Source organism: Pseudokineococcus sp. 1T1Z-3 (genome assembly GCF_037482365.1).
Classification (GTDB): domain Bacteria; phylum Actinomycetota; class Actinomycetes; order Actinomycetales; family Quadrisphaeraceae; genus Pseudokineococcus.
This window is the reverse complement of record NZ_JBBHZF010000026.1, coordinates 518,582-633,589: the sequence shown is the minus strand read 5'-3', so window position 1 is coordinate 633,589 and position 115,008 is coordinate 518,582. Positions and strand designations below refer to the sequence as shown.

The following is a 115,008-nucleotide window of genomic DNA, read 5'->3' as shown; positions in this document are numbered from 1 at the left end:
AGAGCGTGACGACGAGGATCGGCGTGGCGGGCGAGGCGCCCTACGAGGTCCTCGTCGGCCGGGGCCTGCTGGGCGAGCTGCCCGGGATGCTCGGCGAAGGAGTGCGCAAGGTCCTCGTGGTGCACCCGCGGGCGCTGCGGGCCACGGGGGAGGCCGTCCGGGAGGACCTCGTCGCCGCCGGGTACGAGGCCGTCGCCGCCGAGGTGCCCGACGACGAGGACGCCAAGTCGGCGCAGGTGGCCGCCTTCTGCTGGGGCGTCCTCGGGCAGTCCTCCTTCACCCGCGGCGACGCGGTCGTCGCGGTGGGCGGGGGCACCGTCACCGACCTGGCCGGCTTCGTCGCCGCGACGTGGCTGCGCGGGGTGAGGGTCGTCCACGTCCCGACGACGCTGCTGGCCATGGTCGACGCCGCGGTCGGCGGCAAGACCGGCATCAACACCGCCGAGGGCAAGAACCTCGTGGGCGCCTTCCACCCACCGGCGGGGGTGCTCTGCGACCTCGCCACCCTGGAGTCGCTGCCGCCGAACGACCTGCTCGCGGGGATGGCCGAGGTGGTCAAGTGCGGCTTCGTCGCCGACCCCGGCATCCTCGACCTCGTCGAGGGCGACCCGGCGGCCGTGCGCGACCCCGCCTCGCCGCTCGTGCGCGAGCTCGTGGAGCGGGCGGTGGCCGTCAAGGCCGACGTCGTGGGGCGCGACCTGCGCGACACCGGGGACCGGGAGGTCCTGAACTACGGCCACACCCTCGGGCACGCCATCGAGCTCACCGAGCGGTTCTCCTGGCGCCACGGCGCCGCCGTGAGCGTCGGCATGGTCTTCGCGGCCGAGCTGGCCTCCCTCGCCGGCCGTCTCGACCGCTCGGTGGTCGACCGGCACCGCGAGGTGCTCGGTGCCCTGGGCCTGCCGCTGGACTACCGCGGCGACCGCTGGCCCCAGCTGCTGCAGGCCATGGGGCGGGACAAGAAGACCCGCGGCGACCGGCTGCGCTTCGTCGTCCTCGACGACGTCGCCCGCCCGACCCGGCTGGAGGGGCCCGACCCCTCCCTGCTCGCCGCGGCCTACGCGAGCATCAGCCGCGACTGAGCAGCGGCGGCCGGGCCGGGCGCGCGCCACCCGGTGGTGCTCCCTCCCCGGCCGTGCGAGCGTCGCCTCATGAGCCACGCAACCGCCAGCCCCACGCCGACCGCCGACTCCGGGCGGATCTCGCCGACGGGGTACGCGCACGTGCGGGTCACAGTCACCGACATCGCCCGGTCCCGGGCCTTCTACGACGCCGTCTTCGGCTGGGACGTCGCCTTCGAGGTGCCCGCGGACGCCGACGACGCCACGCGCGAGCAGCTGGGCTTCCTCTACGGCGGGGTCATCTACTCCTTCGCCGGCGGGCTCTTCGGCCTGCGGCCCGTGGCGCCGGGCGACGACGCCTTCGACCCGGACCGGGTCGGCCTGGACCACGTGTCCTTCACCGTGAGCCGGCGCTCGGAGCTGGACGCCGCGGCCGAGCAGCTGGACCGGCTCGGGGTCGAGCACGAGCCCGTCAAGGACGCCGGCGGCTACGCCATCCTCGAGCTCAAGGACCCCGACGGCATCGCCCTCGAGCTCACCGCGCTCACCGGGTGAGCCCGTCCTCCCGGGCAGGGCCGCCGCGGAGGACGGCGGCGACGGCCAGGGTGGCTCCGTCGCGGCGGTAGCCTGAGGAGATCCCCGGTACTCGGCGCGCTCCGGCGCGCCCCGGCCCGGGTGCCGGACCTGGGCCTCGCCCCGGGTCGCCGGCCGACCAACGCCCTCGACGGACGGACACCTGTGGCCTCGACCAACGACCTCAAGAACGGCACCGTGCTCAACCTGGACGGCCAGCTGTGGTCCGTCGTGGAGTTCCAGCACGTCAAGCCCGGCAAGGGCGGCGCCTTCGTCCGCACCAAGGTCAAGAACGTGCTGTCCGGCAAGGTCGTCGACCGCACCTTCAACGCCGGCGCCAAGGTCGAGACGGCGACCGTCGACCGCCGCGACATGCAGTACCTCTACCGCGACGGCGCGGACTTCGTCTTCATGGACGGGGACACCTTCGACCAGGTCCTCGTCCCCGAGGCCACCGTGGGCGAGGCCGCCAACTTCATGCTGGAGGGCTCGCAGGCGCAGGTGGCGCTGCACGAGGGCACGCCGCTGTACGTCGAGCTGCCGCCCTCGGTCGTGCTGGAGATCACCTACACCGAGCCGGGCCTGCAGGGCGACCGGTCCACGGGCGGCACGAAGCCGGCGACGGTGGAGACCGGCTACCAGATCGCCGTGCCGCTATTCCTGGAGACCGGCACCAGGGTCAAGGTCGACACCCGCTCGGGCGACTACCTGGGCCGCGTCAGCTGACGTGGCCGCACGCAGCAAGGCCCGCAAGCGGGCCCTGGACGTCCTCTTCGAGGCCGAGCAGCGCGCCATGGCGCCCCTGGACCTGCTCGCGCAGCGGATGGCCTCGACCAACCCCTCCGACCCCGGTGCGACGCCGATGCCGCAGTACGCGGCGGACCTGGTCGAGCTGGTCGTCGAGCACCTGCCGCGCATCGACGAGCTCCTGGCCACCTACTCCCAGGGCTGGACGGTCGAGCGCATGCCCGACGTCGACCGGTGCGTCCTGCGGCTCGGGACCGCAGAGCTGCTGTGGGGCGACGTGCCCGAGGCGGTCGCCGTCGACGAGGCCGTCGAGCTCGCCCGCACCCTGTCCACCGACGAGTCGCCGGTCTTCGTCAACGGCGTCCTCGGCCGGCTGCTCGGCATGAAGCCCGCGCTCATCGCCTGAGCCCCGAGACCGGCGGCGCCCCACCGGGTCGCCCGGACCGGTGCTGCCGCCCGTCGGCGGGCGGCAGCACCGTGGTCCTCAGAGGTCCGGGAGCGCGACCGCGCGCCGGGCCTCCTCGTCCAGGACCCGCCAGCCGATGAGGCGCTCGGTGAGCGCCGAGGGCGACAGGTCGAAGATGACGGCGAGCGAGCGCAGGTCGTCCACGCGGATCGGCATCTCGTCGGACTGCTCGTCCCCGCGGGCCTCGCGGATGTCGGCGAGGTAGCGCAGCAGCGGCCCCGACTGCTCCTGCGGCACCTGGCGGAGCCGCTCGAGGTCCAGCACCAGGCGCGGCGGCGGCAGCGCCGTCTCACCCGGTGTCGTCTCCGGCAGGAGCGCCGTGACCGGGACGTCGTAGAACTCCGCCAGCTCCGCCAGCCGCTGCACCGTGACGGCGCGGTCCCCCCGCTCGTAGGACCCGACGACGACGGCCTTCCAGTGGCCCTGGGACTTCGCCTCGACGCCCTGGAGCGACAGGCCCTGCCGCGTCCGGACCGACCGCAGCCGGTTACCGAGCACCTTCGCGTACTCCGTTGCCACCGCACCCCTCCTGATGGGCCGGTCTCCGCGCGGGGTGGTCCCGCGCGGGCCGACCACGAGATCGTCACTCAGAGTCACATGGAGGTCAAGCGACGACACCCGTGCGGTGACGTCGGCTCCACCATTCGGAGGATGTCCGGCCTACCTGTCGACGTCCTGTGCGGCGAGCAGGAGCCGCCGGGCGGGTGGGCCGTCCGAGCGTCGGTCGTGCGCGGAGGGCGACGGCCCCGGCTGCTAGGTTCCGAGGCCGACACGACGTCCTTCAACCTCCGTCCCGAGAGGCGGGGAAGGAGTCGCCGCGATGGCGTCCGCACGCCCGGTGCTCGAGGCCCCGGAGATCAGCCGGGTCCTCACCCGGATCGCCCACGAGGTGCTCGAGCGCAACCGGGGGCCGCAGGACCTGGTCCTGCTCGGCATCCCCACCCGCGGGGCGCACCTGGCCCGTCGCGTCGGCGAGCGGCTCGTGGCCGCGGAGCCTGCGGCCGGGCAGCTGGAGGACCTGGTGGGCTCGCTCGACGTGACGATGCACCGCGACGACCTGCGTCGGCGCCCGGTGCGCGCGCTCGGCCGCACGCACGTGCCCGCCGGCGGGGTGGACGACAAGGTCGTCGTCCTCGTCGACGACGTCCTCGCCTCGGGCCGCACCGTGCGCGCCGCGCTGGACGCGCTCTCCGACCTCGGGCGCCCTCGCGCCGTGCGCCTCGCCGTGCTCGTCGACCGTGGCCACCGCCAGCTGCCCATCCGCGCCGACCACGTCGGCAAGAACCTGCCGACGGCCGGGCAGGAGAGCGTGCAGGTGCTCCTGGAGGAGGTCGACGGGCGCGACGCCGTCGTCATCAGCGCGCCCGGTGAGGGGCGCCCCGACCCGCTGCCCCGCGGCGCCGGGGCGGAGGAGGCGCCGTGAGGCACCTGCTCTCGGCCGCCGACCTCGACCGCACGGACGCCTGCGCGCTGCTCGACGTCGCCGAGGAGATGGCGGCGACGCAGGCCCGGGAGATCAAGAAGCTGCCCACCCTGCGGGGCCGCACGGTCGTCAACCTCTTCTTCGAGGACTCGACGCGCACGCGCATCTCGTTCGAGGCGGCCGCCAAGCGCCTGTCGGCGGACGTCATCACCTTCTCCGCCAAGGGCTCCAGCGTCTCCAAGGGCGAGTCGCTGAAGGACACGGCGCTGACCCTGCAGGCGATGGGGGCGGACGCGGTCGTGCTGCGGCACAGCGCGTCCGGCGCGGCCCACCGGCTGGCGCACGCGGGCTGGTCGGACGTCAGCGTGCTCAACGCCGGCGACGGGACGCACGAGCACCCGACGCAGGCCCTGCTCGACGCCTTCACGCTGCGCCGGCGGCTGCGCGAGCGCGCCGGGGGCGACCTCGGCGGGGCGCTCGACGGGGTCCGGGTGGCCGTCGTCGGCGACGTGCTGCACAGCCGGGTGGCGCGCTCGAACGTGCTGCTGCTCACGGCGCTCGGGGCCGACGTCGTCCTCGTCGCCCCGCCGACGCTGCTGCCGGTCGGGGTGGCGACGTGGCCCTGCACCGCCAGCTGGGACCTCGACGCCGTGCTGCCCGACGTCGACGCCGTCATGGTCCTGCGGGTGCAGCGCGAGCGCATGGGCGGGGGCGGGTTCTTCCCCTCGCCGCAGGAGTACACGCGCCGCTTCGGCCTCGACGGCCGGCGGCTGCGGCTGCTGCCCGAGCACGCCCTCGTCATGCACCCGGGGCCGATGAACCGCGGGCTGGAGATCTCCGCCGAGGCCGCCGACGGCCCCCGCTCCACGGTCGTGGAGCAGGTCTCCAACGGCGTCGCCGTGCGGATGGCCGCCCTGTACCTGCTGCTCGCCGGAGAGGACGCCGCATGAGCGCGCGCACCGACACCCCCGCCCCCCTCCCGGTCGACGGGCCCCTGCCGCCGGTGGTGCTCGTGCGCCAGGCGCGCCTGCTCGGCGGGGAGCCGACGGACCTGCTGTGCGCGGCCGGGCGGGTGGCGCAGCTCGCGCCGGGCGGCTCGCTGCCGGTGCCGGACGGCGCGCTCGTCGTCGAGGCCGCCGGGCTGGTCGCCCTGCCCGGTCTGGTGGACCTGCACACCCACGTGCGCGAGCCCGGCCGCGAGGACGCCGAGACGGTGCTCACCGGGTCGCGGGCCGCCGCGCGGGGCGGCTTCACCGCCGTCCACGCCATGGCCAACACCACCCCCGTCGCCGACACGGCCGGGGTCGTGGAGCAGGTCTGGCGGCTGGGCCGGGAGATCGGCCTGGTCGACGTGCGCCCCGTCGGCGCCGTCACGGTCGGCCTGGGCGGCGAGCGTCTCGCCGAGCTCGGCGCCATGGCCTCCTCCGCGGCGCGCGTGCGGGTCTTCAGCGACGACGGGCGTTGCGTCGCCGACCCGGTGCTGATGCGCCGGGCGCTGGAGTACGTGCGCTCCGTGGACGGCGTCGTCGCCCAGCACGCGCAGGACCCGCGCCTGACCGAGGGCGCGCAGATGCACGAGGGGGAGGTCTCCTCCGTGCTGGGGCTGCGGGGCTGGCCGGCGGTGGCCGAGGAGGCCGTCATCGCCCGGGACGTGCTGCTGGCCGACCACGTGGGCTCCCGCCTGCACGTGTGCCACGTGTCGACGGCGGGCTCGGTGGAGATCATCCGCTGGGCCAAGGCCCGCGGCGTGGACGTCACCGCCGAGGTGACCCCCCACCACCTGCTGCTGACCGACGAGCTGGTGCGCGGCTACGACCCCGTCTACAAGGTCAACCCGCCGCTGCGCACCCGCGCCGACGTGCAGGCGCTGCGCGAGGCGGTGGCCGACGGCACGGTCGACGTCGTCGCCACCGACCACGCGCCGCACCCGGTGGAGGACAAGGACTGCGAGTGGGCCGCCGCCGCCATGGGCATGACCGGCCTGGAGACGGCGCTGTCCGTCGTGCAGGAGACGCTCGTCGAGACGGGGCTGCTCGGCTGGCCCGACGTCGCCCGCGTGCTGTCGACCACGCCGGCGCGCATCGGCCGGCTCGCCGACCACGGGCGGCCGGTCGCCGAGGGCGAGCCCGCGCACCTCGTGCTGCTCGACCCCGCCGAGCGCCGCGCCGTCGACCCCACGGGCCACGCCAGCCTCGGGCGCAACAGCCCCTTCCGTGGCCTGGAGCTGCCCGGACGGGTCGTGACGACGCTGCTGCGCGGGCGGCCCGTCCTCCTCGACGGGGAGCTGGCGCAGGCCTCGGTGGCGACGACGTGAGCGAGGGGGGACGGGGCGGGGGCCCGGCGCGCCGACCCACCCCGGCCCGCGGGGGAGGCCGCGCGTGAGCGAGCAGGGCGCCGGCGTCCTCGTGCTGCTCACGATCCCCGTGCTGTGGGCGCTCATGTGGTGGGGGTGGCGCCGTCGTTCGCGCCGCCAGGCCGACGTCCCCGAGCCGGTGGCGGCCCCGGGCGAGCCGGGCGAGCCGCTGCTGGGCCCCCGCGAGGGCGTCTACGTCGGCACGACGACGCAGGGCGACTGGCTCGACCGCGTGGTGGCCCACGGCCTCGGGCGCCGCAGCCGCTGCGACGTCGCCGTGTTCGCCGGCGGCGTCTCCGTCGCCCTCGAGGCCGGGGACGTGCTGTGGCTGCCCGTCGACCGGCTGCGACGGGTGCGCCGGGACACCGCGCAGGCGGGCAAGGTCGTCCGCGGGGAGGGCTTCGTGGTGATCAGCTGGCTGCTCGGGCCGGGGGACGACCGGCCGGTGGACAGCGGGCTTCGGTTGCGCCGCGAGCAGGACGCCGACGCGCTCGTCACCGCCGTGGCAGGGCTCCTGGCCCGCCAGCCCGAGCACCACCCTGCGCCCGAGGACCAGCACGGGGACGACCAGCACGGGGAGGACCGGGGGGACGGCACGCCCCGGCGCCCCGGGACGGCACCGCCAGACGTGACGGGGGAGACCCCGGACGAGAGCACCGACGAAGGACCGAGGAGCACGTCATGACGCAGGCACGGACGGAGGTCGGGCGGGCGACCGAGGACACGGGCGAGGGCACGGCTGGGCACCACGAGCCGGCCACCCGGACCCGGGAGGCGACCGCGCGGCCGGAGGCGGTGCTCGTCCTGGAGGACGGGCGCTCCTTCGCCGGGCACGCCTACGGCGCCACGGGCACGACGGTCGGCGAGGCCGTCTTCTGCACGGCCATGACCGGCTACCAGGAGACGCTGACAGACCCCTCCTACCACCGGCAGGTCGTCGTCATGACGGCCCCGCACGTCGGCAACACCGGCGTCAACGACGAGGACGGCGAGAGCAGCCGGATCTGGGTCGCGGGCTTCGTCGTCCGCGACCCCGCCCGGCGGGCGTCCAGCTGGCGCAGCCGCGGGGACCTCGGCGAGGAGCTGGCGGCCCAGGGCGTCGTCGGCATCAGCGGCGTCGACACCCGGGCGCTCACGCGGCACCTGCGCGAGCGCGGGGCGATGCGCGTCGGCGTCTTCTCCGGGGAGGCGCTGCACGACCCGACGACCGGGCGCCGGCTGGAGCCGGCCGAGCTGCTCGCGGCCGTCCTGGACGCACCCACGATGCGCGGCGCCGACCTCGCCGGCGAGGTCACGACGCCCGAGCCGTACGTCGTCGAGCCCGTCGGCGAGCCGCGCACCGGGCCCGACGGGCGCCCGATGACGGTCGTCGCCCTAGACCTTGGCATCAAGTCGCGCACGCCCTGGCACCTGGCCCAGCGCGGGGTCCGCACGCACGTGCTGCCCTCGTCGGCGAGCACGGCCGACGTCCTGGCCCTGCAGCCGCACGGCGTCTTCTACTCCAACGGCCCGGGGGACCCGGCGGCCGCCGAGCACGAGGTCGGCGTGCTGCAGGACGTGCTGGAGCGGCGGGTGCCCTTCTTCGGCATCTGCTACGGCAACCAGCTGCTGGGGCGGGCGCTCGGGCTCGGGACCTACAAGCTCGGCTACGGCCACCGCGGGGTCAACCAGCCCGTGATGGACTCCACCACGGGCTCGGTGGAGATCACCGCCCACAACCACGGCTTCGCCGTCGACGCGCCGATCGGGGAGACCTTCCCGACGCCCTACGGGCCGGGCGAGGTCAGCCACTGGTGCCTCAACGACCGCGTCGTCGAGGGCCTGCGGCTGCTGGAGACCCCCGCCTTCAGCGTCCAGTACCACCCCGAGGCCGCCGCCGGCCCGCACGACGCCGGCTACCTCTTCGACCGGTTCTGCGACCTCATGGCCGCGCCCGGAGAGCAGGTGCCGGACACCCCCGGTCACGACAGCGGACCCACCAGCGGCCCCGCCACCGCCGCACCCACCACGACCAGCGAGAAGAGCGCCTGATGCCCCGCCGCGACGACCTCCGGTCGGTCCTCGTCATCGGCTCCGGGCCGATCGTCATCGGCCAGGCCTGCGAGTTCGACTACTCCGGCACCCAGGCCTGCCGGGTGCTGCGCGAGGAGGGCCTGCGCGTCGTCCTCGTCAACTCCAACCCGGCGACGATCATGACGGACCCGGAGTTCGCCGACGCGACCTACGTGGAGCCGATCACCCCCGAGGTGGTCGAGGCGATCATCGCCCGGGAGCGCCCGGACGCCGTCCTCGCGACGCTCGGCGGGCAGACGGCGCTCAATACCGCCATCGCGCTGCACGACGCCGGCGTGCTGGAGCGCTACGGCGTCGAGCTCGTCGGCGCGGACGTCGAGGCCATCCAGAGGGGCGAGGACCGGCAGGTCTTCAAGGAGATCGTCGACCGGTGCGGGGCCGAGAGCGCCCGCAGCGCCATGGCGCACACGCTGGAGGAGGCGCTGGCGGCGGCCGAGGACCTCGGCTACCCCGTCGTCGTCCGGCCGTCCTTCACCATGGGCGGCCTCGGCTCGGGCTTCGCCCACGACGCCGCCGAGCTCGAGCGCTTCGCCGGCGCCGGGCTGCGGGCCAGCCCGACGAGCTCGGTGCTGCTCGAGGAGTCGATCCTCGGGTGGAAGGAGTACGAGCTCGAGCTCATGAGGGACAAGGCCGACAACGTCGTCGTCGTCTGCTCCATCGAGAACCTCGACCCGATGGGCGTGCACACGGGTGACTCGATCACCGTCGCCCCGGCCATGACGCTCACCGACCGCGAGTACCAGCGGATGCGCGACGTCGCCATCGCCGTCATCCGCGCGGTGGGGGTGGACACCGGCGGCTGCAACATCCAGTTCGCCGTCGACCCCCGCGACGGGCGCATGGTCGTCATCGAGATGAACCCGCGCGTCTCGCGCAGCTCCGCCCTGGCCTCCAAGGCGACGGGCTTCCCGATCGCCAAGATCGCCGCGCGGCTCGCGGTGGGGTACACCCTCGACGAGATCCCCAACGACATCACCGAGAAGACGCCCGCGAGCTTCGAGCCCAGCCTGGACTACGTCGTCGTCAAGGTGCCCCGCTTCGCCTTCGAGAAGTTCCCGGCAGCCGACGCGTCGCTCACGACGACGATGAAGAGCGTCGGCGAGGCGATGGCCATCGGCCGCAGCTTCCCCGAGGCGCTGCAGAAGGCGCTGCGCTCGCTGGAGAGGCGCGGCTCGTCCTTCCACTGGGACGGCGCCCCCGCCGGGCCGGAGGAGCTCGACTCGCTGATGGCCGAGGTGGCGGTGCCGACGGACGGGCGGATCGTCGCCGTCCAGCAGGCGCTGCGGGCCGGGGTCGACGTCGACACCCTGCACGAGGCCACGGGCATCGACCCGTGGTTCCTCGAGGAGATGGCCGGGATCGAGGAGGTCGCCGCGGAGGTGGCTGCAGCGCAGGACCTCTCGGTCGACCTGCTGCGGCGGGCCAAGCGCGCGGGCTTCTCCGACGCCCAGCTGGGCGCGCTGCGCTCGATGCCCGAGGACGTCGTGCGCGGGGTGCGGCACGCGCTCGGCGTCCGACCGGTCTACAAGACGGTGGACACGTGCGCCGCGGAGTTCGCCGCGAGCACGCCGTACCACTACTCCTCCTACGACGAGGAGGACGAGGTCTCGCCCAGCGAGCGGCGCAAGGTCGTCATCCTCGGGTCCGGGCCCAACCGGATCGGGCAGGGCGTCGAGTTCGACTACTCCTGCGTGCACGCGGCCTTCGCGCTCGGCGACGCCGGCTTCGAGACCGTGATGGTCAACTGCAACCCCGAGACCGTCTCGACCGACTACGACACCTCCGACCGGCTCTACTTCGAGCCGCTGACGCTCGAGGACGTCCTCGAGGTCATCGCCGCGGAGCAGCGCAGCGGCGAGGTCGTCGGCGTCGTCGTCCAGCTCGGGGGCCAGACGCCGCTCGGGCTGGCGCGGGGCCTGGAGGCGGCGGGCGTGCCGATCGTGGGCACCTCGCCGTCGGCCATCGACCTCGCCGAGGACCGGGGTGCCTTCGGGCGGGTGCTGGCGCAGGCGGGGCTCTCCTCGCCGCGGTGGGGCACGGCCGCCTCCGCGGAGGAGGCCGTCGCCGTCGCCGCGGACATCGGCTACCCGGTGCTCGTGCGGCCGTCCTTCGTCCTCGGCGGCCGCGGCATGGAGATCGTCTACGACGAGGAGACCCTCGCCGGGTACGTCGCGCGGGCGCGGCGCACCGGCGTGGTCGTCTCGCCCGACCACCCGCTGCTGGTGGACCGCTTCCTCGAGGACGCCATCGAGATCGACGTCGACGCGCTCTTCGACGGCGAGCAGCTGTACCTGGGCGGCGTCATGGAGCACATCGAGGAGGCGGGCGTGCACTCCGGCGACTCCGCCTGCGTGCTGCCGCCGGCCACGCTGGGACGCGGCGAGGTCGAGCGGGTGCGCCGGTGCACCGAGGCCATCGCCCGTGGCGTCGGGGTGCGGGGGCTGCTCAACGTGCAGTTCGCCCTGGCGGGCGACGTCCTGCACGTGCTGGAGGCCAACCCGCGCGCGAGCCGGACGGTGCCCTTCGTCGCCAAGGCCACGGGGGTGCAGCTGGCGAAGGCCTGCGCGCGGGTGATGCTCGGCGCGACCATCACGCAGCTGCGCGCGGAGGGGCTGCTGCCGGCGGAGGGCGATGGCGGGTCGCTGCCCCTGGGGGCGCCGGTCGCGGTCAAGGAGGCGGTGCTGCCGTTCAAGCGGTTCCGGACGCCGGACGGCCAGGTCGTCGACTCCCTGCTGGGGCCCGAGATGCGCTCGACGGGCGAGGTCATGGGGATCGACGTCGACTTCCCCGCGGCCTTCGCCAAGTCCCAGTCCGCGGCCTACGGCGGGCTCCCGTCGACCGGACGGGTCTTCGTGTCGGTCGCGGACCGGGACAAGCGGGCGCTCGTCCTGCCGGTCAAGCGGCTGGTGGACCTGGGGTTCGAGGTGCTCGCCACCGAGGGCACCGCAGAGGTGCTCGCGCGCAACGGGATCCCGAGCACGCAGGTGCGCAAGCACAGCGCCGGCCCGCTGCCCGCCCGCGACGGGCAGCCGGCGGTGCCGACGGTCGTGCAGCGGATCCTCGCGGGCGACGTCGACGTCGTCGTCAACACGCCCTCCGGCACGGCGGCGCGGGCCGACGGCTACGAGATCCGCGCGGCGTCGACGGCGATGGACAAGCCGATCATCACGACGGTGCAGCAGCTCTCGGCGGCCGTGCAGGGCATCGACGCCGCCCGCGGCGGTCAGGTGCGTGTGGCCAGCCTGCAGGAGCACGCCCGGGCGCTGCGGGAGGTCTGGGGCGGGTACGCGGCTCCCGACGGCCCGGACCAGGGCGGCGCCGGCACGCCGGCGGAGGGGCAGCCCGCCGGTGTCGCCCCGGCGGGCGCGGTGGCAGCGCCGTGACGCCCACCGGGGGCGTCGAGACTGCGCCGCCGGCGCTCTCGACCGCGGCCGTCGTCGACGCGCCGGTGCTGGCTGCCGAGCCGGTGGGGGCCTACACGCGCCTGGTGCTCGACGCCCCCGCAGCGGCCGCCGCGGCGCGGCCGGGGCAGTTCGCGGCCTGCTCCACCGGGGACTCGGGGATGCTGCTGCGGCGGTCCTTCTCGATCGCCGCGGTGGACGCCGGCGCCGGCACGGTGACGCTCGTCGTCGCCGCGGCGGGGCCGGGGACGGCGCGGATCGCCGCGCTGCGTCCGGGGGAGAGGCTGTCCGTCGTCGCGCCGCTGGGGCAGCCGTTCTCGCTGCCGCCGGAGGGCGAGGGCGTCGTCCTCGTCGGCGGTGGCTACGGCGCGGCGCCGCTGGCGTGGCTCGGGCGGGCCTTGCGGGCGCGGGGCAGCGCCGTCGACCTCGTCGTCGGCGCGGGGGACGCGCGGCGGCTGCTGGCCCACGACGTCCCGACCGCGGCGAGCGGGGACGCGGACGCGCCGGTGGACCGCCTGCACGTGACGACCGACGACGGCTCGGCCGGCCAGCGGGGCCGGGTGACCGACGCCCTCGCCCCGGTGCTCGCCGAGCACGGCGCCCGGCACGTGCTCGCCTGCGGCCCCATGGTGATGCTGCGGGCCGTGCACGAGGTCGCCGCCCGCGGCGGGGCGGCGACCCAGCTGGCGACGGAGGAGTCCATGGCTTGCGGCGTGGGCGTGTGCATGACGTGCGTGCTGCCGGTCGTCGGCGCCGACGGCGCCACGCGGATGCTGCGCGCCTGCACCGAGGGGCCGGTGTTCGACGGTCGGGCGCTGCGGTGGGACGCCATCGGCGCGGCGGCGCCGGGGCGGCCGGCCGGGGTCGGCGCGCAGGTGCCGGCGGACGCCGTCGGGGCGCCGCGCGCGGCGCCGTCCCCGCCGCCGGGCGGCGGGGACGCCGTCACGACGCCCGTGGCGGGAGCCCGGTGAGCGCCGCGGCGGAGGTCTCGGGGGGAGCCGGCGAGGCCGTCGCGGGCGGCGTCGACATGGGTGTCGACCTCGCGGGCGCGCGCCTGCCCGGACCGGTGATGACGGCGTCCGGGTGCGCCGCGGCGGGCCGCGAGCTCGACGCCTTCACCGACGTCGCCGCGCTCGGCGCCGTCGTCACCAAGTCGGTGATGCTGGCGGCGCGCTCGGGCCGGCCGACGCCGCGCATGGCGGAGACGCCGGCCGGGATGCTGAACTCGATCGGCCTGCAGGGTGGCGGCGTCGACGCGCTCGTCGAGCACGACCTGCCGTGGCTGGCCGGGCGGGGTGCGCGCGCCGTGGTCTCGGTGGCTGGCGGGGACGCGGCCGAGTTCGCGGAGGTGGCCCGGCGGGTGGTCACCTCGCCCGCGGCGGCTGGCGTGGCGGCGCTGGAGGTCAACATCTCCTGCCCCAACGTCGCCAACCGCGGGCTCGTCTTCGCCTGCGACCCGGGCAGCAGCGCCGCCGTGCTGGCGGCCGTGCGCGCCGCCGTGGGCGACGACGTCGTCCTGCTGGCGAAGCTGTCGCCCGACGTCACCGACCTCGTCGCCGTCGCCCGCGCCTGCCTGGAGGCGGGCGCGAGCGGGCTGACGGCGATCAACACGCTGCTCGGGGTCGACGTCGACGTGCGGACCATGCGGCCGCGGCTGGCCGTCACCACGGGTGGGCTGTCGGGACCGGCGATCCGGCCGGTCGCGGTCCGGTGCGTCTGGCAGCTGCGGGCGGCGATGCTCGCCGGGCTCTTGCCGACGGCACCCGTGGTCGGGACGGGCGGGGTCGCGAGCGGGGCGGACGCGCTGCAGCTGGTGCTCGCCGGCGCGAGCGCCGTGCAGGTGGGGACGGCTGTCTTCGCCGACCCGGGCACGCCGGGCCGGGTCGCCGCCGAGCTGGAGACGATGCTCGCCGAGCGGGGCTTCCGCGCCCTGGGCGAGGCCGTCGGCTACGCCCACCGCCCGTGACGGTCCCCAGGACGGTCACCGAGATGGAGGAGGACGTCGTGCCCGAGGTGCAGGCTGGTGCGACCTTCGGAGGTCGGCTGCGCGAGGCGATGGAGGTCCACGGGCCGCTCGCGGTCGGCCTGGACCCGCACCCGGGCCTGCTGGCGGCCTGGGGGTGCGCCGACGACCCCGCCGGGCTGGAGCGCTTCGCCATGACCGGCGTCGAGGCGCTGGCCGGCGCCGTGGCGGCGGTCAAGCCGCAGTCGGCCTTCTTCGAGCGGCACGGCAGCCGCGGCGTCGCCGTCCTGGAGCGCGTGCTCGCGGCGCTGGCCGAGGCGGGGTGCCTGTCGGTGCTGGACGTCAAGCGGGGCGACGTCGGCAGCACGATGGAGGCCTACGCCCAGGCGTCCCTGGCGGACGGCGCGCCGGGCGCCGCGGACGCCGTCACGGCGTCTCCGTACCTGGGGCTCGGGTCGCTGCGGCCGGCGCTGGACCTCGCGGCGTCGACCGGGCGCGGGGTCTTCGTGCTGGCGCTGACGTCCAACCCCGAGGGCGCGTCCGTGCAGCACGCCCGCGACGAGGACGGCCGCGCCGTCGCCGCGGGCGTCGCGCGCGGGGTCGCCGCCGAGAACGCCGCCGCGGTGGCGCAAGGACGCCTGGGGTCGGTCGGCATGGTCGTCGGGGCGACGACGGGGCGGGCGGCCGAGCAGCTGGGGCTCGACCTGGCGGCGACGGGCGCGCCTCTGCTCGCACCGGGGCTCGGGGCCCAGGGCGCGACGCCGGAGGACCTCGCCCGCGTGTTCGGTCCCGCGCGCCGCCAGGTGCTGGCGACGTCGACGCGCGCCGTCCTCGCGGCCGGCCCCGACGTCCGGGCCGTCCGCGCCGCGGCCCGTGACCTCTCCGAGCGCTGCGCGCTCGCCCTGGCCGGCTGAGCCCGGGGCGGGCGGGCGACGACTCGCCCTCGTGGGGCCCGGGAGGGGGGAACTGGCGACGACTCGTCCTCGGACGTGTGGGGTCGGGCGGGGGACGTTGCCGCTGGTGGAGCGGACTCGCTAGCGTCGGCTCCTCGCGGTCGGTGCGCCGGGGAGGTCTCCCGGACGTCGCTGGTGCCCGCTCGATCCCGTCCCGTCCGGAGCCCCTGCGGCCCCCCGTCACGACCCGAGGTGGACACGCCGTGCCGCTCCCGCCCCTGACCGACGAGCAGCGCGCCGCGGCGCTGGAGAAGGCCGCGCAGGCGCGGCGCGCCCGGGCCGAGATCAAGAACCGCCTCAAGTACGGCCAGGGCTCCCTGGAGCAGGTGGTCCGCGACGGCCAGAGCGACGACGTCGTCGGCAAGATGAAGGTCAGCGCCCTGCTGGAGTCCATGCCTGGCGTCGGGCGTGTCAAGGCCCGCAAGATCATGGAGGAGGTGGGCATCTCGGAGTCCCGGCGCGTCCGGGGCCTCGGCGCCCACCAGATCTCCGCCCTCGTCGCCCGCTTCGAGTCCTGAGCGCGTGGGCGACGCGACCGACGACGCACGACCAGCCGAGGCGCCGGCCGGGACGGCCGAGCAGCGGCCCTCCCGGCTCACCGTCCTCGCCGGGCCCACGGCGGTGGGCAAGGGCACCGTCTCGGCCGACGTGCGCGAGCGCTACCCGCAGGTCTGGCTCTCGGTCTCGGCGACCACGAGGAGCCCGCGCCCCGGCGAGGTCGACGGGGTCCACTACCACTTCGTCGACGACGCCCGCTTCGACGAGATGACGGCCGACGGCGACCTGCTGGAGTGGGCCGTCGTCCACGGCCGGCACCGCTACGGCACCCCCCGGGCCCCCGTCGAGCGGGCTCTCGCGGAGGGACGGGCGGCGCTGCTGGAGATCGACCTCCAGGGCGCGCGGCAGGTCCGGGCGACCATGCCGACCGCCCGCTTCGTCTTCCTCGCACCGCCCTCGTGGGAGGAGCTCGTCCGCCGGCTGGTCGGGCGCGGCACCGAGGACGAGGCCGAGCGTCGGCGCCGGCTCGCCACGGCGCGCGTCGAGCTGGCCGCCGAGGCCGAGTTCGACGTGACCGTCGTCAACGCCGATGTCCTCCAGGCCGGCGACGACCTCGTATCATCGATGGGTCTGACGCCGCTGGGCGGCGACCGCAGCACCTCACCGGGTCGCTGACCCGCCGCCCGGGCCGGACCGGCGCACCTGCGGGTGCCGCGCGCCGGTTCCCTCGCCGGCGGCGGCCCGCACGACGACCAGCGCCCGTGGCCCGGGCGCACCACGACCGCAGGAGGACCCGTGTCCGGAACCAGCGCCGCCCCCGAGGGCATCACCGACCCGCCCATCGACCAGCTCCTGAAGTCCGCGGACTCCAAGTACGCGCTCGTGATCTACGGCGCCAAGCGCGCCCGTCAGATCAACGCCTACTACTCCCAGCTCTCCGAGGGCCTGCTGGAGAACGTCGGCCCCCTCGTCGAGACCCACGTCCAGGAGAAGCCGCTGTCGGTGGCGCTGCGCGAGATCGACGCGGGCCTGCTGACGGTGCGCCCGCTGGACGCCGGCGACACCGGCGAGACCTACGAGCTCGCCCCCGACGGCGGCCTCGAGGGCCTGCTCACCGAGGACGACGTCCCCGCCGAGGGCTGACGCCGCGGTCGGCCCCCGGCGGCGACGAGCGACCGACCAGCACCGAGCGACCGACAAGTACCGGGCGACCGACAAGCCCGAGCACCAGGCGTGCCGCCGCCGCCCCGACGCCGGGACGGCGGCGGTCCTGCGTCCGGGCCCGAGAGGGCCGGCGCCCCGAGCGACCGGAGACCCGAGCGACCGGAGACCCCGTGGACAGCGAGCCCCCCGCCCCGCACGACGCCGCACCCCCCGCCGTCGTGCACCCGGACGCCCCGCCCCCGGACGCGCCAGCACCGGCTGCACGGGCCCGCCCCCGCGTGGTGCTCGGCGTTGGGGGCGGCATCGCGGCGTACAAGGCCGCCGCCCTGCTGCGTCTGCTGGCCGAGGGCGGCGCCGACGTCCGGGTGGTGCCGACGGCGGCCGCGCTGCGCTTCGTCGGGGCGCCGACGTGGGCGGCGCTGTCGGGCGCGCCCGTCGCCACCGACGTCTGGGACGACGTCCACGAGGTGCCGCACGTGCGCGTGGGCCGCGAGGCCGACCTCGTCGTCGTCGCCCCCGCGACGGCGGACCTGCTCGCCCGGGCCGCGCACGGCCTCGCCGACGACCTGCTCACCAGCACCCTGCTGACCGCCACGTGCCCCGTGCTCATGGCCCCGGCCATGCACACCGAGATGTGGCAGCACCCGGCGACGGTCGCCAACGTCGCGCTGCTGCGCGAGCGCGGCGTGCACGTCCTGGAGCCTGCCGTCGGCCGCCTCACGGGCGCCGACTCCGGCCCCGGCCGCCTGCCCGAGCCCGACGTCGTCCACGCCGCGGCGCTGCAGCTGCTGGGCGACGTCCAGCCCGCGGCCGCTGGCCCCGGGGTCCGCGACCTCGCCGGGCGGCGCGTCGTCGTCACCGCCGGCGGCACGCGCGAGCCGCTGGACCCGGTGCGGTACCTCGGCAACCGGTCCTCGGGCCGGCAGGGCGTCGCCCTGGCCGCACGCGCGGCGGCCCGCGGCGCCGACGTCACGCTCGTCGCCGCGCACCTGGAGGTGGCGCTGCCGGCGGGCGTCCGCGTCGTCGAGGTCGGTGACGCCCGCGGGCTGCGCGCGGCCGTCCTCGCCGAGCGCGAGGGCGCCGACGCCGTCGTCATGGCGGCGGCGGTCGCTGACTTCCGCCCCGCGCAGGTCGCCGAGCAGAAGATGAAGAAGGACCCGGGCAGCGACGACGCGCCCGTCGTCGCGCTGGTGCGCAACCCGGACGTCCTCGCCGAGCTCGCGGCCACCCGCCCCCCCGGCCAGGTCGTCGTCGGCTTCGCCGCCGAGACGGGCGACGAGGACGGCGACGTCCTGGCGCACGCCGTCGCCAAGCTCGCCCGCAAGGGCTGCGACCTGCTCGTGCTCAACGACGTCGCCGGCGGCGCCGTCTTCGGGCTGCCGGACAGCACCGCCGTCCTGCTGGGCTCGGACGGCTCGCGGCAGGTGGTCGGCCCGGCGCCCAAGGAGGTCGTCGCGGACGCCGTCCTGGACGCGGTCCGCGAGCGGCTGCCCCGCGGCTAGGGTGACCGGGCCCGGCGCGCGCCGGCGCCCGCCAGCAGCCGCTGCCCCCGAGGAGACCCGTTGCCCGACAGCGCCGTGCCCGCCGCCGGGACCGGGCGTCCGCCCCTGCGCCTGTTCACGTCGGAGTCGGTGACGGAGGGCCACCCCGACAAGATCTGCGACCAGATCAGCGACGGCGTCCTCGACGCGCTGCTCGCGCAGGACCCGAGGAGCCGTGTCGCCGTCGAGGCGATGGTCACCACGGGCCTCGTGCACGTGGCCGGCGAGGTGACCACGAGCGGCTGGGCCGACATCCCCGCCATCGTGCGCTCGACCATCCTCGGCATCGGCTACGACAGCTCGCTCAAGGGCTTCGACGGCGCCTCCTGCGGCGTCGAGGTCTCCATCGGCGCCCAGTCGCCCGACATCGCGGCGGGCGTGGACCGGGCGTGGGAGGCCCGCGGCGGGGACGGCACCACCCTCGCCGACCTCGACGACCTCCTCGACGCGCAGGGCGCGGGCGACCAGGGCCTGATGTTCGGGTACGCCTGCGACGACACCCCCGAGCTCATGCCCCTGCCGATCTGGACGGCGCACCGCCTCTCCGAGCGCCTGTCCCAGGTGCGCAACGAGGGCGTGCTGCCCTACCTGCGCCCCGACGGCAAGACCCAGGTGACCATCGGCTACGACGGCGACCGCCCGGTCCGGGTGGAGACGGTCGTCGTCTCCACCCAGCACGCCGGCGACGTCGCGCTCGACACCCTCGCGCCCGACGTCCGCGAGCACGTCGTCGAGCCGGTGCTCGCGCGGACGGGGCTGGACGTCGACGGCGTGCGGCTGCTGGTCAACCCCTCGGGCCGCTTCGAGGTGGGCGGGCCGATGAGCGACGCCGGGCTGACCGGTCGCAAGATCATCGTCGACACCTACGGCGGCATGGCCCGCCACGGCGGCGGCGCCTTCTCCGGCAAGGACCCCTCGAAGGTCGACCGCTCCGGGGCCTACGCGATGCGGTGGGTCGCCAAGAACGTCGTCGCGGCCGGCCTGGCGCGCCGCTGCGAGGTGCAGGTGGCCTACGCCATCGGCACGGCCCGCCCGGTGGGCCTGTACGTGGAGTGCTTCGGCACCGAGACGGCGCCCGTCGAGCGCATCACCGCCGCGATCCGCGAGGTCTTCGACCTGCGCCCGGCGGCGCTCGTCCGCGACCTCGACCTGCTGCGTCCCATCTACGCCCAGACGGCGGCGCACGGGCACTTCGGCCGCGAGCTGCCCGACCTCACGTGGGAGCGGACCGACCGGGTGGAGCAGCTGCGCTCGGCCGTCGGCTGAGCCTCGCGGTCGTGCTCCGCTACCAGGAGGCCGGCAGGGGGTGGTGCTGGGCGGGCCGCTGGGCCGGCAGCGCCGCGAGCGTCCGTCGCCCGAGGTCGACCTCTGCCGGGGCGGCGGGACGACCGAGGAAGTAGCCCTGGGCCTTGCGGACCCCCAGCCGGCGCAGCTCGTCCAGCTCGGCAGCCGTCTCGACGCCCTCGGCGACGAGGACGGCCCCCAGGTCCTGGGCGAGGGCGACGAGGGCACGCACCAGCGAGCGCCGCGCCGGGTCGGCGTCGATACCCCGCACCAGCGCGATGTCGAGCTTGAGGACGTCGGGGGCGACGTCGACGATGCTGCGCAGGCCGGAGTACCCGGCCCCGGCGTCGTCGATGGCGACACGGGCACCGGTCGCGCGGACCTGGTGTACCGCCTCGACGAGGCCGGGGTGCTCCCCGAGGTCCTCGTGCTCGGTGAGCTCCAGGACCACCCGTCCGGCGTCGGTCCCGCCGAGGACGGTCAGCACCTCGGGGTCGAGCATCGTCGCCGGCCCGACGTTCGCGGTGAGGTCCACCCCGTCCGGCAGCGACGGCAGCAGCGCCAGGGCGGCCCGCAGCGCCACGAGCTCGGCTTGGACGCCGTGCCCGAGCGACGCGGCCTCGGCGAAGACGACGTCCGGGCGCAGCCCCAGCGTCGGGAAGCGGGCGAGGGCCTCGACGGCGACCACGCGCCCGTCGGACAGGCTCACCACGGGCTGCAGCACGATGCTGAGCCCGTCGGGGGAGAGGGCCGCGGCCAGCTGCTCCTCGCGGCGGGTGCGGACGGCGGCGTCGGCGGCCAGGCGCGAGAGCTGGTGGCTCACGAGGTCGGCCAGGACGCCGAGGGCGGCGACGTCCGGCTCGCCCACGGGGGTGGGCTCACCGGCGAACACGCACAACGACCCGTGCACCTGGCCGTCGACCGTCAGCGGGACGCCCACGTAGGCGCCCACGGCGCCCGGGGCGAGGCCGAGGAGGTCCGCGCGGCCGCGCACGTCGGGGACGGCGCTGATCTGGCCGGCGAGCATCCGGTGGCAGAGGACCTCGCCCTCCGCGCGGGCCCCGACGAGCAGGGGCAGGCCGGGCATCGTCCCCCGGGCGCGCTGGAGCTCCGAGGCGTCCGGCTCCAGCCGGACCAGCGCGGCCAGGGGCATGGCCAGCTGCTCGCGGACGGCGTCCAGGAGCAGGTCGAGCGCCTCGACCGGGTCCATGCCGCTCGTCATCCGGGCGAGCGCGGCCCCGCGGACCCGCTCGGCGGCCGCCAGCCGGACGGCCAGCGCCTCCACCTGGCGGGCCGCGCGCAGCCGGACGACGACGGCGCCCACCTGGTGCGCCAGGGCGCTCACCAGGGCCTCGTCGGCCTCGGTGAAGGGCGGGTGGCCCGGGGGCTTGCTCAGGTAGAGCGCGCCGAGCACCGTCCCCTCCGCCGAGGTGACGGGGACGCCGAGGAAGGCGGCCATCAGCGGGTGCACCGACGGGAGGCCGACCGCGCTGGGGTGGTCGGCCAGCCGGTCCAGGCGCAGTGACTCACCGGTGAGGGCCCGGCCGAGGACGCCGACGCCGCGCGGCGGCCCGGGCAGCGAGGCCACCTGCCGGGAGGTCATGCCCTCGTGCACCAGCGTCGCGATCGCGCCGTCCGCGCCGAGCAGGACGGCGGCGCCGAACACGGCGCGGGTGGCCAGGCGGGCGACGTCGACGGCACGCTCGAGCGCACCGTCCTCGTCCTCCTCGGAGGCGACGGAGGTGAAGGCGTCGAGGATGAGCTGCAGGCGGTCGTCGGTCGCGTCGTCGGGTCCGCCGGGGGCCGGGGCGGTGGTCACGCTGCTGCTTCGGCGGCGGGCGCCGCCGCCTTGACCGGCAGAGGGGTGCGCCTGGCCCGGACGGGCGTCCGCCGGCGGGCCGGGCCCGGAGACCGGGTGGCGGGCGCCGCCGTCGGCGGCGCCTGCTGAGATGACGGCGTGGGCGGCGCGGGGGAGGAGGCGACGGGCGGGCAGCTCTCGCTGCTGCGCTCGGCGCCGCGGGCGCGGGCGCCGCGGACGCCCGAGGGAGCCGCCGCCGTCGACCCGGTCGCCGGTGTCGTCCTGGACGTGCCGCTGCCGCACCTGGACCGGGTCTTCGACTACGCCGTGCCCGCCTCGGCCGCGACGACGGCGGTCGTGGGCGCGCGGGTCCGGGTCCGCCTCGCCGGCCAGGACGTCGAGGGCTTCGTCGTCGAGCGGCGCGCCACGAGTGAGCACACGGGCGCCCTGGTACCGCTGCGGCGGGTGGTCTCGCCGGAGCCGGTGCTCGACCCGGCCGTCCTCGCGCTGGCCCGGGCGGTGGCGAGGCGGTGCGCGGGGACGACGGCGGACGTGCTGCGCCTGGCCGTGCCGCCGCGTCGCGCCGTCGTGGAGACCGAGGAGCGCGCCGGGCCGCCGCTGGGGCCGCTGCCGCGCCCGGAGCCGGGCCCGTGGTCGGCCTACGCCGGTGGTGCGGCCCTGCTCGCGCGAGTCGCGGACGGCGGCGCGCCACGGGCGGTGTGGACGGCGCTGCCGGGCGGGCCGGGGGAGGACTGGGCGGGCGCCCTCGCCGTGCTGGCGGCGGCGGCGCTGGCCGCAGGGCGCGGGGCGCTGCTCGTCGTGCCCGACGCCCGCGACGTCGCCCGCCTCGACGCGGCGATGACGGCGGTCCTCGGCGCCGGCCGGCACGTGCGGCTCACGGCCGAGGACGGGCCGACCGCGCGCTACCGCGCCTTCGTCGCGCTGCGCCGCGGGCGCGTGCGGGCCGTCGTCGGCACCCGCGCCGCCGCGCTGGCCCCGGTGCAGGAGCTGGGCCTGGTCGTGTGCTGGGACGACGGTGACGAGCTGCACGCCGAGCCGCGGGCGCCCTACTGCCACGCCCGCGACGTCCTGGTCGAGCGGGCGGAGCAGGCGGGCGCCGCCGCCGTGCTCGGGTCGCCGGCGCGCTCGGCGCAGGCGCAGCAGCTGCTGGCGCAGGGCTGGGCGCGCCCCGTCGTGGCGGCGCGGGAGCTGGTACGGGTCCGTACGCCGCGGGTCGCGGTCGCCGGCGACGACGGCCGGGACCCGGCCGGGCCCGGCGCGCGGCTGCCCTCGAGCGCGCTGCGGCTGGTCCGGGAGTCCTTGCCGGCCGGGCCGGTGCTCGTGCAGGTGCCGCGGGCCGGGTACCTGCCCGCGACGGCGTGCCAGCGGTGCCGGCACCCGGCCCGCTGCGGTCGGTGCGGCGGCCCGCTCGCCCTCCCGCAGCCCGACGAGCCAGGTGGCGCGAGCACGCCCGTCTGCCGGTGGTGCGCGACCGGGGCCCCGGCCTGGGCGTGCGGGCACTGCGGCGGGCGGGCGCTGCGCTCCCTCGTCGTCGGGTCGGGACGGACGGCCGAGGAGCTGGGTCGGGCCCTGCCCGGCGCCACGGTCCGGCGCTCGGGGGGCTCGGCCGAGGTGCTCGCGCAGGTGCCGGCCGGGCCGGCGCTCGTCGTCGCGACGCCGGGCGCCGAGCCCGTCGCCGAGGGCGGGTACAGCGCGGCGCTGCTGCTCGACACGTGGGCGCTGCTGTCGCGGGCCGAGCTGCGCTCGGCCGAGGAGGCCCTGCGACGCTGGCTGCAGGCGGCGTGCCTCGTGCGCCCGGCGGAGCAGGGGGGCCGGGTGCTGGCCGTCGGCGAGGCGGGCCTCGCGCCGCTGCAGGCGCTCGTGCGCTGGGACCCGGGCGGCCACGCCGAGCGCGAGCTCGCCGAGCGCGCCGGGCTCGACCTGCCACCGGCCGCCGTCGTCGTGCGGGTGAGCGGCGCACCGGCCGGGGTGCGGGCGCTCCTGGCGGCCCTCGCGCTGCCGCCCGGCGCGGGCGTCCTCGGGCCGGCGCCGCTGGCCGAGCGGGCGTGGGTGGGGACGTCGCCGCGGTCCGCCCGCGCGGGCAGCGGCACGCAGGGGCAGGAGCAGGCGCTGCTGCGTGCGCCGCGAGGGGCGGCGCTCGCTCTGGCCGACGCCGTCCGCGCGGCCCGGGCGGCGACGTCGGCCCGCAAGGAGCCGCCGGTGCGCGTGCAGGTGGACCCGCTCGACCCGTTGGACGGCTGGTGAGACGTGCGCACGCCAGGACCAGGGCGTGGCGGGTGGGGACTCGCGACGGCCGGCGGACGCGGTCGGCGGGGTCGGGCGCCGCGCCTACGATCGGCGCGCTCTCGTCGTCGCCCCGCAGGAGGACCCGCTCGTGGACGCCCGACCCGCCCGACCCGGCGCCCACCGCCGTGGCTCGGCGACGACACCTCTCGCGCAGGAGGCCTGAGGCGTGCGCGTCGTCCTCGCGGGCACGCCGGAGCCCGCCGTCCCCGCCCTGCGCGCCCTGCTGGGCTCCCGGCACGAGGTGGTCGGCGTCCTCACCCGGCCCGACGCCCGGGCCGGGCGGGGCCGGCGCGCCGTCACGAGCCCGGTCAAGGCGCTGGCCCTCGAGGCCGGCCTGCCGGTGCTCGCGCCCGAGCGGCCCGGGGACCCCGAGGCGCTCGCCGAGCTGGCGGGGCTCGCGCCGGACTGCGTGCCCGTCGTCGCCTACGGCGCGCTGGTGCCGCGGGCGGCGCTCGACCTTCCGCCGCACGGCTGGGTCAACCTGCACTTCTCCCTGCTGCCGCGCTGGCGCGGTGCCGCGCCGGTGCAGCACGCGCTGCTCGCCGGGGACGGGGTGAGCGGCGCGTGCGTGTTCCGGCTGGAGGAGGGGCTCGACACCGGGCCGGTGCTGGGGCGCCTGCAGGAGCCGGTCGGGCCGCGAGACACGGCGGAGGACCTGCTGGGGCGGCTCGCCCACGCCGGGGCGGACCTGCTCGTCGCCACCCTCGACGCCCTGGAGGACGGTGCCGCGCAGGCCGTCCCGCAGCCGCAGGACGGCGTCACCCTGGCGCCGAAGCTGCGACCGGAGGACGCCCGCGTGCGGTGGGAGGAGCCGGCCGAGACGGTCGACCGGCGCGTGCGGGGGTGCACGCCGGCGCCCGGCGCGTGGACGACGGCGCGCGGGGAGCGGCTGCGGCTGCAGCCGGTCGAGCCGCTGGACCGCGACGAGGTCGCGGCGGCGGGACCGCTGCCGCCGGGTCGGCTGCGGGTGGGCAGACGGGAGGTCCTCGTCGGGACGGGGACGACGCCGGTACGGCTGGGGCTCGTGCAGCCGGCGGGCCGGCGTGCCGTCGCGGCGACCGACTGGGCGCGCGGCCTGCGGCCGACCGAGGACGAGCAGCTGGGAGCGGGCGCATGAGCGAGGGTGGCAGCGGGTCGGGCCCGGACGGCGCGGCCTCCGGCGGGGGCCGTGGCGGGCGGCCGACCGGTCGCGCGGGAGCAGGACGCGGACCGGGCCGCCAGGGCGCCGGGCGCCCCTCGGCCGCGGGAGGCGGCCGGGAGCGCGGGCCCGGTGGCGCCGACGGCGCGTCCCGGGGGAACGAGGCGTCCTCGCCGCGCCGTGGCCGGCCGGGTGGTGGCGCGAGCGGCGCTCCCCGCAGCCAGCCGGGTGGGGGCGGCCCGCGCGAGCGCAGCGGCCCGGCGCGCCAGCGGTGGTCGACCCAGAAGCCCTCCCAGCGCTCACGGGGCGGAGGGTCCGCCCGGGAGGTCGCGCTCGACGTCCTCACCGCCGTCCGGGTCGACGACGCCTACGCCAACCTCGTGCTGCCGGGGCTGCTGCGGGCGGCCCAGGCGGCGGGGCAGATGGACGCCCGGGACGCCGCCTTCGCCACCGAGCTGGCCTACGGGACGCTGCGCGGGCGCGGGCTCTACGACGCCGTGCTGGCCGTCTGCTCGGGACGGCCTCTCGCGCAGGTCGACCCGCCGCTGCTGCACGCCCTGCGGCTGGGCGTCCACCAGCTGCTGGCCACGCGCGTGCCCCCGCACGCGGCGGTGAGCCAGACCGTCGGGCTGGTCCGCACCCGCGTCGGGGCCGGCGCCGGCGGCTTCGCCAACGCCGTCCTGCGCCGCGTGGCCGAGAAGGACCGGGACGCGTGGGTCGCCGAGGTCGCGCCCGAGGGTGGGGAGGAGGCCGAGCGGCTCGCCGTCGTGCACAGCCACCCGGCGTGGGTCGTCCGCGCCCTGCGGGAGGCGCTCGTCGCCCACGGTCGGGACGTCGGCGAGCTGGAGGCCCTGCTGCGGGCCGACAACGCCGCCCCCGAGGTCGTGCTGGCGACCCGGCCCGGGCTGTCGACGCCGGAGGAGCTCGTCAGCCAGGCGAGGGAGAAGGTGCTGCGCACCGCGGCCGGTGCGTGGTCGCCGGTGGCGGTGCGGCTGGACGAGGGCGACCCAGGCTCGTTGCCCGCCGTCCGGGAGGGACGCGCGCGGGTCCAGGACGAGGGCAGCCAGCTGGCCGCGCTGGCGCTGGCGGCAGCGCCGCTGGACGGCCGGGACGAGCGGTGGCTCGACCTGGCCTCGGGACCCGGCGGCAAGGCCGCCCTGCTGGCGGCCGTCGGGGCGCAGCGAGGCGCCTCGCTCGTCGCGGTCGAGGTCAGCGAGCACCGGGCCCGGCTCGTCGCGCAGGCCGTCGCCGGCGTCCCCCAGGGCGGCCCACCTGTCGAGGTGCGCACGGGCGACGGCCGCGAGGTCGGCGCGGACGAGCCGGGCGCCTACGACCGGGTGCTGGTCGACGCCCCCTGCACCGGGCTGGGGGCCCTGCGCCGTCGCCCCGAGGCACGGTGGCGCCGTCTGCCGTCGGACCTCTCCGGGCTCGGCCCGCTGCAGCGCGATCTGCTCGCCTCGGCGCTGGCCGCGGTGCGGGTGGGCGGCGTCGTCGCGTACGTGACGTGCTCGCCGCACGCGGCCGAGACCCTCGCCGTCGTCGGCGACGCCGTCCGCAGGGGCAAGGGCGCCGTCGAGCTGCTCGACGCGCCGGCGGCGGTCGACGCCGCGGCCGGCCGCGCGGTGCCCGGGACGGCGCCCGCGGGAGGCGACGCGTCGCCCGCGGGGCGCACGGCCCAGCTGTGGCCCCACGTCCACGGCACCGACGCCATGTTCGTCGCGCTGCTGCGTCGCCTCCGCTGAGCCGCCCCCTCCCGGCACCTCGACGACTTCCTGCCGCAGACAAGGGGTCACCTGCGGCACGTCGACGACGACCTGCCGCAGGTGAGGGGTCTTGTGCGGCACGTCGACGTCGATGTGCCGGGCGTGGACGACGTGACGCGCTCCTTCGTAGGGAGGAGCTGACCCTGTCGGCTCGGTGGCGGTGCCGGTCGTCGCTCGTAGGCTCGCCGCGTGCCCCAGGAGAGCCAGCCCCAGACGTCGACCAGCGAGGCCCTGACGCGCGGTGGGAGCGAGGCGCGAGCGCCGCGGATCCACCCCAGCATCCTGTCCGCGGACTTCACCGACCTCGCCGCGGAGGTCGGGCGGATCAGCTCCGCCGACGCCGTCCACGTCGACGTCATGGACAACCACTTCGTGCCCAACCTCACGCTGGGGCTGCCCGTGGTCGAGCGGCTCGCGCAGGTCAGCCCGGTGCCCCTGGACTGCCACCTCATGGTCGAGGCGCCCGACCGCTGGGCCCCGGCGTACGCCGAGGCGGGCGCGAGCAGCGTCACCTTCCACGCCGAGGCCGCCTCCGCCCCCGTCCGTCTCGCCCGCGAGCTGCGCCGCGCAGGAGCCCGCGCCGGGCTGGCGCTCAACCCGGCGACGCCCGTCGAGCCGTGGTTCGACCTGCTCGGCGAGGTCGACATGGTCCTCGTCATGACGGTCGAGCCGGGCTTCGGCGGCCAGTCCTTCCTCGACGTCGTGCTGCCGAAGGTCCGGCGGCTGCGGGGCGCCATCTCCTCCGCCGGCCTCGACGTCGCCGTCCAGGTCGACGGCGGCGTCAGCGTCGCGACGATCGAGCGGGCCGCCGAGGCCGGCGCCGACGTCTTCGTCGCCGGGTCGGCCGTCTACGGCGCCGAGGACGCCGCGGCGGCCGTCGCCGAGCTCCGTGCGCTCGCCGGGGCCGCCGGGCGCTGAGCCGGGGGGCGGGCCGGTGCAGCCGACCACCTAGCCTGGACCCCCGTGAAGACCTTCGAGGACCTCTTCGCCGAGCTGTCGGCGAAGGCCGAGCAGCGGCCGGCGGGCTCGCGCACCGTCGCCGAGCTCGACGCCGGCGTCCACGCCATCGGCAAGAAGGTCGTCGAGGAGGCCGCCGAGGTCTGGATGGCCGCCGAGCACGAGGGCGCCGAGCGCACGGCCGAGGAGGTCTCCCAGCTGCTGTACCACCTGCAGGTGCTGCTGCTGGCCCGCGGGCTCACGCTGCGGGACGTCTACGCCCACCTCTGAGCCGACGGCTCCCGCCCCTTCTGCCACAGCCCTGCTCGCCGCCTCCTGGCGGCTTCCCGGAGGACCCCGTGCTGCGCATCGCCGTCCCGAACAAGGGCGCCCTGTCCGAGCCCGCGACGACGCTGCTGCGCGAGGCCGGCTACGCCGAGCGCCGCACGGGCCGCGAGCTCGTCGTCCGGGACACCGCCAACGACGTCGAGCTGTACTTCCTGCGCCCGCGCGACATCGCGCTCTACGTCGGCGCCGGCACCCTGGACGCCGGCCTCACCGGCCGGGACCTGCTGCTGGACAGCGGTGCTGACGCCGAAGAGGTGCTCGAGCTCGGCTTCGCCTCCTCCACGTTCCGCTTCGCGGCCCCGTCCGGCCAGGCGCCCGCCGACCTCGCCGGCCTGGCGGGCCGGCGGGTGGCCACGAGCTATGACGGCCTCGTGGGCGCCTACCTCGCGGGGCGCGGCGTCGACGCGCCCGTCGTCCGCCTCGACGGCGCCGTCGAGATCTCCGTCGCGCTCGGCGTCGCCGACGTCATCGCCGACGTCGTCGAGACCGGGTCGACGTTGCGCGCCGCGGGCCTGGAGGTCTTCGGCGAGCCGATCCTGCAGTCCCAGGCCGTGCTGGTGCGTCGCCGCGGCGTCGACCCGCCCGCCGGCCTCGACACCCTCGTGCGGCGGGTCGAGGGGGTCCTCGTCGCCCGGGAGTACGTCATGGTCGACTACGACGTGCACGTCGACCGCCTGGACGCCGCCTCGGCGCTGACGCCTGGGCTGGAGTCCCCGACCGTCTCGCCGCTGCGCGACGCCAGCTACGTCGCCGTGCGGTCGATGGTGCGGCGCACCGAGGTCAACGCGGTGATGGACGGCCTCTACGACGTCGGCGCCCGGGCCATCCTCGTGACGACCATCCACGCCTGCCGGATCTGAGCCGTGCCTCCTGACGACGTGCCCCACGACGCCCCCGCCGGCGCGCCTGACGCCGGCCGTCCGCTGACCCCCGAGGAGCGTCGGCGCGAGCGCGCCCGGCTGCACCGGCCGTTCCGGCCTCGCCGCGGGCCGGCCGTGGCCGTCGTCATCGGCGTGCTGGCCGTGCTCGGCGGGCTGGCGCTCGCGGTCTTCACGCCCGGCTCGGTGGCGGGGGACCGGCTGGGGTTCGCGGCGATCGGCGTCCTCGTCGCGGCCTTCATGGCGTTGCAGGCGCGGGTGCGGGCGCAGCCCGACGAGGACGGCGTCACCGTGCAGAACCTCTTCCTGTCCCGCCGGCTGGAGTGGGCGGAGGTCGTCGAGGTGCGTTTCGGGGGCGGGCAGCCCTGGCTGCAGCTCGACCTCTCCGACGGCGACGTGCTGGCGGTCATGGCCGTGCAGCGCGCCGACGGCGCCTTCTCCGAGCAGGAGGCGCGGCGCTTCGCGACGCTCGTCGCGCTGCACGGCCCGCGGGACTGAGGACGCGGACGCCCTCAGCGCCGGGGCGGGACCGCGGTCGTCGCCTGCTCGACGCTCCAGCCGCCGACCTGCAGGAGGTCGACGACGGTGCTGCGGACCTGGCCGACGCACACGGCGGCCGAGAGGCTGAGCGGGTGGTCGGCGAGGGCGCCGGCGCGGCGGCCGACGTCGGCCAGGTCGAGGAGCACCTCCTCGTCGACCTGCCCGTCGTCGATCGCCTCGGACAGGTGCCGCGCGCCCGTGGCGAGGTGGTCCAGCAGCCGGGCCAGCTCGGGGGGCAGCCCCTCGCCGGCCTGGCCGGCGACGAGGAGGCGGCGCAGGAGCACCCGGACGTTGCGGACGGCGCGGTCGAGCGGGACGGCGAGGTCGCGGGTGCGCTCGAGGTCGGGCCGGCGCCGGTGCCGGAAGGGCGACAGGCGCAGGCCCGCCAGCGCCTCCGCGGCCGCCGGGCCCAGCGCCTCGAAGGCGGCCTGCTGCGAGCGGGCTCGCTCGAGCGCCTCCTCGGCCAGCCCGGGGTCGTGGTCGCGGGCGGCGAGGGAGGCGTCGGCGACGAGGTCGGCGAGGTCGGCCGTCGCGGCCGCCGCCAGGCGCCGGGGGCGCTGCAGCGGCGCCGTCGGCAGCAGGGCGGCGACGGCGAGCGCCACGAGACCGCCGACGACGGCGTCCAGCCACCGGCCGACGCCCGAGTCCACCGTGGAGGCGAGCGCCGTGACGATGGACGCCTGCACGCCGGCCTGCGTGACGAGCAGCCGGCCGGCGTCCAGGAGCACGGCCACGCCCATCGACAGGCCGACGACGAGCGCGAGCTGCCAGGCGCCGCTGCCGATCTGGGCGACGAGGAGCTCGCCGACGCCGACGCCGACCGCCACGCCGACGACCACCTCGGCGGTGCGGCGCAGCTGGCCGTCGTAGGACTGCCCGAGGGCCAGCACCGCCGCGACCGGCGCGAAGAACGGGTAGTCGTGCCCCAGGCCCTGCTCGGCGATGGCGTAGGCGACGCCACCGGCCAGCGCGCACTGGAGGATGTTCGGCCCGCGGCGGCGCAGCCGTGCGAGTCGGGCGCGCGCGGAACGACGCCCGCGCGAGCCGACGTCGCGCTGCCACGTGCGCGCCCCGGCCCGGGGCCGGTCCTCGGCCACGGGCCGTAGCGTCCCAGACCCGCGGGAAGGTGGCGCCCGGCGCGAGCGGGGCGTCGCAGGCGTCAGGTGCGGACGACGACGTCGGCGCGCCCGCGCGGGTCGTGCGCGGCCAGGTGCGCCTCCTCCTGGGCGGCCCACCGTGCCCAGTGCGGGGCGTAGGCGTCGCCGTCGCGGGCGAGCGCGCGGGCGCGGCGCACGTCGTCGGGCGCCTCCAGCCAGAGGAGGACGTCGCCGGGGGCGAGGGCGCCGCGTGTCCCGGCCCCGACCCCCTCGACCACGAGGAGCGGCCCGGGTGCGACGACGAGCGGGCTGGTGGTGGTGAGGCGGTCGCGGACCCAGCTCCACCGCAGCAGCCGCGCGCCCTCGCCGCGGCGCCAGGTGGTCAGGACCTCCTCGAGGCGGCGCGAGCCGGCGGCGAGGCCGTCCCAGCCGGGGTAGAGGTCGTCCATGGCCAGCACCGGGGCGGCGAGGGCGCCGGCGAGCACGCGGGCGAGCGTCGACTTGCCGGCTCCGCTGCGGCCCTCGACGACGACCAGCTGCGGCCGCCGCGCTGCGCCTGCGACCGCTGGCGCGGTCCTACGCTCTCGGCCGTGAGCCTCGCCGTCCGCGTCGTCCCCTGCCTCGACGTCGACGCCGGCCGGGTCGTCAAGGGGGTGCGCTTCGCGGGCCTGCGCGACGCCGGCGACCCCGTCGAGCTGGCCCGCCAGTACGGCGACGACGGCGCCGACGAGCTCGTCTTCCTCGACGTCACCGCCAGCACCGACGAGCGGTCGACCACCTACGACGTCGTCGCCCGCACCGCCGAGCAGGTCTTCGTCCCGCTGACGGTCGGCGGGGGCGTGCGCACGGTGGGCGACGTCGACCGGCTGCTGCGCGCGGGCGCGGACAAGGTGGGGGTCAACACGGCCGCGGTCGCGCGCCCCGAGCTCGTGGCCGAGGTGGCCGACCGCTTCGGCGCGCAGGTGCTCGTGCTCTCGGTCGACGCGCGGCGCTGCCCCCCCGGGACGCCCGAGCCGGAGCGCACGCCGTCGGGCTTCGAGGTGACGACGCACGGCGGGCGGCGCGGCACCGGCGTGGACGCCCTCGCCTGGGCCGCCCGCGCTGCGCGGCTGGGAGCCGGGGAGATCCTGCTCAACTCGGTCGACGCCGACGGCACCACCGCCGGCTTCGACCTGGAGATGCTGCGGGCGGTGCGCGCCGAGGTCGACGTCCCCGTCATCGCGAGCGGTGGTGCGGGGCGGCTGGAGGACTTCGCGCCCGCCGTCGACGCGGGGGCCGACGCGGTGCTCGCGGCTTCGGTCTTCCACTTCGGCGTCCTCTCGGTCGGCCAGGTCAAGGACGCGCTGGCCTCCGCCGGGCACCCCGTGCGACGCGCGGGCGCCGCGGTCCACGCCGCCCCTTCCCGCGACGTGTGAGCCGGTCGCGGCCGACCGGCCCGTCGCGCCACCACCTTCTTCCCATGTGTGACCGTGTCGCGCCGCCCTGCCCGAGCGGCGGCGCGACGAGGCCAGACGTCGCGGGGAGAGGGGCGAGGTCAGATGCTGCGGCGCAGGGACGTGAGGGCGGCGACGTCGTCCGGCGCGCCGTCCAGCTCCACGTCGGCGACGGCCTCGCGGCCGACGGTGAAGAGCACGACCTCGCCGACGTCGCCGCGGACGACGACGGTGCCGGCACCCTCCGGGGCCCTGCGGACGGTCGCCTCGCCCTGCGGCGTCACGAGCCGGACGCCGACGGGGCTGGCACGGAAGAGCATCCGCGCCTGGAGCCGCGTGCTGGACCACAGGGCGTCCCGCACCGCGGGGGAGAGGTCACGCGGGGCCGCCGCCCCAGGGCCGGCGCGCCGGACGTCCTCGGCGTGGACGAAGTGCTCCACGGCGTTCGCGACCGCGTCGAGGAAGGGCAGCCGGAAGGGCGAGAGCGGCGGCGGGCCGTCGCGGAAGGCGGCCACCAGCGCCTCGTAGGGCCGTCGCCGGAGCCGCTGCGTCACCCGGTCGGCGTGCCCGGTGAGCGGAGGCAGGACCATCCCCAGCGCCGCGTCGGGGCGGGACTCGCGCAGCACGAGGTGGACGGCGAGGTCGCGCGTCGTCCATCCCTCGCACAACGTCGCGGCGTCGGGCCCGGCGGCGGTCAGCTCGGCGGCCAGCACGGCCCGTCCTTCGGCGGCAGCGCTCATGGCGCCATCGTGCCTTGCGGGCGGGACCCACCCCGACCGGCCCCCTGGGCGGGAGGAAGGCGACGAAGTCCGCCTCACGGGGCGCTGGAGGTGGAGAAAGGCCACGAGTTCCGCCTCAGGGACCTCGGGGGCGGACGACGGCGACGCGGTCTGGCGGCCGGGGCGGGACGACCTGGACGTCGGCGGGCGTTGTCGGAGGGTCGTGAGAACGTGACGTGCCCGTGGCCGCGGGCCCGCCCGAGAGGAACTCCGTGCCCCGCCGCCCCACCTCGCCCGCCGCACCGGCTGGCTCCTCCCCGCCCTCACGACCCACCGAGACCCCTCCCGCCACCGGCGACGCCCGACGTGCTGGGCGTCACGGGCGTCCTGCGAGGCGTGGCGACGCACCCTCGTCCGGCGTCCCGCGCCAGAGCGACCGCCGCTCGCGCCCGCGCCACCCGCCCGGCGCCACGCGGCGCGGCCTGCGCGTCGTCGCCCAGGGCGCCCGCGACGAGCCGCGGGTCTTCGCCCTCGCGGTGGCCGTCGCCGCCGTGTACGGCGCCGGGACGGCGGCCGCGGGGTGGCTCGTCGGGCGCACGACGGACGAGGTCCTCGTCCCGCTCTTCGACGGCGAGGCTGGCGTGGGCGTCGGCGACGCCGTGCTCGCGGGCGTGACGCTCACCGCGGTGGCCACCGTCACGGCCGTCGCGGTCGCCTTCCGCCGCATCGTCGCCGGGCGGGTCTTCGCCAACCTCCAGGCGCGCTACCGCCGCCGCCTCGCCCGCCAGTACCTGCGCCTGCCCATCGCCTGGCACCACCGCCACCCGGCCGGGCAGCTGCTCGCCAACGCCAGCAGCGACGTCGAGGCCAGCTTCATGATCTTCGCGCCGCTGCCGATGGCCGTCGGCGTCGCCGTCATGGCGCTGGTCGCGGCGGTCGCCATGCTGCTGGCCGACCCGGTGCTGGCGGTGGTGGGCCTGCTGACCATCCCGGCCATGGTCGTCGCCAACATCGCCTACCAGCGCGTCATGTCGCCCCGCGTCGTGCGCGCGCAGGCGCTGCGCGGCGAGGTCTCCGCGCTGGCCCACGAGAGCTTCGACGGCGCCGTCGTCGTCAAGACCCTCGGCCGCGAGGGCGCCGAGACGCGCCGCTTCGGCGACGCCGCCGACCGGTTGCGGCAGGCCAACGTGGACGTCGGGCGCACCCGCGGCGCCTTCGACCCGGTCGTCGAGGCCCTCCCCAGCCTGGCCAGCCTCGCCGTCCTGGTCGTCGGTGCCCTGCGGGCGGCGTCCGGGGACGCCAGCGTCGGCGCCGTCGTGACCGTCGTCTACCTGCTCTCGGTGCTCGCCGCGCCCGTCCGCGCGTTCGGCTGGGTGCTCGCCGAGCTGCCGCGCTCCGCGGTCGGCTTCGGCCGGGTCCGCACGGTGCTCGACGCCCAGGGGCGGACGGCGTGGGGGGCCACGCCGATGCCGGGCGGCAGCCTCGCGCTGCAGATGCGCGGCGTCACCCTGGCCCACGCCCGCGGCGCCGACGAGGACCTCGACGCCGGCGAGGTCAGGTCCCCCGGGGCCGGCACCGACGACAGCTCTGCGTCGGCAGCGCGGCCCGCGACGACGGAGCCGGTGCCCGCCCTGCGCGGCGTCGACCTCGACGTCCCCGCCGGGTCGACGACGGCGCTCGTCGGCCCCACCGGCTCGGGCAAGTCGACGCTCGCCTCGCTCGCCGCCCGCCTGCTCGACCCCGACGAGGGCGTCGTGCGGCTCGGCGGCGTCGACGTCCGAGACCTCCTCGAGGGGGCGATGCCGGCCGACGTCGCCCTCGTGCCCCAGGGCACGTTCGTCTTCGACGACACCGTCCGCGGCAACGTCACCCTCGGCGCCGACGTCGCCGAGGACCGTCTGCGCGACGCCCTCGAGACGGCGCAGGCCGCCGAGTTCGTCGACCAGCTCCCCGAGGGGCTCGAGACGAGGGTGGGGGAGCGCGGCACGTCTCTCTCGGGCGGCCAGCGCCAGCGCCTGGCGCTCGCGCGGGCGCTCGTCCGCACGCCGCGGCTGCTGGTCCTCGACGACGCCACCTCGGCCGTCGACCCCGCGGTCGAGGCGCAGATCCTCAAGGCGCTGCGCCGGCCGGTGGCCGACGGGGGCCCTCGGCCGACCGTCCTGCTCGTCGCCTACCGCCGGGCGACCATCGCGCTCGCCGACCGGGTGGCGTGGATGGAGCGGGGTCGCGTCGTCGACGAGGGCACGCACGAGGAGCTGCTCGACCGGCGTCCCGCCTACCGTGCGCTCGTCACCGCCTACGAGGAGGCCGCCGTCGGCACGCCCGACGGCCCACCCGGGCCCTACGCGCCGGACAGCGACGTCGACGTGGCGACGAGCGCGGGAGCGAGCCGATGAGCGGCCGCACCCCGCCCGCGGCGGTGCCGCAGGCCCAGCCGACGCCCGGGACCGGCGCCCCGGACCGCGCGGCGACGACCTCCTCCCGGGGGAGCGCCGGCGGCGACGGGGCGCCGGGCACCCCCCGGGCCGCGGACGGCACCCGCATCGCCCGGGAGGCCGGTGACGGCGTCGTCGCGACGGTCCGCCGCGGCCTCGCGCTCTCCCCGCTCATGCGGCGCGGGCTGCTCGGGACCCTCCTGCTCGGCGTCCTCGCGACGCTCGGGCGCGTCGTGGTCCCCCTGGCCACGGGGTACGTCGTCGACAACGGGATCAACGCCGAGGGCGGCCCCGACACCTCCCTCGTCGTGCCGGTCGCCGCGGCGGGCGCGCTCGTCGTGCTCGCGACCGCGGTGGTCTCCTACGTCGTCAACCGGCGCCTGTTCACGGCTACCGAGGCCGGCCTCGCCGAGCTGCGCACGACGGCGTTCCGCCGGGTGCACGACCTGTCGGCGCTCACCCAGTCCTCCGAGCAGCGCGGCTCGCTCGTCTCCCGCGTGACGACGGACGTCGACACCATCTCGACGTTCCTGCAGTTCGGCGGCCTGCTGCTCATCCTGTCGATCGGCCAGGTCGCCGTCGTCACGGTGATCATCGGCGTGACGTCGTGGCCGCTGCTGCTCGTCGTGCTCGGGTGCTTCGTGCCCGTCGTGCTCTTCGGCCGGTGGATGCAGCCCCGCGTCTCCGGGGCCTTCGGGGAAGTCCGCGCCCGCGTGGGACGGGTGCTCGGCGGCATCTCCGAGACGGTCGTCGGCGCCGACACCATCCGTGCCTACGGCGCCGAGGGGCGCTCCCGCGAGCGGGTCGACGTGGCCGTCGAGGACCAGCGGCTGGCGCAGCTGCGCGCGCAGCGGCTCGTCGCGACGTCCTTCTCCTCGGCGGTCCTGGGCGCGGGCGTCGTCGTCGCGGCGATCGTCGTCGTCGGGGCGCTGCTGGGGGTCGACGGGAGCCTGACCCTGGGCGAGCTGCTCACGGTCCTCCTGCTCGTGCAGCTGCTGACGGGTCCGGTGCAGAGCCTGACCGAGGTCCTCAACGAGCTGCAGAACGCCGTCGCCGGGTGGCGGCGCGTGCTGGCGCTGCTCGACACGCCCGTCGACCTCGCCGACCCGGGCACCGACGGCGTGGACCTGCCCGAGGAGCCCCTGGACCTGCGGGTCGAGGGCCTGGGCTACTCCTACCCCGGTGGTCCGCCGGCGCTGTCCGACGTCGACCTCGTGGTGCCGCCCGGCACGCGCGTCGCCGTCGTCGGGCGCACCGGCTCGGGCAAGACGACGCTCGCCCGGCTCGTCACCCGCCTGCAGGACCCGAGCACCGGCCGGGTGCTCGTCGGCGGGCAGGACCTGCGCGAGGTGCGCTCGGCGAGCCTGCGTCGGCGGGTCGCCATGGTGCCGCAGGAGGGATTCCTCTTTGAGGGCTCCGTCGCCGAGAACGTCGCGCTGGGCCGCGAGGGGGCCACGCGCGACGACGTCGAGCGGGTGGTGCACGAGCTGGGGCTCACCGCGTGGGCAGCCGACCTGCCCGACGGGCTCGACACGCGGGTGGGCCAGCGGGGCGAGAGCCTGTCGGCGGGAGAGCGCCAGCTCGTGTCGCTCGCGCGCGCCCGCGTGGCCGACCCCGACCTGCTGGTCCTCGACGAGGCGACCTCCGCGGTCGACCCGGGGCTCGACGTCGCCATCGGCGCGGCGCTGGAGCGGCTCATGGCCGGACGGACCTCGGTGACCATCGCCCACCGGCTCTCGACCGCCGAGCGCGCCGACCTCGTCGTGGTCGTCGCGGGCGGCCGGGTCGTCGAGACGGGACGGCACGCCGACCTCGTCGCGGCCGGCGGCACCTACGCCGGCCTGCACGGCGCCTGGGCCGCCCAGCTGCAGCCTGCCGGCTGACCGACCCCGTCGGCGTCGGTGGGAGGATTGCGTCCGTGAGCAGGCCTACCTCCTCCGGCTCCCCCGAGGCCCCGGCGACCCCCTCGACGGCGAGCGCGCCGGTGCCGCCGTCGTCGCTGGCCCCCGACGTCGCCGGGCGGCTGCGGCGCACGTCCGACGGGCTCGTGGCGGCGGTCGTCCAGGAGCACCGCACGCGCGAGGTGCTCATGCTCGCCTGGATGGACGACGAGGCCCTCGCCCAGACGCTGCGCACCGGCCGGGCGACCTACTGGAGCCGCAGCCGCGGCGAGCTCTGGCGCAAGGGCGACACCTCTGGGCACGTCCAGCACGTCCGCTCGGTGAGCCTGGACTGCGACGGCGACGCGCTGCTCGTCCGCGTCGAGCAGGTCGGCCCCGCCTGCCACACCGGCACCACGACGTGCTTCGACGGGCGTGACCTCGGCGCCGTGCCCGCGCCCGCCCTCGAGGGTGCGCCCGTCGACGGCCGGCTCGGCGCCTCCGCCCCGGCAGCGTCGTGACCGCCGGGCCCGACGGCCGGCTGGGCCGGACCTGGCCGAGCCTGGACGTCTTCCGCGAGCTGGCCCGCGACCGCCGCGTCATCCCCGTGGTCCGCCGCGTCCTCGCCGACGGCGAGACGCCGGTCGGCCTGTACCGCAAGCTGTCCGGCGACGCCCCCGGCTCCTTCCTGCTGGAGTCGGCCGAGGGCGGGCGCTGGTCGCGGTGGTCGATCGTCGGCGCGCGCTCCAGCGCGATGCTCCTCGGCGAGGACGGGCAGTCGCGGTGGGTCGGGTCGCCGCCGACGTTCGTGCCGGCCGACGGCGAGCCCACGGAGGTGCTCGCCGAGGTGATGGCCGCGCTGTCGACCCCGCGGCTGCCTGGTCTGCCGCCGCTGACCGGCGGCATGGTCGGCGTCCTCGGCTACGACGTCGTCCGCGCCTGGGAGCGTCTGCCCGCGCGACCGGCCGACGAGCACCCCGACGAGATCGGCGCTCCCGCGGTGATGATGGCGCTGGCCGCCGACGTGGCCGTCCTCGACCACAGCGACGGCACCCTCCTGCTCGTCGCCAACGCGGTGAACTCCGACGGCACCGACGAGCGGGTGGACGAGGCCTGGGAGGACGCCTGTGCCCGGCTCGACCGGATGGTCGCCCAGCTCGCCGCCCCGGCTCCTTCCACGGTCGCCGTCCACGACGGCGGCCCGGAGCAGGTGCCCGCCGCCCGGGAGCGCACCCGTCGCGAGGACTACCTGGACGCCGTCCGTCGCGGCCAGGAGGCGATCGTCGACGGCGAGGTCTTCCAGGTGGTGCTCTCCCAGCGCTTCGAGATGGACTGCCCCGCCGACGCCCTCGACGTCTACCGCTGCCTGCGGGCGTCCAACCCGAGCCCGTACATGTACCTCTTCCGGGGGCAGCGGCCCGACGGCAGCGCCGTCGACGTCGTCGGCTCCAGCCCTGAGGCTCTCGTCAAGGTCGAGGCCGGACGCGTGCTCGCCCACCCCATCGCGGGCACGCGGCCCCGCGGCGCCAAGCCAGAGGACGACGTCCGCCTCGCCGAGGAGCTGCTGGAGGACGTCAAGGAGCGCTCGGAGCACCTCATGCTCGTCGACCTCGCGCGCAACGACCTCGCCCACGTGTGCGACCCCGGCAGCGTCGACGTCGTCGAGTTCATGGCGGTGGAGCGCTACAGCCACGTGATGCACCTGGTCTCGACGGTCGTCGGCGACGCGAGGGCGGGCACGAGCGCGCTGGCCGTGCTCCGCTCGGCCTTCCCCGCCGGGACCCTCTCGGGCGCGCCGAAGCCGCGGGCGATGGAGCTCATCGACGTGCTCGAGCCCGTGCGCCGCGGCGTGTACGGCGGCGTCGTCGGCTACCTCGACTTCGCCGGCGACCTCGACATGGCCATCGCCATCCGCACCGCCGTCCTGACGCGCGGGGTCGCCCACGTGCAGGCCGGCGCCGGGGTCGTCGCCGACTCCGTCCCCGAGGCCGAGGACGCCGAGTGCCGCGCCAAGGCCGCGGCGGTGCTGCGCGCCGTCGCCGCGGCGGTGACGCTGCGGCCGCCCGAGGTGGGGCCGCCCGAGGTGGGGCCCGAGGGGAGCCCCCGGGGGGTCGCCGCGGCCGCGGCGCCCGCGGCGGCGGACGGCCGGTGGGCGAGGTGACGTCCGCCCGGCCGGGCGGCCCGCGTCTGACGCGCGCCCGCGCCGTCCTGGGCCTGCTGGCCCTGGGCGTGCTCGTCCTCGTGAGCAGCGCGCTGGTGTGGACCCGGGCCGTCGTGGCCGGGCCCTTCGCCGGTGCCGTCGAGGTGACGGCGACGGGAGCCGGCGCGTCCCCGCTCGTCCCGGCGCTCGGGCTCGTCGTCCTCGCCGGTGCGGGGGCGGCCAGCACCACGCGGCGGGTCGGCACGCCCGTGGCCGCCGGTGGAGTCGCCGTGGCGGGCGTCGGCGTCGCCGTCGCCGCCGCCGGTGTGCTGCGGGACCCGCTCGGCGCCACGGCCGCCGAGGTGGGGGACGTCCTCGGCGTCACCGGCGCCTCGGTGACGGCGGCCGACGCGACCGCCACCGGCACCGGCTGGCCCGTGGTCGCCGTCGTGCTGGGGGTCGCGGTCGCCGTGCTCGGCGCCGCGGCGGCGCTGGCCTCGCGGGGCTGGGCGTCGGGGCGCCGGTTCGAGGCACCGGCCGCGGCGGCGGGCGACGACCACGGCGGCCTGCGCGCCCGCGGTGAGGACCCGGCGGCCCGTGCCACGGCCCGCGGGTCCGCAGGCACCGTGGGCGACGCGCCCGCGGGCGGCGTGCCGGGCCCTCCGGACCCGGCCGCCGAGCGCCTGCGCCGCCGCGGCGAGGCCTTCGACGCCTGGGACTCCCTCTCCCGCGGGGAGGACCCGACGGGGGACCGTCGGGTCTGAGGTGCTGCTGCCCCTCCCCGGCCGCGCCGAGCCCGGGCAGCCCGCCGGGGCGGTGGCGGGCGCCCTAGCCGACGTCGTCCGCCGACCCGGCGGGCACCGGGTCGTGCTCGGGCGCCGCACCGGCGACGAGAGCGGTGAGGTCCTCGCCGTCCACCCAGCGGGTCGGCACGGGCGCCCGGGCGGCGCGGCGGACGAGGCGGTCGGCCGGCAGCGGCGAGGCCGAGGCGACGACGACGGCGTTGGCGTAGCGCCGTCCCCGCAGCATGCCCGCCTCGGCGAGGACACCGACGTGGTCGAAGACCGCTGCCGTGGTGGCGACCTCACGGCGCAGGCGCTTGAGCGGCGGCCGGTCGGCGACGTTGGCGAGGTAGGTGCCGTCCGCGCGCAGGACGCGGGCGGCGTCGCGCACGAACTCGACCGTCCGCACGTGCCGCGGCGTGAGGTCCTTGCTGAAGACGTCGCGGACGACGGCGTCCGCGCTGGCGTCCTTGCGCGTGGCCAGCCGCTCGCGGGCGTCGCCCACCTGCAGACGCAGGGCGGGGGAGCGGGGCAGGTCGAACCACTCGCGGACGAGGGAGGCGAGGTCCTCGTCGAGCTCGACGGCGACCTGGCGCGAGCCCGGCCGCGTCGCGTCGACGTAGCGCGCCAGCGCGCACCCCGCGGCGCCGAGGTGCACGACCTCGAGCGGGCCGGGGGGACGCTCGTCGAGGACGTCGGCCATGGACCGCAGGTACTCGAACTCCAGCAGCGTCGGGTCGCCGGTGTGGACCGAGGAGCTGGCGACGCCGTTGACGAAGACCGTCCACGCCTGCTCGTCGCTGCCGCTGCGCGCCAGCTCGACGACGCCGCTGGCCGTCGACCAGGTGCCGGCCTCCGGACCCGGGCGCCCGCCGCCGCGCGCGGAGGACGGACGTCGACGGTCACGGGGCACCGCGGCAGCATCCCCGGCCCGCCCGGCCGCGCGCACCCCGGGCACCTGGACGGAGGGTCACGTCGTCGGAAAGCCGGGGACGCCGGCCGTCCCCAGGGCCTACCGTCCGTGCGTGACCGACGAGCACGACCAGCAGGACGAGGTCCGGGCGCTCGCCCGGGCCCTGACGCGGCTCGTGGACTGGGCGGGCGCGCAGGAGCGACGGCGGCGGCACCCGGTCACCGAGCGGCTGCACGCCCACCTCGGGGCGGACGCCGCGGACCGCTCGGTCGTGACCCGACGGCTGCCGACCTTCCAGCACGTCAACGTCCAGGGCGCCCTCGACGCCTGGTGCGCCGAGGCCGGCCGGTCGGTCGACGTCGTCGGGCTCGCCCTGCCGTCCGACTACGGCTCCGTCGACCTGCACCAGCTGCTGCACGGCGAGCACCTCCCCCCGCTGCGGCTGTCCGCTCCCGACCTCGTCGACCTGCCGGCCGGCCCGGGCGGGGCGACGCGCGCGTGCTGGCGCTCGGCGCTGCTGCTGGTCGACGACGCCCGCGGCACCTGGTGCCTGCGGGTCAGCGGCCCGCAGCGGCACGAGGAACCGGCGCTGACCCTCGAGGTCGCCGGCCTGGAGACCCGCGACGCCCAGGCGCTGCTCGACGAGCTGGAGGCGCTGCGCTCCCGGCTGGACGTCTACCGCGGCCAGGTGGTCTCCCTGTCCGGACGGGGTTCGCTCGACTTCGTCGACCTCCCCGCGACGCCGCGCGGCGACGTCGTCCTGCCGGAGCCGGTGCTGCGACGGGTCGAGCGGCACAGCATCGAGGTCGCCCGCCACCGCGACGCGCTGCGGGCGGCCGGGCAGCACCTCAAGCGCGGCCTGCTGCTCTACGGCCCGCCCGGCACGGGCAAGACCCACACGACCCGCTACCTCCTCCAGCACGTCACCGGCGCCACGGTGCTGCTGCTCTCGGGGCAGGCCCTGTCCCTGGTCGGCGAGGTCGCCGCCCTGGCCCGCGACCTCGCGCCGACGGTCCTCGTGCTCGAGGACGTCGACCTCGTCGCCGAGGAGCGCAGCCACGGCCACGGCGGCCACTCGGTGCTCTTCGAGCTGCTCGACGCCATGGACGGTGCGGCGGCGGACGCCGACCTGCTCTTCCTGCTGACGACCAACCGCGCCGACCTGCTGGAGCCGGCGCTGGCGGCCCGGCCCGGGCGGGTCGACGTCGCCGTCGAGATCGGGCTGCCCGACGAGGAGGGCCGCCGCCGGCTGCTGGAGCTGTACGGACGCGGTGTCCCCACCGTCTTCGCGCCCGAGGACGTCGACGCCGCGGTGGCACGCACCGACGGCGTCACGGCCTCCTTCGTCAAGGAGCTGCTGCGCCGCGCGGTGCTGGAGGCGCTGGAGGACGAGCCGGGCGCGCTGCGCGAGGTCCGCGGCGAGCACCTGGCGCGGGCGCTGGACGACCTGCTCGACAGCAGCCAGGGCGTCACCCGGGCGCTGCTCGGTGTCCCGGCCGACCAGAGCGCGGCACCGGTCGGGCCGTCGGTGGACGAGGGCGTCACCGTCGCCGGGTACGCCGGTGACGGCTCCTCCTTCGGCTGGGTCGCCGGGCACGCCTACGGGGACCACTCCCGGGACGACTGACGCCGCCCCGGACCCCGGCGCCGGCGGCCACCGGTCGCGCCAGCGCGTCGGGCGGTGTGCTCAGTCGCCGTCCGGCCTGCGCCGCAACGCCTTCGTGCGACCGCGGGCGGTCTTGGCGTCGGTCCGCCGGGTCCTGGCCCGGCGCGAGGGAGCAGTCGGCCGGCGCGTGCGGGCGGGCGGGGCGACGCCCTCGCGCACGAGCGCGGCGAGGCGCTCGCGGGCCGTGGCGCGGTTGCGGCGCTGCTCGCGGTGCTCGGCGGCGCGGACGACGAGGTCCCCGCCCGAGAGCCGGCCGGCGAGCCGCTCCACCAGCCGCTCGCGCTGCGGCTCGGACAGGGCGCGGGAGGTCGCCGGCGACCAGCGCAGCTCCACCCGCGAGTCGGTGGTGTTGACGCCCTGCCCGCCGGGCCCCCCGGACCGGCTGAAGCGCCAGGCCAGCTCGGCCGCCGGCAGGCTCAGGCCCCGGGTGACGCGCAGGTCTCCGGTGACGCCGTCGGCCGCGGGGTCGGCACGGGCGTGGGCAGGCACGCGTCCAGGATGGCGGTCGTGTCGGCTGCGGTCGAGCGGCGCCGCAGCAGGCCGGCGTCCCTGGCGCACGCCGGCGCCCCCCTACCGTGGCGCCATGGCAGCGGCCGGGGCAGACGCACAGCCTCCACCGGTCCCGCCCGCCCTGGCCGGCGCCGTCGAGACCTACCTGCAGCACCTGCGGGTCGAGCGGGGCCTGGCCCGCAACACGCTGTCGGCATACCGCGGCGACCTCGCCCGCTACGTCGCCTTCCTGGCCGCCCAGGGTCTCGGCGGGCCGGACGACGTCGCGCCCGCGCACCTCAGCTCCTACGCCGTCGCGCTGGGGACCGGCGCCGACGGCGGTGCCGTGCTCACGGCCAGCTCGCGCAAGCGTGCCGTGGTCGCCGTCCGCGGGCTGCACCGCTTCCTCGCCGAGGAGGGGCTGACGTCGGCCGACCCCTCGCGCGAGGTGCGGCCGCCGGCCGAGCCGCGGCGGCTGCCCAAGGCGATCGGGGTCGCCGAGGTCGGCCGGCTGCTCGACGCCGCCGCCGTCGGCGACGGGCCGGGGCCGTTGCGGGACAGGGCCCTGCTGGAGCTGCTCTACGGCTCGGGCGCACGCATCTCCGAGGTCGTCGCCCTCGACGTCGACGACGTCGGCGAGCTGCTGGAGGACGGGCGGACGGCGGGCGCTCCCCGCCCCGGGACCGACGCGCCCCCCGAGGGCCTGCTGCGCCTGCGCGGCAAGGGCGACAAGCAGCGTGTCGTCCCGCTGGGCCGCTTCGCCCGGGCGGCGCTGGAGGCCTACCTCGTGCGCGGCCGCCCGGCCCTGGCCACCGCCGGGCGCGGCGGTCCCGCGCTCTTCCTCGGCAGCCGCGGCGGGCGGATGTCACGCCAGAGCGCCTGGGCCGTGCTGCACGCGGCGGGCGAGCGGGCCCAGCTGTCGGGCAGCGTCTCCCCGCACACGCTGCGGCACTCCTTCGCCACCCACCTGCTGGAGGGCGGCGCCGACGTCCGCGTCGTCCAGGAGCTCCTCGGCCATGCCTCGGTCACGACGACGCAGGCGTACACGCTCGTCACCGCCGACGCCCTGCGCGAGGTCTTCGCCGCCACCCATCCGAGGGCTCGCTGAGCACCTCCCGCTCTGCTTGACTCGCGCCCATGGCGACGGAGCCGGGCCTCGAGCGACGCCCACCCCACGAGGTCTCGGGGCCCGGCCCCGCGACCCGGCCGCCCCACCTCCTCGCCGCCCTGAGCCGGACGATCTGGCGCTCGCTGCCGGTCGCGGCCCGTCGCTCGCTGCGGCACCGGCAGGTCTACGGCCGCTTCCCCCGGAGGGACCCCCGGACCTTCAACGAGAAGGTCCACTGGCGGATGCTGCACGACCGTCGGCCACGGCTGGTCACCGCCTGCGACAAGCTGGCGGCCAAGGAGCTCGCCGTGGCCGCCGGGGTCCTGCCCGCCCGCACCCTGTGGACCGGCACGGACGTCGCCGACCTCGCCGACGCCCACCGGGCCGGCCTCGACCTCGGCGAGCGGTGGGTGCTCAAGCCCAACCACCGCGGCGGCGGCCTCGTCCACCTGGGAGCCGGGCGGCCTGACCCCGCTCGCCTCGCGGAGCTGGCCCGGGGCTGGCTCGACCCGAGCAGCGACGAGCTGCGGATGGGGGAGTGGGCCTACTCCCGGGCGCGCCGCCTGCTCCTGGTCGAGGAGCGGCTCGGCGCGCCGGAGGAGGTCCTCACCGACTACAAGGTGCACGTCGTCGGCGGCGAGCCCGCGCTCGTGCAGGTGCACCACGGCCGCTTCGGCGACCACCGGCTGCGCTACTACCGGCCGGACTGGACGCCGACGGACGTGACGGTCCGCGGCGCAGCCCCCGCCCCGCTCGAGCCCGCACCCGACCGGCTGGCGGAGCTGCTCGACGCCGCCGCACGGCTCGGGCGGACCTGGGACTACGTCCGGGTCGACCTCTACCTCGTGCCGGAGGGGGTCCGTTTCGGCGAGCTGACGGTCTACCCGGGCAGCGGCCTCACCGACTTCACCCGCGACGCCTGGCTGGACCGCGAGCTGGGGGCCCGCTGGGTGCTGCCGCACGACGCCGTCGCCGCCTCGACGGCCTCTCCGCGGCGCGGCTAGGGTCGGCGCGCCCGAGCGGGCGCGTCCGGTGCGGTCGAGCCCAGCCCGCGCCGACGTCGCCGCACCGCGGCCAGGACCGGCCCGCCCGCGGGCCGAGAAGGAGGGACCTGCGGTGAGCAGCTCGGCGAGCGCACCCGGCCAGACGGCGCTCGACGTGCCGAGCACGGGTGTCGGCCCGACCGGCCGTCCGATGCCCGACTTCCCCGAGCCGCCACCGCTGTCCGGGCACGGCCCCGCCCGCGTCATCGCCCTGTGCAACCAGAAGGGTGGGGTCGGCAAGACGACGACCACCATCAACCTCGGGGCGGCGCTCGCGGAGCTCGGCCGCAAGGTCCTCCTCGTCGACTTCGACCCGCAGGGCGCGCTGAGCGCCGGCGTCGGGGTCCCGGCCCACGACCGCGAGACGACCGTCTACACGCTCCTCGTCGACCGCTCCGCCCAGACCCGCGACGCCATCGTCCCCTCCGGGGTCCCGCTGATGGACGTCATCCCCGCGACCATCGACCTGTCGGCCGCCGAGGTCCAGCTGGTCGCCGAGGTGGCACGCGAGAACCTGCTCGCCCGGGCGCTGCGTCCCGTCCTGGACGACTACGACGTCGTCCTCGTCGACTGCGGGCCCTCGCTCGGCCTCCTCACGGTCAACGCGCTGACGGCGGCGCACGGCGTCGTCATCCCGCTGGAGTGCGAGTACTTCGCCCTGCGCGGGGTGGCGCTGCTCGTGGAGACGATCGACAAGGTGCAGGACCGGCTCAACCCGCGGCTGAAGGTCGACGGGATCCTCGCGACGATGTACGACTCGCGGACCCTGCACAGCCGTGAGGTGGTCGCCCGCGTCGTCGAGGCCTTCGGGGACACGGTGTTCCACACCGTGGTGGGCCGCACGGTCAAGTTCCCGGACGCGACCGTGGCCGCCGAGCCGATCACCTCCTACGCCAGCAGCCACGCCGCCGCCGCGTCCTACCGCCAGCTGGCCCGCGAGCTCGTCGCCCGTGGCGACGCCGCCTGAGCCGGCGACCGCCGTCCCGGCCGCTGGGGGGCTCGACGCCGCACCCGCCGGCACGCCCGGGCGTCGCCCGCGGTCGCGGCCGGCCCCCTTCGAGGTGCACCTCGACGTCTTCACCGGGCCCTTCGACCTGCTCCTGCAGCTCATCACCAAGCACCGCCTGGACGTCACCGAGGTGGCGCTGTCGGCCGTGACGGACGAGTTCGTCGCCCACCTGCGTGCCCGCACCCGCGGCGACCGGTCCGGCGACGGCAGGGCCGGCGCCGGCGGGGTGCCGGGGGAGGAGGCCGAGGAGTGGGACCTCGGCCAGGCGAGCGAGTTCCTCGTCGTCGCCGCGACGCTGCTGGAGCTGAAGGCGGCGCGGCTGCTGCCCGGCACGCAGGTCGACGCCGAGGAGGACCTGGCGCTGCTGGAGGCGCGCGACCTGCTCTTCGCCCGGCTGCTGCAGTACCGGGCCTACAAGGACGTCTCCGCCGTGCTGGCCGACCGGCTCGCCCGCTACGGCGCCCGCACCCCGCGCGCCGCGCCCCTGGAGCCTGCCTTCGCGCAGCTGCTGCCCGAGCTCGTCATGACGGCGACGCCCGAGCAGCTGGCCGCGCTCGCCGCCCGGGCCAGCCAGCCGCGCCCCGCCCCGCCCGGCGTGGGCCTGGACCACCTGCACGCGCCCGCCGTCAGCGTCCGGGACGAGGCCCGCCACCTCGCGCGGCACCTGGCGCGCACGCCGTCGGCGACCTTCCGGGAGCTGTCCCGCGACGCGGGCTCGCTGCTCGTCGTCGTCGCCCGCTTCCTGGCCCTGCTCGAGCTGTTCCGCGACGGGTCGGTGGCCCTGGACCAGGCCGACGCCCTCGGGGAGCTGGGCGTGCGGTGGACCCGACCGACCACCGACGGCCTGTCCGAGGCCGAGCTCGACGCCGTGCTCGCGGGCGTGGGCGAGGACGAGGTGGAGGCCGTCGCGGCGGCGCCAGGAGAGGATGCCGCCCCATGACCAGCGCCAGCCCGGACGAGCCCGAGCACCGACCGAGCGACCGACCCGGCGCGGACGTCGACGAGAGCAGCGAGGAGCAGGACGAGGCCGAGTCGCAAGCCGGGTCCGGAGCCCGTCCTGAGGCCGGGGTCGAGACGCTCCCGGGCGGGCTGCGCGCCGCGGTCGAGGCGGTGCTCATGGTCGTCGACGAGCCCGTGCCCGAGACCGCGCTCGCGACGGCCGCCCAGGTGTCGGTGGCGGAGGTGCAGGCCGTCATCTGCGACCTCGAGCGCGAGTACGACGCCGACGCAAGGGGTTTCGAGCTGCGACGCTCGGGCGCCGGGTGGCGCGTCTACAGCCGGGCCGACCTGGCCGACGTCGTCGGGCGTTTCGTGCGCGACGGCCAGACCGCGCGCCTGTCGCAGGCGGCGCTGGAGACCCTCGCGATCATCGCCTACCGGCAGCCGGTGAGCCGGGCGCGGGTCGCGGCGGTCCGCGGCGTCGACGTCGACGGCGTCGTCCGCACGCTCCTGGCCCGCGGGCTCGTGGTCGAGGAGGGCAAGGACCCCCTCACGGGTGCGATGCTCTACGCCACCACGCCCTCCTTCCTCGAACGGATGGGGATGGCCGGTCTCGACGAGCTGCCGCCCCTGGCGCCCTTCCTGCCCGAGGGCGCGGACCTCGAGGACCTGACGGAAGGACAGCTGTGAGCGACGACGGACGAGGGCGCGGCACGGACGGCCGGGAGGGCCGCCCCGGAGGTGCCCCCTCGGGGAGTCGCGGTCGGGCCGCAGGGTCGGGCCGAGGGCGCCCGACGACAGGGGGCGGCCGCACGTCCGGGCGCGGGCCGGCCGGCGGTCGCCGGTCGGGCGGCCCCAGCTCCGGTGGCCCCGGCTCTGGTGGCCCCGGCTCTGGAGGACCCGGCTCTGGTAGGTCCAGCTCCGGCGGTCGCGGCTCCGGCGGTCGCAGCTCCGGGGGGCCCAGCTTCGGGGGGCCCAGCCGGGATGACCGGGACCCCGCCGGTCGCGCGTCCCGCAGCGGCGGTGGCGACGGCGCTGGCCGGGCGAGCAGCGGGCGCGGCAGCGCCGAGGGCGGGCGCGGCGGACGCCCCGGTGCTGGGCGCCCCGGTGCTGGGCGCCCGGGCGGTGGGCGCGGGGGCGAGGCCCCCCGCGGGCGCAGCGGTGACGTCGAGCGCCGCGGGCGTCCGTCCTCCTCGGGCGACGACGCGGCGGCACGGGCCCCGCGCCGCCCGGGAGACCGCCAGCGCACGCCCGAGGAGATCGCCGAGGAGCGCCGCCGCGCCCACCGTGGCCCCGGCATCGGGCGCGGGCAGCAGGGCACGAGCGGGCGCGGCGAGCGGGCCCGGGGTGCCTCCGCCCGGCGACCGGCCGGCACCGACCGCGCCGCGCCGCGCCGGCGCACCGTGGACGCCGCGGCGGCCCGCGACGTCCACGTCAGCGACGGCGTCCGCCTGCAGAAGGTGCTGGCGCAGGCGGGCGTCGGCTCCCGGCGGCACTGCGAGGACCTCATCGCCTCCGGTCGCGTGAGCGTCGACGACGTCGTCGTCTCCGAGCTGGGCCTGCGGGTCGACCCCCAGCGGCAGGCCGTGCACGTCGACGGCCTGCGCGTCGTCCTCGACGACACGAAGGTCTACCTGGCGCTCAACAAGCCGCTCGGCGTCGTCTCGACGATGTCCGACCCCGAGGGGCGCCCCTGCATCGGCGACCTGCTGGAGCAGCGCGCCCAGCGGCTCTTCCACGTGGGGCGGCTCGACGTCGACACCGAGGGCCTCATCCTCGTGACCAACGACGGCGAGCTCGCCAACCGCCTGCAGCACCCCTCCTACGAGGTGCCGAAGACCTACGTCGCGCAGGTGCTCGGGCCGATCCCACGCGACCTCGGCCGGCGGCTGCGCGACGGCGTCGAGCTGGAGGACGGCCCGGTGCGGGTCGACTCCTTCCGCCTCGTGGACTCCCAGCCGGGGCGTGCGCTCGTCGAGCTCGTGCTCCACGAGGGCCGCAACCACATCGTGCGGCGCCTGCTCGCCGAGGTGGGCCACCCCGTCGAGCAGCTGGTGCGCACCCGCATCGGCCCCGTCGTCCTCGGCGACATGCTGCCCGGCCGCTCGCGCGCCCTCGCCCGCCCCGAGCTGGGCAGCCTGATGTCGTCGGTCGGGCTCTAGCGGGCCTCCGCCGTCGCCAGGGTCCGCCGTCGTCGCGGCCCCTCCCGCGCCCGCCGGTAGCCTCGCGCGGGCGCCAGAGAGCATCGGGGCCCGCGGCGAGCCGGCGCGGGCCGGCGGAGAGGGGTGCGTGGTGGCGGTACGGGCGGTCCGGGGGGCGACTCAGCTGGACGTCGACGAGCGCGAGCACCTGCTGAGCTCGACCCGGGAGCTCGTCGAGGCGGTCCTGGCCGCCAACCCCATGGGACCGGACGACCTCATCTCCATGGTCTTCACGGTGACCGCGGACCTTCGCTCGGAGTTCCCCGCGCTCGCCGCGCGCGAGCTGGGCCTGGGCGACGTCCCGCTGCTGTGCTGCACCGAGATCGACGTCCCGGGGGCCATGCCCCGGGTCGTGCGCCTCATGGCCCACGCCGAGCTGGACGTGCCCCGCGCGCACGTACGGCACGTCTACCTGCGGGGAGCGGTCGCGCTGCGGCGGGACATCGCCCAGTGAGCGAGCCGTCGGGCGCCCGGGCGGACCCCGACACGCCGGCCCGCACGGCCGGGTCGGTCCTCGTGGTCGGCAGCGGCCTGCTCGGGGCGAGCGCGGGGCTCGCCCTGCGGGCGCGGGGGGTCGACGTCGCCCTGGCCGACCCCTCGCCGACCGCCGTGGCGCTGGCCCGCGACGTCGGCGCGGGACGCGTCGCCGGCGCGGACGAGCGGCCGGCCGTCGTCCTCGTCGCAGCACCGCCGGACGTGACGGCCGACGTCGTCGCCGCGCAGCTGCTCGCCCACCCGAGCGCGGTGGTCACCGACGTCGCCAGCGTCAAGGGTGCTGTGCTGCAGGGAGTCCACCGGGCGCTGGGGCGTGCGGGCGCCGGGCCAGAGGTGGCGTCCCGCTTCGTCGGCGGCCACCCGATGGCCGGGCGGGAGCGCTCGGGGGCGACGAGCGCCCGCGCCGACCTGTTCACGGGCCGGCCCTGGGTGCTGGTGCCGCCGCCCGGTGCGAGCGCCGCGGGCGAGGCCTCGCTGCAGCGCGTGCTCGCCCTCGTGGCCGACTGCCGCGGCGTCCCGGTCGTCATGGCCGCCGAGCAGCACGACGAGGCGGTCGCCGTCGTCTCGCACGTGCCCCAGGTCGCGGCGAGCCTGGTCGCCGCCCGGTTGCTCGGGGCGGCCGACGAGGCCGTCGCGCTCTCCGGGCAGGGCCTGCGCGACGTCACGCGCATCGCCGCGAGCGACCCGGGGCTGTGGGTGCAGATCCTCGGGGCCAACGCCCGCCCGGTCGCCCGGGCGCTGCACGCCCTGCGGGCCGACCTCGACGACGTGCTCGGCGCCCTCGACGCGCTCGCCGAGGACGGCGAGGCGGTGGGGGCGCGGGCCCGGGTCGCCCGCGCCATCGACACCGGCGGGGCGGGGGTCGCCCGTGTGCCCGGCAAGCACGGCGCCTCGCCGACGGCCTACGAGGTGGTCACGGTGCTCGTGCCCGACCAGCCCGGCCGGCTCGCGCGGCTGCTCGCGGACGTCAGCGACATCGGCGTCAACCTCGAGGACCTCGTGCTGGAGCACGCCCGCGGGCGACCCGTCGGGCTCGCCGAGGTCTCGGTGCAGCCCGCCGACCGGCCGCGGCTGGAGGCCGAGCTGCCCCGGCGGGGGTGGCGCGTCGCCGGCTGAGGAGGCGACGCCCCTCTCCCGCGTCTTCTGCCGCGGAGGAGCCGGCGACGACTCGCCCCCCTCGGCCGGCACGGGACGACGGCAGGGAGCGTCTACCCTGTGGCCGACCTGGACGGGCCGCCCGGCCGCCGTCCGCGTCGCCGTGCCCGGCCCCCGGGGCAGCTCGGCAGCGCGCCGGCCGGCGTCGCGCCCGTCACCTCTCGCTCCCACGTCTGGACCGCCATGCCTGCGCCCCGCACCACCGCCGGAGGAGTCGTCGTCGCCGTCGACGGCCCCTCGGGCTCCGGCAAGTCGAGCGTGAGCCGGGCGGTCGCCCAGCGGCTCGGCGTGGCCTACCTCGACACGGGCGCCACCTACCGCGCCGTGTGCTGGTGGTGCCTGGAGCACGACGTCGACCTGTCCGACCGGGTCGCCGTCGCCGAGGCCGCCCGCCAGCTGGACCTGGAGCTGGGCACCGACCCGACGAAGCCGCTCGTGCGCATCGAGGGGCGCGTCGTCACCGACGCCCTGCGCGAGAGCCGGGTGTCGAGCGCGGTCAGCGCCGTCGCGACCAACCTCGACGTCCGCGCCGAGCTGCGACGCCGGCAGCGGGCCGTCGTCGACCTCGCCCGCCGCGACCGGGGCGTCGTCGCCGAGGGCCGCGACACCACGACGGTCGTCGTGCCCGACGCCGACGTGCGGGTGCTGCTCGTCGCCGACGAGGACGCCCGGCTGCGCCGGCGCGCCCGCGACGTCCACGGCTCCGACGACGCCGCAGCCCGCGAGCGCACCCGCGACGAGGTGGTGCGGCGCGACCGCGACGACGCGACCGTCTCGGAGTTCTCCGTCGCCGCCGACGGGGTCGTCACCGTCGACTCCTCCGCGATGACGCTGGAGGAGACCGTGCAGGCCGTGCTCTCGCTCGTCGAGGCCGCGGCCCCGCACCTGGTCCCTGCCGGCGAGGTCGCCGAGGGGGTGGCCGAGCGGGCCGCGAGGGCGGGGGCACGGTGAGCGCCCAGCACGGCCAGACCCAGCACGGCCAGACCCGGCACGGCCAGACCCAGGACGGCTCGGCCAGGCGCGGGGCGGCGGACTCGTCGCCCTCGCGTCGTCCCGGCGCGGGGACGCGGCAGGTCCCCGGCACCTTCGGCCCCCGGTGGGGCAAGCCCGTCGGCTGGGTCCTCGCCCGAGGCCTGTGGAGCGTCACCCGGCACGGCACCGAGAACGTCCCGGCCGACGGACCGGTCCTGCTGGCCAGCAACCACCTCAGCTTCCTCGACGGCCCGCTGCTCATGGGCATGGCCCCCCGCGGCACGCACTTCCTCGTCAAGAAGGAGATGTTCGTCGGTCCCATGGCGACGCTCCTGCACGGGTGCGGGCAGATCCCCGTCGACCGCACCGGGGACCGGGCGGCGCTCACCACCGCCGTCGGCGTCCTGCGCCGCGGCGGCTCCGTCGGCGTCTTCCCCGAGGGCACCCGCGGGCGCGGTGACGTGCAGGCCATGCAGTCGGGCGTCACGTGGCTGGCGCTGCAGACGGGCGCGCCCGTCGTGCCCGTCGCGCTGCTCGGCACCCGGGCCAAGGGCGGCGCCGCCTCGAGCCTGTCGAGCCTGCCGCGTCCCCGCCAGCCCGTGCACGTCGTCTTCGGCGAGCCGCTCGACCTCAGCGCGCCGACCGGCGTCCCTCGCCGTGAGGCCCTGAAGGCCGCCACCCAGCAGCTGCAGGCCGCCATGACCGCGCACGTCCACGACGCCGTCGAGCGCACCGGCATGCCGCTGCCCGACGACGTCGAGCGGCCACCCGGCTCCGGGGAGGCCTGAGTGGTCCCGGGCGACGACGCGCTCGACGAGACGCAGGACGAGCAGCTGGCCGACGAGCTGGCCGACGACGTGACGGCCGAGGACATGACGGCCGAGGACATGACGGCAGGGGCCCTCGACGCCACCTCGGGCCTCGACCGCACCGGCGCGCTGCGCGCCGGCCTGGAGGAGTACGAGCTCTCCGAGGAGGACCTCGCGCTCCTCGGCGCGCCGGACGACGTCCTCGTCCCGGAGCCGGAGGAGGTCCTGCCGGTCGTCGCCGTCGTGGGGCGCCCCAACGTCGGGAAGTCGAGCTTCGTCAACCGGGTCCTCGGCCGCCGCGAGGCCGTCGTCCAGGACGTGCCCGGCATCACGAGGGACCGGGTCAGCTACCCCGCCGAGTGGTCCGGCCAGCGCTTCACCCTCGTCGACACCGGTGGCTGGGAGAAGGACGCCGCGGGCCTGGACGCCCGGGTCGCCGCGCAGGCGGAAGCGGCTGTGGGTCTCGCCGACGTCGTCGTCCTCGTCGTCGACGCGCAGGTGGGGGCGACGGCGACCGACGAGGCCGTCGTGCGCCTGCTGCGCCGCTCGGGCAAGCCCGTGGTCCTCGCCGCCAACAAGGTCGACGACGCGCGCGGCGAGGCCGACGCGGCGCTGCTGTGGAGCCTGGGGCTCGGCGAGCCCTACCCCGTCTCCTCGATCCACGGCCGCGGCACGGGCGACCTGCTCGACGCCGTCCTTGCGGCCGTGCCGGAGGAGCTGGTGGCCGAGCACCAGCGCCCGTCAGGTCTGCGCCGGGTCGCCCTGCTGGGGCGGCCCAACGTCGGCAAGTCGAGCCTGCTCAACAAGCTGACGGCCAGCGACCGGGTGGTCGTCGACGACGTCGCCGGCACGACCCGCGACCCCGTCGACGAGGTCGTCGAGCTCGCCGGCCGCGAGTGGCAGTTCGTCGACACCGCCGGCATCCGCCGTCGCACCCACCAGGCCAGCGGCGTGGACTTCTACGCCTCGCTGCGCACGCAGGCGGCGCTGGAGAAGGCCGAGGTCGCCGTCGTGCTCGTCGACGGGTCCGAGACGCTCGCCGAGCAGGACGTCCGCATCATCTCGACGGTCGTCGAGGCCGGCCGGGCGCTCGTGCTCGCCGTCAACAAGTGGGACCTGCTCGACGAGGAACGGCGCCACTACCTGGAGCGGGAGCTGGCCCGCGAGCTCGTGCAGGTGCCCTGGGCCCCGCGCGTCAACGTCTCCGCCCGCACCGGGCGGCACCTGGAGCGGCTGGTGCCGGCCCTCGACGTCGCGCTGGAGTCGTGGGGCACCAGGGTGGCGACGGGGCGGCTCAACAGCTTCCTCGGCCAGGTCGTCGCCGAGCACCCCCACCCGGTGCGCGGCGGCCGGCAGCCGCGGATCCTCTTCGCCACGCAGCCCTCGACCCAGCCGCCGCGCTTCGTGGTCTTCGCCTCGGGCTTCCTCGAGGCGGGGTACCGCCGCTTCCTGGAGCGCCGGCTGCGCGAGGAGTTCGGCTTCGAGGGCACACCCGTCGAGATCGCCGTCCGGGTGCGCGAGCGCCGCAAGCGCTGACGCCCCGGTCGGCACGTCCCCGGTCGGGGTGCACGAGACGAGTCAGTCGTCCTCGACCCGCAGCACCGACCCGTCGGTGACGTCGAGGTAGACCTCCACGTCGTCGGTGAAGGTGACCTCCCAGGCGTAGGTGCCGCCGCCCTCGTCGGCGAACCCGGCGTCGTCGACGTCGGCGGTCCCCTCGCGCCCGGCGGCGGCCAGCCCGACCGCCTCGGCCAGCCCGACGCCGGCGAGGTCGAGAGCGGCGGCGTCGTCGTCGTCCAGGTCGCCCTCCCGCTGGCGGGAGAGGACGGCGGACCCGTCGGCGCTCACCTCGACCTCGACCTCCTCGGCCCCGACGGCGACGTGGACCTCCCAGCTGCCGTCGTCGTCACCGTCGTCGACCTCGAAGGCCGTGCCGCCCGCGTCCTGCTCGGCGAGGCCGATGGCCGCGAGGAGCGCCTCGTCAGCGGGGGCGGTGCCCGTGACCTCTCCGGTCCCCTCACCCCCGGTGCTGCCGCCGGTGGCCGTGCCTTCGTCGGTCGGGGCAGCGCCGCCGTCGGTGGCGTCGGTGGTGCTGGCGGTGCCCTCGTCCGGAGGTGACGGCACGGTCGGGGCGTCGTCCCCGCCGCACCCGGCGACGACGAGGCCGGTGACGGCGAGGGCGGCGGCAGCACGGGCAACCGGGACGGCGAGACGGCGTCGGCTCATGCGGGGACCCTAGGAGCGGGCGGGTCCGCCCACCAGGCCACGACGACGAGGCGTACCTCGACCGGCCGAGGCCGTCGGGGCCGCCGTCGGACGTGCCGGGCGACCGCCGCCCGTGCGGTAGTCTCGCGCCTGCCGATGCAGGTCGACCGGCGCCCCTGCGGCGCAGGCCACCCGGTGCGGCAGCTCGGGATGTGGCGCAGCTTGGTAGCGCACTTGACTGGGGGTCAAGGGGTCGCAGGTTCAAATCCTGTCATCCCGACGCTGAAGCCCTGACGAGGCATTGTCCTCGTCAGGGCTTCGTCATGTCCGGACCTCTCGTGCTCGGACCTCTCGTGCTCGGATCTCTCGTGCACGGGCCGAGCCGTGTCTCGGCCCCGTGCCCTGACGGCGTCAGGCCCTGGTCTCCTCCTCGGACCTCAGGCCCGGACCTCGCGCCCAGGTCACGGGCCTGTTCGGCCGTCATCGGCCAGTGTCCGGATACGGTCACGAGACCTCCGATCGGGCTCGACGCACAGGCAGGACCCAGGCGCCGGCCCTCCCGTCGTCCGGTGGTACCGGTTCGGTAACGGAAGGGGTCGAATGGGCTCCGCGGGACCCCTTGGACCCCTCGACCCGTGGTTGTCTCCGCGATGTCCTGGAGCCGCACCGCCGGCCCGCAGCAGTCCCCCTCGGAGGAGCACACCGTGAGACCCACCCGTCGTCGACTAGCAGCCCTGGGCGCTGCCGCGACCGCCACCACCCTCGCCCTGACCGCCTGCGGCACGGGCGACGGCGGGGCGGCCGACGACAGCGATGGCCTGGGCACCGGTTCCAGCATCCAGATCGCGTGGAACCAGAGCTTCTACGAGTACAACGACGACACCGCGACCGGCAACGCCACCGCCAACGCGATCATCTTGTACCTGATGAACAGCGGCTTCAACTACTACGACGACTCCCTCGAGCTCGTCCGCGACGAGAGCTTCGGCACCTACGAGCTCGTCGGCGAGGACCCGCTGACCGTCGAGTACACGATCAACGAGGACGTCACCTGGTCCGACGGCACGCCCGTCGACGCCGCCGACATGGTCCTCTACTGGGCCTCGCTGTCCGGTCGCTTCAACACCCTGGCCGACGAGGAGGTCGAGGTCGACGCGGAGACCGGCGAGGCGCTCAACGTCGAGAACGAGGTCTACTTCAACTCCACGCTGCCCGGCGTCAGCTACATCGAGGACGTCGAGGTCTCCGAGGACGGCCAGGGCGTCACCCTGACCTACGACCGCGAGTACGCGGACTGGGAGGTCAACTTCGGCGTCGGCGTCCCCGCCCACGTCGTCGCCGGCGAGGCCCTCGGCATCGACGACCCGGCCGAGGCCAAGCAGGCCCTGCTCGACGCCGTCGAGAACAACGACACGGCCGCCCTGGCGCCGATCTCGGAGTTCTACAACACCGGGTTCCAGTTCGACCAGACGCTGCCCGACAACGAGGCCCTCTACCTCTCCAACGGCGCGTACCTGCTCACCGAGTTCAACCGCGACCAGTTCCTGACGCTGGAGGCCAACCCGGACTACACCGGTGACCGCCCCGCGGCGCTGGAGACGGTGACCGTCCGGTACATCAGCGACCCGCAGGCGGCCGTCCAGGCGCTGGAGAACGGCGAGGTCGACGTCATCGAGCCGCAGGCGACCACGGACATCGTCCAGGCCGCCGAGGGTCTCGGCGACGGCTTCGAGACCATCCTGGGCGACGGCGCGACCTTCGAGCACATCGACCTCGCCTTCGACAACGCCGGCCCCTTCGACCCCGCCACGTACGGGGGCGACGCCGACATCGCCCGCGACGTCCGCGAGGCCTTCCTGCTGCTCATCCCGCGCGAGGACATCCTCACGACGCTCATCGAGCCGCTGAACCCCGAGGCGGTCGTCCGCCAGTCGCACACCACGGTGCCGGGCAGCCCCGGCTACGACGAGATCGTGGCGGGCAACGGCTCGGACGCCTACCCGGTCGAGGTCACCGACGAGTCCATCCAGCGCGCCACTGACCTCCTCGAGAGCGCCGGCGTGCAGACGCCGATCGACGTGCGGCTGCTGACGGCGGCCGACAACCCCCGGCGGCAGAACCAGGTCGCGATCATCTCGGAGACGGTCAACGAGACCGGCCTCTTCCAGATCGTCGACGCCTCGAGCGCCACGTGGGGCGAGGAGCTGGCCGACACGTCGCTCTACGACGCGGCCATGTTCGGCTGGCAGTCGACCTCGACGGCCGTCACCGGCTCGAACCCCAACTTCATCACCGGGGCGTCGAACAACTTCTACGGCTACTCCAACGAGCAGGTGGACGCCCTGCTCGAGGAGCTCGCGGTGACGACCGACCCCGACCGGCAGGTCGAGCTGCTCACCCAGGCCGAGGCCGAGCTGTGGTCGGACGCCTTCGGCACGGTGCTCTACCAGCACCCGGCGGTGGACGTGTACCGGACGAACTTCACCGGCATCGCCCCCATCGCGCTGAGCCCGACGGTCTTCTGGAACTACTGGGAGTGGGGCACCAGCTGACCCTGGCTAGGTGATCGGCGCCGCGCCGGTCCGCCGCGTCCTCCCCCCGGAGAGCGTGCGGATCGGCGCGGCGAGCACCACCGGTCAACGGTCGAGCACCACACTGACGCAGGTACGACACCGACGACGGCACCGGGTCACCGGCCCGGTGCCGTCGTCGTGCGCACCTCTGTCCGCCAGCCACCCAGGCCAGCACCACTCAGGCCAGCACGACCCACGCCCGCACCATCCAGTCCGCAGCCACGTCCGCGCCAGGGAGGTCCCCCACCTGATGCTGCGTTTCCTGGTCCGTCGCTCTCTCACCGGTCTCGCCGTGCTGCTCGTGGCGAGCTTCTTGTACTACGTCGCCATCGCCGCCGTCATCGACCCCCTGGAGGACCTGCGCTTCACGACAGATCCCAACCAGGAGCAGCTCATCGCCGAACGGGTGGCCCTGCTCGACCTCGACACCCCTTCGCAGATCCGCTACCTGTCCTGGCTCGGCGCCTTCGTCACCGGCGACCTCGGCTCCAGCTTCCGGACGGGACAGGCCGTCACGACCATTCTCCAGGGCGCGGTCGTCTCGACCGTCCAGCTGCTGACGGTCGCCACGGTCGTGGCCATCCTGCTCGGCGTCAGCATCGGCATCGCCTCGGCGCTGCGGCAGTACACGGCCTTCGACTACTCGATCACCTTCTCCGCCTTCCTGTTCTTCTCGCTCCCGATCTTCTGGGTGGCGGTCCTCCTCAAGCAGTGGGGCGCCATCGGCTTCAACAACTTCCTGGGCGACCCCTTCTTCGGGCTCGTCGTGCTGGCGCTCGCTGGACTCGCGGCAGGGACTTTCTGGATGCTGGCGGTCGGCGGCTCGCCGCCACGACGGCTTGCGGTCTTCGTCGCCGGCGCCGCCTCCGCCGTCGGCGTGCTGCTGCTGCTGCAGCTCACCGGCTGGTGGAGCACGCCGCACATCAACCCGTCCCTGCTGGCCCCGCTCGGCGTCCTCACCGCCGTCGTCATCACGGCGCTCTCGACCGGTCTCGGGCACCGACGGGCGTTGGGCGCCTCGCTCACGGTCGTCGCCCTCGGTGTCCTGGCCTGGGTGCTCCTGACGCCCTTCCAGCTGTGGAACCCGGTGACCGCGGTGATGAGCTACCCGCTCCTCGTCGGCCTCGGAGCGCTCAGCGCCGTCGTCGGGGCTGGTGTCGGGTACGCGTGGGGCGGGCCGGACAAGGGGCAGGCGGCCCGCACGGCGGCCATCGTCGCGGTGTTCATGGCCCTCTACCTCGGGCTCGACCGCATGATGCAGGCCTGGCCGGCGTACTCGGAGGCCCTCAACGGACGCCCCATCGCGACGATCGGCGACGCGACGCCAGGCCTTGGTGGCAACTTCTGGATCGGGGCGATCGACGCGTACACCCACCTCGTGCTGCCGACCATCGTGCTGCTCCTGATCTCCTTCGCCAGCTACACCCGCTACTCCCGCGGCTCGATGCTGGAGACGTTGAACCAGGACTACATGCGCACGGCGCGCGCCAAGGGCCTCAACGAGCGCACCGTCGTCATGCGGCACGGCTTCCGCAACACGCTCATCCCGCTCGCGACGATCGTCCCCGTCGACATCATCACGCTGCTCGGCGGGGCGCTGATCACCGAGCGCATCTTCAACCGGCCCGGGATGGGCACCGTCTTCCTGCGCGGGCTGGACGAGGGCGACATCGACCCGATCATGGCCTACCTCATCATCGTCGGCGCCCTGGCGATCATCGCCAACATCGCCGCCGACGTCATCTACACCGTCCTCGACCCCCGGATCAGGGTGGACACATGAGCGCACCGACCACCTCCCGGGACGAGCAGAGGCCCGAGGAGCAGGACGAGCAAGACCTGGAGATGCGCGAGACCGCCGGCCTCTCCCAGGGGCAGATCGTGCGGCAGCGGTTCTTCCGCCACACCGGGGCCATGGTCGGCCTCGTCGTCTTCGTCCTCGTCCTGCTGCTCGCCTTCACCTCCATCGGCTTCTGGGGGTGGAGCGGCTGGTGGGACAAGAACTTCAGCAGCCGCTACCCGGTCATCACCGGGGGCGCGCCGACCCTGCTCCTGCCCTCCTGGCTCGGCGGGTCCGGGGGACTGTGGTTCGTCGCCGGCGAGCACCCCTTCGGCCAGGACCAGATCGGGCGCGACATCTTCGCCCGGGTGATGCGCGGCACCCAGACGTCGGTCGTCGTCATGATCGTCATGGGTTTCGTCGCCACGGTCATCGGTCTGCTGATGGGGGCGTTGTCCGGCTTCTTCCGCGGCAAGGTCGACCCCGTCCTCATGCGCTTCACCGACCTCATCATCATCTTCCCGACCATCGTCGTCGGGGCCATCCTCGGCCTGGCCTTCGGTGCGGCGAACCCCCTGCCGCTGGCCCTGGCGCTGGGGCTGCTCGTGTGGCCGCCGCTCGCCCGGCTCGTGCGCGGGGAGTTCTTCTCCCTGCGTGAGCGGGAGTTCGTCGACGCGGCCCGGGTCGCCGGCGCGAGCAACGCCCGCATCATCTTCAAGCACATGATCCCCAACGCCATGGGGGTCATCATCGTCAACACGACGCTGCTGCTCAGCCAGGCGATCCTCCTGGAGACGACGCTGGCCTACCTCGACTTCGGCATCACCGAGCCGAACGTCTCCCTGGGCACGCTGATCTCGCTGTACGAGTCGGCCTTCTCCACCCGCCCGTGGCTGTTCTGGTGGCCGGGCCTGTTCATCATCGTCATCGCGCTGTGCGTCAACTTCGTCGGCGACGGCCTGCGTGACGCCTTCGACCCGCGGCAGAAGAAGATGCCGTCGGCCCGCAAGATGCGCGCAGCCGCCCGCCGCGAGGTCGTCGCCCGTCAGGGCGGCGGCGGCGGGGCTCCTCGCGGCCCGGAGGCCGGGGCGTGAGGCAGGCCGCCGGGCGCGAGGGTCAGCCGACCAGCCGGCCGACCAGCAGCCAGCCGAGCGCGACGCCGAGCGCGACGAGCACGCTGACGTTCCAGCTGCGCTCGACCGGGATGTCCTCGCGCGGGGCGCCGAGGAAGCCGCGCGCCTGCAGGTCGCGCAGCACGCCGCCGGCCGCCAGCGCGACCGCGGACGCGTCGTTGCCGTGCGCCAGCGTCACCTCGGCGTCGCTGGCCTCCGCCCGGGCGTCGTCCTGCTCCTGCGAGCCGTCGGTGCCTCGGCGACGCCGGGGCGGCCGCAGCCGCGAGCCCATCCCGCTGTGGCCCGGCGCGGCCCACGCCGCGAAGGTGCCGTGCGTCGTCTCGACGCTGAAGGACCACCGGGAGTCCAACGCCGTCACCGTCACCCACGGGATCCGTACGGTGCGCAGGATGTCGGTGATGACCACCTCGGCGGGGTTCACCTCGACGGACGGCCGCCAGAACAGCGCCCACGCCAGCACCCCGACCAGGGCGAACACCCCACCCGAGCCCACCAGCGGGGCGAGCCCGCTGACGGCCGTCGACACGAGGGCCGTCGCGCAGACGACCACGACGCCGCCGGCGACCACCCGCCCGGCGACGGTCCGGAAGACCATCACCCCGTCCGCCTCCTGCTTCGCCATGGTGCGATCGTCGCACCGGCACACCGAGAGGTCCGCATGAGCCAGAAGACGATCGAGAACCTGGGCCCGGAGGAGGACGCCGAGCCGATCCTCGCGGTCCGCGACCTGAGCGTGGACTTCTTCGTCGACGGGGAGTGGGCGCCGGCCGCGGTCGACGTCTCCTACGACGTCCGCCCCGGGGAGGTGCTCGCCATCGTCGGGGAGTCCGGCTCGGGCAAGACGCAGTCCTCGATGTCCCTGCTCGGCCTGCTGCCGGGCAACGGCCGTTCCCGCGGCTCGGCCCGCCTGCGCGGGCGCGAGCTCGTCGGCATGCGGCAGAGCGAGCTGCGCAAGATCCGCGGCCAGGAGATCGCGGTGATCTTCCAGGAGCCGATGACGGCGCTGAACCCCGTCTACACGATCGGCTTCCAGATCGTCGAGGCCATCCGGGTGCACCAGGGGTTCGGCCCGGCCAAGGCCAAGGAGCGGGCGCTGGAGCTGCTGCGCCTGGTCGAGATGCCCTCCCCGGAGGAGAAGTTCAACTCCTACCCCCACCAGCTGTCCGGGGGGCAGCGGCAGCGGGCGATGATCGCCCAGTCCCTCGCCAACGACCCGGGGATGCTCGTGGCCGACGAGCCGACGACGGCCCTGGACGTCACGGTGCAGGCCGAGATCCTCGACCTCATGCGCGACCTGCGCAGCCGGATCCGCTCCGGCATCGTCCTCATCACCCACGACATGGGCGTCGTCGCCGACATGGCCGACCGCATCATCGTCATGCGGCACGGCAAGGTCGTGGAGTCCGGGACGGCCGACGACATCTTCGGCAACGCGCAGCACGAGTACACCCGCGAGCTGCTCACCGCCGTGCCCCACCTCGGCGCGCACACGGCCGCCACCGCAGGTGCCCGCGACCAGCGCGAGCGCCAGCTCGCCGCCTTCGAGGCCGCGCCCGCCGTCCTGCGGGCCCGGGACCTGGAGATCAGCTACCCCAAGCGCGGACGCACCCCGGCGTTCAAGGCCGTGCGCGGTGTGGACCTCACCATCGCCGAGGGCGAGGTCGTCGGTCTCGTCGGCGAGTCCGGGTCCGGCAAGACGACGATCGGCCGGGCTGCGGTGGGGCTGCTGCCCGTGACCGGTGGCTCGCTCGAGGTCGGCGGCGTCGAGATGCGCGACGCCAAGCCGCGGGACCTCAAGCCGCTGCGCAGGCGCGTCGGCTTCGTCTTCCAGGACCCGGGCGCCTCGCTCAACCCCCGCCTGCCCATCGGGGAGTCGATCGGGGAGCCGCTCCTGCTGCACGGCGGCCTGAAGGGCGCCGGGCTGGCCAAGCGGGTCGAGGAGCTCCTCGACGACGTGCAGCTCCCGCGGGCCATGCGCAACCGCTACCCGCACGAGCTGTCCGGCGGCCAGCGCCAGCGCGTCGGCATCGCGCGGGCGCTGGGCCTGCGGCCTGACCTGCTCGTCGCCGACGAGCCGACGTCCGCCCTCGACGTCTCCGTGCAGGCGCGCGTCCTCGAGCTGTTCCAGGAGCTGCAGCGCGAGCACGGCTTCGCGTGCCTGTTCATCTCCCACGACCTGGCCGTCGTCGAGATGCTCGCCAGCCGGATCGTCGTCCTGCACCAGGGGACGCTCGTCGAGGTCGGACCCTCCGAGCAGGTCGTCACCGACCCGCAGCAGCCGTACACCCAACGGCTCATCGCGGCCGTCCCGGTGCCGGACCTGGAGGAGCAGCGTCGCCGTCGCCAGGCCCGCGCCGAGCTCGTGGCCGCCGAGGCGGAGCGCGAGGACGCCACGCAGGCCGAGGGCTCGGAGCGGCCCGAGGCCGCACGCACGGCCGGGTAGCCGACCACCTCCGCCACCCGCCGCGGGCGGCGGAGGTGGCTCGCCAGGCCCGTAGGCTGGCCGGGCGACGCGCCGCGGGTGGCGCCGGTGACCGGACGGCGGGTGGGGTGGGCCGCGTGCGCAGGACAGATCGAGGAGGTGCTGTGGGCGCGTCGGGCGACACCGCGCCGGTGGCGGCGCCGGTGGACACCGAGGAGGTCCTCACCGTCCCCAACGCGATCAGCGCCGCACGCCTGCTGCTCGTGCCCGTCTTCGCCGTCCTCGTCGTCACCGAGCGGGACGGCTGGGCTCTGCTCGTGCTCGCCGTCTCTGGTGCCTCGGACTGGGTCGACGGGTACCTCGCGCGGCGCTGGCAGCAGACGTCGGCTCTCGGCCGCGTGCTGGACCCGGCGGCGGACCGCCTCTACATCGCCGCCACGCTCGTCGGCCTGGCCTGGCGCGACATCGTCCCGTGGTGGCTGGTCGGGCTCATCGCCCTGCGCGACGTCGTGCTCGCGGCCATGGTCCCCGTCCTCTCCCGCCACGGCTACGGCACGCTGGAGGTGCACTACCTCGGCAAGGCCGCGACCTTCTGCCTGCTGTACGCCTTCCCGCTCATCCTCCTGGCACAGGTCGGGGGCACCGTGGGCGCGGTCGCCGAGCCGATCGGCTGGGCCTTCGCCTGGTGGGGCACCGCGCTGTACTGGTGGGCGGGCCTGCAGTACACCCACCAGGTCCGGCTGCTCGTGCGCGACGACCGTTACGCGCCCGGGGTGGCCAGGCCGGGACCGGCGCCGCAGGCGGCGGGCTCGTGACGGGACGGCACGCCGCCGGGCAGGAGCCGGAGGACGTGCGCCCTGTGCGCCGCCCGGACGCCTCCATGGTGCTGCTGCAGGAGGTGATGGAGCGGCCGCTGGACCCGGCGTACGCCGCGGCGGCCGCCCGGCGGGGGGCCGCCGGGTCCACCTCCGGCCGGAGTCGGCGCGCGGTGGTGCTGACCGTGGCGCTGGGGGTCGCGGCCGGGCTGGTGACCGTGCTGGGCGTCGTCGACCTGAGGGCCCCGTCGGCGGCGGGGACGACGGCGGCGCTGCGGGCGCAGGTCGAGGAGAGGCAGGGGGAGGTCGGGGTGCTGGAGGGCCAGGTGGCGCAGGCGCGCACCGCGGTGCGCCGGGCCGAGGACGCCATCCTCGGCCCGGCACCGGGGGCCGACGGCATGCAGGCGCTCGCGCTGACGACGGGCGAGGTCGCCGTCGTCGGCCCCGGCCTGCGGCTGGTCGTCGACGACGCCCCGAGCGCCGGCGCCGACGCCTCCGGGTCCCCGCGCACCGACGCGCAGGCCGACGCGGGACGGGTCCGGGACCGAGACCTGCAGGTGCTCGTCGACGGCCTGTGGAGCGCCGGCGCCCAGGCCGTCTCCGTCGGCGGCCAGCGGCTCAGCGCCCGCACGGCGATCCGCGGTGCCGGTGAGGCCGTGCTCGTGGGCTACCAGCCGCTCGCCCCGCCCTACGAGGTGCTCGCCGTCGGCGCCCCGGGCGACCTGGCCGCCGGCTTCGCACGCTCGGCCGGCGGGCGCTACGCCGTCGCGCTCGCCGAGTACGGGATCACGGTCGACGTCACCCGCGAGGACGAGGTCCTGCTGCCCGCGGCGAGCGGGCTCCGGCCCGAGCTGGCCCGCCCGCTCGGCGGGGAGGACGGCTCGTGATCGCCGTCCTCGGCCTCGTCGTCGGGGTCGTCCTCGGCCTGGTCCTCCAGCCGACCGTCCCGGTCTTCGTCCAGCCCTACCTGCCGATCGCCGTCGTCGCCGCCCTCGACGCCGTCTTCGGTGGGCTGCGAGCCGTGCTCGACGGCGTCTTCGACGACCGGGTGTTCGTCGTCTCCTTCCTGTCCAACGTCGTCGTCGCCGCGCTCGTCGTCTACCTCGGCGACCAGCTGGGCGTCGGCTCGCAGCTGTCGACCGGCGTCGTCGTCGTCCTCGGCATCCGGATCTTCTCCAACGCGGCCGCGATCCGGCGGCACCTCTTCGGCGCATGAGCGCCTCCGACGGGCTCCCCGACCCCGCCGTCCCGGCGCCGTCCCCGCGCCGTACGGCGCTGGCTCGTCTGCGGTCGGCGCTGCGCCCACGGGGCTCGAGGGGGCAGGTGCTCGCCGGCGTGCTCTGCGCGGCGCTGGGCTTCGCGCTGGTCGTCCAGCTGCAGGTCACCCAGGAGTCCGGGCTCGACGGGCTGCGCGAGGCCGACCTCGTGCGCACCGCCGACGAGCTGGGCGACCAGCGCCAGCGCCTGGCCGCCGAGCTGTCCGACCTGGAGGAGACCCGGCGCGGCCTGGAGAGCGAGGGCGACCTGCGCGAGGAGGCCCTGCGCTCGGCGGAGCAGCGCCAGGAGGCGCTCGAGCTGCTCGCCGGCACCGTGCCCGCCGTCGGCCCCGGCGTCCGGGTGACCGTCACCGACCCCTCCGGCGGGGTCGGGCGGGTCCGCCTGCTCAGCGTCATCAACGAGCTGCGCGACGCCGGCGCGGAGGTCATCTCCGTCGGCGGCGTCCGGCTCGTCGCCTCCTCCGCCGTCGTCGACACCGCGGACGGGGTGCAGGTGGACGGCGAGCCGGTGACCTCGCCCTTCACCGTCCTCGCGATCGGCGACCCGGCCCGGCTGTCGGCGACCATCGACATCCCGGGCGGGGTCCTGGACCTGCTGGAGAACCAGGGCGCGAGCGTGACCGTGGAGCCGCGCGAGGAGATCCGCGTCACGGCGGTCGTCGACGCCCCCTCGGCGGGGCTGCTCGAGGCCGAGCCGGGGGGCGAGCCGGACGCCGGTGCCGACGACGGCTGAGCGGCCGCGGCGCCGCGGGCCTGCCGGGGGCTGGCATCATGCCCGGCGCCGGGCAGGGACCCTCACGAGCGGAGCGGCACCCGACCCGACCCACCCGACCCGACCCACCTGAGCCGACCTACCTCAGCCGACACGACCCGAGGAGCCCCCGTGGCCGACGCCACCAGCCCCACCGACCTGCCCGCGGACCTGCGGTACACGGCCGAGCACGAGTGGGTGCGCACGCTCTCCGAGGGAGACTCGGGGCTGGTCGTGCGGGTCGGCATCACGGCCTTCGCCCAGGACGCGCTCGGTGACGTCGTCTTCGTCCAGCTGCCCGACGCGGGCGCCGAGGTCGGGGCCGGGGAGAGCATCGGCGAGGTCGAGTCGACCAAGAGCGTCAGCGAGGTCTACGCCCCGCTGGCCGGCACCGTCTCGGCCGTCAACGAGAGCCTCGACGCCACCCCCGAGCTGGTCAACGCCGACCCCTACGGCGAGGGCTGGATGTTCGAGCTGGAGGGTGTGCCCGCCGACGCGGTGGAGGCCCTGCTCGACGCCGAGGGCTACCGGGCGACCACGTCCGGCTGAGCGCGGTGCACCACCGCGGGGGTGGGGCGCCGGCACTACAGTGACGGGCCCGCGAGGGGGCGCGTCCATGCTGCCGCCGCGGGCACGAGCGAGGAGAGGCGATGAGCACGCAGGACCCCGGGCCACGGGACCCGGCGGACGCCACGACGACCAACCACCCCGTGCCCGGCCCGACCACGTCGTCGCAGCCCGCGCTCGAGGAGGCGGAGGGGTCGGCCGCCGGCGAGGAGCACGCCGCCGTCGGCTCCCTCCCCCCGGGGTCGGCCCTGCTGGTCGTCCAGCGCGGGCCCAACCAGGGCGCGCGCTTCCTGCTCGACGCGAGCCGCACGAGCGCCGGCCGCAACCCCGACAGCGACATCTTCCTCGACGACGTCACGGTCTCCCGACGGCACGCGGAGTTCCTGCGCGAGGGCGCGGGAGCGGCTGCCCGCTTCCTCGTCCGGGACGCAGGCAGCCTCAACGGCACCTACGTCAACCGTGACCGCGTGGAGCAGGTCGAGCTGTCCGCCGGTGACGAGGTGCAGGTGGGCAAGTACCGGCTCGTGTTCCACCCCTCGCCCGAGGCCACCGACGCCGCGGACGGTGACGCATGAGCTCGGCCGCGCGAGCGGCGCCCGAGACCGCGGCGACGGCGCGGCTGCTGAGCATCGGTGAGGTGCTGGGCGAGCTCGTCGCCGACTTCGCCGACGTCAGCGTCTCCAAGATCCGCTTCCTCGAGGAGAAGGGGCTGGTGGCGCCGCAGCGCACGGCCTCGGGCTACCGCAAGTTCACGGCGGGCGACGTCGACCGGCTGCGCACGGTGCTCGCCCTCCAGCGGGACCACTACATGCCGCTCAAGGCCATCGCCGAGCACCTGGACGCGCTCGACCGTGGGCTCGCGCCGTCCGCCGAGCCCGGCCGGCCGACGCTGGCCCCCCGGCCCGTCGACGACCAGGAGACGGGAGCCCTGTCGCCGATGCCGCGCCTGCGGCTGCGGCGGGCCGAGCTGCTCCAGGCCGCCGACCTCGACGAGCAGCTGCTCGGCGACCTGGAGCGCTACGGGCTCGTGGCGGCGGTCGACGGCCACTTCAGCGCCGACGACCTGGAGGTCGCCCGGACCGCCGGGGCGCTCGCGGGCTACGGCATCGAGGCCCGCCACCTGCGGTCCTTCCGCACGGCCGCCGAGCGGGAGGTCGGCCTCGTCGAGCAGGTCGTCACCCCGATGCGCCGCCACCCCGCGCCGGGGGCCACGGCTCGGGCGGACGCCGCCGCCGGCGAGCTGGCGGCCCTGTGCCTGCGCCTGCACAGCTCGCTGGTGCGCTCGGGGCTGGACCGGCTGGTCTGAGGACGCGCCCCGACGCCTCTGCCTCGACCGTCCTGCTCGCCCTCGACGTCCTGCTCGGCGGGGGAGGGCTACCGTGAGCGGGTGCGCGAGCTCGAGGTCGTCGGAGTCCGGGTCGAGATGCCCAGCAACCAGCCGATCGTCCTGCTGCGGGAGCAGGGCGGCGAGCGCTACCTGCCCATCTGGATCGGGGCGCCCGAGGCGAGCGCCATCGCCTTCGCCCAGCAGGGCGTCGTCCCGCCCCGGCCGCTGACCCACGACCTGCTCAAGGACGTCATCGGGGCGCTCGGGCGCCAGCTCGAGCAGGTGCGCATCGTCGCGGTGCGCGACAACGTCTTCTACGCCGAGCTGGTGCTGGACGGCGGCGTCGTCGTCAGCGCCCGCTCCTCCGACGCCATCGCCCTGGCCCTGCGGTCCGGCTGCAGCATCCTCGGCGCCGAGGACGTGCTGGAGTCCAGCTCGGTCGGTGTCCCGGAGGAGGAGGGCGAGGCCGACGAGGAGGTCGAGCGCTTCCGCGAGTTCCTCGACCAGGTCAGCGCCGAGGACTTCGAGGGCCCGGGCGGGGAGAGCGGCCCGGGCCCGGCCTCCGGCGGCGAGCGACCCTGAGCCTGGACGCCGGTGCCCCTCGAGGGAGGACGGCGCGACACGCCGTCGGCGCCGGGTCCGCGGTCGTTGACCCGCCCGGAGGGGGTGCGTACGTTCGCCCGCAGACGACCGCGGCGGGCACCAGGCCCCGATGCTCGGGCCCCGAGCAGCCGGCCCCCGCCCGCGGCGCGCGATGGAGGCGGCTGTGAGCACCACGGGTGACGCCAGCGGGGCGGCGAGGCGCCGACCCGCGGCCGCAGTCGCCGCCCAGGGCGTCCTGTTCTCCGAGGACCTGCCCGAGCTCGACGAGGAGGTCGGCTACCGCGGCGTCACGGCATGCCGCGCCGCCGGCATCACCTACCGCCAGCTGGACTACTGGGCACGCACCGGGCTGGTCGAGCCGGGCGTCCGCCCGGCGACCGGCTCGGGCACGCAGCGGCTCTACGGCTTCCGCGACATCCTCGTGCTCAAGGTCGTCAAGCGGCTGCTCGACACCGGCGTCTCCCTGCAGCAGATCCGCGCCGCGGTCGGCGCGCTGCGGGAGCGTGGCGTCGACGACCTCGCTCAGATCACGCTCATGAGCGACGGCGCGAGCGTGTACGAGTGCACCTCCGCCGACGAGGTCATCGACCTCGTCCAGGGTGGCCAGGGCGTCTTCGGCATCGCCGTGGGGCGGGTCTGGCGAGAGGTCGAGGGCACGCTCGCGACGCTGCCGGGGGAGCGGGCCGACGAGCCCGCCGAGTCGCCGGTCGTCGCGACCGACGAGCTCTCGGCCCGCCGCGCCGCCCGCGCCACTGGCTGATCCCAGGTCACCGGTCGGGCGGCGCACCCGCCCTGCCCGCTGGACCCGGGGTAGTCTCGACCCGCTGATCGACCCCGTGCGGGAGAGTCCCCGCGCACCCGCTCGTCGTGGCGGGAGCACGGGGCGCCGAAGGGGCAACTCCCCGGAACCTCTCAGGCGCCAGGACCGCACGGGTGAGGCGCTCTGGAGCCGACGGCGACAGAGGGGGAGCCCCGCCTGCAGGCGTGGCGACGTCGTCCGCGCCGGCCCTCCGCCGGTGCCGTCACCCCGGAGCCGTCGATGACCACGCACGTCCGCCCTGAGACCGCACCTGCCGCAGCGACGCCGGCGCCGTCCGGGGATGCCCCGCTGACCACCGGCACCTCCGGCGCCCTCGCCTTCGCCGACCGGCACGTGGGCCCCTCCGCCGAGGAGGTCGCCCGGATGCTCGACGTCGTCGGGCAGCCCAGCCTGCAGGCGCTCGTCGAGGCCGCCGTCCCCGAGCCGCTGCGCACCGGCCGGTCGGGGGAGCCGCTGGACCTGCCCGCCGCGGGCAGCGAGGCCGAGGTGACCGCCCGGCTGCGCGCGATGACGGACCGGACGACGGTGCGCCGCCCGATGATCGGGCTCGGGTACTCCGGCACCGTCCTGCCGCCGGTGATCCGGCGCAACGTGCTGGAGAACCCGTCCTGGTACACCGCCTACACGCCCTACCAGCCGGAGATCAGCCAGGGCCGGCTCGAGGCGCTGCTGAACTTCCAGACCGTCGTCACGGACCTGACGGGCCTGGAGATCGCGAACGCCTCGATGCTGGACGAGTCCACGGCGGCCGCCGAGGCCGTCACGCTCATGCGTCGGGCCAGCAAGGCGCCGAAGGACGCCGCGCTCGTCGTCGACGCGGACGTGCTGCCGCAGACGCTCGCCGTCATCCGCACCCGCGCCGAGGCCGTCGGGCTGCCGCTGCTCGTCCACGACACCCGCGACGGCCTGCCCGAGGGCGACCTGTTCGGGCTCCTGCTGCAGTACCCGGGCGCCTCGGGGCTGGTGCGCGACGACGCGGCGCTCGTCCAGGAGGCGCACGGTCGCGGCGCCCTGGTCACCGTGGCCGCCGACCTGCTGGCGCTGACGCTGCTGCGCCCGCCGGGCGAGGTCGGCGTCGACGTCGCCGTCGGCACGAGCCAGCGCTTCGGCGTCCCCATGGGCGGCGGCGGGCCGCACGCGGGGTACATGGCGGTGCGGCAGGGGCTGCAGCGCACGCTGCCCGGCCGCCTCGTCGGCGTCAGCAAGGACGCCGACGGCAACCCCGCCTACCGCCTGGCGCTGCAGACCCGCGAGCAGCACATCCGGCGCGAGAAGGCCACGAGCAACATCTGCACCGCGCAGGTCCTGCTCGCCGTCATCGCCAGCATGTACGCCGTCCACCACGGGCCCGACGGGCTCCGGCGGATCGCGGCGACGGTGCACGAGCGGGCGGTCGCCCTGGCCGGCATGGTCGCCGAGCGGGGCCTGGAGGTCGTCCACGCCGACGTCTTCGACACGGTGCTCGTCCGCGTGCCCGGGCAGGCCCGGGACGTCGTGGCCGCCGCCCGGGAGGCGGGCTACTGGCTGCGGCTCGTCGACGAGGACGTCGTCGGCCTGGCGTGCGACGAGACGACGACGCCGCAGGACCTCGAGCGCGTCGTCGCGTGCCTGCCGGAGGGCGTCGGGGGTGCGGACGACGTCGTGGTCGGCCTGCCCGAGGGGCTGCGCCGCACGAGCGAGTACCTCACCCACCCCGTCTTCGCCCTGCACCGCAGCGAGACGGCGATGCTGCGCTACCTCAAGCGCCTCGCCGACGCCGACTACGCCCTCGACCGGGGCATGATCCCGCTGGGCTCGTGCACCATGAAGCTCAACGCGACGGCGGAGATGGAGCCGATCGGCTGGCCCGAGCTGGCCGACACCCACCCGTTCGCGCCGGCCGAGGACCTCGCCGGCACGCACGCGCTGGTCGCCGAGCTGGAGGCCCAGCTCGCCGAGATCACCGGCTACGACGCCGTGAGCCTGCAGCCGAACGCCGGCAGCCAGGGCGAGCTCGCCGGGCTGCTCGCCATCCGCGCCTACCACCGCAGCCGCGGCGACGAGGGCCGCGACATCTGCATCGTGCCGACGTCGGCGCACGGCACGAACGCCGCGAGCGCGATCATGGCGGGGCTGCGGGTGGTGACGGTCGCGACGACGTCCACGGGCGACGTCGACCTCGCCGACCTCGAGGCCAAGGTCACCCAGCACGGCGAGCGGCTTGCCGGCGTCATGGTCACCTACCCCTCGACGCACGGGGTCTTCGAGGCCGGCATCACGCGGCTGTGCGAGCTGGTGCACGAGGCCGGTGGGCAGGTGTACGTCGACGGCGCCAACCTCAACGCCCTCGTCGGCGTCGCCCGGCCGGGCGCCTTCGGTGCCGACGTCTCCCACCTCAACCTGCACAAGACCTTCTGCATCCCGCACGGCGGCGGTGGGCCCGGCGTCGGGCCGGTCGCGGCCCGGGCGCACCTCGCGCCGTTCCTGCCCTCGCGGGAGGTCGCGGGCGGGGCGAGCGCCGGGGCGAGCGCGGCAGGCGGCGCCGGGCCGCAGGGCGTCGGCGCGGTCGCCGGGGCGCCGTTCGGGTCGGCCGGCATCCTGCCGATCTCGTGGGCCTACCTCGCCCTCATGGGCCCCGACGGCCTGCGACGGGCCACCGAGGTGGCGCTGCTGACGGCGAACTACGTCGCGGCCCGGCTGCGGGAGCACTTCCCGGTGCTGTACACCGGCGAGGGCGGGCTCGTGGCCCACGAGTGCATCCTCGACCTGCGGCCGCTGACCGCCGCCACCGGCGTCACGGTGGACGACGTCGCCAAGCGGCTGGTCGACCACGGCTTCCACGCCCCGACGATGTCCTTCCCCGTCGCCGGCACGCTCATGGTGGAGCCGACCGAGAGCGAGGACCTCGCCGAGCTCGACCGCTTCTGCGACGCGATGATCGCCATCTGCGCCGAGATCTCCGAGGTCGAGGACGGCCGCTGGTCGGTCGAGGACTCCCCGCTGCGGGGCGCGCCGCACACCGCGGCGATGCTCGCGGGGGAGTGGGACCGCCCCTACGACCGCGCCCGCGCCGTCTACCCCGCCGGCGTCAGCCCCCAGCGCAAGTACTGGCCGCCGGTCCGACGCGTCGACGGTGCCTACGGCGACCGCAACCTCGTCTGCTCCTGCCCGCCCGTCGAGGAGCTCGCCGGCCTCTGACCGCCGCTCCCGCCGTCCCCAGCTCCAGGTCCAGCTCCAGCTCCGCGATCCCCCATGGCACTTCGACGACTACCTGCCTTCCCGACGCCTCCCTCCCGGCGCTTCGACGTCGAAGTGCTTCGCGGAGACGATCCTTCCCGGCACTTCGGCGACGAAGTGCCGGGAAGGGAGGGCCGCAGGCAGCACTTCGGCGACGAAGTGCAGGTCAGGACGTGCGGAGGGGTGGGGCATCGACGTCGCGCGGTGCTCGCACGCCGCCCGCGCCGGCGGCGTCAGGTCGAGACGGTGGCGAGGATGTCGCTCGTGGGCTGCGGCGAGCCGCCGGCGGGCTCCTCGGTGATGGCGAGGGTGGCGCCGGCCGGCCAGTCGCCGACGTCGCCGACCAGGCTGCCGTCCTCGGCGGTCAGGAAGCCCTCGGGCACGGGGTCGCCGCCGTCCTGCAGGGACCACAGCTGGTAGACGCGGTCGGCCGGCAGGTCGGCGACCCCTTGGCCGAGGACGACGTACCCCCCGTCCACCTCGACCAGGGCGGCTGTACCGGTGGCGAAGTCACCCGCGGCGACGAGCGTCGGCGTCGGCTCGCCCCGCGTCGCGAGCGTGACGCCGAGCCCGACCGTCCCGGCGAGCAGGACGCCGCAGGCAGCAGCGAGCAGCCGCACGGTGCGGCGCTGGCGACCCGCGCTCTGCGCAGCGTGCCGCACGGGCTCGGCGGCGATCGGCGCGACCTGACGGGTCCGCGAGACCTCCTGCAGCACAGCGGTGCGCAGCCGCGGCGGGGGAGCGGCGACCACGGCGACGGCCAGGCGAGAGGCGGTCTCGGCGTAGGAGGCAGCCTCGGCGGCCGCCACGTCGTCGGCGCGCAGGAACCGCTCGACGCGGGCGCGCTCGACGTCGTCGACGGCGTCGAGGGCGTAGGCCCCCAGGAGATCGCGCACGTCGAGGGCGTCGTCGTCACCGCGGCGGACGCCGGGAGGGACGGTCGTCATCACGCCACCACGCCCATCTCGTCACGCAGACGGATGAGCCCGTCGCGCAGCCGCGTCTTCACGGTGCCGAGCGGGATGCCCAGGATCTCGGCCACCTGCCGGTGGGTGTACCCGCCGTAGTAGGCCAGCTCGACCGACTCGCGCTGGAGGTCGGTGAGGACGTCGAGGGAGCGACGCACGCGCTCGGCCTCGAGCCGGTGCTCGACCTCCTCGGCGACGACGTCGAAGGCCCGGTCGTGGTCACGGGCCGCGACCTTGTCCTCGCGGTCGGTGCTGGCCTGCGCCGAGCGGACGCGGTCGACCGCGCGGCGGTGGGCCACCGTGAGCACCCATCCCCGCGCGCTGCCGCGCTCCGCGTCGTAGCGCGGCGCCTGCCGCCAGACCTCCACCATGACCTCCTGCGTGACCTCCTCGGACTGCGCCGGGTCCCGCAGGACCCGCAGCACGACGCCGTAGACCGGCCCGGCGACGGCGTCGTACAGCGCCTCGAAGGCCTGCTCGTCGCCGCGCGCGACGCGGCGCAGGAGAGCGCCGAGGGCGTCCGTCGAACCCTCGGGCTCCTCGGAGCGCGAGCGACGACGCTCGGGCCGGAGGAAGGACACGGTGCTCACTGTGCCACCTCCTCCTCCCCTGGGCCCTGAGAACCGACCCCGGGGCTCCCGGGCGTCGCCGCGACCGCCGTGCACTCTCGTCCGGGTTTCGCCGTCGCCGCGCGGCACGATTGGTGGGTCGCCGGAACGGGGGACCGGTCCACCCGACCGGGTGAGCGGAGGGTGACCCGCCGCCGCGGGGACCGTCCGCCGCGTGTGCTCCGGGACGTCGTCGGACCCCGCGTCTAGCGTCGGAGGGGTCGGGCGCACCGCCGGGCAGGGGCGCCGACCGCGCCCCGTCGAGCGAGGAGGGTGAGGCGCGCGTGAGGTTCCTGCACACCGCCGACTGGCAGCTCGGCATGACGCGGCACTACCTGCAGCCGGAGGCGCAGGCGCGCTCGGCCGAGGCCCGGCTCGAGGCCGTCCGCGCGCTCGGACGGGTGGCCGCCGAGCACGGCTGCGCCTTCGTCGTCGTCGCCGGCGACGTCTTCGAGACCAACCAGGTGGGCCGCGACGTCGTCGCCCGCGCCTGCGAGGCCCTCGCCGAGGTCCCGGTCCCCGTCCTGCTGCTGCCGGGCAACCACGACCCGCTCGACGCCGGCAGCGTGCTGACCTCCGAGCGCTTCACCCGGCTGGCGCCCGACCACGTGCGGGTGCTGGACGGCACGCCCGTGGAGGTCGCCGGCGTGCAGGTGCTCTCGGCGCCGTGGCGCAGCAAGCGCCCGGTGGAGGACCTCGCCGCCCGCGCGTGCGCCGACCTCGACGACGGCACCGGGGACCGGCGCGCAGGCCTCCCGCACGTCCTCGTCGCCCACGGCGCCGTCGAGGCCTTCGGCGCCTCCTCGCCCGACCCCGCGGTCATCGACCTCGCCGCGCTGGAGCGGCGGCTCGACGCGGGGCAGCTGGACGCCGTCTGCCTGGGGGACCGGCACTCCACGACGGAGGTGGGACGGACGGGGCGGGTCTGGTACGCCGGGGCGCCCGAGCCCACCGACCACGACGAGCAGGACCCGGGCAACGTGCTCGTCGTCGACCTCGGCGAGCCGGGGAGGACGGCGGGCGCTGGCCGCGACGGGGCAGGCCGGCCGCCGCTGGTCGTCACGCGGGTCCCCGTCGGGCGCTGGCGGTTCCGGCGGCACCGGGTCGAGCTCAGCCGTGAAGAGGACGTCGACGACCTCGAGCGGCTGCTCGCCGGCCTGCCCGACAAGTCGAGGACGGCGCTCAAGCTCAGCGTCGTGGGCAGCCTGTCGCTGGCGCAGAAGGCGCGCGTCGACACCCTGCTCGACCACTACGGCGACCTGCTCGGCGCCCTGCAGGTGTGGGAGCGCCGCAGCGACCTCGTCGTCGTCCCCGACGAGGCCGACCTCGACGCGCTCGCCCTCTCCGGGTTCGCCCGCGACGCCGCCGAGGGGCTGGCCGTGCGGGCCCAGGCCGCCGTCGCCGCGGACCTCGCCGCGGGCGGCACGGGCGGCGAGCGCGGGCCGGTGCCGGTGACGGCGGACGCCGTCGCCGCGCAGGACGCGCTGCAGCTGCTGCACCGGCTCGCGGCGACGGGGGCGAGGTCGGCATGAGGGTGCTGCGGATGCGGCTGGAGAACTTCCGCGGGGTGGAGGGCGCGGAGATCTCCTTCGCCGAGTCCGGCGTCACGCTCGTCCACGGGCGCAACGAGGTCGGCAAGACGAGCGTCGTCGACGCCCTCGACCTCCTGCTGGACCAGTACGACAGCTCGTCGAAGCGCTCGGTCAAGGCGACGCAGCCGGTCGGGCGCGACGTGCCGACGGTCGTCGAGGCCGACATCCGTGCGGGTGAGCACCTGTTCACCTACCGCAAGCAGTTCCACCGGCAGACCTCCACGCGGCTGGTCGTCCACGAGCCGGCCGCCCTGCAGCTGGGCGGCCGGGAGGCGCACGAGGAGGTGCTGCGCGTCCTCGGCGAGCAGGTCGACCTGCCGCTGTGGCGGGCGCTGCGGCTCCAGCAGGGGGTGCCGCTCGCGCAGGCGGAGCTGGACGCTCGGCGCTCTCTCGCCCAGGCCCTCGACGCCGGCGTCGCCGCGAGCGTCGGCGGCGAGCGCGAGGAGACGCTCGTGCAGCGGGCGCAGGAGGAGTTCGAGCGGTACTGGACGCCCACGGGCGCTGCGCGCAAGGAGCGCCAGGGGCTCGACGACGCCGTGCGGGAGGCCGACGGGCGCGCCGCGGGGCTCGCCGCCCGTCTAGCCGACCTCGAGCGCACGGTCGAGCGGCTCGACCGGGCCCGCACCGAGGCCCGCGACGAGCGGGCCGAGGCGGAGGAGGACGCCGCCGCCGTCCGGAGCGCGCAGGCCCGGCTGGAAGAGCTCCGGCAGGTCGTGCGCGACGCCGAGGCGGCCGAGGTGGCGGTGACGACGGCCGAGGGGGCCCTGGCCCTCGCCGACGAGGTCTGCACCGGCCGCCAGAGGCTGGTGGCGCGGGCCGAGGAGCTCGCCGCGGACGTCGTCGGGCGCGAGGTCGCGGTCACGGCGGCCCGCGCCGAGGTCGACGAGGCGCAGGCCCGCGCGCGGCGCGCCGCCGAGGACCTGGCCGGAGCGGACGAGGCGCTCGCCTCCCGACGGGAGGAGGAGCACGCGGCGCGCCGCGCCGAGGAGGTGCTCCGCGAGGCGGTCGAGGTCGTCCGGCTGCGGGAGGTGCTGGCCCGGCACGCCGCCGCGGCGGAGGAGGTCGCCGCCGCCGAGGCCGCGTCGGTGGGCCTGACGGTCGACGAGGAGGCGCTGGCCGAGGTCGAGGCGGCGCACCGCGCCCACGCGGGTGCGGCCGCACGGGCCGCGGCGGCGGCCCCCGTCGTCGTGCTGTCCGGTGCCGGACGGGTCCTCACCGCCGACGGCGAGCAGGTGGTCGGCGACGCCCCGCTCGAGCTGCGGCTCGCCGGCGCCGCCTGGTTCGAGGTCGGCGGCGTCCGGGTGGCGGCCCAGCCGTCGGCGGACCAGGAGCGGGCCGAGGCGGAGGAGACCCGAACCGAGGCGGCGCTGCGGGCGGTCTGCGCCCGGCTCGGCGTCGAGGGGCTCGAGGACGCCGTCGCCGCCGCCTCCGCCCGGCGCCGCGCCGGGACCGTGCTCGAGCGGGCCCACGAGCAGCTGCGGACGGCCGGCGCGGGGGAGGACCTCGACGCCGCCCGACGGCGCGTGCAGCGCTGGGACGAGGCCGCGGAGGCGCCGGCGACGGCCGGGCAGGGGCCGGCACCTGCGGGAGCGGTGCCGGCGCAGGACCTCGACGACGGCGTCGTGCGCCGCACGGCAGCCGCCGAGGCTCTCGCCCGAGCGGTCGAGGAGCGGGTGCGCGCCGCAGCCCGCGAGGAGTCGGCCGGCACCGGCCTCGACGAGGCCCGGCGACGCCTCGCCGAGGCCGACCAGGGGGCCGAGGTCGTCCGCGTCCGGGCCGCGGCGGCCCAGGCCGACGTCGCCCAGGCCCGGCGGGAGGCGTCCGACGGGACGCTCGCCGAGCGGCTCGCCGCCGTCCAGCAGGCTCTCGTCGAGGCCGGCGGTGCTCTGGCTCTCGCGCGGGCGAAGGTCATGGGCGCCGGCGTCGAGGACGTCGAGGCCGACCTGACGCTCGCCCGCGAGCGCGCCGACCGCGGGCGCAAGCGCCTGCGCGGGCTCGAGGACACCGTGGCCGCGCTGGCGGCCGTCCTCGACGCCCAGGGCGGCAGCGGGCTGGTCGAGGAGCTCGCCGAGGCCCGCGCCGAGCACGAGCGGGCCCGGCGCGCCCTGGCGACCTGGGACCGTCGGGCCACCGCGGCGAGGACCCTGCACGAGGCGCTGCAGACCGCTCGGGCCGCGGCGCACACGGCCTACGTCGCGCCGTTCCGGGCCGAGCTGCAACGCCTGGCCGCCCCGGTCTTCGGCGCCGAGGTCCAGGTCGAGATCAGCCCCGACCTGCGCATCACGTCGCGCACGCTGGACGGCGTCACCGTGCCGTTCGAGCAGCTCTCGACCGGTGCCCGCGAGCAGCTCGCGCTGCTGGGACGCCTGGCCTGCGCCGTCCTGGTGAGCGGCGGGACGGGCGTGCCCGTGCTCGTCGACGACGCCCTCGGCTCCTCCGACCCCCGCCGCGTCGAGGGGATGGCCCGCGCGCTGACGCAGGCGGGCCGCTCGTGCCAGGTGGTGGTGCTCACCTGCGAGCCGCGGCGCTACCGCGACGTCGCCGTCGCCCGCACGCAGCGGCTCGACGGATGAGCCTTCCGTGGGCTCGTCAGCGGCGGGCGTCCTCGGGGACGGCGTACCGGCGGGTGAGCATCCACACCACCCGGGCCACCACGACGGCGGCGAAGACGGCGCTCAGCAGCCACCCCCACGGGCCGATGGTCGGCTCGGCCTGCTGCGCGGCCGAGGCCGAGAGGGCGCAGACCCCCGCGAGCAGGAGCAGCGCGGCGCCGGCGAGCAGGAGCATGTCCTCGGTGAGCAGCCGCACGAGCTGTTCCCGGTGCTCGGGGCGGCGCCAGACGCCGGCGTTCGGGACGTTCGCCAGCCGAGGCCACCTCCGTACCGCCGGGACGGCGCCGAGCAGGACGGCGACGACGACGGCCGCGGTGCCGGCCATCCCGGCCAGCCACACCCCCCGGGACGCGTAGGCCGTCGCCGACCCGTCCGCGTCGAAGAGCCGCGGCACCTGCTCCGGCAGGACCGCCGCCGACCACACGAGCACGCCGACGACCGCGACGACGCCGACGGCGAAGGCGGCCCTGGCGGTACCCATCGCACCACCGTAGGCGCCGGAGCAGCGGCCCTCGCCGACCCGGCGGCCCGAGCGCCGTGCGGCGGGGCTGGCGCGCGGGCCTCGCGGGTGGTCGGATCGCGGGATGGGTGACGAGGTCTCGGGCATCGTCGCGACGGCGGAGGGCCGGCGGCGCTACCGCGAGCGCCTGCGCAGCCAGCTCGAGGTGCTGCGGCAGATGCTCGACGCGGGACTCTTCACCGTCGACGACGCCCTGACGGGCATGGAGGTCGAGCTCGCGCTGGTCGACCCCGCGGCGCGTCCGTCCCGGGCCAACCGGGAGGTCCTCGCCACGCTCGGCGACCCCGACGTCACCACCGAGCTCGGCTCGCACACCATCGAGCTGAACGTCCCTCCCGCCCGGCTGCAGGGCACCGGCGCACTGGCGCTGGAGGAGGACCTGCGCACCCGGATGGAGGCGGCCGACGTCGCCGCCCGGGCGCACGGCGCGCGCGTGGTCATGATCGGCATCGTCCCGACGCTGCTGCCGGACGACCAGAGCGAGGGGTGGATGACCCGCTCGCCCCGCTACCAGGCCCTCGACGAGGCGGTCCGGGCCCAGCGCGGCGAGGACCTGCTGCTCGACATCCGCGGCGAGGACGAGCGGCTGCTGGCCCACCTGCCGTCCATCGCGCCCGAGGCGGCGTGCACGTCGGTCCAGCTGCACCTGCAGGCCTCGCCCGAGACCTTCGCCGCGGTCCACAACGCTGCGCAGCTGCTCGCCGGACCCCAGGTCGCGCTGGCCGCCAACTCGCCCTTCTACGCCGGTCGCCGGCTGTGGGACGAGTCACGGCTGCCGGTCTTCGCCCAGTCCACCGACTCCCGCCCGCCGGAGCTGGCTGCCCAGGGCGTCCGGCAGCGGGTGCTGCTCGGGCACGAGTGGACGACGTCGGCGTACGCGCTCTTCGAGGACGCCGTCCGGCACTACCCGCCCCTGCTGCCCGAGCTCGGGGAGGAGGACGCGCTGCGGAGCCTGCAGCGCGGCGACGTCCCCCGGCTGCCCGAGCTGCGGATGCAGAACAGCACCGTCTGGCGCTGGAACCGCCCCGTCTACGACGTCCACGGCGGCTCGCCGCACCTGCGGGTGGAGAACCGCCTGCTGCCCTCGGGGCCGACGGTCGTCGACATGGCCGCCAACGCCGCCTTCTGGTTCGGCGCCGTCCGGGCGCTCGCGCTCGGCGACCACCGACCCTGGGAGGGGGACAGGCTGCCCTTCGACGTCGTCGCCGGCTCGCTGACCGCAGGCGCCCGCTCGGGCCTGCGCTCGAGGCTGCCGTGGCCCGACGCCCGCAGCGGAGAGGTCGTCGAGCGCGACGCCGCCGACCTCGTCGTCCGTACCTTGCTGCCCCTCGTGCACGAGGGCCTCAGCGGCTGGGGCGTCGCCGAGGACGTCTGCGACCGCTACCTGACCGTCCTCGAGCAGCGCGCCACCAGCGGCCGGAACGGGGCGCAGTGGCAGCACGACGGCGTCGCCGCAGCCGCCGAGCGCGGCATCGACCGTCGAGAGGCGCTGCACGGCATGCTCAACCGCTACGCCGAGCTCATGCGTGAGGGCGAGCCGGTCGGGACGTGGCCGGCGGGCTGAGAGGGCCGCCCCGACGCAGAGGTGCTCAGGCCAGGCGCGCGGGGAAGCCGCCGGTGGCCACGGGGCTCCACCGGGTCGGCGTGATCCGCACGAGCGCCTTGCCCTGGCGGGCCATCGCCGCGCGGTAGTCCTCCCAGTCGGGGTGCTCGCCGGAGATGGAGCGGAAGTAGTCCACGAGCGGCTCCAGCGCCTCGGGCATCTCGAGCAGCTCCGCGTCGCCGTCGACCTGCATCCACGGGCCGTCCCAGTCGTCGGACAGGACGAGGACGCTCGCGCGCCCGGCGGCGCGGACGTTCGCCGACTTCGCCCGCTCGGGGTAGGTGGAGATGACGAAGCGGCCCTGCTCGTCGACGCCGCACGAGACCGGAGAGGCCTGCGGTCCGCCGTCGGAGCGTCGGTAGGTGATGAGGACGACCCGGTGGCGCGGACGCGCGAAGTCCAGCATCTCCTCGCGGCTGACCGACGTCGACGTGGCGATCTGCGGCATGCCCGGCACGCTACCCATGCCGTGCCCCCGGGCTCCGGCGACCGGCCTCGGAGCGTCAGGGGGCCGAGGCCGCCAGGCGCCGGAAGCCCTCGTCGAGCCCGACCCGGGGAGCCCACCCGAGCGCGCGGCGGGTCTCGCGCTGGTCGAACCAGTGGGCCGTCGAGAGCTGCTCCGCGAGGAAGCGGGTCATCGGCGGCTCGTCCGGGCCGGGGCGCAGGGCCCAGAGCGCCTCCACGAGCGCACCGACCGCCCGGGCGAGCGCCGCCGGCACCGAGCGCGACGGCGGCTCGACCCCGTGGGTGCGGCACAGCGAGGCGATGAGCTCGGCCACCGTGCGCGGCTCGCCGCTGCTGACGACGAAGGCGCGGCCGTGCACGTCGGGGCGGTGCGCGCGGGCGCACGCGGCGACGAGCGCGTCGGCGGCGTCGTCGACGTACGTGGAGTCCATGAGCGCCGTGCCGCCCGACAGCAGCGGCATCCGCCCCTGCTGGGAGCGCTGGACGACCCGAGCGACGAGCTGGGTGTCGCCCGGCCCCCACACCAGGTGCGGGCGGACGGCGACGACGGCGAGGCCGCGGCCGTCGGCGGCCAGCGCGAGCTGCTCGGACAGCGCCTTGCTGCGCGCGTAGCGGCCGCGGGCGCCCTCCGGATCCGCCGGCCCGGCGGGCGCGCCGACGAGGGGGTCCCCGGCGTGGGCGACCGAGGGGGAGGAGACCTGCACGAAGCGGCGGGCGCCGGCCGACCGCGCGGCCTGCAGCATCCGTGCGGTGCCCTCGACGTTGGTCCGCCGGTACTGCGCCCACGGCCCCGAGACCGAGACCTTGGCGGCGCAGTGGACCACCGCCGCCGCGCCCGAGAGCGCCTCCGCCAGAGCGGGTCCGCTGTCGTCGGCGGACAGGTCCACGGCGGCGTCCTGCACCGGCCCGGCTCCCGGGCCGAGGTCGGCGCCCACCAGCCCGCTGGGGCTGCGCTGCAGCGTGCGGACCGGGTGTCCGGCCACGGCCAGGGCCCGCGCCGTCCTCCGGCCCAGCATCCCGCTGGCGCCCGTGACCACGACGAGCCCCCTCGTCGCGCTCACGACAGGCCCCGCGTCGCGGGGCGTCGCCGCACCGAGGTGCCCACCCGCCGCAACGCCCCGGCCGCGCCCGTCGCCCACGGAGGGGTGGTCGGCGTCCACGGCGGGCTGACCGGCCGTCCGGACAGGCGCTGGGCCGCCCACGCGGCGACGGCCGCCCGGTCGACCTTGGAGTCGTGGCGGACGTCGGTCGGCAGCTCGGGCACGAGCAGCACGGCTGCGACGTCAGGCCGCCCCGGGAGGGCCAGGACCGCGGCCCGGACCGCCCGGACGAGGTCGTCGGGCGCTCCGCCCGCCCTCGCCGTCGGCGGGTCGGTCTCGGCGACGACGACCAGCGCCTGCGTGCCCGCCGGGCCGACGCCGACGACGGCCGCGCGCGCGAGGCCGGGCACCGACGCCGCGGCGAGCTCTGGCCCGACGGGCGTGACCACCCCGCCGGGCGTCCGCACGAGGTGCGCCAGGCGGCCCTGCACGACGACCTGCCCGTCCTCGGCGAGGTAGCCGACGTCCCCCGTGCGGTGCCAGCGACGGCCGTCGGCCTCGACCAGGCGGCTGGCGTCCTCGGTGGCCCACAGCTGGTCGTAGCGGTCCTTGCCGTGCGGGGCGTCGACGAGCAGCTCGCCGAGGACACCTGCGGCCTGCGTCGGCGCACCACCGGCAGCGCCCCGGGCGTCGAGGGGCGCGACGGCCACGCTCACCCCCGCGAGGGGGTGACCGACGAGGACGCCGTCGCGCGCCACGCCCGCCTCGGCCGCGGCCCCCAGGGTCATGAGGTCGACGTCGCTGACGGGCAGCACCTCCGTCATGCCGTACGGCGTGCGCAGGCTCGCCGACGGCATCAGCCGGGCGACGCCCCGCAGCAGACCCAGGGCCACCGGGGCGCCGGCGGACAGCAGCGTGCCGACGCCGGCCAGCGCCGTCCGCGCGGGCCCGTCGAGTGCGTCAGCGGTCGCGACGACGTTGGCGAGCGCCGCGGGAGAGGCGAAGACGACCGAGGCGTCGACGGCCGCGACGGCGTCGGCCAGGGCCGAGGCGGTGAGCGTGCGGGGGGCCGTCACGTCCATCGCCGGGCTCGCCGACAACGCCCCGAGCGCCGGCCCGAGCAGCGCGAAGGGGGCGAAGGCGGCCACGAGCGCCGTGCCGCGGTCGACGCCGTAGGCGCGGGCCACCGCGGCGCACATGCCCGCGAGCCCCGCCCCGGTGTACACGGCGCCCTTCGCTGGCCCGGTGGACCCGGAGGTGAAGAGCACGGCGACGTCGGCGGCTGCCGACGGCTCGGGCAGCCGCAGCGACGCGAGCGTCGGACGCTCGCCCGCAGCGGCCCCGCCGACGACGGAACGCCGTCCTCGCTCGCGGGTCGCGGCCACGGTCGTGGCGGCCAACCTGCGCCCCGCGGGGCCGAGCGCTCCCACGCCGACCCGTCGCCCGGGCCACCCCAGGGCCGCAGCGGCGAGCAGTCCGCGCTCGACGGCGAGCAGGTGCGCGGGCCCGGCGCCGCGGACGGCCCGGGACATGCCGCCGACCCCGAGGCCGGCGTCGGCGACGACCACGACGGCGCCGAGCCGCAGGCAGGCGTAGAAGGCCGTCGTCAGGTCGGCCCCTGGCGGCACGAGCAGGCTCACCCGGTCCCCGGGACGGACGCCGTCCTCGGCCAGCCCCGCGGCGAGCTCGGCGACGCGGTGGCCCAGCTCGCGCCAGCTGAGCACGAGCGGGTCGCCGCCGCCCTCGGCCAGCTCGACGACGGCGGGGGAGTCGTCCTCGGCGCGCGCCACGAGGTGCGCCCACAGCGGGCGGCCTGACGGCCAGGCGTCCGGGCGGGCCCGGGGCGTGGTGACCGGTGCGGCTCCCGCCCCGACCTCGCGGGCGGCCAGCCAGCGCAGCAGGAGCGGCCCGAGGTCGACGTCCTCGGGCAGCAGGTGGCCGGCGCCCTCGACGCGGTGGACGTCGGCGCGCGGCAGCCGTGCGCGCAGGTCGCGCAGGTAGCGCTCGCCGAAGACGGGATCGCGCGGGCCCCACACGAGCAGCGCCGGGACGTCGGTGCGGCCGAGCTCGTCGACGCCGGCGGCCACCCCCTCCAGCTCCGGTCGGCTGACGTGCTCGGCGCGCCAGGGGATGTCGCTGACGAAGTCCGCCACGGCGCGGCGGTCCTCGCCCGTGCGGTAGGGCGCCGCGTAGGCCCGGCGGACGTCGGCGGGGGGCACCGGGCGGGTCTGGGCGAGTGCGGCCCGGACGAAGCCGGCGGTGCGGGAGGTGATCAGCGCGTGCGCGCCGGGGGCCGAGACGACGCGCAGCACCGGCGGCAGGGCGTCCCCGGCAGGCGCGTGCACGGCGGTGTTGGTGAGGGCGAGCGCCGCCACCTGCTCGGGGTGCTGCCCGGCCCAGCCGCTGACGACGACGCCGCCCCAGTCGTGCCCGAGCGCGACGACCTGTCCCTGCACCGGGGCCCAGCCGTCGCCGACGTCCGTGCGCAGGACGTCGACGAGCGCGGCGAGGTCGGCGACCCGGTCGGCGAGCAGCCACGGCTCGCCGTCGGCGCGAGGACGCCGGTCGGACAGCCCCATGCCCAGCTGGTCGACGGCGACGACGCGCCACCGCCGGCCGGCCGCGTCCCCGGCGAGCCCTGCGGCGGCGACGTCGCGCCACAGGTAGGACCACGTGGGGTTGCCGTGGACGGCCAGCACCGTCCCCGCCGTCGCCCCCCCGGCGTGCTCGTCGGCCGCGAGCACGGCGCCGGTGTCCAGCAGGTGCCACGTGCGCCGTGTCCCGTCGGAGGCGGGGGCCTCGACGAGGCGCGACCAGCGCGGGTCCACGCCGGGCAGGGCGGCGACGTCGACGTCCGGAGCACCCGGCGCGCGGGTACGAGCACCGGGGGCAGGAGAGGTCGGCGCCGTGGTCAGCGCCGTCATCGGCGGTGAGGCCTCACGGCCGGACCGCCGCGGGCCGCCGGTCGCCGCGCCGGGGGAGGCGCGCCGTCACCACTGGATCTCCGTGAGCGTCGTGTTGAGCCCCGAGCCCACGCCCAGGCACAGCACCCGGTCGCCTGAGCGCAGCGAGGGCGCCTCCATGGCCAGCGTCATGGGCAGCGCAGCCGGGCCGACGTTGCCCCAGCGCGGGAAGGTCAGCGGCACGCGGTCGGTGTCCACGCCGAGCCGCTCGACGAGCGCACGGGTGTGGACGGTGCTGACCTGGTGGAACAGGTAGCGGTCCATGTCCTTCCAGGACCAGCCCTCGGCGAGCGCGTCGTCCCACGCGTCCCCGATGATGCCGACGCCCTCGTCGAGCAGGCCCTTGGCGTCGGTGACCATGCCGTCGTTGCCGCCCACGCACAGCCGGTGGGCCGCGCTGTGCGTGCGCGAGACGCCCCCCAGGACGCGCGGCGCCCCGGCGTGGTCGTCGGCGGGGCCGAGGACGGCGGCCGCGGCGCCCGAGCCGAGCGTCAGGGTGGCGAAGGCGTCGACGAAGTCGCGGCGGGTGGCGTCCTCGGCCGACAGCTGGGCGATCGTCGACTCGTGCACCGGGCGCGCGTCCTCGCCGTCGACGACGAGGGCGTAGCGGACGGCGCCGCCGTCGATCATCGCCGCAGCCACGGTGAGGGCGTTGACGAAGCCCAGGCACGCGTTGGTGATGTCGAAGTTCAGCGCCGAGGTGGGCAGCCCGAGCTCGTGGTGGATGCCGACGGCGACCGACGGCTCGAGGTTCGCGCGGTACACCGACGTGTTGATGAGCAGGCCCACCTGGCCGGGCTCGACGCCGGCCGCCTCGAGCGCCTGGCGCCCTGCCCGGGCGGCCCCTCCGGCGGCGTCCTCGTCCGGCCCCCACCAGCGCCGCTCCGTGATGCCGGCGAGGGTGGCGAGCGACCCCGACCGCAGACGCAGCCGCCGCAGGGTCGGCTCGAGCCGCTCCTCCAGGGAGTCGGACGTGACCACGACGGGCGCCTCGACGGCGCTGGTCGCGAGCAGGGCCGTGCGCTCGTGGTGGATCGTGCTGTTGCCCGACACGTGCATCCCTTCTCCGTGCTCGCTCACGCCCGCCCGGCGGTCCGACGGTGCTGGTGCCCGACCGGCGGGAGCGGGCGGGCGGCCTCCCGCCCGACGCACGGGCGAGGAGTCTGCCACCGCGGTGGCGCCGCGCCGTCGCCCGGCGGTCGTGTCGTCGACGACCACCCGTCATCGCGGCGTCCGTCCAGGCGCCCGCTCACAGCGGCAGCAGGTTCCACCGCCGCACGGTCGGCACGTGGTGGTTCTCGCCCAGCACGCTGAGCGAGGCCGGGCTCAGCTCGAGCGCAGCCGCCGCCGATGGCGGCAGGCCGAGGTAGGTCGCCGCGAGGATGCGCAGCGAGTGCCCGTGCGCCACGAGGCAGACCGGGCCCTCGTCGAGCAGGGGGCGCACGCGGGCGAGGGCGTGCGCGGTGCGGGCGGCGACGTCCTGCACCAGCTCGCCGGGGGTCGCGCCGGGGGCGACGCCGTGGTCGAAGATCTTCCACTCGTAGCCGAGCTCCTCGCGGATCTGCGGCGTCGAGCGCCCCTCGCACGAGCCGTAGTCCCACTCGACGAGATCCGGGTCCTCGACGAGCTCGTGGGTCTCGCCGAGGCCGGCCAGCTCCGCCGTCCGTCGGGCCCGCTGCAGCGGGCTCACCCGGACGGCGTGGATGTCCCACCCGGAGAGCAGGTCCCGCAGCGCCCGTGCCTGCTCCTCGCCCTCGGCGGTGAGGGGGATGTCGGTGCGCCCGGTGTGCCGGCCGTCCTTGGACCACTCGGTCTCCCCGTGCCGCACGATTAGCAGCGGGTGCGGGCCCGGACCGGTGCTGATGGCGTGCGCGCCGGCCGGTGGCGGGCCGAGGACGGCGCCAGCCCCGTCGGCGGAGGCGACCACGTCGTCGTCGGAGGTGCTCATGCGGCCGCACCCTAGGGGGGCCGCTCACGGCGCACCCGCCGGACGGACCGTGGCGAGGGCCAGGCCGGTCGCGGGGGCCGGTCGCGGAGGCCGGTCGAGGGGGCCGGCCGTGGAGGCGGGTCGACGTGGAGGACCGTCGTCCTAGGCTTGCGGCCGTGCTCCTCCCGCTCGCGGTGCTGCTCGGCGCCGTGTCCCTGGCTCTCGCGGCCTGGTCCCTCGTGGGTGCGCTGCGCGCGGTGCGTCCCTCGGGCGGGCAGCTGCTCCTCGCCGCGGTGCTGGAGGTGCTGATCCTCGTGCAGGCGGTCGTCGCCGTCGTGCTCATGGTCGTCGGCACCCCGCCGCTGTCGACGGCGACCTTCGTCGGCTACCTGCTGACCATCGTGCTGCTCCTGCCGGTCGGGGTGTTCTGGGGCCTGGCCGACCGGAGCCGCTGGGGCAACGGCGTCCTCGCCATCACGGCGGTCACCACGGCCGTGCTCGTGCTGAGGCTCGAACAGATCTGGAACCGGTGAGCGGCATGTCCCCGACCTCTGGCAGGCCCGCGGGGCCTCCGTCCGACCTCCGGCCCGCGCTGCGCTCGGGCCCGGGCCGGCTGCTCGTCGCCGTCTACGGCGTCTTCGCGATCTCGGCGAGCGCCCGGGCCGGCGTCCAGATCGTCACGAGCTTCTCGGTGGCGCCGCTGGCGTACCTGCTCTCGGCGCTCGCCGCGGCGGTCTACGTCGTCGCGACCGTCGCGCTCGTGCGCTCCAGCGAGCGCTCGCGCCGCGTCGCGCTCGTGTCGGTGACCACCGAGCTGGTGGGCGTCCTCGCCGTCGGGGCGCTCAGCGTCGGCGACCCGCAGGCCTTCCCGGACGAGACCGTGTGGTCGGGCTTCGGCGCAGGTTACGGCTACGTCCCGCTCGTCCTGCCCGTGCTCGGGCTGTGGTGGCTGTGCTCCCAGCGGCCGCGCCGTCCGGTCTGAGGCGGGGGCTGCCGCGGCCAGGCCCCGCTGCCCGCAGCACCGGGGGCCCCGGGGCCGGCCATGGTCGTGCGGACGCCGCTGGGCTCGTCGACCCGGTGCTGCTCGACGGCACCGAGCTCGGTCAGCCCGGTGACCTCCGCGTCCGTCGCCCCCGGCCCGACGTCGAGGTCCGCCGCGCCCGACCCTGCCCGCGACCAGCCCTACCGGGCCCGAGGCACGCCAGTCGCCTGCGTGCGACGTCCTGCCCGGTCGCCGTCCGGGGGCCGAGGCCTGGGCGGCGTCCGAGGACCCCGGTGACCCCTCGAGAGGTCCAGGGCGGGAGGTCGTGCGCGTGCGGGGTGCGCCCTGCGGAGCGCCCTGGTCAGGCGCCGACCTGGGAGAGCAGCAGGCGGCAGCCGCCGGTGGCGATGGACCTGACGTCGTCGACGAGCGCCCGGCCCTCCGGCGAGGCCAGGGCGGCGCAGGCCGTGGCGTAGTCGACGAAGTAGAGGTCCGCCGTCCGGTAGGCGGGGGTGTCGGACCCGTCCTCCTTCGGGAAGACCTTGGCGGTCTCGACCCGCTGGACGTCGGGCACCTTGCCGGCGAGGTCGGCGTGCGTACTCGCGTAGCGCTCCTCGAACTTCTGCGGGTCCTCGGGGTTGTCGTAGACGACGGTCAGCTTCACGGTCATGGCCGGACCGTAGGGGTGCGCGCGGGAGCGCGCACCGCGGCGCCTCCTGCTCCCGCACCGGGGCAGGAGCGCCCACTACGCTGCGCGAGGTGAGCACCAACGAGGTCTACCAGTCCACGACGACGGTGCTCGTGCGCCGCCTCTTCGCCGCCCTCGCCGCCCTCGCCCTGCTCGGAGGGACGGTGTTCATCCTCCTCGAGCCGACCAACTACTCGGGGTGGGCGGCGGTCACCTTCGCCTCGGTCGCCCTGGTGCTCGTGCTGCGCCGTCGTCAGCAGACGACTGACGGCCAGCTGCTCCGCCGCACCCACCTGCGGGCGAAGGACTGACCGCGCCCCTCGGGGACGGACTCTGCTCCTCGAGGGCGGGCGAGGCTGTTCGGGGCGAGAGCGGGGAGCTGCGCCCGTCGTGCGCTGCGCTTCCCGGGCCCGCAGGGTGGGTGGGTCCGCACCCACCCGCACCACCGGAGGAGCGCACCGTGGCATCCACCCTCTCCCGCGTCCTGCACGACGTCGGTCTCGCCGCCTGGTTCGGCGGCACCCTGGCCAACGCCGTGGCCCTCAACTACGCCGCCTCCACGCCGGGGGACCCGAAGGAGTCCGGCCGGGTCGTCAACGCCGGCTGGAAGCGGTGGACGGCCGTCAACGCCGTCGCCATCGGGGTCCACCTCACCGGTGCCGTCGGCCAGCTGGCCGACAACAAGGACCGTGTCAGGTCTCAGCCCAGCGTCCGCTCGGCCAGCGCCGTCAAGACCGTGCTCACCGTGGCCGCCCTGGGAGCCAGCGCCTACGCCCGCAAGCTCGGCGCCACGGTCGCCGAGCGGGAGGACGTCGCGGTGCGGGGCGGGACGACGCCGTCGTCGCAGACCCCGCCCGACGTCGCCGACGCCCAGCGCCAGCTGGCCGCGCTGCAGTGGGTCGTGCCCTCCCTGACCGGCTCGATCATCGGCGTCACGTCCTACCTGGGGGAGCTGCAGCGGCCGCCCGCGAAGGCCGTCGGCCTCGTCGACCGGGTCGCGCGCTCGGCGGCCGAGAAGCACTAGGACGGCCTGGGGCGCGGACCCCGTCGGGGCTTGCCCGGCGGGTGTCCGCGCCCGTGGTCACGGCCGGTGGGCGGTGAGCCGGCCACGGACGAGCACGATGCCGCGAGACCCTTTGTGCCGCAGCGTCCCGACCGCCGTCTGCGCCTGCCGGCGGACCACCAGCGCGGCTCGCCGCCCCGGGCCGGCGAGCACGACGTCGGCTGCCGGCCACGGCGCGAGTGCTTCCCCTGCCCACCGCCGCGCCTCGGCGGCCGTCGGCTCCAAGGCCAGACGTCGAGCCACCCCGAGCGCGGCGCCGCGCAGGTCCGTCTCCCACGGCAGCAGCGGCAGCACGCCGGCGACCTCCCGGGCCACGAGAGCCGGCCCGGGGTGCTGGCCCGCCGCGAGCGCCGCGACGAGCAGCGCGGCGTCGACGTCCGCCTCGACCGACCCCGTCCGCGCCACGTCGTCACGCAGCCATCCCGCCGACTCCTCGTCCGCCTCGCCGCTGACGCGCACGAGGTGCAGGCCGGGCCCCGACGTCGCACCGGGGGAGTGGAGCACCACCTCGCCGGCCAGGGGGGCGTCGGCGCCGGCGAGCACGGCCACCTGCGGCGCCAGCGCCGCGACGAGCGGCGCGAGCACCTCGCGCAGCGTCCGCTCGGCCGGACCGGTCACCCGCAGGCCCGGGACGCCGCGCGTCCGGCACCGCTGCACGGCCCAGAGGGCGTAGCCGACGAGCAGGGGGGCGAGCACCCCGGTGGCGCTCGGCGTCCGCGGGTCCTCGTCGCCGTCCGCCGCGAGCAGCAGCCGCGCCCGGCGGGAGGCGCCGGCCAGCGCCGAGGAGGTGCCGCCCGTGGCCGGCGCGGCCCGGTCCAGACGCTGCTCGTCGCGCGTGAGGCGGCCAGCCGGCGCCCACGTGCCCTCGACGCCCGACAGCCGCGCCATGAGGGCGTCGGAACGGCGGTTGTCCCCGCGGTGACGCCACGCGCGGGGCCGACCGCCGAGGGCGGCAGCGACGGCGGCGTAGGCCTCGCCCTCGCCCTTCTCGGCGGCCAGGTCGCTGGAGGTCCACACGAGGTCGCCCTGCTCGACCACGCCGCAGCGCGCCAGCAGGGTCCGCACCTGCTCCGCGGTCATCGGGGTGTCGGACAGGAAGCCGACCTGCGCCCCACGGCCGCGCTCGGCGGCCAGCAGCGCGCCGGCCCCGGGCAGCTCACGGGTGAGGGACAGCTCGACGTCCAGCTCGACGGCGAGCAGGCGGTCGGCGTCGGCAGCCGGCAGGCCGAGCAGCCCGGCCAGCTCTCGCACGACGTCCGCCAGCGTGCGGCCGGGCCCGAGACGTCGGCGCGCGAGGTGCTCGGCCCGCTCGCGGGTCTCGACGAAGACCTCCGCGTCGACGTCGATCAGTCCCTCGCCGCGCAGGCGGGTGGCGACGAGGTAGCCCACCTGGCGCGGCTCCCCGAGAGCCCGGGTGATGACGGTGTCGAAGACGTCGGTGGTGAACAGCTCACGGGGCACCGGCACGGGTCCTCCTGTCGTCGAGCACGTCGCGGGTCAGCCTCGATCCTGGCGGAGCGTGACGCACCACTGGGCCGGACGGCGGAAGCGGCGCCCTGAGGTCACCCGTTGCGACGACGTCCTTCCGGGCAGCGGTGCTCGTGCCCTACGGTCGCGACCAGGAGGCACGGCGCACGGGCTTGGGGGAGCGATGACGCAGGTGCAGACGGCGGTCCGGCGCGTCACGCCGGCCGGCCCGGGCGACGGCCGGCCCGGCCGAAAGGAGCTCGCCGCGAGCCGGGGCCAGCTGCTGGCCCGCCTGCTGCTGCCCCGTGCCCGCGAGATCTTCCTCAAGCTCCCGCTGGTGCCCCTCGGGGCGCTGACCGCCGTCGTGGCCCGCGGCGAGCTGCCGACCGCCGCCGCGCTGGGGCAGCTGCTCGTGCTGTGGGTGCTCGTCGAGCTGCTCGCCTACCAGGCCCGCTACCAGCTGAACGACCTGCGGGACCGGGCCGCCGACGCGGCGCACCCCGAGAAGGCCTCGCGCGGGCGTCTCAGCTTCCCGTGGACGCCGGCCCGGGCGGTGGCGGTGTGGACGAGCGTGGTCGTCCGGGTCGCGCTCGCCGTCGTCCTCGCGGTGCTCCTGCCCGGTGCCGCCGGCCAAGCCGCCACGGTCTTCCTCGTGGTCCTCGTCGTCGTCTCGGGGACCTACGAGGCCCTGCGCGAGCGGATCCGGCGGTCCCCGGCGGTCGAGCCCGGCGGCACCCGCGCCCGCTCGCTGGGCGTCCCGGTGCTCGTGTGGGTGCCGATGGGCTACGGGCTGCGGGTGTGGGCCGGCTACCACGCCATGGCGGCCGGCGAGCTGCCCGCGCTCCTCGGGCTGCTGCTCGTCGTCACCGTCCTCGCGACCTTCGCGGCGAGCGTGCTCGTCGCCTGGGCCCTGGAGGCGACGACCTTCCTGCGGGGTCGAGGAGAGCCGCCCGCGGCCGGGCTGGGACGCCGGGCGCACCTCGCGGTGCTGCTCTCGCACGCCGGGCTGCTGGTGGTCGAGGGCACCGCCCGCCGGCCCGTGCCGGGCCCGGACGTCGTCGTCGCCAGGGACCGCCCCGCCCGCTCGGCGCTCGACCTGCGGGCGTGGGACGTCGCCGCCGCCCTCGGCCTGCTCTGCGCCTACGCCGCGGCCGGCGTCGCCGGGGGAGCGGACACGCTCGGCTGGGCCGTCCTGGCGGCTGCGGCGCTGCTCAGCGTCGCTGCACCCTCGGTGCTGCACCTGCGCAGCCGCCCCGGCGCCGGCCCCTGGGACGCCCGACCGCCCTGGCTCGCCGTCGGCTCGCTGGCCGCCGTCGTGGCCGTCGAGGTGGCTGCGCTGGCGCTCGCCCTCGTCGTCCTGCTGGTCGTCGACCCCGCGCAGGCCCGCCTGCTGTGGCTGCCGGCCTTCGTCGTCTTCCAGGTCGGCTCCACCCGCACCAGCTCCTACCGGCGCGGTTTCGGGCCTTTCTCCCTCGTCCGGCGTCCGCTCGCCTGGGCGAGGGCGCGAAGGGGCGCCGACGCCTGATGTCGCCGCTCGGTGCGTGGGGGAGGGCTCAGGGACGGCCGCCCCAGGTGCTCGTGGAATGCCGTGGTGCTCAGCCGCGCACGGTCCGACGACGCGTCACACGGTGACCAGGTCCGAGGCGATGGTCGCAGCGACCTCTGGCCTGAGGCCTCCCCTCGGGAGGAGGTCGACGGGTGCGCCGACGACCCCCGAGGCGGCACGGGTCATCCCGGCAAGCCCCACGAGGCCAGTACCCACCGGTACGTCGACCAGGACGTCGACGTCACTGTCGGGGCCGTCCTCGCCTCTCGCCACGCTGCCGAAGATCTCAGGCCGCGCGTACCCGGCCTGGCGCAGCGCCTCTCGCACGTCGTCCCGGTGCTCCTGCAGGCGTCGGCCGACAGGCCCGGTGAAGACCGCTCCGGCCGGCGGGGTGACCTGTCGCAGCGAGATCTCGAGCTCCAGGCCGGCGGCTTCCACCAGACGTCGGAGAACGGGGAGGGACGGCTGGACCCGGCCGCTCTCGTAGGCGCTCACCGCGCTCTGGGGCATCCCGGCCAGCTCGCCCAGGTCTCGCTGCCGCAGCCCGGCGCGTCGCCGCGCCTCACGGATCAGTCGCCCTGGTGCTCTCACCCGGCCAAGACGTGCGATCGCATGTCCGCGTGGCGGTACCCGCGTCCGTCACGTCACGCCACCGTCGGGGGGTCTGGGTAGCGTCTTCGTCATGGCGATGGGTGGCGGCGTCCTGGAGCGGCTCGACCGGCTGGAGGCTGAGGCGGAGATCCGCCGGCTGGGGCACGAGTACTGCCACGGCGCCGACAAGCGAGACCGCGACCGATTCGCGGCCGTCTGGGCCGACGACGCGGTCTGGCAGGTCTCGCCGACGCAGTCCTTCTCCGGCGTCGAGGAGATCTGCGCCGCCGTCGAGTGGCAGTGGAGCACCTTCCTGCAGATGCACCACTGGACCGCCAACCTGGTGGTCACCCTGGACGGCGACGAGGCGTACGGCGAGGCCGACGTCAGCGTCACCACGCAGCTCGCCGACGAGTCCTGGGTGCGCGGAGGCGGCGTGTACCGGGACACCTACGTGCGGACCGACGCCGGCTGGCGGATCGCCCGGCGCGAGGCGGAGCAGAGCTTCCTGCTCGACCCGCAGCCGACGGCGGGGGAGCCGGAGGAGTGATACGCCGCCGGGGCAGGGCCGTTGTCAACCGCTCCCGCTTCCGTCGGCGAGGGCACGGCGCACCGTTGTTGCAGGTCGAGGCGTCGGCGGAGGTCGTCGGGGCTCTCGCGCCGCTCACCGGTCGTTAGCGCTGAAGTGCTGGTAGTCCTTGAGGCTCCGCCACGAGCCGCCCCAACCCCACCCCTGTGCGGCGAAGGCCCGAACCATGACGTCGCCAGGCTTGATCATCCCCGGGACGTTCTGGTCGCGGTCGACGTACCTGCCGGCCGTCGCCGGCTGGATGGTGCCGCCCTGGACGTACGGGTTGACGAGAGGATTGATGTCGACGGCCGTCCCGTTGCTGTGCTCGCCCGGGCGGCAGTTGTAGGCGCTGGTGTTGTTGGCGCGCATCGAGGCCTCGTCGTCACCGCCGTAGCGGGCCGCGCTTTCCATCCGCTCGATGGGGAATCGTCCCTCGTAGGCGGTCCGCAGGGCACGCACCACCGGCTCGACGGCGGAACGATGGAGCACCAGCTCGCCGCGGTGGGCGACGCCGTCGGCGCCGTAGTACGGCAGGAGCACCCGCCTCAGATTGGTCGGGTCGACGCAGCCGGGACGCCAGGTGGCGCCGAGCTGGTCTCGCGTCACCGTCAGGGTGGTCACGTCGAAGAAGGGCAGGCCCGGTGTGGTGCGGGCGCCGGCCCACCCCGTGTACCAGACGGGCGTTCGTCCCCGGTAGACGACGAGGTTGCCGTCGTCCTGGACGGCCAGGCGGGCGGCGCCGCCGTAGGTCCCCGAGTGCCAGACCGCCCGACCGGCGGGCGTGTACAGGACGAGGTTGCCGTCGGCCTGCTGCACGAGGCGGACGCCACGGACGAAGGTGCCGCTGTTCCACTGCGGCGTGCCGTCCGCGCGGTAGACGACGAGATTGCCGTCCTGCTGCAGCGACAGCCTCGTCCTGCCGTCCGGGCTGCGCAGCTCTTGACCGGGGGACAGCTGCATCCCTGCTGCGAGCTGGTCAGACCGCCCGGGAGACAGGACGAGCCCGCGGTCCCAGCCGCTGTACCAGACGGGCGTGCTGCCGGCGTACGCCACGAGGTTGCCATCGTCCTGGAGCAGCAGCCGCGTGGAGCCGTAGGACTGCGAGCTCCACAGAGGACGTCCGGATGTCGAGTACAGGACGAGGTTGCCGTCCGACTGGTGCCGAAGGGCCACCCCTTCCGGGGAGAAGGTCATGGTCGCCCACACCGGCCGGGCGCCGGCATAGACGACGGCGTTGCCGTCGGCCTGGACGGCCAGCCGGTACCGGCCGTCGGGTGAGGTCAACACCGTGGAGTCCTGCGGCTGCGCCAGGGCCGGAGCTGCCAGAACCATGAGCACGGCGCTCAGGACGACGGTGAGCACCGACGTGCGGCGTCGCGTCGTCCAGCGACGACTGCCACGCCCGCGGTCCGACTGCCGTCTCGGCATGCGCCCCCCTCACAAGTCCACGATGTGCTCCGCCGAAGGGTGGCACCTGCTGGGGACTCGGCGTGGAGGAGGAGCACCTTGAGGCAACCAGCGGCCGCAAGGCTGAGGCCCCCCTCGCAGGGCTTGCACCCCGGCCCCGCCGGCGGCGTCGCTCACGTCGGCGTCGACTAGTCATGTCATAACGTCGATTATCGGCTTAAGACCCCGCCAAGCGGTCGAGGGTGCGCATTGCTCATGACCCGGGCCGCACGACGTCCACGCCGTCAGGCGTCGGCGGTCTCGAGGAGGCACCCAGGAGTCCTACCTGCAGGCCGGTGACCCGGAGCAGGTCGAGGGCGCCCGCCGCGGCGTGGTCGGCGGCGGTGAAGACGACCAGGCGCACGTCGCAGTCGTGCGCGGTCAGGACGTCGCAGTCGAGTTTGAGGTCACCCACCGACGTACCGGTGACTGTCTTGCGCTGGCCGGCGTGCCGGGCGACGTCAGGCTGGTGCCACAGGTGCTCGAACCGAGGGCTGCTCGCCACCAGCGCCTCGACCAACGACACCACCCGAGGGTCCTGGGGGTACCGCAGGGCCGTGCCCCGCAGGTCGCTGACCAGTGAGCGCTCGTGCGCGTCGACGTCGGCGTGCACGATGCGGCTGCCGCCCGTGAAGTGCCGCCACAGCACGTTGCCCTCCAGGTCTTCCGACCGAACCGTCCCTCGCCGTGTCCTCACGACCGGGTCGTCGAAGAGGGCCAGCCAGAGGTCGTTGGCGTCCACGAGGTCCCAAGTCGCGTCGTAGACGGCCACCGGCACGTCACGCAGGCGGTCCACCATGCGCTGGACGCCTGGGGTGACGTGCCGGCTGACGACCCCCCGACCTCGCGGGGCGTGCCCGGCCAGCCTGGACAGCTCGTCGGCCTCCTCGCGGGTGAGGCACAACGCCCTCGCCAGCGCGTCGACCACGGCTGCGCTGGGCGTGGCGCGGTCCTGCTCCAGGCGCTGGAGGTAGTCCGCGGAGACGCCAGCCAGCCAGGCCACCTCCTCGCGACGCAGACCGGGGGTCCGCCGCGCGCTCCTCGGCCGGGGAAGCCCGACGTCCACAGGACTCAGGCGTTCGCGCCAGGCGCGCAACGCCTGGCCCAGCGTCACGGTGCTCACGGCCAGCAGTGTGCCCGCACCACCAGCCCCGAGCCTGGCCCTCGCAGGGCCACACCGCCCGTCCGCGGCCGGACCAGGATCGACCAGGCGACGTCCCCGGCCGGCTCCAGCTGCCCGGGACGACGGGCCACCTGCCCCGCGACACCCGTCTCCCCAGCTTCGAGGAGCTCTCATGCCTACTGCCCTGATCACCGGAGGCCACGGCGGCATCGGCCGCGAGGCAAGCCGCCACCTGGCGGCCCACTACGGCTGGGACCTGGTCCTGGCCGGTCGGGACCTGCCGGCGATGCACTTCCTCGCCGCGGACCTCCAGGCCCAGCACCGCGTGCAGGTCACGAGCGTGGAGATGGACGTCGCGTCCCTCGTCTCGGTGCGCGAGGGCAGCCAGCAGCTGACCGCGATGGTCCAGGCCGGGACGGTGGGGCGCCGGCTGCGCTGCTCTGCAACGCGGGCGCGCAGTTCCGCGGGCCGGTCCGGTACAGCCCGGACGGGTACGAGCTCACCTTCGCGACCAACTGCCTCGGTCATCTCCTCCTGACGACGACGCTCCTCCCCGTCCTCACCGACACCGCTCGCGTCGTCTTCACCGCCAGCGGGACCCACGACCCGGACACCACGGACGGGAGGATGGTCGGGCGGGCCCTCCTCCCCGACGCGCAGGCCCTGGCGCACGCCGGGAAGGACGGCCGGTCGCTGCCGCCCTTCGGCAAGCGGTACTCCACCGCCAAACTCTGCGAGGTGATGTACGCCTACGAGCTGCACCGCCGGATGCGGAGCACCGGCAGCGCCCGGAGCGCCATCGCCTTCGACCCCGGCTCCGTCCCCGAGACAGGGCTGCTGCGCACCATGCCACCCGCTGCCCAGCGCGTCGCGCGCACCCGAGCGGTGAAGTGGGCGATGAGGCGCGCGGGCGTGACGAGCAGCACGGCGAGCTTCGCCGGTCAGAGCCTCGCCGGCGTCGCCGCGGACCCCCGGCTCACCGAGGCGTCGGGGACGTACCTGCAGTGCAAGGAGGGCGTCCTGGCCCCGGCGCGGTCGTCCGTGACCTCCTACGACGAGCGCCTCGCCGCCGAGCTGTGGGTCGCCAGCGAGGCGCTGACGAGCGCCACCTAGGTGGACGTGGCCGGCCCGGGACGACGGGGCGGGGCCTCAGGGCTGGGACGACGGGGCGGGGCCTCGGGGCCGGGAGGTCGGGGCCGCGACGTCCGGGCAGGCCCGCGGTCAGGCCCCTCCTGCCGTCACCGGCGAGGATGGCTCCGTGCAGACCTTCCTCCCCTACCCCGACTTCGCCCGCAGCGCAGAGGTCCTCGACTCCCCGAGGCTGGGCAAGCAGAGGGTGGAGACGCTGCAGATCCTGCGCGCGCTGGAGCTGCCCGACTACGGCTGGGCCAACCACCCGGCCGTGCTGATGTGGCGGGGGTGGACGCCGGCGCTCGTCGTCTACGGGCTGGCGTGCGTGGACGCGTGGTGCCGGCGCGGGCACGCGGACGGCACGGCCGACCTCATCGGCGAGTTCGCGCCCAAAGTCGTGGGTCTCCCCCAGGACGAGCTCGCGCGTGCGGACCTCCTGCCGCCGTGGCTGGGCGACGACGTCGTGCACCGCAGCCACCGCTCCGCGCTGCTGCGCAAGGAGCCCGACACCTACGGCGAGGTCTTCGCGGGTGACCCCGACGACCTGCCCTACGCCTGGCCCGAGCCGAGCGAGCCGCTCGTGCGGCCCGAGCGGGACGGGCAGCCCCTGTGGGTGGTGCGCCCCGGCGACGCCGCCACCCTCGCGGCCTTCCTCGCCGACGGCGTCATCGGCCTCTCGACCGGCTCCGGGGTCGACGTCGACGTCGTCGAGGGCCTCGCCGAGACCGGGCGGCTGGCCCGTGAGGCCGAGGCCGCCCGGGCGTCGGCCAAGGGCGAGGAGCCCGGCGACCTGCCCGAGCCCGACGTGCGAGCGCTGCTCAAGCGCATCCACCCCGAGCGTCGGCCCGGCAAGGAGCTGCGCCAGCTCGACGCCTTCGTCCACGACCTGAAGATCGGTGACGAGGTCGGGCTGCCCATCGAGGGCGAGCAGGCGTTGCTCGTCGGCGAGGTCGTCGGCGACTACACCTTCGTCCCGCGCAAGGGTGCCCCAGCCCCGCACCGCCGGGCGGTGCGCTGGGGCGGGCGTCTGCCGCGCGCCGCCGCCCAGCCCCCCGCAGCGCTGCAGGACCCGCGCCGCCTCTTCCGGGTCAGCGTCGGCTCCTGAGGCTCACCCCCGGGCGAGCCGGCCACGGCATGCACGAGGCGTCCCGCCACCGGCGAGCACGTGCGCCCGGTTCACGACCCCGGCTCAGGACCCGGGCTCAGGGCGTCGCGCCCTCGGTCGCCTTCGTCGTGTCCTCGCCCTCGTCAGCCAGGCGCTCGACCTCCTTCTTCTGCCCAGGGGACATGGGCGGCTTGCCGCCGCCCCCGTCGGGCTCCTCGTCGATGACGGCCTCGCGCACGTAGCGGAGCACCACGGTGGTGACGGCGACGACGGGCACGGCGAGGAAGGCGCCGATGATCCCGGCCAGCGTGCCGCCCGCCGTCACCGCGAGGATGACGACGGCCGGGTGCAGCGCGAGGGTCTTGCCGACGAGGATCGGCTGCAGGACGTTGCTCTCGACCTGCTGGACCGCCAGGACCAGAAGGGCCACCAGCAGGGCCGTGAAAGGTCCGTTGGCGAAGAGCGCGACGAGCACGGCGATGATGCCGGTCGCCACGGCACCGACGATGGGGATGAACCCGCCGAAGAAGACGAGCACGGCGAGCGGGAAGGGGAAGGGCACGCCGAGGGCCCACAGCCCCAGGCCGATGAACACCGCGTCGACAAGAGCCACGGCCGCCTGCGAGCCGATGTACCCGCCGAGGGTCTTCCACACCCGTCCGAGCAGCTCGTCGATGTGGTCGGCGACCTTGCTGCCGCTCCACAGGTGCAGCCACGGCAGGAAGCGGGGGCCGTCCTTGGTGAAGAGGAACGCGAGCACGAGGACGAGCAGCAGGGTGATGAGGGCGGAGCCGACCGTCGTCAGGCCCGTCAGCAGCCCGCCGCCGAGGGACCCGGCGATGTCCTCCGCGCTGGACTGGATGCGCTCGACGCCCTGGTCGATCCACTGGGTGATCTGGTCGCCCTCGACGCCGAGGAGCCCGTTCTCCGTGGCGTCGGTGATGGTCTGCTGGACGGTCTCGAAGCCACCCACGACCTGGTCCTGCAGGCCCGCGGCCTGGGAGATGACGCGCGGGATGATGAGGGCGAAGAGCCCGACGATGGCCCCGAGGAAGGCGAGCAGCGCGATGGCGGCCGCCAGCGCCGCCGGCATGACCCTGCGCATCACCTTGACCCCCGGCCACAGGATCGTGGAGAGGATGAGCGCGAGGATGACGGGCAGGACGATCACCCACAGCTGCTGGACGACCCACAGCAGCGCCACGATGCCGACGACGATGACGAGCACCCGCAGGACCCACAGCGCCACGGCCGTCGCGGCCTGCTCCAGGCGGCCGAACCGGCTCTTCGGGTGCATCCGCGGCGGGCGCATCTCGACGACCGCGTCGACCGCGCGCTCGTGGACGGTCTCGGCGTCGTCGACGACGGCCACGCGCTGGGGGCGACGAGCGTCGCGCAGACGTTCGAGCAAGGTCATCTCAGGGTCTCCTCACGGCCCCGGCCGTCCGGCCGGTCCGGGGACACTGTGGGGCCTGCCTCGCGGGCGGGCCAACGCACCTGGCCGCGACGCGCCGGCCGCGACGCTGCGACGGCGGGCGAAGCACGTGGCCGATGCCGGCGACCGGCCCCTGCCTGTCTCCTAGGCTGCCCGCATGAGCGCAGCGAAGCCCTCCACCGCCTCGGCCGCGACGAGCCGCACCTGGTGGTGGCAGGTCGACCCGCCGGCGAGCCTCGTCGAGGTGGTCGCGCGGGCGGCCGAGCAGGAGCCGCAGCGCGAGCTGCTCTCGCGCCGGGCCGGCGGCGGCTGGCAGCCCGTCACCGCCGCCCGCTTCGCCGAGGAGGTCGAGGAGGTCGCGCTCGGGCTGCTCGCCTCGGGCATCGCCCCCGGGGACCGCGTCGCCCTCATGGCCCGCACCCGCTACGAGTGGACCCTGCTGGACGCCGCCATCTGGGCCGCGGGCGCCGCCACCGTGCCGGTGTACGAGACGAGCGCCCCCGACCAGCTGCGGTGGATCCTGCAGGACTCCGGCGCCGTCGCCTGCTTCGTCGAGACCCCCAGCCACGCGAAGACCCTCGCCCAGGTCGGGGGGGACCTGCCGGAGCTGCGGACCTCGTGGGTCGTCGACGGCGGTGCCACCGGCGTGCTGCCGACGCTCGGGGACCTCGTCGCCGCCGGCACGGAGCGGGCGGAGGAGGGCCGCGCCGAGCTGGCCCGCCGCCGCGCCGCGCTCACGCGCGACGACGTCGCCACGATCATCTACACCTCGGGGACCACCGGTCGCCCCAAGGGCTGCGTGCTCACGCACGGCAACTTCCTCGTCGAGTGCGGCACCGCCGTCGAGCGGCTGCCCGAGCTGTTCACCGACCCGAGGTCCTCGACGCTGCTCTTCCTGCCGCTGGCGCACGTCTTCGGCCGGATGATCCAGGTGGCCGTCCTCATGGCCCGTTCCCGGATGGGGCACAGCGACGTCGCCCGCATCACCCGGGACCTGCCGACCTTCTCCCCGACCTTCGTGCTCGCCGTCCCCCGCGTGTTCGAGCGGGTCTACGAGACCGCGCGGCGGCGGGCCACCACCGAGGGCAAGGGTGCGATCTTCCAGCGCGCCTCCGACGTCGCGACGGCGTGGAGCAAGGCCCAGGACACCGGTCGTCCGGGCCTGCTGCTGCGGGCCCAGCACGCCCTCTTCGACCGGCTGGTGTACGGCAAGCTCCGGGCGGCCCTCGGCGGCCAGGCCGAGTGGGCCGTCTCGGGCGGCGCGCCGCTCGGGGAGCGCCTCGGCCACTTCTTCCGCGGCATCGGGGTCACCATCCTCGAGGGCTACGGCCTCACCGAGACGACGGCGGCGGCCACCTGCAACACCCCCACCGAGCAGCGCGTCGGCACGGTCGGCAAGGCCCTGCCCGGCTTCGAGGTCCGCATCAGCGAGGGCGGCGAGGTGATGCTGCGCGGCGGGCACGTCTTCCGCGAGTACCTCGGCAACGCGGAGGCCACCAGCGCCGTCCTGGACGCCGACGGCTGGTTCGCCACCGGTGACCTCGGCGAGCTCGACGCCGACGGTTTCCTGCGCATCACCGGCCGCTCCAAGGACATCCTCGTGACGTCCTCGGGCAAGAACGTCTCCCCCGGCCCGCTGGAGGACGCCGTCCGCTCCCACCCGCTCGTCAGCCAGGCCGTCGTCGTCGGCGACGGCCGCAGCAGCATCGGTGCGCTCATCACCCTCGACGAGGAGGCCGTCGCGGCCTGGCTGGAGCAGCAGGGCCGGCCCGCCACCCCGGTGGCCGAGCTGACCGAGGACCCCGACCTGCTCGCCGAGCTGCGCACCGCGGTCGACGCGGCCAACGAGACCGTCTCCTCCGCCGAGGGCATCAAGCGGGTGCGGGTGCTGCCCGTCGACCTCACGGAGGAGGGTGGCCAGCTCACCCCCAGCATGAAGGTCAAGCGGCCGGTCGTCCTGGAGGAGTTCGCCGAGGACGTCGAGGCCATGTACCGCTCCCGCCGCTGAGGCGGCCCCAGCCCCACCCCGCCGTCACCCGGTCGTCACCGGGAGGCCGCGGACGTGGGCCAGGCTCCCGCGTCGGTGCCCCGGCTCCAGGAGGTCGAGGGGCCTGCCGATGCTGGGTCGGACGGGATCGGGCGGCAGGGTCGGACAGGTCGAGGAGCAGCGGTGAGCAGGGCGCGGCAGGGGCACGACGGGCACACCCACGGGGACGGGCCTCTGGGCGGCGCCCGGACGACGGCACCGGACGGTGCCCGCACGCGCCGGTCCTGGCGGGCCGTGGCCCCGCTCGCGACCGCGGTGCTCTGCGCGGGCGCGCTCGTCCCCACCGCCACCGCGTCACCGGCCCGGGCGAGCGCCTCGGCCGCCGTCCCCTCGGCCACCTCGACGGCCAGCCCGACCTCTGGCCCCGCGTCGTCAGCTGCTCCTCCAGCACCGGCGCCGGTCACGGCCTCGCCCAGCCCGGCCCCCGGGCCCGCGCCCGCCCCGGCGCCGTCGCCGTCGCCGACCACCCCGCCCTCGCCCGAGCCCACCGAGCAGGCACCCACCGAGCAGGCCCCGGTCGAGCAGGCCCCGGTCGAGGAGGCCCCGTTCGAGGAGGCCCCGGTCGAGGAGGCGCCAGCCGGGCAGGTGCCGGAGGGCGCCGACGGCGAGGCCTCGACCGGCACGCCGAGCGCCCCGGGCCCGGACCCGGCCGCGCTGGCCGCCTACGAGACGGCGATGGCCGCGTCGGCCGAGGCGATGACCGAGCTGCTCGCCGTCTCGGGCCGGGCGGGCGCCGCCCTCGAGGCCCGCGACGCCGCCCGCGTGCGGCACGACGAGGCCGTGGCCGAGGTCGAGCGCCAGCGCCTGGTGGCCGCCACCGCCGCCACCGTCGTCGCCCGCGAGCGCTCCGCCGTCGGCCGCTGGGCCAGCGCGAGCTACCGGGGCACCGAGGACGTCACCGCGCTGCCCGTCGCGGCCGCGCTGCTGGGCAGCCGGACGACGGCGGAGGTCGGCGACCAGCTGAGCCTCTACGACGCGGTGGGCCGGCACCGCAACCAGAGCGTCCGCGGCGCGCTCGACGCCAAGACGCTGGCCGACCAGGCGCACGCGCGGGCCGCCGCGGCCGAGCAGGAGGCCGTCGCCGCGCAGGCCGACGCGGAGACGCAGGCGGCGGCGGCCGAGGCGGCTCTCGCCGAGCAGCGCGACCTGGCCGCGGCCCTGGACGCCCGGCTGGCCGCGACGCGCGCCGAGCTGGGCCTGCCCGCCGGCGCGTCGGCGCCGGGCGCCGGTGCTCGCCTGGCCCCTGACCCCGCCGCGGGCTCCGCCTTCGACTCCTCGCGCGACCCGGCGGCCCAGCGGGCGGCCAGCGCCGTGCTGGCCGACCTGCCGGCGGGTGCGGGCGGGTGCTCGACGACGGACCTCAGCGCCTACCCCAACGGGGAGATCCCCGCCTCCGCGCTGTGCCCCCTGCAGAGCGCACCCGGCCACCAGCTGCGTGGCGACGCCGCCCGCGCCTTCGACGCCATGAGCCGGGACTACGCCACGGTCTTCGGGACGCCCATCTGCGTCACCGACTCCTACCGGTCGCTGCCCGAGCAGATCTCGGTGAAGGCCCGCAAGCCCGCGCTGGCCGCCACGCCCGGCACCAGCAAGCACGGCCTGGGCCGCGCGGTCGACCTGTGCGGCGGCGTCCAGACCTTCGGCACCCCCCAGCACGAGTGGATGGTCTCGCGGGCGCCGCTCTACGGCTTCTTCCACCCCTCGTGGGCCAAGGCCGGCGGCGCCAAGCCGGAGCCGTGGCACTTCGAGTTCGCCCAGCGCGCCGTCGGCGCGTGAGGCGCGCCCGGCCGCTGCCTCCGGCGCTCGCGGCGCCGGGCCCGCTGCTCGTCGCGCACCGCGGCTTCTCCCCCGCCGGCCACGAGAACTCCCTCGCCGCCTTCGCGGCGGCGCTCGACCTCGGCGCCGACGTCCTGGAGACCGACGTGCACGTCACCTCCGACGGCGTCGTCGTGGCCTTCCACGACGACCGGCTCGACCGGGTCTGCGACGCCCGGGGCGCCGTGGCCGACCTCACCTGGGCGCAGGTCAGCCGGGCCCGTATCGGCGGCACCGAGCCCGTGCCCCGGCTGCAGGACGTGCTCCAGGCCTTCCCCGGCGTCGTCCTCAACGTCGACGTCAAGACGGCGGGTGCCGTCGCCCCCCTCGTCGACCTGCTGCGCCGGGACGGCGCGCACGAGCGGGTCGTCGTGGCGAGCTTCTCCGAGCGCCGCCGCCGCGCCGTCGTGCGCGCCCTGCCGCCGACGACGGCGACCTCCGGCGGCGCCCCCGTCGTGGCGGCGGTCGTGGCCGCGGCCACCGCGCCGCTGCCGCCGCCGGTGCGCCGGGCGGTGCTCGCCCGAGCGCTCGCCGGCGTCGACGTGCTCCAGGTGCCCGTCCGCGTCGCGACGCCCGCGCTGGTGCGGGCGGTGCACGAGGCCGGGGTCCTCGTGCACGTGTGGACGGTCGACGACGTCCCCGGGCTGCACGCCGTCCTCGACCTGGGGGTGGACGGCGTGATGACCGACCGCACCGACCTCGCCGCCCAGGTGCTCGCGGCCCGAGGACGTGCCGGCGGCGCGGGTGGTCCCGCGTGAGCCGGGACGCCGCGGGCCCCTCCCCCGCCGGTCCACCGGCCGGGCCCTCTGCCGCGCTGCGGCGGGAGCGACGCGCCTGGTACGTCTACGACTGGGCGAACTCGGCGTACGTGACGACGACCGGCACGGTGCTCTTCGCCCCCTACCTCACGGCCGTGGCCACGGCGGCGGCCTGCCCGGACCTGCCTGCGGGCGCCGGCTGCGACCAGACCCTCTCGGTGCTCGGCGTGCCGGTCGCGCCGGGCTCGCTCGCCCTGTACACGACGACGGTCTCGACGGCCCTGTCCGCGCTGCTGCTGCCCCTCGTCGGGGCGCTGTGCGACCGGGTCGTGCGCAAGCGCCTCCTGCTCGGCGCCTTCGCGCTCGTCGGCGCCACGGCCGCGGCGTCGATGGTGGCGGTCACGGGCACCGACTGGCAGCTCGGCGTCGTCCTGCAGGTCGTCGCGGGGGCCTCCCTCGGCGCCTCGCTCGTGGTCTACAACGCCCTGCTGCTGGACCTGGCCGGGCCCGACGAGCGCGACGCCGTCTCCAGCCGCGGGTGGGCGCTGGGCTACCTCGGCGGCTTTCTCCTGCTCGCCGCGAACCTCGCCCTGGTCTCCGGTCGGGACGCCCTCGGGCTGACGGAGTCCGAGGCGGTGCGGATCAGCCTGCTCACCGCCGGGCTGTGGTGGGGGGGCTTCAGCCTCGTGCCGGTGCTCGGCCTGCGGGACCGGCCGCTGCGCACGGCGCCCTCGACGCCGCGGCGCCATCGGACGGGTGACGGCGGGGCCCTGGCGCGCAGCCGCGGGGCTCTTGGCGGCACCGTGGGCGAGCTGGCGGAGACCTTCCGGCACGCCCGCGGCTACCCGATGACGCTGCTCATGCTCGTCGCCTACCTCTTCTACAACGACGGCATCCAGACGGTCATCTACGCAGCCAGCCTCTTCGGCACGGTCGAGCTGGGGCTGCCGCAGACGCAGCTCATCACCGCCATCCTCCTGGTCCAGGCCGTCGCCTTCGTCGGCGCCCTGGTCTTCGGCGGGCTCGCGACCCGCTTCGGGGCCTGGCGGACCATCCTCTGGTCGCTCGTCGCCTGGACGGGCGTCGTCGCCGCCGGCTTCCTGCTCCCTCCCGGCCGTTTCGGCCTCTTCCTCGCCCTGGCCACGGCCATCGGCCTCGTCCTGGGCGGCACCCAGGCGATCTCGCGCTCGCTCTTCAGCCAGCTGGTGCCGCTGGGCCGGGAGGCGCAGTACTTCGCGCTCTACCAGGCGGCCGAGCGGGGGACCTCGTGGTTCGGGACGCTCGTCTTCGGGCTGGTCTTCCAGCTCACCGGCTCCTACCGACCAGCCATCGCCTCGCTCGTGGCCTTCTTCGTCGTCGGGGGTGTGCTGCTGCTGCGGGTCGACGTCCGCCGTGGCATCGCCGACGCCGGGCGCGACCAGCCGCGGCGGGTCTGAGGACCCAGCACCGGTCCGCGGCATCCGGGACAGGGTCTGGTACCGAAGTCGTCAGTGGGGCGGACACTCGTTGGAGTGACGGTGTGTACTGCCAGGTGACACTCAGCCACGGCAGGAACACACTGGACCCCCTTGTCCGTTGACGGCGGGAGTACACCGGCGCCCCCACCCTGCGGCGCCGGCTGCAGATGAGGATGGAGGTGGCTCACCATGGCCGACCGGAGCCTGAGAGGCACCCGACTGGGCGCAGCGAGCCTGGAGTCGGACACCGGCGTCGAGCCGGCGCCCCGGCAGATGCGCGAGTACGTGTGCTCGAACGACCACCGCACCGTGGTCCCGCTGTCGGTGGAGGCCGACGTCCCCCCGCTGTGGGAGTGCCGGTGCGGGGAGCAGGCCCTGCTGCGCGACGCCTCTCGCCCCGACGAGAAGCCCGGCAAGCCGCCGCGCACGCACTGGGACATGCTCCTGGAGCGCCGTTCCAAGGACGACCTCCAGGTGCTGCTCGACGAGCGGCTGGAGCTCCTGCGCAACGGGATGCTGCACGCCAAGCGCACCGCCTGAGCGCGCGCCCACGACGACGGCCGCCCCACCCGACGGTGGGGCGGCCGTCGTCGTCCCGGCGCCTCGGGCCGTGGTCGTGCCGGCGCCTCGGGTCCTGGTCGTGCCGCGCGCCTGGTCCCGGACCCCGCGGGGCGGGTCTCACCCGTGGGGCGGGTCGTCCTGGTCCGCGGGGGGAAGGACCCGGCCTCGCAGCGGGTCACCCGTGCCGCCCGGCGCCTCCTGCCCGTGGCCGGGAGCACCGGTACCCCGACCGGCCTCGTCGACGACGACGCGGCCGGGCACGACGTCGCCGCGGCGCAGCCCGGTGACCCGCAGGGCCACGAGCCCGGCGAGGGCACCCAGCAGACGTCGCACGAGAGGTCGCGTCGGTGGGAGCACCGCGAGCAGGCCCGCGACGTCGGAGACGAAGCCCGGCGCCATCAGCAGCAGCGCCCCGAGGACGACCAGACCGGCGTCGGCGAGCTCGCGGCCCGTGCGGGCACCCTCGAGGTCGGCGGGAGAGGACGCCGTCGCCGCACGCTGACGGGCTCCCTCGGCGACGCGGCGCAGGCCGCCGAGCCCGCCGCGTACGAGCACGAGCCCGCCGACGACGACACCGGCGAGCAGGAGCAGCACCGTCCACCCGGCGCCGACGAGGTCTCCGACGAGCAGGATCCCGACGAGCTCGACGGCGACGACGAGGGGCGGTACGGCGGCCAGCCACCGCCGCCGACCCGGCTGACCTCGCCCCGGCGGACGACGCCCCGGCTGACGACGAGAGGTGCTCACCGTGCGCTCCCGGGGGCCACCGCGACCGGCTCGGGGTCGACGTCCGTGCCGGCGCCCTCGGCGGCCGGTGCGTCGTCGCGGCGCCGCCGCCCACCCAGCGCCCCGGCGAGCGCGACGACGCCGCCCAGGACCGACAGCCCGACCTCGGGCCAGGCCCCCAGCCGGGACGCCAGGGTCCGGGTCGTCCGCAGCGGCACCTCGGTGACGAGGACGTCGGGCGTGAAGAGATGAGTGCGGCGCCCGGTGCTGCCGTCCGGGGCGATGACCGCGGAGACGCCGACCGTCGAGGCGTGGACGACAGCCCGCCCCTCCTCCACGGCGCGGACGCGGGAGATCGCCAGCTGCTGCACGCTCTCGTCGGTGAAGCCGAAGGTGGCGTTGTTGGTCGGCACGACGAGCAGCTGCGCCCCGCCGGCCACGACGTCGTCCACGAGGCCGTCGACGACGGGCTCGAAGCAGATGAGCGTCCCGACGCTGGTCCCGGCGACCTCGAGCAGGCCGGGCACCTGCCCGGGGACCATGTCGGCGCGGACGAGGTCGACGGCCGGGCTGAAGGTGCGGAAGAAGTCCCGGTAGGGGACGTACTCGGCGAAGGGCACCGGGTGGCGCTTGGCGTAGACCTGCCCCGGACCGGTCTGGGGGTCCCAGGCGAGGACGACGTTGCGCAAGGCGTCCTCCTCCGCCCCGGCCGCGCCCTCCGGCGCGGCCAGCCCGGTGCCGCGGCTGCCGCGCACGAGCGTCCCGACCAGGAGCGGGGCGTCCACGGCCTGGGCGGCCTCGTCGATCGTGCGGTAAGCGTCGGCGTTGGTGAAGGGGTCGATGTCGCTGGCGTTCTCGGGCCAGACGACGAGGTCGGGCTGGGGCACCTCGCCCGCCGCGACGGCCTCGGCGAGGCGAAGCGTGCCCTGCACGTGGTTGTCGAGGACGGCGCGCCGCTCGGCGTTGAACTCCAGGCCCGGTGCGGGCACGTCGCCCTGCACCGCCGCCACGGTGAGGGTGCCTGCCTCCGCCTCGACCGGCCGGGGGACGAGCGCTCCCCCGCCGCCGGCGGCGACGGCGAGCAGCGCGGGCGCGGCGAGGGCAGCCAGGGCCCGGGTGCGCGGGGGCGGCGCCGTGCCGGCCGCAGCACTCCGCCGGCCGGCGAGGGCCACGAGGAGGCGCAGGGCGACGAGGGCCAGCGCCGCTCCCGTCGTCGCGACGGCGAAGGAGACGAGCGGGGCGCCGCCGACCGCGGCGAGGCCGAGGGTGGGTGCGTCGGCCTGGGAGAAGGCGACGCGGCCCCAGCCGAAGCCGCCGAAGGGGATGCGGGCGCGCAGGGCCTCCACGCCGGTCCAGGCACCACCGGCCGCGAGGGCCTGCAGGACGAGCACCCCGGAGGGCGGCGGGGCCCACCCGGAGCCCGGGACCGGCCCCTGAGCCGACACGGCGCCGGCACCCGGCGTCCATCGGAGCACGAGCACGAGGAGCGCCCCCGCGAGGGCGCAGAAGGCGGCCTGCAGCACCGCGAGCGAGTGCGCGACCGGGCCGACGTACTCGGCGGTCCAGCGCAGCAGGGGCAGGAAGAAGGCCAGCCCGAAGACCATCCCGACGAGCGCACCGGTGCGCACGCCGACGCCGGCGACGGCGGCGACGAGCAGCCCGACGGCGGGGGCGGCGAGCCACCACCACCCCGGCTCGGGGAAGGAGGCCGCGAGCGCCACGCCACCGCTCAGCGCCGCGACGACGCGGACGAGGACGGGTAGGCGAAGGACCACCACGCCAGGGTAGGTCCCGCGAGGGGGCGGACCCGCCCGCCCTTCGGGCCGCCCGAGCCTCGGTGGGGCCGGGGTCTGCGGACGTTGTCTACGGGGCGGACGGGCCCGTCGCTGCTCCACCACGAGGCGCGGTGGCCGCTGACGAAGGTACTCGCGCCCGCCTGGCTGTCAACTGCCTCGACGGGTGGGCGTCTACCGCCCTGACCTGCGACGACGCTGCGTCGTCGCAGGTCAGGGGCGGTGCCTGGTCGCCGCGGGCGACCACCTCGCCGGGCTCACCAGGTCCTCCCCACGGACGGGCCGACGGGTGCACCGTCCTGCTCAGCTGAGGTCGCCGGTGTCGGCCAGCACCCGCCCGGCCCGCAGCAGGCGCAGGCACACCGGCTCGGGGGCCCCGGCGGTGAGGTCGGGCAGCCCCGGCACGCCCGAGCGCGGGTCGGTGCTCCACGTGGAGACGCGGGCGTCGGCGGCCTGGACGACGAGGTCGCCCACCGACCAGACCGCCAGGGTGGCGAGCGCGCCGGGCACGAGCACGCCCTCGCCGTCCCGCCGGGCCGCGCGCCAGCCGCCCCGCGTGGAGGCGAGGAAAGCGGCACGGGCCGACAGCCCGGCCGGCCGAGGGTCGCCGTCCGGCCGTGGGGCTGAGGCCGCCCGGACCCCGCCCCACGGGTCGTAGGGCGTGACGGGCGCGTCCGAGCCGAGCGCCAGCGGGACGCCGGCGGCGGCGAGGTCGGCCAGCGGCGCCAGCCGCGCGGCCCGCTCGGGCCCCAGCCGCTGCTCGTAGCGCCCCCCGGGGCCGCCCCACCGGGCGTCGAAGGCCGGCTGGACGCTCGCGAGGACGCCGAGGCGGGCCAGCTCGGCGACGGCACGCGCGTCCGGGGCCACGAGGTGCTCGACGCGGTGACGGCCGGAGGCCAGCGCGGGCGTGCCGAGCGTGGCCTCGGCGGCCAGCAGCCCGTCGACGAGGGCGTCGCAGGCGGCGTCGCCGATGACGTGGAAGCCCGCCTGGACGCCGGCGCGGGTGCAGGCGACGAGGTGGGCGGCGACGGCGTCGGCGTCCAGGTGCAGGTCGCCGCGGTGGTCGGCGGGCAGGCCCCGGGCGCGCGCGTCAGGAGCGGCCAGGTCGGCGTAGGGCTCGCGCAGCGCGGCGCTGCGGGAGCCGAGCGACCCGTCGACGCAGAGGTCGCCGGCGAGGCCGAGGACGCCGGCGCCCTCGACGTCGGCCAGGTGCGCCGCGACCTGGCCCTCGTCGGCCGCGAGCGCGCCCCAGTAGGCGAGCACCTCGGGGTGCTCGCCGGTCTCCGACAGCGCCCGCAGCGCCCTCAGGTCGTCCGGGGTGGACAGGTGGGGCGCCCCGCACTCGGTGACGGCTGCGACGCCGGCGGCCGCGGCGGCGCCGAGGGACCGGCGGCGGGCGGCGTCCAGGGTGGCGGGGTCCAGGTCGCGGCTGGCCCGAAGCGCCGCCGCGTGCGCCGCCCCGACGAGGACGGCGCTGCCCTCCTCCGGCCGGCCGTCCAGCCCGGCGCGGGCGGCCAGCGCCGAGGAGACCAGGGCGCTGTGGCCGTCGGTCCGCGAGAGCAGCACCGGCGCGCCGCCCGCGGCCCGGTCGAGCTGCCCCAGGGACGGCAGCGCCCTCCCGGCCGGCCCCGTGGGCCAGCCGCCGTCGTCCCAGCCGTGGCCGAGCACCGTCGCCCCGGGCGTCCGCGCCGCGGCCGCGGCGACCCGCTCGAGAAGGTCGACGGCGCTGCGGGCGCCCTCCAGGTCGAGACCGCCGAGGGCCAGGCCGGTCTCGGTGACGTGCACGTGGGCGTCGACGAAGGCCGGCGTCAGCAGCGCCCCGGGGGCCTCGACGACGACGTCGACGCCGCTGCGCCGGGCCAGCGCCGCCTCGTGCGAGCCGACCCAGGCGACCCGGTCGCCCTCGACGAGCAGCGCCGTCGCGAAGGGGTCCGCCGGGGAGTACACCGACGCCGCGAGGTACAGGACGCGGGCGGGGCGCCCGTCGGCGAGAGGGCTCGGTGCGTCGCTGCTCACGGGTGGAGTCTGCCCGTGCCGTCGCGCCGGGCCCCTCCCCGGTCGTCGTCGACTCGCGCGGGCCGCTCCCGCACGCCCACCGGGGAGCCGGGTGCCCGGTGCGCCGGCCGGGTGCGCCCGGGAGCCGCTGACCCGCCGGCGTGGTGGTCGTCTCGACCGGGGCGTGCCGTCCGCGCGCGGCCGCCGGGAGCGGCGGGGGCCCGGCTGGGCAGCCCTAGGCTCGCGCGCATGGACCGCCCTGACCGGCCGCTGCTGCTCCTGGACGCGGCGTCGCTCTACTTCCGCGCCTACCACGGCATCCCGGACTCGGTGGCGGCCCCCGACGGCACGCCGGTCAACGCCCTGCGCGGCTTCCTCGACATGACCGCCCGGCTCGTGGCCGAGCGTCGCCCGGGCGGGCTCGTGGCGTGCTGGGACGACGACTGGCGCCCGCAGTGGCGGGTCGACGCCGTGCCCTCGTACAAGGCCCATCGCGTGGGCGCCGACGGCGGTGAGGAGGCCCCGCGCACCCTCGGGCCGCAGGTCCCCGTCATCGCGGAGGCGCTCGCCGCCGTCGGGCTCGCCCGGGTCGGCGCGCCCGGCTGCGAGGCCGACGACGTCATCGGCACGCTGGCGACCCGCGCGCTCGGCGAGGGTCGCACCGTGGAGGTCGTCACGGGCGACCGTGACCTGTTCCAGCTCGCCGGGCTGGGGGCCCGGACGGGCGAGCACGACGACCACGGCGGCGTGCTCGTGCTGTACACCTCCCGCGGCGTCCGCGACCTGGAGGTCGTGGACGGCGCTCGGCTGGTCGAGCGCTACGGCGTCGCCGATGGGGACCGCTACGCCGACCTCGCCGTCCTGCGCGGGGACCCGAGCGACGGGCTGCCCGGCGTGCCCGGCATCGGGGAGAAGACGGCGGCCACGCTGCTGGAGCGCTTCGGCGACCTCGACGGCGTCCGGGCCGCCGCCGAGGACCCCGGCTCGTCGCTGCGACCGGCCCAGCGCACCCGCCTGGCCGAGGCCGCCGGCTACCTCGACGCCGCGCCGGCCGTCGTCCGGGTCCTGCGGGACGCCGACCTGCCCGACCACGACGACGGCCTGCCGTCCGCACCGGCCGACCCGGCAGCGCTCGCCCGCCTCGCGGGGCGCTACGGCATCGCCTCCAGCCTGCGCCGCCTGCTGGGGGCCCTCGACCTGCCGACGGCTGCCGTCGACGACGCCGACCGGCGCCGCTGACCCTCGACCTGAGGGTCAGGCCCGGCGGCGGGGACCCGCTCAGGCGACTGTTCCGGCGACCCGGTCAGGCGACCCGGTCAGGCGACCCGGCCGGGCGACCCGGCCGGACGACCCGGCCGGGCGACCCGGTCAGGCGACCACCGAGTAGGCGACGACGCCCCGACGGACGCGCTCGACGGCCTCCAGCGCGGCCGCGCGCAGGGCCCTGTCCTCCCCTGCCGCCCCGGCGACCTGGTCGAGGAGGTCGACCGTCTGCTTGCACCAGCGCACGAAGTCGCCGGCGCCGAGCTCCAGGCCCTCGGCCTCCTCGAGCACCGTCGCGAGCGGGGCACCCTGGGCCCACCGCAGCATCGGCACCGCGAGGCCGACGTCCGGCGCCGACGTGGGCGTGAGGCCGTGGGCCCGCTCGCGGTCCTCCAGGTCCGACCACAGCCCGACGACCTCCCGCAGCGCGGCGCCGACGGCCCCGGGCGGGGTGCGCGGCCCGACGCCGACCTCCTCGCGCCGGGCCTCGAAGACGAGCGAGGTCGCGACGGCGGCCAGGCCCGCGGCGTCCAGGCCGGAGAAGATCCCCTCGCGCAGGCACTGGGCGACGAGCAGGTCCTTCTCGGCGTACACCCGCTTGAGGCGCCGCCCGGCGCCGGTGACCTCCACCTCCCCCGTGACGCGGGTGCCGTCGGGCGCCAGGTCGGCCTCGGCGGGAGGCACCTCCGCGAGGTAGCCGAGCTCGAGGAGCAGGTCGCAGACCTTGTCGAAGACCCGCGCGATGCCGCTGGTGCGACCCTCGATGCGGCGGACCAGCCCGTCGGTCTCCCCGCGCAGCGTCGACCACCGCTCGGCCCAGCGCGCGTGGTGCTCGCGGTCGGGGCAGCCGTGGCAGGGGTGGTGGCGCAGCCGGCGGCGCAGGTCGTCGAGCGTGTCCTCGCGCACCCTGCCCGCCTCGTCACCCGGGCCCTCGGGCCGGCCGTCACGGCGCCGGCCCTCCGCCCGCGGGCGTCGGCGCACCGCCTCCCCGCCCTCGGCGAGCACCGCGCGCAGGGCACCGGCGAGCTCACGGCGCGCCCCCGGGTCGCGGGCGGCGAAACCGGTGGGCACCTCCACCCGGCCGAGCACCTCCACCGCGCCCGGCACCTCGTGCGCGGACAGCCGGCGCACCTCGCGCTCCTCGGTGAGGACCGTGGGCCGCGGGCCCTCCAGGCCGCCGGCGGCGCCCGGGTCCAGGACGACGGCGGTGCCGGCGCGCCGGCCGCCCGGGACGCGGACGACGTCGCCGACGGCGAGGCCCTCGAAGGAGGACAGCACCTGCGCGCGCCGACGCCGTGAGGCCTCCCGGCTGCCCTCCTTCTCCAGCTCCGAGAGCCGACGGCGCAGGGCGGCGTACTCCGTGAAGTCCCCGAGGTGGCACGCCATCGCCTCGGCGTACCCGTCGAGCGCCTCCTCCTGCGTGCGCGCCTTGCGGGCGAGGCCGACGACGGCGCGGTCGGCCTGGAACTGGGCGAAGGAGGTCTCCAGCACCTCGCGCGCCCGGGCCCGCCCGACCGTGTCGACGAGGTTGACGGCCATGTTGGACGTCGGCCGGAAGCTGGAGCGCAGCGGGTACAGGCGCCGGCTCGCGAGGCCGGCGACCTGCTCGGGGTCCAGCCCCGGCTGCCACAGGACGACGGCGTGGCCCTCGACGTCGATGCCGCGGCGCCCGGCGCGGCCCGTGAGCTGGGTGTACTCCCCCGGCGTGATGCCGGCGTGGGACTCACCGTTGAACTTGACCAGCTTCTCCAGCACCACCGAGCGCGCCGGCATGTTGATGCCGAGGGCGAGCGTCTCGGTCGCGAAGACGCAGCGGACCAGCCCGCGGCTGAAGAGGTCCTCGACGACCTCCTTGAAGCGCGGGAGCAACCCGGCGTGGTGGGCGGCGACGCCGCGCTGCAGGCCCTCCAGCCACTCCCAGTAGCCGAGCACGGCGAGGTCGGTGTCGGGGATGTCGGCGCACGCGGCCTCGACGGTGGCGCGGATCAGGGTCCGCTCCTCCGGCGTGGTCAGCCGCAGCCCGGCGGCCAGGCACTGGCGCACGGCGGCGTCGCAGCCGTTGCGGCTGAAGACGAAGGTGATGGCGGGCAGCAGGTCGGCGTCGTCGAGCGCGGCGACGACGTGCGCCCGGCTCGGGGCGCGGTGGGAGGAACCCACCGGACCGCTCCCCTGCGCCCCCTGCCCGTGGCCGCCCTGCCCGCGGGGCCGGTGCGGCGGGTAGCCGCCCCGGCGCCGCCGGCCGCCCCGGGGCGGTGGGGCACCGCGCCCGCCCAGCGCCCGGGCGCTGCGGTCCTCGTCCCGCGCGATGGCCAGCAGCTCGGGGTTGACGGCCGGCCGGACGTCGCCGGCCTCCTCGGCGTCGACCGAGCCGCCGGCGACGGCCTGGTCCTGCGCGCCGACGAAGAGGTCGAGCAGCCCCGAGCGTCCGGTCAGCACGTGCTGCCACAGCGGCACGGGCCGCACCTCGGAGACGACGACCTCGGTGCCGCCGCGGACGGTGTCGAGCCAGGCGCCGAACTCCTCGGCGTTGCTGACGGTGGCCGACAGCGAGGCGATGAGCACCTCACGGGGCAGGTGGAGGATGACCTCCTCCCACACCGGTCCGCGGAAGCGGTCGGCCAGGTAGTGCACCTCGTCCATGACGACGTACCCGAGGCCCGCCAGCGCCGGGGAGGACGCGTACAGCATGTTCCGCAGCACCTCGGTCGTCATGACGACGACGGGCGCGTCGCCGTTGACGACGACGTCACCGGTGAGCAGCCCGACCCGGTCTGCGCCGTGGCGCTCGACCAGCTCGGCGTGCTTCTGGTTGCTCAGCGCCTTGATCGGCGTCGTGTAGAAGGCCTTGCGTCCGGTCGCGAGCGCGAGGTGGACGGCGAACTCCCCCACGACCGTCTTGCCCGCGCCCGTCGGCGCGGCGACCAGGACGCCGCGACCGGCCTCCAGCGCCCGGCAGGCGCGCACCTGGAAGTCGTCGAGGCGGAAGGGCAGCGCCTCGCGGAAGCGGGTCAGCTCGTCGGGAGCGGTGACCTCCGCCCTGCCGGTGCCCTGACCGCCGGTGGCCGGCCCGGCCCCGTCGGCCTGGCCGGCCGCCACGCCGGCGCCCACGTCGGCCTCGGCGCGGCGGCGGGCGGCGGCGTAGCGCGCGGCCGGCGGCAGCTCGTC

The 115,008-nt window shown here is 76.6% G+C and carries 103 protein-coding genes, 1 tRNA gene and 1 riboswitch (2 of these 105 only partly in view); of the genes, 77 read left to right on the top strand and 27 right to left on the bottom strand.

Annotated features, from left to right (window positions below; all coding sequences use genetic code 11):
* The 4 genes from aroB to nusB all read left to right on the top strand — a co-directional run.
* Window positions 1–1,082, top strand: the 3' portion of a protein-coding gene (gene aroB, locus WDV86_RS15015; RefSeq protein ID WP_339568445.1) for a 3-dehydroquinate synthase. The gene continues 10 nt to the left of window position 1, outside the view; only the last 1,082 of its 1,092 coding nucleotides appear in the window; the start codon falls outside the window, past its left edge; it ends in the stop codon at window positions 1,080–1,082.
* Between the two features lie 69 nt (window positions 1,083–1,151).
* The gene (locus WDV86_RS15010) at window positions 1,152–1,616 is read left to right on the top strand and encodes a VOC family protein (protein WP_339568444.1); all 465 of its coding nucleotides are present in this window, start codon (window positions 1,152–1,154) and stop codon (window positions 1,614–1,616) included.
* Window positions 1,617–1,799: 183 nt separating this feature from the next.
* Window positions 1,800–2,360, top strand: coding sequence for an elongation factor P (gene efp, locus WDV86_RS15005; RefSeq protein WP_339568443.1), 561 nt, complete (start codon window positions 1,800–1,802; stop codon window positions 2,358–2,360).
* 1 nt (window position 2,361) lies between these two features.
* Window positions 2,362–2,787 (top strand): transcription antitermination factor NusB, encoded by a 426-nt coding sequence (gene nusB, locus WDV86_RS15000; protein ID WP_339568442.1) that lies wholly within the window; start codon window positions 2,362–2,364, stop codon window positions 2,785–2,787.
* A gap of 78 nt (window positions 2,788–2,865) precedes the next feature.
* Here the strand turns inward: nusB and WDV86_RS14995 are convergent, their stop codons facing one another.
* Complete coding sequence (locus tag WDV86_RS14995; RefSeq protein WP_339568441.1) at window positions 2,866–3,366, bottom strand: transcriptional regulator; 501 nt, start codon at window positions 3,364–3,366, stop codon at window positions 2,866–2,868.
* Window positions 3,367–3,667: 301 nt separating this feature from the next.
* On the opposite strand from WDV86_RS14995, the gene pyrR reads away from it, so the two are divergent.
* The 14 genes from pyrR (at window position 3,668) to metK (ending at window position 19,482) form a co-directional block, all read left to right on the top strand.
* On the top strand, window positions 3,668–4,270 hold the full coding sequence (gene pyrR / locus WDV86_RS14990; RefSeq protein ID WP_339568440.1) for a bifunctional pyr operon transcriptional regulator/uracil phosphoribosyltransferase PyrR: 603 nt from the start codon (window positions 3,668–3,670) through the stop codon (window positions 4,268–4,270).
* Window positions 4,267–5,220, top strand: a complete 954-nt coding sequence (locus tag WDV86_RS14985; RefSeq protein WP_339568439.1) for an aspartate carbamoyltransferase catalytic subunit — start codon at window positions 4,267–4,269, stop codon at window positions 5,218–5,220. Before pyrR ends, WDV86_RS14985 begins: the two co-directional genes overlap by 4 nt.
* Window positions 5,217–6,584 (top strand): dihydroorotase, encoded by a 1,368-nt coding sequence (locus tag WDV86_RS14980; protein ID WP_339568438.1) that lies wholly within the window; start codon window positions 5,217–5,219, stop codon window positions 6,582–6,584. The genes WDV86_RS14985 and WDV86_RS14980 overlap by 4 nt, the downstream gene beginning before the upstream one ends.
* 64 nt (window positions 6,585–6,648) lie before the next feature.
* The gene (locus tag WDV86_RS14975) at window positions 6,649–7,308 is read left to right on the top strand and encodes a PH-like domain-containing protein (RefSeq protein WP_339568437.1); all 660 of its coding nucleotides are present in this window, start codon (window positions 6,649–6,651) and stop codon (window positions 7,306–7,308) included.
* Entirely contained in the window at window positions 7,305–8,654 is a 1,350-nt protein-coding gene (gene carA, locus WDV86_RS14970) for a glutamine-hydrolyzing carbamoyl-phosphate synthase small subunit (protein WP_339568436.1), read from the top strand. The genes WDV86_RS14975 and carA overlap by 4 nt, the downstream gene beginning before the upstream one ends.
* The gene (gene carB / locus WDV86_RS14965; RefSeq protein ID WP_339568435.1) at window positions 8,654–12,079 is read left to right on the top strand and encodes a carbamoyl-phosphate synthase large subunit; all 3,426 of its coding nucleotides are present in this window, start codon (window positions 8,654–8,656) and stop codon (window positions 12,077–12,079) included. Before carA ends, carB begins: the two co-directional genes overlap by 1 nt.
* Entirely contained in the window at window positions 12,076–13,068 is a 993-nt protein-coding gene (locus WDV86_RS14960) for an iron-sulfur cluster-binding protein (protein WP_339568434.1), read from the top strand. The genes carB and WDV86_RS14960 overlap by 4 nt, the downstream gene beginning before the upstream one ends.
* Complete coding sequence (locus WDV86_RS14955; protein ID WP_339568433.1) at window positions 13,065–14,063, top strand: dihydroorotate dehydrogenase; 999 nt, start codon at window positions 13,065–13,067, stop codon at window positions 14,061–14,063. The genes WDV86_RS14960 and WDV86_RS14955 overlap by 4 nt, the downstream gene beginning before the upstream one ends.
* A 23-nt stretch (window positions 14,064–14,086) precedes the next feature.
* The gene (pyrF, locus tag WDV86_RS14950; protein ID WP_445263113.1) at window positions 14,087–14,974 is read left to right on the top strand and encodes an orotidine-5'-phosphate decarboxylase; all 888 of its coding nucleotides are present in this window, start codon (window positions 14,087–14,089) and stop codon (window positions 14,972–14,974) included.
* A 242-nt stretch (window positions 14,975–15,216) separates the two neighbouring features.
* Window positions 15,217–15,531, top strand: coding sequence for an integration host factor, actinobacterial type (mihF, locus tag WDV86_RS14945; protein WP_339568431.1), 315 nt, complete (start codon window positions 15,217–15,219; stop codon window positions 15,529–15,531).
* A 4-nt stretch (window positions 15,532–15,535) separates the two neighbouring features.
* The gene (gmk, locus tag WDV86_RS14940) at window positions 15,536–16,186 is read left to right on the top strand and encodes a guanylate kinase (protein ID WP_339568430.1); all 651 of its coding nucleotides are present in this window, start codon (window positions 15,536–15,538) and stop codon (window positions 16,184–16,186) included.
* Window positions 16,187–16,306: 120 nt separating this feature from the next.
* Window positions 16,307–16,654 carry a DNA-directed RNA polymerase subunit omega gene (gene rpoZ, locus WDV86_RS14935; RefSeq protein ID WP_445263068.1) on the top strand — a complete coding sequence of 116 codons (348 nt, stop codon included), beginning with the start codon at window positions 16,307–16,309 and terminating at the stop codon, window positions 16,652–16,654.
* Between the two features lie 239 nt (window positions 16,655–16,893).
* On the top strand, window positions 16,894–18,177 hold the full coding sequence (gene coaBC / locus WDV86_RS14930) for a bifunctional phosphopantothenoylcysteine decarboxylase/phosphopantothenate--cysteine ligase CoaBC (protein ID WP_445263112.1): 1,284 nt from the start codon (window positions 16,894–16,896) through the stop codon (window positions 18,175–18,177).
* Window positions 18,178–18,237: 60 nt separating this feature from the next.
* Entirely contained in the window at window positions 18,238–19,482 is a 1,245-nt protein-coding gene (gene metK, locus WDV86_RS14925) for a methionine adenosyltransferase (protein ID WP_339568428.1), read from the top strand.
* Between the two features lie 19 nt (window positions 19,483–19,501).
* Here metK and WDV86_RS14920 read toward each other — a convergent pair whose 3' ends face one another.
* On the bottom strand, window positions 19,502–21,319 hold the full coding sequence (locus WDV86_RS14920) for an EAL domain-containing protein (RefSeq protein WP_339568427.1): 1,818 nt from the start codon (window positions 21,317–21,319) through the stop codon (window positions 19,502–19,504).
* Between the two features lie 138 nt (window positions 21,320–21,457).
* On the opposite strand from WDV86_RS14920, the gene WDV86_RS14915 reads away from it, so the two are divergent.
* The 8 genes from WDV86_RS14915 (at window position 21,458) to WDV86_RS14880 (ending at window position 29,166) form a co-directional block, all read left to right on the top strand.
* On the top strand, window positions 21,458–23,563 hold the full coding sequence (locus WDV86_RS14915) for a primosome assembly protein PriA (RefSeq protein ID WP_339568426.1): 2,106 nt from the start codon (window positions 21,458–21,460) through the stop codon (window positions 23,561–23,563).
* A 25-nt stretch (window positions 23,564–23,588) separates the two neighbouring features.
* Window positions 23,589–23,768: a hypothetical protein gene (locus WDV86_RS14910; RefSeq protein ID WP_339568425.1), complete on the top strand. Its 180-nt coding sequence runs from the start codon at window positions 23,589–23,591 to the stop codon at window positions 23,766–23,768.
* A gap of 3 nt (window positions 23,769–23,771) precedes the next feature.
* A complete protein-coding gene (gene fmt / locus WDV86_RS14905; protein ID WP_339568424.1) occupies window positions 23,772–24,722 on the top strand; it encodes a methionyl-tRNA formyltransferase in 951 nt (316 codons plus the stop codon).
* Window positions 24,719–26,485: an RsmB/NOP family class I SAM-dependent RNA methyltransferase gene (locus WDV86_RS14900; RefSeq protein ID WP_339568423.1), complete on the top strand. Its 1,767-nt coding sequence runs from the start codon at window positions 24,719–24,721 to the stop codon at window positions 26,483–26,485. The genes fmt and WDV86_RS14900 overlap by 4 nt, the downstream gene beginning before the upstream one ends.
* A gap of 252 nt (window positions 26,486–26,737) precedes the next feature.
* On the top strand, window positions 26,738–27,424 hold the full coding sequence (gene rpe, locus WDV86_RS14895; protein WP_445263111.1) for a ribulose-phosphate 3-epimerase: 687 nt from the start codon (window positions 26,738–26,740) through the stop codon (window positions 27,422–27,424).
* A gap of 45 nt (window positions 27,425–27,469) precedes the next feature.
* Entirely contained in the window at window positions 27,470–27,733 is a 264-nt protein-coding gene (locus WDV86_RS14890) for a phosphoribosyl-ATP diphosphatase (RefSeq protein WP_339568421.1), read from the top strand.
* 68 nt (window positions 27,734–27,801) lie between these two features.
* Window positions 27,802–28,650 (top strand): ATP phosphoribosyltransferase, encoded by an 849-nt coding sequence (gene hisG, locus WDV86_RS14885; protein WP_339568420.1) that lies wholly within the window; start codon window positions 27,802–27,804, stop codon window positions 28,648–28,650.
* 3 nt (window positions 28,651–28,653) lie between these two features.
* Window positions 28,654–29,166, top strand: a complete 513-nt coding sequence (locus tag WDV86_RS14880) for a PH domain-containing protein (protein ID WP_339568419.1) — start codon at window positions 28,654–28,656, stop codon at window positions 29,164–29,166.
* A gap of 14 nt (window positions 29,167–29,180) precedes the next feature.
* Here the strand turns inward: WDV86_RS14880 and WDV86_RS14875 are convergent, their stop codons facing one another.
* Both WDV86_RS14875 and WDV86_RS14870 read right to left on the bottom strand, forming a co-directional pair.
* A complete protein-coding gene (locus WDV86_RS14875; RefSeq protein WP_339568418.1) occupies window positions 29,181–30,305 on the bottom strand; it encodes an FUSC family protein in 1,125 nt (374 codons plus the stop codon).
* A gap of 62 nt (window positions 30,306–30,367) precedes the next feature.
* Window positions 30,368–30,790 carry a hypothetical protein gene (locus WDV86_RS14870; RefSeq protein ID WP_339568417.1) on the bottom strand — a complete coding sequence of 141 codons (423 nt, stop codon included), beginning with the start codon at window positions 30,788–30,790 and terminating at the stop codon, window positions 30,368–30,370.
* Between the two features lie 105 nt (window positions 30,791–30,895).
* Between WDV86_RS14870 and hisF the strand changes: the two genes are divergently transcribed.
* On the top strand, window positions 30,896–31,720 hold the full coding sequence (gene hisF / locus WDV86_RS14865; RefSeq protein WP_339568416.1) for an imidazole glycerol phosphate synthase subunit HisF: 825 nt from the start codon (window positions 30,896–30,898) through the stop codon (window positions 31,718–31,720).
* 119 nt (window positions 31,721–31,839) lie between these two features.
* On the opposite strand, the gene WDV86_RS14860 is transcribed toward hisF, so the two are convergent.
* Window positions 31,840–32,478, bottom strand: a complete 639-nt coding sequence (locus WDV86_RS14860; RefSeq protein ID WP_339568415.1) for a TIGR03085 family metal-binding protein — start codon at window positions 32,476–32,478, stop codon at window positions 31,840–31,842.
* A 251-nt stretch (window positions 32,479–32,729) separates the two neighbouring features.
* Here WDV86_RS14860 and WDV86_RS14855 point away from each other — a divergent pair, with 251 nt between their 5' ends.
* The 5 genes from WDV86_RS14855 (at window position 32,730) to WDV86_RS14835 (ending at window position 39,676) form a co-directional block, all read left to right on the top strand.
* Window positions 32,730–34,853: an ABC transporter ATP-binding protein gene (locus WDV86_RS14855; protein WP_339568414.1), complete on the top strand. Its 2,124-nt coding sequence runs from the start codon at window positions 32,730–32,732 to the stop codon at window positions 34,851–34,853.
* Window positions 34,850–36,775 (top strand): ABC transporter ATP-binding protein, encoded by a 1,926-nt coding sequence (locus WDV86_RS14850; RefSeq protein ID WP_339568413.1) that lies wholly within the window; start codon window positions 34,850–34,852, stop codon window positions 36,773–36,775. The genes WDV86_RS14855 and WDV86_RS14850 overlap by 4 nt, the downstream gene beginning before the upstream one ends.
* A 101-nt stretch (window positions 36,776–36,876) precedes the next feature.
* On the top strand, window positions 36,877–37,293 hold the full coding sequence (hisI, locus tag WDV86_RS14845; protein ID WP_445263110.1) for a phosphoribosyl-AMP cyclohydrolase: 417 nt from the start codon (window positions 36,877–36,879) through the stop codon (window positions 37,291–37,293).
* Window positions 37,290–38,933 (top strand): anthranilate synthase component I, encoded by a 1,644-nt coding sequence (locus WDV86_RS14840; RefSeq protein ID WP_339568411.1) that lies wholly within the window; start codon window positions 37,290–37,292, stop codon window positions 38,931–38,933. The genes hisI and WDV86_RS14840 overlap by 4 nt, the downstream gene beginning before the upstream one ends.
* Entirely contained in the window at window positions 38,921–39,676 is a 756-nt protein-coding gene (locus WDV86_RS14835) for a Trp biosynthesis-associated membrane protein (protein ID WP_339568410.1), read from the top strand. Before WDV86_RS14840 ends, WDV86_RS14835 begins: the two co-directional genes overlap by 13 nt.
* A gap of 64 nt (window positions 39,677–39,740) precedes the next feature.
* Here the strand turns inward: WDV86_RS14835 and WDV86_RS14830 are convergent, their stop codons facing one another.
* Window positions 39,741–40,607 carry a spermidine synthase gene (locus WDV86_RS14830; protein WP_339568409.1) on the bottom strand — a complete coding sequence of 289 codons (867 nt, stop codon included), beginning with the start codon at window positions 40,605–40,607 and terminating at the stop codon, window positions 39,741–39,743.
* A 112-nt stretch (window positions 40,608–40,719) separates the two neighbouring features.
* On the opposite strand from WDV86_RS14830, the gene WDV86_RS14825 reads away from it, so the two are divergent.
* On the top strand, window positions 40,720–42,234 hold the full coding sequence (locus WDV86_RS14825) for an ATP-binding protein (RefSeq protein ID WP_339568408.1): 1,515 nt from the start codon (window positions 40,720–40,722) through the stop codon (window positions 42,232–42,234).
* Between the two features lie 60 nt (window positions 42,235–42,294).
* On the opposite strand, the gene arfB is transcribed toward WDV86_RS14825, so the two are convergent.
* Window positions 42,295–42,762, bottom strand: coding sequence for an alternative ribosome rescue aminoacyl-tRNA hydrolase ArfB (gene arfB / locus WDV86_RS14820; RefSeq protein ID WP_339568407.1), 468 nt, complete (start codon window positions 42,760–42,762; stop codon window positions 42,295–42,297).
* Window positions 42,763–42,856: 94 nt separating this feature from the next.
* Here arfB and WDV86_RS14815 point away from each other — a divergent pair, with 94 nt between their 5' ends.
* The 11 genes from WDV86_RS14815 to der all read left to right on the top strand — a co-directional run bounded on the left by WDV86_RS14815 (window position 42,857) and on the right by der (window position 54,029).
* Window positions 42,857–43,870: a site-specific tyrosine recombinase XerD gene (locus tag WDV86_RS14815; protein WP_339568406.1), complete on the top strand. Its 1,014-nt coding sequence runs from the start codon at window positions 42,857–42,859 to the stop codon at window positions 43,868–43,870.
* Between the two features lie 29 nt (window positions 43,871–43,899).
* A complete protein-coding gene (locus WDV86_RS14810) occupies window positions 43,900–44,874 on the top strand; it encodes an ATP-grasp fold amidoligase family protein (protein WP_339568405.1) in 975 nt (324 codons plus the stop codon).
* 190 nt (window positions 44,875–45,064) lie between these two features.
* Complete coding sequence (locus WDV86_RS14805; protein ID WP_339568580.1) at window positions 45,065–45,880, top strand: ParA family protein; 816 nt, start codon at window positions 45,065–45,067, stop codon at window positions 45,878–45,880.
* On the top strand, window positions 45,864–46,862 hold the full coding sequence (locus WDV86_RS14800; RefSeq protein ID WP_339568404.1) for a segregation and condensation protein A: 999 nt from the start codon (window positions 45,864–45,866) through the stop codon (window positions 46,860–46,862). The genes WDV86_RS14805 and WDV86_RS14800 overlap by 17 nt, the downstream gene beginning before the upstream one ends.
* Window positions 46,859–47,551, top strand: a complete 693-nt coding sequence (scpB, locus tag WDV86_RS14795) for an SMC-Scp complex subunit ScpB (protein WP_339568403.1) — start codon at window positions 46,859–46,861, stop codon at window positions 47,549–47,551. The genes WDV86_RS14800 and scpB overlap by 4 nt, the downstream gene beginning before the upstream one ends.
* A 713-nt stretch (window positions 47,552–48,264) precedes the next feature.
* Entirely contained in the window at window positions 48,265–49,023 is a 759-nt protein-coding gene (locus WDV86_RS14790) for a pseudouridine synthase (protein ID WP_339568402.1), read from the top strand.
* Between the two features lie 130 nt (window positions 49,024–49,153).
* Window positions 49,154–49,516 carry a chorismate mutase gene (aroH, locus tag WDV86_RS14785; protein WP_339568401.1) on the top strand — a complete coding sequence of 121 codons (363 nt, stop codon included), beginning with the start codon at window positions 49,154–49,156 and terminating at the stop codon, window positions 49,514–49,516.
* A complete protein-coding gene (locus tag WDV86_RS14780) occupies window positions 49,513–50,673 on the top strand; it encodes a prephenate dehydrogenase (RefSeq protein ID WP_339568400.1) in 1,161 nt (386 codons plus the stop codon). The genes aroH and WDV86_RS14780 overlap by 4 nt, the downstream gene beginning before the upstream one ends.
* Before the next feature lie 222 nt (window positions 50,674–50,895).
* Complete coding sequence (gene cmk, locus WDV86_RS14775; RefSeq protein ID WP_339568399.1) at window positions 50,896–51,663, top strand: (d)CMP kinase; 768 nt, start codon at window positions 50,896–50,898, stop codon at window positions 51,661–51,663.
* Complete coding sequence (locus tag WDV86_RS14770) at window positions 51,660–52,472, top strand: lysophospholipid acyltransferase family protein (RefSeq protein ID WP_339568398.1); 813 nt, start codon at window positions 51,660–51,662, stop codon at window positions 52,470–52,472. The genes cmk and WDV86_RS14770 overlap by 4 nt, the downstream gene beginning before the upstream one ends.
* A gap of 84 nt (window positions 52,473–52,556) precedes the next feature.
* Window positions 52,557–54,029: a ribosome biogenesis GTPase Der gene (gene der / locus WDV86_RS14765; RefSeq protein WP_445263109.1), complete on the top strand. Its 1,473-nt coding sequence runs from the start codon at window positions 52,557–52,559 to the stop codon at window positions 54,027–54,029.
* Between the two features lie 42 nt (window positions 54,030–54,071).
* Here der and WDV86_RS14760 read toward each other — a convergent pair whose 3' ends face one another.
* On the bottom strand, window positions 54,072–54,719 hold the full coding sequence (locus WDV86_RS14760; RefSeq protein WP_339568396.1) for a PepSY domain-containing protein: 648 nt from the start codon (window positions 54,717–54,719) through the stop codon (window positions 54,072–54,074).
* Window positions 54,720–54,904: 185 nt separating this feature from the next.
* Here WDV86_RS14760 and WDV86_RS14755 point away from each other — a divergent pair.
* The 4 genes from WDV86_RS14755 to WDV86_RS14740 all read left to right on the top strand — a co-directional run bounded on the left by WDV86_RS14755 (window position 54,905) and on the right by WDV86_RS14740 (window position 60,145).
* Window positions 54,905–54,978 (top strand) — tRNA-Pro (locus tag WDV86_RS14755).
* A 424-nt stretch (window positions 54,979–55,402) separates the two neighbouring features.
* The gene (locus WDV86_RS14750) at window positions 55,403–57,250 is read left to right on the top strand and encodes an ABC transporter family substrate-binding protein (RefSeq protein WP_339568395.1); all 1,848 of its coding nucleotides are present in this window, start codon (window positions 55,403–55,405) and stop codon (window positions 57,248–57,250) included.
* Between the two features lie 271 nt (window positions 57,251–57,521).
* A complete protein-coding gene (locus tag WDV86_RS14745) occupies window positions 57,522–59,054 on the top strand; it encodes an ABC transporter permease (RefSeq protein ID WP_339568394.1) in 1,533 nt (510 codons plus the stop codon).
* A complete protein-coding gene (locus tag WDV86_RS14740; RefSeq protein ID WP_339568393.1) occupies window positions 59,051–60,145 on the top strand; it encodes an ABC transporter permease in 1,095 nt (364 codons plus the stop codon). Before WDV86_RS14745 ends, WDV86_RS14740 begins: the two co-directional genes overlap by 4 nt.
* 22 nt (window positions 60,146–60,167) lie before the next feature.
* Here the strand turns inward: WDV86_RS14740 and WDV86_RS14735 are convergent, their stop codons facing one another.
* The gene (locus WDV86_RS14735) at window positions 60,168–60,806 is read right to left on the bottom strand and encodes a hypothetical protein (RefSeq protein ID WP_339568392.1); all 639 of its coding nucleotides are present in this window, start codon (window positions 60,804–60,806) and stop codon (window positions 60,168–60,170) included.
* 36 nt (window positions 60,807–60,842) lie between these two features.
* Here WDV86_RS14735 and WDV86_RS14730 point away from each other — a divergent pair, with 36 nt between their 5' ends.
* The 11 genes from WDV86_RS14730 to gcvP all read left to right on the top strand — a co-directional run bounded on the left by WDV86_RS14730 (window position 60,843) and on the right by gcvP (window position 71,943).
* The gene (locus WDV86_RS14730) at window positions 60,843–62,627 is read left to right on the top strand and encodes an ABC transporter ATP-binding protein (protein WP_339568391.1); all 1,785 of its coding nucleotides are present in this window, start codon (window positions 60,843–60,845) and stop codon (window positions 62,625–62,627) included.
* A 143-nt stretch (window positions 62,628–62,770) separates the two neighbouring features.
* On the top strand, window positions 62,771–63,421 hold the full coding sequence (locus WDV86_RS14725) for a CDP-alcohol phosphatidyltransferase family protein (protein ID WP_339568390.1): 651 nt from the start codon (window positions 62,771–62,773) through the stop codon (window positions 63,419–63,421).
* Window positions 63,418–64,308 (top strand): DUF881 domain-containing protein, encoded by an 891-nt coding sequence (locus WDV86_RS14720; protein ID WP_339568389.1) that lies wholly within the window; start codon window positions 63,418–63,420, stop codon window positions 64,306–64,308. The genes WDV86_RS14725 and WDV86_RS14720 overlap by 4 nt, the downstream gene beginning before the upstream one ends.
* Window positions 64,305–64,637 carry a small basic family protein gene (locus tag WDV86_RS14715; protein ID WP_339568388.1) on the top strand — a complete coding sequence of 111 codons (333 nt, stop codon included), beginning with the start codon at window positions 64,305–64,307 and terminating at the stop codon, window positions 64,635–64,637. Before WDV86_RS14720 ends, WDV86_RS14715 begins: the two co-directional genes overlap by 4 nt.
* Entirely contained in the window at window positions 64,634–65,431 is a 798-nt protein-coding gene (locus WDV86_RS14710) for a DUF881 domain-containing protein (RefSeq protein WP_339568387.1), read from the top strand. Before WDV86_RS14715 ends, WDV86_RS14710 begins: the two co-directional genes overlap by 4 nt.
* Before the next feature lie 150 nt (window positions 65,432–65,581).
* Window positions 65,582–65,998, top strand: a complete 417-nt coding sequence (gene gcvH, locus WDV86_RS14705) for a glycine cleavage system protein GcvH (protein WP_339568386.1) — start codon at window positions 65,582–65,584, stop codon at window positions 65,996–65,998.
* Window positions 65,999–66,099: 101 nt separating this feature from the next.
* Window positions 66,100–66,591 (top strand): FHA domain-containing protein, encoded by a 492-nt coding sequence (locus tag WDV86_RS14700; protein WP_339568385.1) that lies wholly within the window; start codon window positions 66,100–66,102, stop codon window positions 66,589–66,591.
* Complete coding sequence (ftsR, locus tag WDV86_RS14695) at window positions 66,588–67,322, top strand: transcriptional regulator FtsR (protein ID WP_339568384.1); 735 nt, start codon at window positions 66,588–66,590, stop codon at window positions 67,320–67,322. Before WDV86_RS14700 ends, ftsR begins: the two co-directional genes overlap by 4 nt.
* A gap of 81 nt (window positions 67,323–67,403) precedes the next feature.
* Complete coding sequence (locus tag WDV86_RS14690) at window positions 67,404–67,925, top strand: bifunctional nuclease family protein (RefSeq protein WP_339568383.1); 522 nt, start codon at window positions 67,404–67,406, stop codon at window positions 67,923–67,925.
* Between the two features lie 184 nt (window positions 67,926–68,109).
* Window positions 68,110–68,706, top strand: coding sequence for a MerR family transcriptional regulator (locus tag WDV86_RS14685; protein WP_445263067.1), 597 nt, complete (start codon window positions 68,110–68,112; stop codon window positions 68,704–68,706).
* 69 nt (window positions 68,707–68,775) lie between these two features.
* Window positions 68,776–68,884: riboswitch (glycine riboswitch) on the top strand.
* A gap of 101 nt (window positions 68,885–68,985) precedes the next feature.
* On the top strand, window positions 68,986–71,943 hold the full coding sequence (gcvP, locus tag WDV86_RS14680) for an aminomethyl-transferring glycine dehydrogenase (protein WP_339568381.1): 2,958 nt from the start codon (window positions 68,986–68,988) through the stop codon (window positions 71,941–71,943).
* Between the two features lie 272 nt (window positions 71,944–72,215).
* Here gcvP and WDV86_RS14675 read toward each other — a convergent pair whose 3' ends face one another.
* Together WDV86_RS14675 and sigK are read right to left on the bottom strand one after the other, a co-directional pair.
* The gene (locus WDV86_RS14675; RefSeq protein WP_339568380.1) at window positions 72,216–72,929 is read right to left on the bottom strand and encodes an anti-sigma factor; all 714 of its coding nucleotides are present in this window, start codon (window positions 72,927–72,929) and stop codon (window positions 72,216–72,218) included.
* A complete protein-coding gene (sigK, locus tag WDV86_RS14670; RefSeq protein ID WP_339568379.1) occupies window positions 72,929–73,540 on the bottom strand; it encodes an ECF RNA polymerase sigma factor SigK in 612 nt (203 codons plus the stop codon). Before sigK ends, WDV86_RS14675 begins: the two co-directional genes overlap by 1 nt.
* Window positions 73,541–73,842: 302 nt before the next feature.
* Here sigK and WDV86_RS14665 point away from each other — a divergent pair, with 302 nt between their 5' ends.
* Both WDV86_RS14665 and WDV86_RS14660 read left to right on the top strand, forming a co-directional pair.
* Complete coding sequence (locus tag WDV86_RS14665; RefSeq protein WP_339568378.1) at window positions 73,843–75,090, top strand: metallophosphoesterase family protein; 1,248 nt, start codon at window positions 73,843–73,845, stop codon at window positions 75,088–75,090.
* A complete protein-coding gene (locus WDV86_RS14660) occupies window positions 75,087–77,723 on the top strand; it encodes an AAA family ATPase (protein ID WP_339568377.1) in 2,637 nt (878 codons plus the stop codon). The genes WDV86_RS14665 and WDV86_RS14660 overlap by 4 nt, the downstream gene beginning before the upstream one ends.
* A 16-nt stretch (window positions 77,724–77,739) precedes the next feature.
* Here WDV86_RS14660 and WDV86_RS14655 read toward each other — a convergent pair whose 3' ends face one another.
* Window positions 77,740–78,243, bottom strand: coding sequence for a hypothetical protein (locus WDV86_RS14655; protein WP_339568376.1), 504 nt, complete (start codon window positions 78,241–78,243; stop codon window positions 77,740–77,742).
* Between the two features lie 103 nt (window positions 78,244–78,346).
* On the opposite strand from WDV86_RS14655, the gene WDV86_RS14650 reads away from it, so the two are divergent.
* On the top strand, window positions 78,347–79,846 hold the full coding sequence (locus tag WDV86_RS14650; protein WP_339568375.1) for a glutamate-cysteine ligase family protein: 1,500 nt from the start codon (window positions 78,347–78,349) through the stop codon (window positions 79,844–79,846).
* 25 nt (window positions 79,847–79,871) lie between these two features.
* On the opposite strand, the gene WDV86_RS14645 is transcribed toward WDV86_RS14650, so the two are convergent.
* The 5 genes from WDV86_RS14645 to WDV86_RS14625 form a co-directional block, all read right to left on the bottom strand.
* Window positions 79,872–80,333, bottom strand: coding sequence for a PPOX class F420-dependent oxidoreductase (locus WDV86_RS14645; protein WP_339568374.1), 462 nt, complete (start codon window positions 80,331–80,333; stop codon window positions 79,872–79,874).
* A gap of 55 nt (window positions 80,334–80,388) precedes the next feature.
* Window positions 80,389–81,411 (bottom strand): NAD-dependent epimerase/dehydratase family protein, encoded by a 1,023-nt coding sequence (locus WDV86_RS14640; protein WP_339568373.1) that lies wholly within the window; start codon window positions 81,409–81,411, stop codon window positions 80,389–80,391.
* A complete protein-coding gene (locus WDV86_RS14635) occupies window positions 81,408–84,314 on the bottom strand; it encodes an alpha/beta fold hydrolase (RefSeq protein WP_339568372.1) in 2,907 nt (968 codons plus the stop codon). Before WDV86_RS14635 ends, WDV86_RS14640 begins: the two co-directional genes overlap by 4 nt.
* A 66-nt stretch (window positions 84,315–84,380) precedes the next feature.
* Window positions 84,381–85,406, bottom strand: coding sequence for a 3-oxoacyl-ACP synthase III (locus WDV86_RS14630; protein WP_339568371.1), 1,026 nt, complete (start codon window positions 85,404–85,406; stop codon window positions 84,381–84,383).
* Between the two features lie 196 nt (window positions 85,407–85,602).
* Window positions 85,603–86,301: a histidine phosphatase family protein gene (locus WDV86_RS14625; RefSeq protein WP_339568370.1), complete on the bottom strand. Its 699-nt coding sequence runs from the start codon at window positions 86,299–86,301 to the stop codon at window positions 85,603–85,605.
* Between the two features lie 155 nt (window positions 86,302–86,456).
* Between WDV86_RS14625 and WDV86_RS14620 the strand changes: the two genes are divergently transcribed.
* On the top strand, window positions 86,457–86,813 hold the full coding sequence (locus WDV86_RS14620; protein WP_339568369.1) for a hypothetical protein: 357 nt from the start codon (window positions 86,457–86,459) through the stop codon (window positions 86,811–86,813).
* A 5-nt stretch (window positions 86,814–86,818) separates the two neighbouring features.
* Window positions 86,819–87,262 (top strand): hypothetical protein, encoded by a 444-nt coding sequence (locus WDV86_RS14615; RefSeq protein WP_339568368.1) that lies wholly within the window; start codon window positions 86,819–86,821, stop codon window positions 87,260–87,262.
* Between the two features lie 361 nt (window positions 87,263–87,623).
* Here the strand turns inward: WDV86_RS14615 and WDV86_RS14610 are convergent, their stop codons facing one another.
* Window positions 87,624–87,932, bottom strand: coding sequence for an EthD family reductase (locus tag WDV86_RS14610; RefSeq protein WP_339568367.1), 309 nt, complete (start codon window positions 87,930–87,932; stop codon window positions 87,624–87,626).
* Window positions 87,933–88,021: 89 nt separating this feature from the next.
* Here WDV86_RS14610 and WDV86_RS14605 point away from each other — a divergent pair, with 89 nt between their 5' ends.
* Together WDV86_RS14605 and WDV86_RS14600 are read left to right on the top strand one after the other, a co-directional pair.
* Window positions 88,022–88,261, top strand: a complete 240-nt coding sequence (locus WDV86_RS14605; protein WP_339568366.1) for a hypothetical protein — start codon at window positions 88,022–88,024, stop codon at window positions 88,259–88,261.
* A gap of 149 nt (window positions 88,262–88,410) precedes the next feature.
* A complete protein-coding gene (locus WDV86_RS14600) occupies window positions 88,411–88,974 on the top strand; it encodes a hypothetical protein (protein WP_339568365.1) in 564 nt (187 codons plus the stop codon).
* Between the two features lie 57 nt (window positions 88,975–89,031).
* Here the strand turns inward: WDV86_RS14600 and WDV86_RS14595 are convergent, their stop codons facing one another.
* Window positions 89,032–90,480, bottom strand: coding sequence for a hypothetical protein (locus WDV86_RS14595; protein WP_339568364.1), 1,449 nt, complete (start codon window positions 90,478–90,480; stop codon window positions 89,032–89,034).
* A 184-nt stretch (window positions 90,481–90,664) separates the two neighbouring features.
* Between WDV86_RS14595 and WDV86_RS14590 the strand changes: the two genes are divergently transcribed.
* The gene (locus WDV86_RS14590; RefSeq protein ID WP_339568363.1) at window positions 90,665–92,005 is read left to right on the top strand and encodes a hypothetical protein; all 1,341 of its coding nucleotides are present in this window, start codon (window positions 90,665–90,667) and stop codon (window positions 92,003–92,005) included.
* A 96-nt stretch (window positions 92,006–92,101) separates the two neighbouring features.
* Here WDV86_RS14590 and WDV86_RS14585 read toward each other — a convergent pair whose 3' ends face one another.
* The gene (locus WDV86_RS14585; protein ID WP_339568362.1) at window positions 92,102–92,617 is read right to left on the bottom strand and encodes an XRE family transcriptional regulator; all 516 of its coding nucleotides are present in this window, start codon (window positions 92,615–92,617) and stop codon (window positions 92,102–92,104) included.
* Window positions 92,618–92,708: 91 nt separating this feature from the next.
* Between WDV86_RS14585 and WDV86_RS14580 the strand changes: the two genes are divergently transcribed.
* Window positions 92,709–93,167, top strand: coding sequence for a nuclear transport factor 2 family protein (locus WDV86_RS14580; protein ID WP_339568361.1), 459 nt, complete (start codon window positions 92,709–92,711; stop codon window positions 93,165–93,167).
* Between the two features lie 114 nt (window positions 93,168–93,281).
* On the opposite strand, the gene WDV86_RS14575 is transcribed toward WDV86_RS14580, so the two are convergent.
* Entirely contained in the window at window positions 93,282–94,616 is a 1,335-nt protein-coding gene (locus WDV86_RS14575; RefSeq protein ID WP_339568360.1) for a M15 family metallopeptidase, read from the bottom strand.
* Window positions 94,617–94,848: 232 nt separating this feature from the next.
* Window positions 94,849–95,757, bottom strand: coding sequence for a helix-turn-helix domain-containing protein (locus tag WDV86_RS14570; protein WP_339568359.1), 909 nt, complete (start codon window positions 95,755–95,757; stop codon window positions 94,849–94,851).
* A 172-nt stretch (window positions 95,758–95,929) separates the two neighbouring features.
* Between WDV86_RS14570 and WDV86_RS14565 the strand changes: the two genes are divergently transcribed.
* The 3 genes from WDV86_RS14565 to WDV86_RS14555 all read left to right on the top strand — a co-directional run bounded on the left by WDV86_RS14565 (window position 95,930) and on the right by WDV86_RS14555 (window position 97,993).
* Window positions 95,930–96,295, top strand: a complete 366-nt coding sequence (locus WDV86_RS14565; RefSeq protein ID WP_339568358.1) for an SDR family NAD(P)-dependent oxidoreductase — start codon at window positions 95,930–95,932, stop codon at window positions 96,293–96,295.
* Between the two features lie 89 nt (window positions 96,296–96,384).
* A complete protein-coding gene (locus tag WDV86_RS14560) occupies window positions 96,385–96,870 on the top strand; it encodes a hypothetical protein (protein WP_339568357.1) in 486 nt (161 codons plus the stop codon).
* Between the two features lie 145 nt (window positions 96,871–97,015).
* Complete coding sequence (locus tag WDV86_RS14555) at window positions 97,016–97,993, top strand: MSMEG_6728 family protein (protein WP_339568356.1); 978 nt, start codon at window positions 97,016–97,018, stop codon at window positions 97,991–97,993.
* A 97-nt stretch (window positions 97,994–98,090) separates the two neighbouring features.
* Here the strand turns inward: WDV86_RS14555 and WDV86_RS14550 are convergent, their stop codons facing one another.
* Window positions 98,091–99,410 (bottom strand): AI-2E family transporter, encoded by a 1,320-nt coding sequence (locus tag WDV86_RS14550; protein WP_339568355.1) that lies wholly within the window; start codon window positions 99,408–99,410, stop codon window positions 98,091–98,093.
* A 175-nt stretch (window positions 99,411–99,585) separates the two neighbouring features.
* Between WDV86_RS14550 and WDV86_RS14545 the strand changes: the two genes are divergently transcribed.
* The 5 genes from WDV86_RS14545 to WDV86_RS14525 all read left to right on the top strand — a co-directional run bounded on the left by WDV86_RS14545 (window position 99,586) and on the right by WDV86_RS14525 (window position 106,045).
* Window positions 99,586–101,436 carry an AMP-dependent synthetase/ligase gene (locus WDV86_RS14545; protein ID WP_339568354.1) on the top strand — a complete coding sequence of 617 codons (1,851 nt, stop codon included), beginning with the start codon at window positions 99,586–99,588 and terminating at the stop codon, window positions 101,434–101,436.
* A 162-nt stretch (window positions 101,437–101,598) separates the two neighbouring features.
* Window positions 101,599–103,251, top strand: coding sequence for a D-alanyl-D-alanine carboxypeptidase family protein (locus tag WDV86_RS14540; protein WP_339568353.1), 1,653 nt, complete (start codon window positions 101,599–101,601; stop codon window positions 103,249–103,251).
* A complete protein-coding gene (locus tag WDV86_RS14535; RefSeq protein ID WP_339568352.1) occupies window positions 103,248–104,048 on the top strand; it encodes a glycerophosphodiester phosphodiesterase family protein in 801 nt (266 codons plus the stop codon). The genes WDV86_RS14540 and WDV86_RS14535 overlap by 4 nt, the downstream gene beginning before the upstream one ends.
* Complete coding sequence (locus WDV86_RS14530) at window positions 104,045–105,484, top strand: MFS transporter (RefSeq protein WP_339568351.1); 1,440 nt, start codon at window positions 104,045–104,047, stop codon at window positions 105,482–105,484. Before WDV86_RS14535 ends, WDV86_RS14530 begins: the two co-directional genes overlap by 4 nt.
* A gap of 210 nt (window positions 105,485–105,694) precedes the next feature.
* Window positions 105,695–106,045: an RNA polymerase-binding protein RbpA gene (locus WDV86_RS14525; protein ID WP_339568350.1), complete on the top strand. Its 351-nt coding sequence runs from the start codon at window positions 105,695–105,697 to the stop codon at window positions 106,043–106,045.
* Window positions 106,046–106,183: 138 nt separating this feature from the next.
* On the opposite strand, the gene WDV86_RS14520 is transcribed toward WDV86_RS14525, so the two are convergent.
* The 3 genes from WDV86_RS14520 to WDV86_RS14510 form a co-directional block, all read right to left on the bottom strand.
* On the bottom strand, window positions 106,184–106,813 hold the full coding sequence (locus WDV86_RS14520) for an FxsA family protein (RefSeq protein WP_339568349.1): 630 nt from the start codon (window positions 106,811–106,813) through the stop codon (window positions 106,184–106,186).
* The gene (gene lnt, locus WDV86_RS14515) at window positions 106,810–108,570 is read right to left on the bottom strand and encodes an apolipoprotein N-acyltransferase (RefSeq protein WP_339568348.1); all 1,761 of its coding nucleotides are present in this window, start codon (window positions 108,568–108,570) and stop codon (window positions 106,810–106,812) included. The genes WDV86_RS14520 and lnt overlap by 4 nt, the downstream gene beginning before the upstream one ends.
* Before the next feature lie 318 nt (window positions 108,571–108,888).
* The gene (locus WDV86_RS14510; RefSeq protein ID WP_339568347.1) at window positions 108,889–110,601 is read right to left on the bottom strand and encodes an amidohydrolase; all 1,713 of its coding nucleotides are present in this window, start codon (window positions 110,599–110,601) and stop codon (window positions 108,889–108,891) included.
* 228 nt (window positions 110,602–110,829) lie between these two features.
* Here WDV86_RS14510 and WDV86_RS14505 point away from each other — a divergent pair, with 228 nt between their 5' ends.
* On the top strand, window positions 110,830–111,819 hold the full coding sequence (locus tag WDV86_RS14505) for a 5'-3' exonuclease (protein ID WP_339568346.1): 990 nt from the start codon (window positions 110,830–110,832) through the stop codon (window positions 111,817–111,819).
* Window positions 111,820–111,948: 129 nt separating this feature from the next.
* Here the strand turns inward: WDV86_RS14505 and WDV86_RS14500 are convergent, their stop codons facing one another.
* Window positions 111,949–115,008, bottom strand: partial view of a DEAD/DEAH box helicase gene (locus WDV86_RS14500; RefSeq protein WP_339568345.1) — the 3' portion only. The gene runs 96 nt beyond the window's last position; the window shows 3,060 of its 3,156 coding nt (coding positions 97–3,156); its start codon lies beyond the right edge, outside the window — the gene reads right to left on this strand; the stop codon is at window positions 111,949–111,951.

Bases quoted from the DNA above. Each gene is read 5' to 3' on its own strand.
- WDV86_RS15010 (WP_339568444.1), top strand. From the start codon at position 1,152: ATGAGCCACGCAACCGCCAGCCCCACGCCGACCGCCGACTCCGGGCGG.
- pyrR (WP_339568440.1), top strand. From the start codon at position 3,668: ATGGCGTCCGCACGCCCGGTGCTCGAGGCCCCGGAGATCAGCCGGGTC.
- WDV86_RS14980 (WP_339568438.1), top strand. From the start codon at position 5,217: ATGAGCGCGCGCACCGACACCCCCGCCCCCCTCCCGGTCGACGGGCCC.
- carA (WP_339568436.1), top strand. From the start codon at position 7,305: ATGACGCAGGCACGGACGGAGGTCGGGCGGGCGACCGAGGACACGGGC.
- carB (WP_339568435.1), top strand. From the start codon at position 8,654: ATGCCCCGCCGCGACGACCTCCGGTCGGTCCTCGTCATCGGCTCCGGG.
- pyrF (WP_445263113.1), top strand. From the start codon at position 14,087: ATGGAGGAGGACGTCGTGCCCGAGGTGCAGGCTGGTGCGACCTTCGGA.
- WDV86_RS14900 (WP_339568423.1), top strand. From the start codon at position 24,719: ATGAGCGAGGGTGGCAGCGGGTCGGGCCCGGACGGCGCGGCCTCCGGC.
- WDV86_RS14860 (WP_339568415.1), bottom strand. From the start codon at position 32,478: ATGAGCGCTGCCGCCGAAGGACGGGCCGTGCTGGCCGCCGAGCTGACC.
- WDV86_RS14850 (WP_339568413.1), top strand. From the start codon at position 34,850: ATGAGCGGCCGCACCCCGCCCGCGGCGGTGCCGCAGGCCCAGCCGACG.
- WDV86_RS14815 (WP_339568406.1), top strand. From the start codon at position 42,857: ATGGCAGCGGCCGGGGCAGACGCACAGCCTCCACCGGTCCCGCCCGCC.
- WDV86_RS14810 (WP_339568405.1), top strand. From the start codon at position 43,900: ATGGCGACGGAGCCGGGCCTCGAGCGACGCCCACCCCACGAGGTCTCG.
- WDV86_RS14805 (WP_339568580.1), top strand. From the start codon at position 45,065: ATGCCCGACTTCCCCGAGCCGCCACCGCTGTCCGGGCACGGCCCCGCC.
- scpB (WP_339568403.1), top strand. From the start codon at position 46,859: ATGACCAGCGCCAGCCCGGACGAGCCCGAGCACCGACCGAGCGACCGA.
- cmk (WP_339568399.1), top strand. From the start codon at position 50,896: ATGCCTGCGCCCCGCACCACCGCCGGAGGAGTCGTCGTCGCCGTCGAC.
- der (WP_445263109.1), top strand. From the start codon at position 52,557: ATGACGGCCGAGGACATGACGGCAGGGGCCCTCGACGCCACCTCGGGC.
- WDV86_RS14760 (WP_339568396.1), bottom strand. From the start codon at position 54,719: ATGAGCCGACGCCGTCTCGCCGTCCCGGTTGCCCGTGCTGCCGCCGCC.
- WDV86_RS14745 (WP_339568394.1), top strand. From the start codon at position 57,522: ATGCTGCGTTTCCTGGTCCGTCGCTCTCTCACCGGTCTCGCCGTGCTG.
- WDV86_RS14740 (WP_339568393.1), top strand. From the start codon at position 59,051: ATGAGCGCACCGACCACCTCCCGGGACGAGCAGAGGCCCGAGGAGCAG.
- WDV86_RS14735 (WP_339568392.1), bottom strand. From the start codon at position 60,806: ATGGCGAAGCAGGAGGCGGACGGGGTGATGGTCTTCCGGACCGTCGCC.
- WDV86_RS14730 (WP_339568391.1), top strand. From the start codon at position 60,843: ATGAGCCAGAAGACGATCGAGAACCTGGGCCCGGAGGAGGACGCCGAG.
- WDV86_RS14710 (WP_339568387.1), top strand. From the start codon at position 64,634: ATGAGCGCCTCCGACGGGCTCCCCGACCCCGCCGTCCCGGCGCCGTCC.
- WDV86_RS14700 (WP_339568385.1), top strand. From the start codon at position 66,100: ATGAGCACGCAGGACCCCGGGCCACGGGACCCGGCGGACGCCACGACG.
- ftsR (WP_339568384.1), top strand. From the start codon at position 66,588: ATGAGCTCGGCCGCGCGAGCGGCGCCCGAGACCGCGGCGACGGCGCGG.
- gcvP (WP_339568381.1), top strand. From the start codon at position 68,986: ATGACCACGCACGTCCGCCCTGAGACCGCACCTGCCGCAGCGACGCCG.
- WDV86_RS14675 (WP_339568380.1), bottom strand. From the start codon at position 72,929: ATGACGACCGTCCCTCCCGGCGTCCGCCGCGGTGACGACGACGCCCTC.
- WDV86_RS14660 (WP_339568377.1), top strand. From the start codon at position 75,087: ATGAGGGTGCTGCGGATGCGGCTGGAGAACTTCCGCGGGGTGGAGGGC.
- WDV86_RS14655 (WP_339568376.1), bottom strand. From the start codon at position 78,243: ATGGGTACCGCCAGGGCCGCCTTCGCCGTCGGCGTCGTCGCGGTCGTC.
- WDV86_RS14650 (WP_339568375.1), top strand. From the start codon at position 78,347: ATGGGTGACGAGGTCTCGGGCATCGTCGCGACGGCGGAGGGCCGGCGG.
- WDV86_RS14645 (WP_339568374.1), bottom strand. From the start codon at position 80,333: ATGCCGCAGATCGCCACGTCGACGTCGGTCAGCCGCGAGGAGATGCTG.
- WDV86_RS14635 (WP_339568372.1), bottom strand. From the start codon at position 84,314: ATGACGGCGCTGACCACGGCGCCGACCTCTCCTGCCCCCGGTGCTCGT.
- WDV86_RS14625 (WP_339568370.1), bottom strand. From the start codon at position 86,301: ATGAGCACCTCCGACGACGACGTGGTCGCCTCCGCCGACGGGGCTGGC.
- WDV86_RS14615 (WP_339568368.1), top strand. From the start codon at position 86,819: ATGTCCCCGACCTCTGGCAGGCCCGCGGGGCCTCCGTCCGACCTCCGG.
- WDV86_RS14610 (WP_339568367.1), bottom strand. From the start codon at position 87,932: ATGACCGTGAAGCTGACCGTCGTCTACGACAACCCCGAGGACCCGCAG.
- WDV86_RS14590 (WP_339568363.1), top strand. From the start codon at position 90,665: ATGACGCAGGTGCAGACGGCGGTCCGGCGCGTCACGCCGGCCGGCCCG.
- WDV86_RS14580 (WP_339568361.1), top strand. From the start codon at position 92,709: ATGGCGATGGGTGGCGGCGTCCTGGAGCGGCTCGACCGGCTGGAGGCT.
- WDV86_RS14575 (WP_339568360.1), bottom strand. From the start codon at position 94,616: ATGCCGAGACGGCAGTCGGACCGCGGGCGTGGCAGTCGTCGCTGGACG.
- WDV86_RS14565 (WP_339568358.1), top strand. From the start codon at position 95,930: ATGCCTACTGCCCTGATCACCGGAGGCCACGGCGGCATCGGCCGCGAG.
- WDV86_RS14560 (WP_339568357.1), top strand. From the start codon at position 96,385: ATGGTCGGGCGGGCCCTCCTCCCCGACGCGCAGGCCCTGGCGCACGCC.
- WDV86_RS14550 (WP_339568355.1), bottom strand. From the start codon at position 99,410: ATGACCTTGCTCGAACGTCTGCGCGACGCTCGTCGCCCCCAGCGCGTG.
- WDV86_RS14545 (WP_339568354.1), top strand. From the start codon at position 99,586: ATGAGCGCAGCGAAGCCCTCCACCGCCTCGGCCGCGACGAGCCGCACC.
- WDV86_RS14525 (WP_339568350.1), top strand. From the start codon at position 105,695: ATGGCCGACCGGAGCCTGAGAGGCACCCGACTGGGCGCAGCGAGCCTG.
- WDV86_RS14505 (WP_339568346.1), top strand. From the start codon at position 110,830: ATGGACCGCCCTGACCGGCCGCTGCTGCTCCTGGACGCGGCGTCGCTC.